Below are 115,343 nucleotides of genomic sequence, written 5' to 3' on the forward strand. Positions count from 1 at the left end.
ACCATATTCTGCCTGCGAACCTGCAAATAAAAATCTACCACAACCTAAATTCTTGCTAACTTTTACTGCTCTCAACGCATTTTGAATGTTTTTTTCCTGTAGGGCATAATCCATTCGCCCAACACGACCAATGCCATCCCAAGCAAAATGAATCCAGACATCCATCTTTGGCAAGTCCATCTCTAAAAGTGTCTCCACTTCATCCATATCACAATCAATGACAAAAATATTGGAGGGAATATTTTTCCTATTTTTTGAACTTTTTCGCACAATACCATAGACACAATGTCCATCTTCTCCATAGGCTCTTGCCACAGCAGCACCTAAAAAGCTGGTTACCCCTGTAATCACTACATTGGCCATCTTATTCTTCCATTTTCTTAACAATCATATTTTCGTTCATTTCTTCTTCAGATAAAAATGGTGTCAAGTCCTCAAGCGGAGGGCTCACCATTCGTCCATCTGGCAATTGCTTTCCCGAAGACTTTGGTTCAAAATTTTGGTCTTGACTACAAAATGCCTCACAAATCACTGGACCTTTTGTCGCAAATGTCTCACGCACAGCATCAAAGAGTTCCTCATTGTGCCTAGCTCGAATATAGGGATAGCCATAGGCTCTTGCCAACTTTTCCATATCTGGAAAACTTAGATCCTTGCTGTCTGGTCCAATGCCAACCAATGGTTTATCTGAGAAGAATTTACTCTGTGTCTGTCGAATGCTGTGATAACCGCCATTGTTGATTAAGAAAATCTTTAATGGCATTTGATGATGAATAATGGTCTGTAACTCCTGAAGATTCATTTGAATACTTCCATCTCCCGTCACTAAAATGACATCCTCCAGATATTCTTTTCCATCCTCGTTGGCCATGCAGGCACCAATGGCCGCTGGCAGGTCATAGCCCATCGAAGCAATGGCAGAATTGGAAATAAATCGTTGCCCTTTTTTAATGATATAGGAATGACCACCTACTACACAAGCTGAGCCATTGCCCACCACTGTAATTTGATTTTCTTTGGCTTGCGTGCTGATTTCATGAATGAACGCATAGACATTGGCATCTTTGTTTGGATTTGGAAGGAGATACTCTGGCTTACACACAGGATATTTCTCTCTCCAATGCTTGCAAGTCTCTAGCCAAGCCATTCCTTTAATGCCCTCTCCTTTGTGATCTTGCCAAATTGGAACAGGCTCATCTTTTAATTCCTCAAGCATCACTTCTAATAGATCCTTGCAATCTGCATGAATTGGCATATCCACATGGAGCGTTGGCTTTTTTAATTCCTCCTCATCAATGTCATTGACTATCGTATAAGCCTCCCTCGCCCAGGCTTTACAGTTAAATCCCACCTGTCGAAGGCTCAATCTGGAACCCACTGAAAAGACTAGGTCTGAATTTTGCACAGCAAAATTTCCTGGTCGGTCACCAAAATTTCCTGGTCGCCCTGCATAAAGTCTGTGCTCATCCCAGAGACAATCCTCACTGTCCCAGCCAACAACGACAGGAATTCCTAACTTTTTTGCTACAGCAAGAAATAATGAATGTGCTCTGGCAATGCGAATTCCATTTCCCGCATTAAACACAGGTCTCTTGGCATTGCGAATTTTTTCAATAATTTTTCTTGCCACTTCTTTGCTCACTTTTTTAGGCAATTTTTCTCTTTTTTCTCCATTGCCAGCCTCATCCTCAGGAATGGCATGGACATTTTTATTTTTATTTCCCCAACCATCTCCTCCAGCCTCATAGTCAGCCCTGTCAAAACCAATCAGTTCATCTTCTTCCACATATGCTCCCTGTACATCGAGTGGAATGTCCAACCAACTTGGTCCTGGTCTTCCACTTTCTGCCAAGTACAATGCCTTCTCCAGACAGAAACGAATTCGCATAGGGTCAATGACCATCTCCGCATACTTTGTCATACAAGAAACAGCCCTACAGATATCAAATTCTTGATCTCCCATAGCCCGAATATCCACACCTGAACTTCTTGCCGTCCAGTCATAGCGCACCTGTCCAGAAAATACAATCATCGGAATGGAGTCCAGCCAACCACCAACGACACCTGTCAGTGCATTGGTTCCGCCTGGGCCTGTTGTCACACACAAGACAGCCATCCGATTATTAATTCTCGCATAGCACTCCGCAGCCATAGCTGATGCCTGTTCATGATGATTGTAGGTCATCGTCAATCCCGACTGATGTCCGAAGCCATCATTGAGATACATTGCCCCGCCACCCGTCACACTAAAGCCACGAACAATCCCATGCTCTACTACTTTTTTTGCAATATAGGTACTGACTTTTATTTTCATAAATAAAATCCTTTCCGCTATCGCAGACTTTTCCCACGATAAACTAGCCATCTTATTATATCATAAGAAAATCTCTCTGAAAACTAAACATTTCGACTTGCTTACCGACTCTTACAATGTTCTTACTATCCTGCAACAGCCCTTTTATTTCCAAAAAAAGATGTTATAATAGGTTTGAAATAGAGGAAGGGAGGGCAATACAATGTACAAATTTGTAAAAACATTGATTTTCACTGCTGCCTTTTCCATGTTCGCTGTAGTTCCCGCATTTGCATCACCTGAACATGCCAAGACTGGCAATTTCAGTTGGGTAACAACCAATAATTCTTGGGTTGCTTACAATGAGCAAGGAGGTCTAGCAACAGGATGGATCAAGTACCATGACAATATTTATTATCTCAATAAATCTGGTGTGATGAAAACGGGTTGGATTAAGGAAGATAATAACTGGTACTATCTCAAAGAGGATAGCGGGGAATTAATTACCAACCAATGGGTAGATAATTATTATCTCGATGCAACAGGAAAAATGGCTAAGATCCGTTAGGGTCTTAGCCATTTTTTCATGCCAACAAAATATAGGCCAACATAGAAAACATCACTTGCACAATGGCAAATCGGAAGACAATTTGCGTCTTTGACCAATTTCGATTGGCTTGATTTTTTCTAACCTCATCATGAAGGGGAGTTCTTGTATTTGCCAAAATTCTAATCTTTAAAAAGCGAAGCAAAAAGATTTTTGCCAATCCCAATCCACCATCAAGAATTAGTACAATGGCAAACAATAAAAAACTAAAGGGATGTCTCGATTTCATGGCCAGCACAGCAATAAAAAAGCCAAATGCTCTTGATCCGGCATCTCCCATCAACATTGTACTTGGCAATGTATTAAAACAGAGATACGCTAGCATTGCCCCAATGAGGATTACACTGTAGCCCACATAATTTCCCAAGTTTTTTCCAAAAATCACCAAAAATGAACCAATGGTAATGATAACCAGTGTCGTACAAAGTCCATCGATGCCATCTGCACAGTTGGTGACATTGATACTCACCCAAATTAAAATAATACCCAAAATTGCATAGAGCAATGGATGGAGTGTGAGTGTCCAATGAAAAAATTGAATTTCTGTGCCATTCCAATGAATAAAGGACACGACATAAATAATGGAGATTCCTAGATCAATCGCCCCCTTCTTATAATCGCTCCAAGGCGTATCTGAGGCATCATCTAAATATCCACTCATCATGACGGCAAAAATCAAAATCAAAAAAATAACATATTCTGGGCTGACCTCGGCAAACAAAAGTCCTGTGACAATAAAGGCAATAATGATGACCAATCCCACACCACGCAATTTTCCCTTTGATTGGTCTCCACCCTCAACAAAGGCCTTTCCCTGATCTAGTGGAAGAAAAGAAAATCGTCTATTTAACGCAATAAAAGTGAAGACCCACGATACCAAAAAGCCAATCGCTGCCACTCGATGAGCTCCAATCTGATTCCCTAAAAGTGATAAAAACATTATTTTGTTTCTCCTGCAGATTCACTGTACATTTCCTGACTCATACTCAAAATATCTGACAATGTTGCCTGATCTGATAATGAAAACGCCTTATCAAGCTGTGTACGCATCTCATTGACTACCTCGTCACTGGTGGCCTGTTCAATCTGCTCTTCAGAAACATTTTGATTGCTCACCTTTGCCGCATGCTTGGTTACTTGAATCAGAAAATATTTGGCCACTTCCTTTTGTTTTGTTTCATCTGCCTTCTTCCAATCTTCCTGCTTCCACAACAGATAGGTCTTCTCATCCTTTTTGCTTGTCTGTACCGTTGAAGTTTCTTCCTTCGTTGTTTCTGTTTCTGTACTCTGTGCCACTGCTGTCGATGTCTCTACCATTGTTGATGTCTTAGTCACTGCTGTTGTCTGTGAAGTGCTTTCTGTCTGTGCAATGCTTGTCTCTGTCGCACTCTCCTTTGATGTTTCTGTCACTGCTGTATTTTTTTTCTGACAGCCAACAGCAAGAAGCATCATTCCAGCAAAAATTGCTGCTGATAAAATTTTCTTTTTCATGCTTTCCTCCTCTCAGTAAACAACAAAAAAAGTACAGGTGGGAGCAATATTGCCACCACGCCTGCACTTTTAAAATCTACCAATCATGAATTAAACTAATTCAAACAGAACTTCCATAGCGGCATCGCCCTTGCGAAGACCAATCTTAACGATTCTTGTATAACCACCATTGCGATCTGCATACTTAGGAGCGATCTCGTCCATAAGCTTAGAAGTCACATCAATCTTCTTTGTAGCCTTCTTCTTACCAGCTGCCTTTGTTGGTACCTCTGTTACATCATAGAGAACAGCTGCAATCTGTCTTCTCGCATGAAGTCTTGAAGGTCTATCCTTCTTGATTTCCTTCTCTACCTCATCATAGACAGTTACCTTCTTGCCATCTACAACTTCCTTTACTCTCTTGCCATTCTCGTCCTTGCGAGCAACCTTAGCTGTTACCTTTACAGTGTCGAAGTTGTCCTTCTCCTTTGCAGCAAGTGCGATTAGTGGCTCAACGATCTTTCTTACTTCCTTAGCTCTAGCCTCAGTTGTAATAATCTTACCGTTTACCAAAAGTGCTGTTACCTGGTTTCTCAATAATGCCTTTCTCTGTGATGATGTCTTAGAAAGTTTTCTGTACTTAGCCATTGTTATTTTTTCCTCCATTTGGAACGCATATACACGCTAGTTCGGACTTACTGTATATGCAATTATCGTATCTAAAAATTAGACTTCCTCACTTGGATTGAGCTGAAGTCCTAATTCCTTCAACTTTGCAAGCACTTCCTCTAAAGACTTGCGACCAAGGTTTCTCACCTTCATCATATCCTCTGGTGTGCGATTGCAAAGCTCCTCTACTGTATTGATTCCTGCACGCTTTAAGCAATTGTAGGAACGAACAGAGAGCTCAAGTTCATCGATATTCATCTCGAGAACTTTTTCCTTACCATCATCTTCTTTCTCGACCATAATCTCTGCTGATTTTGCATTTTCAGAAAGGTCAATAAAGAGATTAAGATGTTCGCTCAAAACTTTAGCAGCAAGGCTAACTGCCTCATCTGGAGCCAAAGTTCCATTGGTGACAACATCTAAGGTAAGCTTGTCATAGTCTGTGATTTGACCAACACGAGTATTCTCCACCAAGAGATTCACTCTCTCCACTGGTGTGTAGATAGAATCTACGGCAATCACTCCGATTGGCAAATCCTCATTCTTATTCTTATCTGCGCTGACATAGCCGCGACCATTGGTGATGGTCAATTCCATATAGAATTTTCCCCCTGACAATGTCGCAATAACCTGATCCTTATTGAGGATCTCAATATCCGGGTCACATTGAATGTATGCCGCTGTAACTACACCCTCGCCCTCAAAATCAATATAAGCAGTCTTTGGTTCACTGCTTGAGCTATGATTCTTGATGGCCAAGCTCTTGACATTCATGATAATTTCTGTCACATCTTCCTTGACACCCTGGATAGATGAGAACTCATGCAAGACACCGTCAATCTTTACCTGGCTGACTGCTGTTCCCGGGAGGGATGAGAGCATAATTCTTCTCAAGGAATTTCCTAGAGTTGTGCCATAACCTCTCTCCAACGGCTCACAAACAAATTTACCAAATCTCTTATCACTAGATATCTCTGCAATCTCAATGTTTGGTTTCTCAAAATCGAACACTAAAGTCCCTCCTTTACGCTATACCCAATACAAAAATGATAAGCTTCCCTATGTAAACATTATGCAAGCACAAAAAATGCTTGCATAATGTAAACGAATACTTAATTATTTAGAGTACAACTCGACGATAAGAAGTTCGTCAACTGGAACATCGATTTCTTCTCTTGTAGGTAATGACTTAACGCTACCCTTAAGAGCTTCCTGATCAGCATCCAACCATGCTGGAACCATACGGCCAGCTGTCTGCTCTAATACTTCCTTATATCTTGCTGAAGACTTCGCCTTCTCCTTGATCTCAATAACATCTCCTGCCTGAATAAGATAGGAAGGAATGTTCACGCACTTGCCATTGACAAGCACATGCTTGTGGTCAACGATCTGACGAGCCTCTTTTCTTGTTCTACCAAATCCCATACGGAAAATGACATTGTCAAGTCTTCTCTCCAAAAGAATCATAAGGTTCTCACCTACCTGACCCTTCATACGAGAAGCCTTTGTATAATAATTTCTGAAAGGTTTCTCCAACACGCCATAGATGAACTTTGCCTTTTGCTTTTCACGAAGCTGAAGACCATACTCACTCATCTTACGGTTGGCTCTCTTTAATTCTCTGTTTGATTTCTTATCAATACCGATATACACAGGATCAAGCCCGAGCGATCTGCATCTTTTAAGAACGGGAACTCTATTAACTGCCACTTTTAGTACCTCCTATTAGACTCTTCTGCGTTTTGGTGGACGACATCCATTATGTGGAACAGGTGTTACATCCTTGATACTTGTTACTTCAATACCACATGCGGAAAGAGCACGGATCGCAGCCTCACGACCTGAACCTGGTCCCTTCACCATAACATCTACTGATTTTAAGCCATGTACTAAAGCTGCCTTTGCTGCAGTCTCAGCAGCCATTGAAGCTGCATATGGAGTAGATTTCTTTGAACCTCTAAATCCAAGACCACCAGCACTTGCCCAAGATAATGCATTACCCTGAGTATCAGTCAATGTAACAATTGTATTGTTGAATGATGACTGAATATGTGCCTGTCCACGTTCAACGTTTTTCTTTACGCGCTTTTTAGTCACCTTTTTGGTGGACGCTTTACTTGCCATTAAACTAACCTACTTTCTTCAAATGTTGATACGTTCCTGTTATTAAAACATGCAACGTGTTATTTCTTCTTGTTTGCTACTGTCTTTCTAGGTCCCTTACGAGTTCTAGCATTGGTCTTTGTCTTTTGACCACGAACAGGTAAGTTCTTTCTATGACGAATACCACGATAGCAACCGATTTCCTGAAGTCTCTTGATGTTCATTGCGATTTCTCTACGAAGATCACCCTCTACAACCTGAGTCTCAGCGATTACTGCTGCAATGTTCTTAACCTCGTCATCTGTAAGATCCTTTACTCTCGTGTTTGGATCTACACCAGCCTCAGAAAGAATACGATTAGAGCTTGTAAGACCAATACCATAAATATAGGTAAGTCCAATCTCTACACGTTTTTCTCTCGGTAAATCAACGCCTGCAATACGAGCCATTGTGTTGTCTTCCTCCTTGTATTATTTTACTTTTCTGAAAAGCAGTGGGATTATCCCTGTCTCTGCTTATGCTTTGGATTCTCACAGATTACTCTGATAGATCCTTTTCTCTTAATTACCTTGCACTTTTCGCACATAGGCTTAACTGAAGATCTGACCTTCATTGCAATTCTCCTTTCCTGGATACCAACAAAAAGTCGCTAGAATAGTATAGCACCAGGGCTTATAATATGCAAGCAAATCTTTGTTTTTATTTATCTCTCCAAATAATTCTTCCCTTAGAAAGATCATATGGTGATAACTCAATTGTCACTTTATCCCCTGGCAAAATGCGAATGTAATTCATTCTCAACTTGCCACTGATATGTGCAAGCACCTGATGACCATTCTCAAGCTCTACCTGAAACATGGCATTTGGCAATTTCTCTACTACTGTTCCTTCAATCTCTATTACGTCTGATTTAGACATTTAAAAACCCCCAAGTTTTAAGGAAATATTTCACTTCCTCGTCCCTGACTTCTCCAGAAAGTATTTTTTCCTTCAATGGATTGTCGTTTACCTGCTGCACTTGTATGTGCTTCTTATTTTTTTTCTTCGGAGCACTAACGCCCTTATGCTTGCCGTCGCAGACCCAGACGATGTCACCCTTTGCTTTCACAATTAAATATACACTATCTTTGTCATGTCCTGCAAGCGATTTTGCTACATTTCCAACTTCGCAGCTCACCATAACTTCCCCTTAAGATCTCAAAGAGAGAATTTCTGGCTCACCTTCTGTAATCAAGATGGTGTTCTCATAATGTGCTGAGAGAGAACCATCTTCTGTGACTACTGTCCAATCATCATCTAACCATGCAACTTCTGGGCGTCCAATATTAATCATTGGCTCAATCGCCAATGTCATTCCAGGCACCAATTTAATGCCCTTGTGGTTCATTCTGAAATTTGGCACCTCTGGATCTTCATGGAGATGTGTTCCAATTCCATGTCCAACCAAATCTCTGACTACCCCATAGCCTAAGCCCTGAGCATAGTCTCCAATCGCACCACAAATATCATTAAGATGATTGCCGGCCTTGGCATTTTTCAGTCCTTCGTAGAATGCGTTTCTGGTCACCTCAATCAATTTCTTTGCTTCATCTGAAACATTGCCAATTGCATGAGTTCTTGCGGCATCAGAATGATAACCTTTCCAGATCACGCCTGCGTCCAGGCTTACGATGTCACCATCTTGCAAATATCTCTTCTTTGATGGGATGCCATGCACAACCTCATCATTTACAGAGACACAAATCGATGCTGGATAGCCATTGTAATTGAGAAATGATGGAACACAACCAAAGGAGCGAATAATCTCATCTCCAAGCTTGTTGATTTCCCAAGTCGTCATTCCCTCATGCAATGCCTTTTCCAATTCTTCATGTGTCTTTGCAAGAAACACTCCTGCCTCTTTCATCAGTTCAATTTCTCTCTCCGACTTAACTGTTACTGCCATTTTATTCTCCCAATATATTTACAATATCAACAAAGACATCCTTTAAATCCTTTGTTCCGTCTACGCTATGTAAAATTCCCGCCTTGCTATAGTAGTCAATCAATGGCTGTGTCTGGGCGTGATAAACTTCCAATCTCTTTTTCACTGTTTCTGGCTTATCATCGTCACGAAGCACTAATTTAGCCCCACACACATCGCAGGTATCTTCCTTCTTTGGTGCATTGTACACAATATGATAGGTCGCACCACAGGATACACAAGCTCTTCTTCCACCCATACGCTGTACAATGTTGTCGTCTGGAACATCGACATCAATCGCATAGTCAATCTTTTCTCCTCTGCCACTGAGTGCCTGTGTCAAGCTATCTGCCTGTGGAATAGTTCTTGGAAATCCGTCAAGAACATATCCTTTTGTACAATCAGCCTCATCAATTCTGTCCATCAACATCCCAATGGTAATCTCATCTGGAACAAGGGCACCCTTGTCCATAAACTCCTTTGCCTTCTTTCCAAGCTCTGTACCGGCCTTAATATTGGCACGGAAAATATCCCCTGTTGAGATATGTGGTATACCATATTTCTCTGCAATTTTCTTCGCCTGAGTACCTTTTCCTGCACCCGGAGCGCCAAGCATTATAATCTTCATATAACCTCCAGACTAGCGTAGAATCATTTTTCTATATGTATGCCGATAGCTCCGGCAAAATTCTTCGCCTGAGCCCATCGTCATCTATTTAAATTAATCCATCAAAAATCCCTTGTAATTTCTTACAAGCATCTGAGACTCAATGGCCTTAATTGTCTCTAATACAACACCTACGATAATAATCAAGGATGTTCCTGTAAAGGATAACTTAGACACTGAGAATACACCAGAAATAATGATTGGGATAATTGCCACAACCAAAAGTCCTGCTGCTCCGATAAAGATGATATAATTTAAAATTTTATTCAGATAATCACTGGTTGGCTTTCCTGGGCGAACACCTGGGATAACACCACCCTGCTTTTTCATGTTATTTGCAACTTCAAGTGGATTGAATGTAATCGAAGTATAGAAGTATGCAAAAAGAACTACGAGTATCACATATACTAATGCACCAAGTGAATAGATATATCCGACTTCCTTATTGAACCAACTTGATGTGCTCAAAAGTCTCAATATCTTTCCAGCTGGTGTTGCGTAGTTGATATTGGCAAATTGTGCAATAACTACTGGGAACGACATCAACGAAGAAGCAAAAATAACGGGCATAACACCTGCTGTATTTATTTTCAGTGGAATATGTGAACTCTGTCCACCAACCACTCTTCTTCCCTGCATCTTACCAGAATATTGTACTGGAATTCTTCTCTCCGCATCCTGAAGAATAATTACGAAAACTGTCATTGCCAAAATACAAGCAAAAATAACAAGTCCCAAAACCACCTTCATTGCCATTGACTTACCGGAGAGAAACTTTGTATATAAAGTACCTAAATCCTGTGGGATGGAAGAAAGGATATTAAATAGGAGCACAATGGAAATACCATTGCCCACACCCTTATCTGTAATTCGTTCACCAATCCACATCAAAAAAGCACTTCCGGCTGTCATCGTGCATACTGCGACTATCACACTCTTTGGTCCATAGTGAATCAAAAGCCCCTGCTTTCCGAAACCAATGGACATCGCTACGGACTCAATGAGTCCGAGCGCCACCGTGACATATCTTGTATACGCCACAATCTTTTTTCTTCCGTCTTCTCCATCTCTTTGCATCTCTTCCAATGCTGGAACAGCAATGGTCAAAAGCTGAATGATAATGGAACTGGTGATATATGGCGTAATGCTCAAGGCGAGTACACTCATTTGTTCAAAGGAACCACCAGTCATCGCATTAAAGAATCCGAAAGCATCTCCACTCTGCTTTGCAAAAAATTCACGAAAATAATTTGTATTTACACCTGGGATTGGAAGACTGCTACCCAAACGAATAACCACCAACATTAAAAATGTAAATAGCAACTTTTGACGCAATTCTTTGATTTTAAACGCATTACGGAGTGTACTAAACATATTAGATCACCTCGCAAGTTCCGCCAGCAGCTTCGATCTTGCTCTTAGCTCCTTCACTTACAGCATTAACCTTTACAGTGAGCTTCTTTGTGAGCCCACCATTGCCAAGAATCTTTACGCCATCGCGCTCATGCTTAATCACACCAGCCTCAAGCAATGTTGCAACAGTAACCTCTGCACCATTCTCAAAGCACTCAAGAGCAGATACATTGATTGCAACAATGTCCTTTGTGTTGCGATTTGTAAATCCTCTCTTAGGAATACGTCTATACAAAGGCATCTGTCCACCTTCAAAACCTGGTCTTGGAGCTCCTGAACGAGCCTTCTGTCCCTTATGTCCCTTACCAGCTGTCTTACCATTTCCTGAACCATGTCCACGGCCACGTCTGAAGTTGTCGCTGTGCTTAGAACCCTCTGCAGGTCTTAAGTTAGATAAATCCATCACTACACCTCCTTCTCTATATTATACTTCTTCTACCTTTACAAGATGTCTTACATGCCAAACCATGCCCTTAACAGCATCATTGTTTGGAAGCTCAACTGTCTTGTTCAATTTCTTAAGTCCAAGAGCCTCAACGGTTGCTCTTTGCTTTGGAATAGCACCGATAGGGGACTTAACCAATGTGATCTTTAACTTATCTGCCATGATGTTTCCCTCCTATTATGCTAAAATCTCTTCAATAGACTTTCCACGAAGTCTTGCAACTTCCTCTGGAGTCTTGATACCTGTAAGTCCTGCAAGTGTAGCAAGTACTACATTTGTCTTGTTGTTTGATCCCAATGACTTTGTACGGATGTTTCTGATACCTGCAAGCTCCACAACGGCACGTGCTGGACCACCTGCGATGATACCAGTACCTTCAGGAGACTTCTTCATCAACACGCTTGCGCTGCCGAACTTTCCTGTTGTGTCGTGGAAAACACTTCCGTCCTCATTAATATTGATCTCTACAAGGTTCTTCATTGCTGCTTCCTTGCCCTTGCGAATAGCCTCTGGGACCTCGCCTGCCTTACCAAGGCCTGCACCCACATGGCCATTGCCATCGCCTACAACTACAAGAGCAGAAAACTTCATTGTGCGTCCACCTTTTACGGTCTTAGATACACGCTTAATAGCTACGACTCTGTCATTTAATTCCAATTTGCTTGGATCGATGATTGTGCGTTTCATGTATTTTTTCTCCTCCTCTTAGAATTGTAAGCCAGCTTCACGAGCAGCATCTGCAAGTGCCTGAATCTTACCCTGATAGAGGAATCCACCTCTGTCAAATACTACTGTGTTGATGCCCTTTTCAATTGCTCTCTTTGCAACCAATGTACCCACATAAGCGGCTGCCTCAACATTGTTTGTCTTCTCAATCTCTGCCTTTACAGCCTTCTCTGCTGTTGAAGCACTTACTAAAGTATTGCCAACTGTATCGTCAATAATCTGAGCGTACATATGGTTGTTACTTCTGAATACTGCCAAACGTGGTCTCTCAGCTGTTCCTGACAAACGATTGCGTAATCTCTCGTGCTTCTTTACACGAAGCTCGCTCTTAGACTGCTTGCTAACCATTATTCTACCCTCCTATTATTTCTTACCAGTCTTACCGACTTTGCGTCTGATTGTCTCAGTTGCATACTTAATTCCCTTGCCCTTATATGGCTCAGGTCTTCTCTTATCTCTGATCTCTGCAGCATACTGACCAACTCTTTCCTTGTCAATACCCTGAACCTTGATAATGTTCTGTCCATCAAGTACAGATGTGATTCCCTCTGGATCTACCATCTCCACTGGATGTGAGTAACCAAGAGAAAGAACAAGCTTGTTGCCCTGCTTTGCTGCTCTGTAACCAACACCATTTACCTCAAGAACCTTCTCATAACCAGCGGTTACACCAACGATCATGTTGTGGATCAATGTTCTTGTCAAACCGTGCAATGACTTATTTCTCTTTAAATCATTTGGTCTTGTAACTACAATCTCTTCACCTTCCTGCTTGATTGTCAACTCTGCAGGTAATGTTCTCTCAAGAGTTCCCTTAGGACCCTTTACAGTCACATGGTTATTTTCTGCAATCGTAACAGTAACGCCTGCTGGGATTGCGATAGGCATTCTTCCTATACGTGACATGCCGTCTACCTCCTTAAATTCATCGTGGGGCTTTCGCCCCATGTTTTCAGGTTATAAATTACCAAACAAATGCCAAAACTTCACCACCAACGCCAAGCTCTCTAGCCTTCTTGTCTGTGATTACGCCCTGATTTGTTGAAATAATTGCTGTTCCAAGTCCACCCAATACTCTAGGTAACTCTTCCTTGTTTGCATAAATACGAAGACCTGGCTTAGAAATTCTCTTGATGCCACTGATGATTCTTTCTGTCTTATCTGCATTGTACTTTAATGTGATGCGGATTGTCTGGAAAGCACCGTCTTCAATGAGTTCATATTTCTTTACGTAACCTTCATCGACCAAAATGTTAGCGATAGCTACTTTCATCTTTGATGAAGGAATGTCAACTACGTCGTGCTTTGCAGTATTTGCATTACGAATTCTTGTCAGCATATCTGCAATCGGATCGCTCATTGTCATGGATATTGCCTCCTTAAAATTAATCTAAATTATATTCTTCACACCGCCTTGTGCCGTGTGCTTATAGCCTCTGTTTACCAGCTTGCTTTCTTGACACCTGGAATCTGTCCCTTGTAAGCTAACTCACGGAAGCAAATTCTGCAGATACCATATTTTCTAAGATAAGCGTGTGGACGACCACAGATCTTACATCTGTTGTACTCTCTTGTAGAGAACTTCGCTGGGCGTGCCTGCTTAATCTTCATCGAAGTCTTTGCCATGGATATCCCTCCTGATTATTTTGCAAATGGCATATTGAATAATGTCAAAAGTTCACGTGCTTCTTCATCTGTGTTCGCTGTTGTAACGAAGATAACGTCCATACCACGAACCTTGTCTACCTTATCGTACTCAATCTCAGGGAAAATCAACTGCTCCTTGATGCCAAGTGCATAGTTTCCTCTGCCATCAAATGCGTTAGGATTTACACCTCTAAAGTCACGTACACGAGGTAATGCAAGGTTGATCAAGCGATCTGCAAACTCGTACATCTTATCTCCACGAAGAGTTACCTTACATCCGATTGGCATACCCTCTCTCAACTTGAAGTTTGCGATTGACTTCTTAGACTTTGTAACCACTGGCTTCTGTCCGGAGATGATCTCTAAATCTCTGATTGCGGAATCAAGAATCTTTGCGTTCTCCTTAGCCTCACCGACACCCATGTTGATGACGATTTTGTCAAGCTTTGGAACCTGCATCATATTCTTATAACCGAACTTCTCTGTCATCTTTGCGACGATTTCGTTCTTATATGTATCTCTAAGTCTTGCCACTTTTCTTCCTCCTCTCCGAATTAGTTGATTGTCTTTCCGGTCTTCTTAGCAAAGCGAACCTTTTTGTCGCCTTCCATTCTAAAGCCAACTCTTGTTGCCTGGCCATCAACCACAAGCATAACATTAGAAATGCTTACTGCACCCTCTTTTGTTACAATTCCGCCCTGCTGATTTGCTGCATTTGGCTTAGTGTGCTTTGTCTGCATATTGCAGCCTTCAACAACAACCTTGTTCTTCTTAGTGTCTACGCTTAAAACTTTACCTGTCTTGTCTCTATCCTTACCTGATATAATCTTTACCAGATCGTCTTTTTTAATTTTATGCACAGTAGACACCTCCTTATAATACTTCCGGAGCAAGAGATACAATTTTCATGAAGTGCTTTTCACGAAGCTCTCTAGCAACCGGTCCAAAGATACGAGTTCCCTTTGGAGTCTTGTCATCTTTGATAATTACTGCTGCATTCTCATCGAATCTAATGTATGAACCGTCCTTACGACGAGTGCTGTTTACTGTTCTTACAACAACAGCCTTAACAACATCGCCCTTCTTTACAACGCCACCTGGTGTTGCATCTTTGACGGAAGCGACGATTACATCGCCGATATGAGCATATCTTCTTGTTGAACCACCCATAACACGGATGCAAAGCAATTCCTTTGCTCCAGTATTATCAGCGACCTTCAATCTTGTTTCCTGCTGGATCATGCTGAATACTCCCTTCCTAACGAATATTATTTTGCCTTCTCAATAATCTCTACAAGTCTCCATCTCTTATCCTTAGAGATTGGTCTTGTCTCCATAATCTTTACTGTATCGCCGATGCCACACTCATTCTTCTCATCATGTGCCTTGAACTTCACAGTCTTCTTAACGATCTTACCGTATAGAGGATGCTTTACATGATCCTCAATCGCAACAGTGATTGTCTTGTCCATCTTGTCACTGACAACCTTGCCGATTCGTGTTTTTCTAAGATTTCTCTCCACGTTCTATCTCCTTCCGGCTTACGCCATCTTCGCATTCTCAGTAATAACTGTCTGAATTCTCGCAATGTTCTTACGAACCTGGGTAATCTTGGCTGTATTGTCAAGCTGACTTGTTGCGTTTTGGAAACGCAAGTTAAACAGCTCTTTCTTAGCGGAAACTAATTCTTCTTTTAACTCTGCTACTGTCTTACCCTTTAATTCATTCACATACTTATTAGTTTTCACTCTTCTCACCGCCTTCTAAATCTGCCTTGGAAACGATCTTGCATCTGCAAGGAAGTTTGTGCATTGCCAGACGAAGTGCCTCTCTTGCTGTGTCCTCAGGAACGCCAGCAATCTCAAATAACACACGGCCTGGTTTAACAACTGCTACCCAATACTCTGTTGAACCTTTTCCTGAACCCATTCGAGTCTCAGCAGGCTTTGCTGTGACTGGCTTATCTGGGAAGATCTTGATCCAAACTTTACCACCACGCTTGATATAACGTGTCATAGCAACTCTGGCTGCCTCGATCTGATTTGATCTGATCCAGCAAGGATCAAGAGAAACTAAACCGAATTCACCATTGGAAATCTTATTTCCTCTAAGCGCCTTACCAGCCATAGATCCACGGAACTGCTTTCTGCGCTTTACTCTCTTAGGCATTAACATATTACTTTACGCTCCCTTCCTTTGTATTTGACTTTGCTGGAAGTATTTCGCCCTTATAGATCCAAACTTTAACTCCAACCTTACCGTATGTGGTATTTGCCTCAGCAAAACCATAATCAATGTCTGCACGAAGTGTCTGAAGTGGAATGGTACCCTCTGAGTAGAACTCTGTACGAGCCATATCAGCACCACCAAGACGACCTGAACAGCAAGTCTTGATACCAAGTACACCTGACTTCATACTTCTGCTCATTGTTGACTTCATTGCTCTACGGAAAGCAATACGATTTTCCAACTGCTGTGCAATGGACTCTGCAACTAACTGTGCATCTCTATCTGGTCTCTTAATTTCCTTAATGTCAATAAATACCTTCCTTGTTGTGTACTTACTAACTTCTACCTTTAACTTCTCAATCTCTGCGCCGCCCTTACCAATGACAACACCTGGCTTAGCTGTGTGAATAATGATCTTCACTTTGTCTGACGCACGCTCAATTTCAATATCTGAAACACCGGCACTGTACAGCTTCTTCTTTAAGAATTTTCTGATGTTGTAATCTTCAACGAGATAATCAGCAAAATCAGCTTCTGCGTACCATCTTGAGCCCCAGTCTTTGATAACACCGACTCTAATGCCATGTGGATTAACTTTCTGTCCCATTTTTTGCCTCCTCTAATTATCTTTCGTCAAGTATTACAGTGATATTGCTCATTCTCTTCTCAATTCTATAAGCTCTACCCTGTGCTCTTGGTTTTACTCTCTTCATAATTGGACCATCGCTTGCGAAGCACTCTGCAACATAAAGTCTCTCTGGGTCCATATGATTGTTATTCTCAGCATTTGCAACAGCTGAACTTAATAACTTCTCGATAACGCTTGAAGCATATCTAGGATTGTATGTTACGATAGCCAATGCCTCAGCAATATTCTTTCCACGAATTGCATCCAAAACAAAACATGCCTTCTGCACTGGTACTCTAGCATAAGAAAGCTTTGCAGACGGTCTCTTATCCTTTACTGCATTTCTTTCTCTCTTAAACTGGGATCTATGTCCTTTAGCCATTGATGAAACCTCCTTTCAAACCTTTCTTATTATCTTGCTGCCTTCTTATCGTCGCCCTTATGACCTCTGTAAGTTCTTGTCGCTACGAACTCACCAAGCTTATGTCCAACCATATCCTCTGTAACATATACTGGAACATGCTTTCTGCCATCATGAACTGCGATTGTGTGGCCTAACATCTGTGGGAAGATTGTAGAACGACGAGACCAAGTCTTGATAACACTCTTATCATTGCTCTTGTTCATCTCATCGACTTTCTTTAATAAACTCGCATCTGCGAATGGTCCCTTTTTAAGTGAACGTGACATTTGTCTTCTCTCCTCCTTTATTTCGTAGCGCCCTTACCGTCTCTTCTTCTTACGATAAGCTTGCTTGACTGCTTCTTGTTATTTCTTGTCTTAAGGCCAAGAGCTGGCTTGCCCCAAGGTGTAACAGGGCCTGGACGACCAATTCCTGTCTTACCTTCACCACCACCATGTGGATGGTCATTAGGGTTCATAACAGATCCACGAACTGTAGGTCTAATACCCATATTTCTCTTTCTTCCGGCCTTACCAATCTTTACAAGAGAGTGCTCACCATTGCCTACAACACCAATTGTTGCACGGCAGATCATTGGAACCATACGCATCTCGCCTGATGGAAGACGAAGTGTTGCGTACTTACCTTCCTTTGCCATAAGCTGAGCTGCATTACCAGCAGAACGAACGAGCTGTCCGCCCTTTCCTGGATAGAGCTCGATATTGTGAATCTGTGTACCAACTGGGATGTCAGCAAGCTGTAAACAGTTACCAACCTTTGCCTCTGCTGTGGAACCATTCATCACTGTCATACCAACCTTAAGTCCCTCTGGAGCAAGGATGTATGCCTTAGCACCATCTGCATAGCAGATCAATGCAATATTTGCTGTTCTATTTGGATCATACTCGATTGTAACAACCTTAGCTGGAATACCGTCCTTGGCATTTCTCTTAAAGTCGATCAATCTATATTTTCTTCTGGAGCCGCCTCCATGATGTCTTACTGTAATCTTACCCTGGTTATTACGTCCTGCATGCTTCTTCAATGAAACAACGAGTGACTTTTCTGGTGTTGACTTTGTAATCTCAACAAAGTCTAAACCTGTCATATTACGTCTGGACGGGGTATAAGGGCCATACTTTTTAATTCCCATTGTATTCTCCTTCTTCCTTTATCACGGTTTTACCGTATAGTCAAAAATTCCTACAGTCCCTCAAAGATCTCGATATCCTTGCTATCTGCTGTCAACTGAATAATAGCCTTCTTTGTCTTTGCAGTCTTACCTGTGGTCAAACCACGGCGCTTGTTCTTTCCGTCAAGGTTCATTGTATTTACAGAAGAAACCTTTGTTCCTGGGAACATCTTCTCTACAGCTTCCTTGATCATTGTCTTGTTAGCCTCTGTATGTACTAAGAAAGTGTACTTCTTATCAGCCATACCAGCCATGCTCTTCTCTGTAATTACAGGCTTGAGGATTACATCATAGTATTTAATGTCTGCCATTATGCGTATACCTCCTCGATTGTATTTACTGCAGCCTTAGAAGCAATAACTGTGTTGTACTTTAAGATGTCATATACATTGATTGTCTTAGGAGAAGCTGTCTTCATTCCCTTGATATTTCTTGTTGAAAGCACTGTATTTGTCTCACCCTCACTGACAACGACAAGACCCTTATTGATCTTTAAGTTATTGAGTGTCTGCTGCATCTTCTTTGTCTTGATCTCGTCCATCTTAAAGTCGTCAACGACAATGAACTTATTCTCATTTACTCTGCTTGTAAGAGCGCTCTTTAATGCAAGTCTTCTCTCTTTCTTATTCAAAGTAATTGTGTAATCTCTAGGTGTTGGTGCGAATACAACTCCGCCACCCTTCCACTGTGGTGATCTTGTTGATCCCTGGCGAGCATGACCTGTTCCCTTCTGCTTCCAAGGCTTTCTTCCTCCACCGCTTACTTCGGAACGGGTCTTTGCCTTTTGTGTTCCCTGACGCTTATTTGCAAGCTGTGCAACTACTGCTAAATGTACAAGGTGCTCATTCACATTTACACCAAAAATTGCATCATTTAACTCTAATGTGTCTACTTCTTTACCGTTAATATCGTAAACAGATACCTTAGCCATCTGTGCGTTCCTCCTTTCTTGTAAAGACTAGTTTGTCTTTACTGTTTCCTTAAGTGTTACAAGTGCCTTCTTTGGTCCTGGTACTGAACCCTTAACAAGAATCAAACCGTTCTCCACATCAACCTTTACCACTTCAAGGTTCTGTGTTGTAATCTGCTTAGCGCCCATATGTCCAGGCATTCCTTTGCCTTTGAATACATGGCTTGGGTCAGATGATGAACCATTAGATCCCTGATGACGATGGAACTTAGATCCGTGAGCCATAGGACCTCTTGACTGTCCGTGTCTCTTGATCGCACCCTGGAAACCTTTTCCCTTGGAGATTGCTGTTGCGTCAACCTTATCGCCCTCAGCAAAGATATCCGCTTTGATCTCATCTTTTACAGAATAATCAGCTGCATTCTCAAATCTAAACTCCTTTAAGAATCTACCTGCTGTATAAACTTCTCTCTTTTGACCATTGCTCTTTTCAATCGTCTTCTTTTCGATACCAGCCTTGTCAAGGTGACCGGCCTTAGCCTTGTTCACAAGCTTTGTACGGATCTGTCCGTATGCAACCTGTACTGAATTATATCCGTCGTTTTCTTCTGTCTTAACCTGTGTAACTACACATGGTCCAGCCTGAAGAACGGTTACTGGAACCAACACACCAGCTTCATTGAAGATCTGTGTCATTCCAACTTTTGTAGCAAGAACTGCCTTCTTCATTTCAAAATTCCTCCTGATTTTAATCTACAGCGGAGCACTTTCGTGCTCATCCTAGAGCAGGATTATCTACTCTTCATTTTAATATCGATATGAACACCAGCTGGCATCTCAAGACGTGACAATGCGTCAACTGTCTTGTCGCTTGGTGCAACAACATCAATCAATCTCTTATGTGTTCTCTGCTCGAACTGCTCACGAGAGTCCTTATACTTATGAACCGCTCTCAAGATTGTTACTACTTCCTTCTTTGTTGGAAGTGGAACTGGTCCTGACACCTTTGCTCCTGTCTTCTTTACAGTTTCGACAATTTTACTAGCTGAATTGTCTACCAATTGATGGTCATAAGCCTTTAATGTGATTCTCATTACCTGATTTGCCATAAAAAAAGTCGCCTCCTTTTCGCACTTTTTGATTTAAGTACGACAAGCGGTGACTGTACACATTTCCGGGCGTGTCTTCTCTATTCTACCCGAAAAAACTACCTCCCTGTTGGGTTGCTGTTAACTTGTACAGTGACTTGTCGCCAGTTTAGTAACATGACTTTCGCTCCACGGAAAACCCATCCTCTTGAGACGGCAACCTCACGCTTCACAGCTATCAATGTCACAGCTCGTTTATGATAGCACACTCAAGTGTGCTTGACAAGGGCTTTTTTCGGTTTTTTTATTTTTTTCTAAAAAACATTATTACTATAGAAGAAAATCCCTCCACTGAAATTACTATTCCAGCGAAGGGATTTTCCTACAGTGTACACATAATTTCTGTTACAAATAATTGCTTGTTCTGTGTCGTCCAATAGTCCACAACATAGCGTTCAAATACATCACCTCGAATTTGTAATCCCTTTTCTTCCATATATCGATACATCCGCTCATAAGAAGATTCAATCTCTTGTAAATCTCCTATGTGATAGGTAGAAAGAAATTTGCCACCAAATTCTATTTTTTTTAGCCCATGACAAGCACAACTTTGTCCTCTTTGTAATATCGTCGCTTCCTGTGCTTGCCGCCTTCTTTTTTCTTCAAATGAATTGAAGTGCAATATTACCGCTCCCTCCACTTCTTCCCTGTTCATTTCTAACTTCGTCACCCACGGGAGGTTGACAATCGATGTCTTGTAGTCATATTGAAATTCCTGTCTTAGACAACAGTACTCCTCAACAGGAACTTCCTTAATCCGAACCGAAGTGTCATTGTATTCTGCCGCCAGCTTTGCCTCGCCAATTAAATTTCTCCATGCCCTTGCAGCTTGGATTTTATTATCCAACTTTTTTCTCTCCACCTCGAGCTCATCAATCTTCTTTGTCAAACTTGAAGACACCACTTCTAAATCATGCGTTCCTAAAATATGTTTCACTTCCATCAAGCTATAGCCCATTTGCTTAAAATATTTCAAAATCATAATATCACTCATATTATCTAAACTGTAATAGCGATAACTATTTGTCTTTGAAATGGTTTCTGGCTTAATGACATCAATATCATCATAATAGCGCAATGTTTTCTTAGGAATATTGCATATTTCACTCACTTCTCCAATTAAATACTTTTCTTTCCTCTTCATTGTGCACCTCTCTCACCCTCATCTAAGTGCTATTAAATTTTCCTTCAAGCGATTTTTGCCACACAAATAATTCTCCAAATCTGCAATTAAAATTTTTTTCAATGTCTTCTCTGAGTAGGAGCAATATTCTCCAAAGAAATAGGTTTCTACTGAAGTTTGATCTTGGTTATCCTCTTTTGAATAAAATTTTCTTCTGCTTTGCCACTCCATATCCTGAATATCACGCAACCAATTTTGAACAAAAAACATCAAACAATCGACCAGATTCTCTTTTTCTTGTGTGCACTCTATCAATTGATGTTGAATATTTTTAAAATAGGATGGATTTGTTTTTTTCATCATATATCCATACTTATTGGCCACTAACGATATTCCTCTTGTTTTTGCCCTAATCAGGTCATCTCGGTAAGATAATAAAATTTGCTCTGAATAGCCCCAAAAATACGCCCTTCTAGAAAATAAAAATGTTTTCTTTCGATCCTGGCAATAAGCTCGTTTACCAATGTTTTTTACATGGGTAAATTGCTCCCATTCCATCTCCATAATTTCTTTTATCAGCCAATCTCTATCCATATCACTTTGTCCACTTATCCCCCTCTCTGATGGCTTGATCCTGAATCTTTTCAAAAATCTCATCTGCCTGCACGGTCAAAAAACTCTCTTCACTCCTTGTCATTCCTTCCCGATGAAGATAATCCACAAGAAATTGACACAGCTTTTCCATCTCTTTTTCTCTCTGTTCAACACTGCTTTCTATCAACACTTCCAAGGCCACTCTGCTCTGTCTTCCCATGATCGGCAGTGCTTCTAGACTCTTTGCACTCCACTTATAAAACGGTGTGTACTTTCGATTGATCAAATGAATACACTGAATATAGTGCTGAATAAATTCGTTTAGTGTCAATTGCAATGCTACTTTATCTTTTCTCTTGAAAATTCTTTGATAATTATATTGTCCCGATTGTGCTAAAAAATTCAAGTGATACGCAAGTCTCTTTAGCCACAAATCCCTTGGATAATGTTCAAGCAGGCGATTTCGTATTCTTGTAAAATCGCCTCGATTGTCAAGAAAAACTTCTCCATTTGTCGCCGCACTCAAATACTCCTCTTCCACTTTGCGATACTCTTCTATCGTTTTTGGCCCCTCGGAATACGCTGTATAAAGGCGATAAAATGTTGAAATCCTCCAAATTTCTATTTTCTCTCGAAATTTTTCCTTTAAACATTTCGCAAGTTTTGCCCCATAATGAAAATAGGTCTCATCATCCAAAAAAATCATGCAGCGGTCTTCGCTGTCATGGTCTCTTGAAAATTCATCATCATAGCCATAACATTCAGATCCTTTTCCCACTAGACCTATACTTAAGTTTTTATATACTTCCACATGATTTTCCCGAATAAAATCAATAACTCGTTCAGAAAGCTTCCTTGCTCTTTCCAATCCATTTTCTGGCTTTTTCATTGTCTGTGAGAGGATTTGAAGATTTTTTTGAATAACTCTCCATGGTTGACTCTCTTTTCCATATTTCTTTTCAATAATGTTTATCGCCTTTAAATAATTTCTAGCCGCCTCAATATAATTTTTCTTTCGCATACAAAAATCTGCTCTATTATTTAATACAGCAGCATATAAGGGATGATCTATTCCTAATTTTTCTCTAACCATTTGTTCTGACTTAACTAAATATTTTTCCGCTTCTTTCATATCACCTAAATGTTGATAAATCTCATACAAATTATTGTAGCTAATGGCCAATGGAACATCATATCCTGTCATTCCTTCCAACAAAGAAATCGCTTCCAATTGTATCTTTTCTGCTTCTTTCGCTTTTTCTTCTTCCAATAAAAGTAGAGCGTAATTATTTAACAACCCAATATAAGAGTAATCTCGAAGTCCCAAATCATCACAAATCTTTTTGGCTTCTTCAAATCCCTCCCTAGCTTTTTTTCTATTTTTTGCTTCCCGATAAGTATTCGCCAAATTCATCAATGTCATCGCATAGGGTTGTTTATTTTTCAATCTTTCTCCCTCACAATATACTTTAGCTTCCTCAAAGGCCTCCACGGCCTCTGCATAATGGCCAATAACACGCAAAGCTCCACCATATTCATTTAAAATTGCAATTAAATTTCCATTATCTTTTTCTTCTCTGGCTGCATTGACTGCTTCTTTCAAATATTGTGCAGCCTCCATCTCCCTGCCTTCTCTCCAAAAGATATGTGCCCTCTTTAAAATTTCTCTACTTTCCATATGTACACCTCAAAAAACAGAGGGCAAAGGCGATGGCCTCTGCCCTCCCATATCCTACTTTGCAGACTTTGGAAGAATTACCTCAACCTCTGCATGTGGTCTTGGAATAACATGCACAGAAACCAACTCGCCAACTCTTGAGGCTGCTGCTGCCCCTGCATCTGTTGCTGCCTTCACCGCTCCGACATCTCCACGAACAAGAACAGTAACTAAACCTCCACCAATCAATTCCTTTCCAATCAATGTTACATTGGCTGCTTTTACCATAGCATCCGCTGCCTCAATTGACCCTACCAATCCCTTTGTTTCCACCATTCCCAATGCATCATACATCATGTTTATTCTCCTTTATATTATCTTATGATTTTCACCTTTGTTGTTGCTGTCACACCAAGTGCATTGGCCTCTTCCATATCCAGATGACATTCCAAAGTAGAAGTGTCCGTCACACGAATGGCAACCTGATGAAGCACTCCACCTCGTTCTCCGCTAATCTCAATACTGACCACATCACCATCATTCACTTGAAAATTTCTTGCATCCATTGGAGACATATGAATATGTCTCTTTGCTACAATTGCTCCCTCTCCAATTTGAACACTTCCCTTTGGTCCGACCAAAGTAAGTCCTGCCGATTGACTAACATCGCCTGACATCCTCAGCGGCGAGCGAATACCTAATTTATAATCATCTGAGCGAAACAACTCTACCTGCGTCTTACTTCTACATGGTCCAAGAATTCTTATCCCCTCAATCACACCCTTTGGTCCACAGATGGTGATGGTTTCTTTTGCCGCATACTGACCTTTTTGTGATAAATCCTTCATCTTTGTGAGGGCATATCCTGCACCAAACAATTTTTCTAATTCTGCCTTGGCCAAATGAATATGTCGATTTGAAATTCCCACAGGAATCTCCTGATCGGATATTCTTTCTGGCTTAACTTGCAAACCTTCAATCGCTGCTCTTAGTACTTCATTTAACTCATCGAAATATTCCATAAACTTACCTCACAGCCATTAACTATTTGCAATTTGTAAGATCAAGTTTTTTAAATCTTCCACAGACAATGCATCAATCCCCTTGAGTAAATCATCACTTGAATTCGTCTTTGTGCTCTCTTCAAACATCATTTGAATTTCATTTGGACTCATTGCAACTCCATTGTAATAGCAACCATTCACACAACAACTCTTCTCATGAAATAGTGCCTGAAATTTTGCATCATCTGCCAATGTTGTCACATCCTTTATTCCATAGGCCACTCTCTTTAAATTGATCAAATGCTGTGGTCCGACATTCTCTGAAACTGAACTTCCACCCATGGTTCCACAACCCAGAGTAAAGGAAGTCAGTAGTCCTGTTGAAAGCCCAGTGCCTCCCTGTGTTCCACCTGTATTGACTAAAATTCTCGAAGCTGGCTTTACAGAAAACTTTTCTACAATTTGATCATCATTTGTATGAAGGCTCAATGTATGGCCGATACCATTTTGTAACAAGCTAATGCTAAGCTCACAAGCTTCCTTCCAGTCCTTAACTACATAAAAACCAAGTACACAGGTCAACTTCTCGTAAGAGAGCGGATTGTCTTTCCCCACACCATATTGCCTTCCAATCAACACCCTTGTATTACTTGGCACTGTAATTTTTGCAGCTGAGGCAATAAATTTTGCATCTTTTCCAACATACTTGGCATTCATTGCCATCTTGTCTTTAAAAAGCAACTTGCACACTCTATTACATTCTTCGTCTGTCATAAAGTATCCACCAGCTTTGACAAACTCTTGGATAACTTCATCTTGATTTACTTCTTCGCAAATAATAGATTGCTCCGACGCACAAATTGTTCCATTGTCAAAGGTCTTACTTGCCATAATTCTTTCCACAGCTTTTGCCACATTGGCACTTCTTTCAATGTAAGCTGGAGAATTTCCTGCACCGACGCCAATCGCCGGCTTGCCCGCACTGTATGCCGCCTTTACCATTCCTGGGCCACCTGTGGCAATAATTAAGGCAACTTCCTTTGACTTCATCATTTCATTTGTCGTCTGTAAGGATGGCATTGTAATACAACTAATAATTCCTTTTGGAGCTCCCGCCTCCTGTGCAGCCTCTGCCATAATTTTTGCTGTCTTTAGTGAACACTCCAATGCCGCTGGATGTGGCGAAAAGATAATGGCATTCCTTGATTTTAGTGCAATCATGGATTTAAAAATAATTGTCGATGTTGGATTGGTTGATGGCACAATTCCCATCACTAAACCAACAGGATCAGCAACTTCTAGGATTTTATTCTTCTCATCTCGACGAATAATTCCCACGGTTTTCATGTCCTTAATATCTTCATAAAGTAGTGCTGATGCCGCATAATTTTTATATGCCTTATCCTTTGCAACACCAAAACCTGTTTCTTCCTGTGCAAGTCTTCCAAGCTCTACCGCATGCTTTAATCCAGCCTCAGCCATGCTCTTTAAAATCTTATTTACTTGTTCATCGGAAAAACTTGCAAACTCTTTATATGCACTGTAGCCCTGTCTCAGGAAATTTCTTGCCTCCTGAATGGACCTCAAATCATAATCAAAATTTTCTGTTCCCATCTCAACCTTCCCGTCTGATCACTACGACTTTTTGTAGAACGACATAATCAAATCAACAAGCTGAGTCTTATTCATCTTTTGTATTCCTGCCTGTTGTTCCTGAGAAAGTACAAATTCTTGCAATAAGCTCTTTAATGCTTTATTGGTCAGTGATCGCAATACCTTTTCGCCTTCTTCTTCTGTATAACTTTCTAAAAGAGCTGTCACATCATCTTTTGTCTTTACTAGAAAAGCGAGCTGTTCTTCAGCTTCATCTGTCTCTACTTCATCCTCAAGCTCTTCCTTAGATTCTTCAGCTTCTTTTTCTTTCTTTAAATCTTTCTCTGCTGTTTCATCACAAATAAAGATTTCCAATTCGTCAGATGGACTTGGGATAACATTATGCGAATGAACCACTCCTCTTAGCGAATGCACAGCCTCTACTCCTGCTTCTACTGCTGACTGTACGGCTCCGACATCTCCTTCCACAATAATGGTCACCAGTCCTTTTCCCACATATTCCTTTCTTATCAGAGATACATTTGCTGTCTTTACCATAGTGTCTGCTGCCTCAATTGCTGCAATCAATCCACTGGTCTCAATAAATCCCAATGCATTCATCTAGGCCTCCTATCGGTTTGCACAACTATAGAAAACATCTGCATATCCATTCGATGAACACTCTATCGAAGCCCCCTTAGGGACATTCACCATATCTCCCTTTTGTGCATGAAATACCTTTCCGTCAATGAGAATGTCCATCGTTCCTTCCATCACACAATAGGTCTCATACTGCTCAGCGGTTGTCTTAAAGGACGAATGATCAATTGTAAATCGCCCCGATTGCATTGCAGATTCTGTATCGTGAATGACTTCCAAATACTTCACTTTATCCCCTGTCTTAGAATCTAGTGGGTCGAGACAAAGAGAATTTCCCCTGACAACCTTAAATCCACATGGCAAGCATTCACTATCATACTTTTTCTTTGGAACTTCTAACAAACCATGCTCAACCAGTACCTTCAATATGTTATACAAATCTTCCTTTGTTAATCCTGATAAATCGGGAATAATACTTGTATTATCCATTACTTTTCCCTCCACAAACAAAATGTTTGCTGCCTTTGCATAATCTTTTGCCGCAGGTGTGATAATCGTTTGATCGTCAATATATATTCTACTCTCTCCCTTTTCACCCGCCGCTTTTACATCACTTAGACAGATGAGTTTTTTCACGCTTACACCTCTTTTCTTCCCCTTACTCACCTTCAAAACTCAATCGGCAATCTTCATCAATAATACCTACAATCGCTGCATCTGCGGCACTTTGATCATCCCCAAGCATCTTTCTTGCACTAGATCCCGTTGCAATAATTACTCTATCCCCAATTCCAGCACCAATGGTATCCACAACGACCATGACCTCACCTTCTGTAGCTCCTCCTATCGTTTGAGCCAACATCAATTTGTATCCTCCAAGGCTCTCTGTCTTTCTTGTTGCCCAGATATTTCCAATCAATATTGCTGCCTTCATTTCTTTTCCTCGCTACTACAGTGTATTTTTGATCTTTTCAATTGCACTTTCCACTGATGAAGTATCCCCAAAAATTGCAATCGCAATCATATTTTGCGGACAACTTCCTCTCAATTCTTCCACCCAAACGCCTGCACTCTTTTCCGCAATATCAGAGGCTACAATCATATCAACGAGTTTGCCCTGCACTAATCCAACAGCACCAACCTCTCTTGTCAGCTCTTCTTTTGCCCCCTTGCGTCTTTGCAAAATTTCCAAAGTGCTCTTACTTGGCGATTGAATTATTCTTACATCCATGGGCAAGACCTCTGTAATTTAGCATAAATGGCTTCCAAATCTTTCACCTGTACTTCTACAGGATTTGTCACTGTGCATCGGTCATCCACTGCCAACTTTGCCATTTTTTCCATTGCCTTTGAATATTCTTCTCCATCTACCATTCCATTAATATAGCTGTCAATGCCCACACTCTTAATGAGATTTTGCACCTGACGAATCAATGATTTCACACTGCTGATATCATCATAATTTCCAAATCCCATTCGTCTGGATAGTCTTGCATATCTTTGGATTGTTTCTTTATTTTGACTTTGTATAGTGTTAAACTCCATCACATGAGGAAGTAAAATGGCGTTGGCTCTTCCATGGGGAATGTGGAAAAATCCGCCGAGTGCATGAGCCATACTGTGACAAATTCCGAGAGAAGCTTCATTGAAAGCAATTCCTGCCAGTGCAGATGCATTGTGCATATGTTCTCTCGCACATAAATCATCTCCATGTTCCACAGCTCTCTTTAAGTATTGGAACACCAACTCCACAGCCATATAGGCATTGGCATCTGTAAAATCCGTCGCTTTACTTGATGCAACCGCCTCAAGTGCATGAGTCAAAACATCAATTCCTGTGTCTGCTGTAATCGATGCGGGCACTGATGCTGTAAATACACAATCTAAAATTGCTATATCCGGAAGTAAAGAAAAGTCAATCAATGGAATTTTGCTCTTTGTTTCCTTGTCTGAAACGACAGCAAATGAAGTCAACTCACTTCCTGTTCCACTCGTTGTTGGAATAGCAATAAATTGAACCTTTTTCTCTATGGCCGCCTCAAAAATTTTTCTCACAACCTTTGCTGTATCAATCGCTGAGCCACCACCCAATGCAATAATGGTGTCCGTATCCTCGTCTACCATTTTGACTGCCAAAGATACAACTTCTAATGTTGGATCAGGAATGACTTTATCAAAAATTTGATATGGAATTTCTCTCATTCCCAAAATCCCACTCACTAGATTGACTTTTCCTGAACTTTTCATAAAAGGATCACAAATAATGAATACCTTTTTTGCCTCAATTTTTTCTAATTCCTTTAGACTTCCCTCTCCCATACACAGTTTCGTGGGCATTCTAAAGTATTCCATTTGCATTTCACCTCCTAATGTCGGATTACTCTCACCATTAAATTTTCTTTTGCAATCCATTGTTCAATTTGATCCAAATCTTCCTTATCTAAACTTGGATCTCCCTCAATTTCATACTTCATCCCAAGTTGGTAATATTTATTTACTCCCAATTTATGATATGGCAAAAGATGTACACCCAAAAAATTTTCATAAGAAACAAACTTCTTCAAAAATACTGAAATCTTTTCAATTTCTTCCTTGCTATCATTTATTCCCTTGAGCATTGGCATACGCACAATTAATGACTTTCTCTTTTTAATTAAAGTTTCTAAATTTGAAAGAATCACTTCATTGCTCATTCCCGTCAATTCTGTATGACGCTTGGGATCCATATGTTTTAAGTCAAATAGATATAAATCCACATATTCTGATAGAGCCAATGCCTTTTGAGGCTCTGTATATCCGCAGGTCTCAATTGCTGTGTGAATGCCATACTCCTTGCAGGCTTTCAATAAATCTCTAGCCGCCTCAAATTGTAATGTACATTCTCCGCCACTCAATGTTACTCCGCCCCCTGAGATTTCATAAAAGGATTCATCTTCCTTAATCACATCCAAGACTTCTGAAATTGTTTTAAATTCTCCACTAATATCCAATGCTGATTTTGGACATACAGAAACACATTTTCCACAGCCTGTACAGTTTATACTTCGATCTACAATATGCTCTTGGTTTTCCATTTGATGAATGCCCACTGGACAAACCGATAGACAAGCACCACAGTGAATACAGTAATTTTGTTTAAACATTACATTATACTTCCGATCTAAACCTTCTGGATTAGCACACCACTTGCAGCGCAGGGGACAACCCTTAAAAAAGACAATTGTCCTTGTTCCTGGTCCGTCATATAAACTGTACTTTTGAATATTAAAGATCATTGCTCTTCTTTCAATATCATTGCCGGCTGTCTTCATTTTCTATCTCCTACTGCTTATCTCTAAAAATGATCTAGCATTGTTCTACTAATAATCTCATCTTGAACATCTTTACAAAGCTCTGAGAAGAATGCACTATAGCCTGCCACACGCACAATCAAATCCTTATACTTTTCTGGCTCTTTTTGTGCTGCAAGCAAAGTCTCGTTGCTCAAATAATTAAATTGCATCTCACCATTTCCAAGAATAGACGCTGTTCTTAGCAATGTAATCAAGCTCTCTTCTCCCTCTTGGGTATCCAAAATTCCTGACATAATCTTAAAGTTATGCACCATTCCAATATTCATATTGTCATTGGACATCTTGGAAACCGATTTAATAATCGCTGTAGGCCCCTTAAAGTCAGATCCCTGTGTTGGACTGATACCATCAGAAAGTGGTGTCCAAGCAGCTCGTCCATTGGCACTGGCCCCTGTCATCTGACCAAATGGTGTGTTATTTGAAATTGACAATGTACCATGACTAAGTCTTGAATACAAAGTCTTATACTTTCTATGCTCATTCTCTGTAAACTGAATCAAATTTGTCGCAATGAGATCTACATAGTCATCATCATTTCCATACTTTGGTGCGTTCAAACAATCTGTCTTTATTGCCTCATAGCCCTTAAAATCAGCCTTTAGTGCTTCATTCAGTTGCTTTAAAGTATACTTTTTGTCATCAAACACCAACTTCTTAATTGCTGCCATAGAATCGGCATAAGTGGCAAGACCTGACCAAACAACACCTGGTCCGAAATTATACATTGCACCACCAGATTCCACTCCTCTTCCCTTTTCCATGCAACCTTCGTACATCAAGGACATCAATGGCTTTGGTGCCAATTCCTTGTGCACTCGTTGTGAAATCACAGTGGCTACACTTGTCCACTTGGTAATATACTTAATTTGTGCCTTTACTGCGGCATCAAACTCCTCATAGGTCTTGTATTGATCTAAGTCTCCCATATCTGGTGTTACCTGCTTTCCATACCAAAGTGGCACACCATGATTGAGGACAAGCTCTATACAAATTGGCCACTGTGTATAGGAAGTCGATGTCCATTGATATAGTCTTCCAGCCTTTTGTGGTTCAACACAGCCCATCAAGCAATAATCTCTTGCATCTTCTATAGAAACACCCTTTGCAAGCATCATCTTAATATGGGTATCATCAAAATGACACGCTGGAAATCCCATGCCCGCGCGAATAACAGAGACGATCTTTCTCAAATACTCCTTTGGTGACTTATTGTGAATACGACATGCTAGAGATGGCTGATAAATCTTGACATGGCGAACAGCATCCATCAACAAATAAGTCAACTCATTTGTTGCATCTCTTCCCTCTCTTGTTACACCGCCCACACACATATTGACAAACGGCTGATATCCTGCAAAGAACTTGGAACCACCTTCACTTGTAATCCACATCATTTCCGACATCTTAATTAACATACAGCCCGCAAGCTCAAATGCCTCAAAATCATTCATTCTTCCAGATTCGATATCTGCCTTGTAATATGGATACATATATTGATCCACACGACCAATGGACATACCTGTCTGATTTTCCTCTACTACAAGTAAGGATTCAATCGTCCAAACGGCTTGAATTGCCTCCCAAAATGTCTCCGGTTTATTGGCTGGAACTCTCTCATTGACCTCGGCAATTTTAAAAAGTTCTGCCTTTCTCTTTGGATCTACTGTCTTTTCTGCCAATTCTCTTGCATAATTTGCCATTCTCTTTGCATAAATCATGACACCTTCTGCTGTCTCAATCAGCCCCTTGTAGAAGTAAATCTTGTCAATGTCCTCAGGGATATCATAGCTTAAGTGCTCCAAATGCTCTCTGGCCTCTCTTTGGATATCCTTCATTCCCTTTTTCATCAAGATCACATCATATCCTGGATTGGAATCACCACCACCATTTAGTGCATGGTAAGAGCAATCTGACACAAAGGATTCTCCCGAAAGTTCCCACACGCCAGCTTCTCTGTATTGATCCTCACAATACTCGTCAACCGATTTGCCCCTCCAGAATGGGAACAATTCCTCTCTCATAATCTTTTTGTCTTCTTCAGAAATATAAAATGGATCCTGTGGTCTTGTCCCAATAGTTTCAATCTCATCGACCATCCATCTCCATGCAATATCTGGAGAAAAAGCTCCTGCTCTTGGTGCACCCTGTGGAGCACCTACAATGAGCTCATGATCTTGAATAACCAATGGTGCTGTCTCACAACAGTACTTAAAGCACTTTGCTCTGAGCAAAATCTTTGGCATACCTGGATTTTCCTTGGTAATCTTTGTAATTGCTCTTGCTCTAAATGTCGTGATACTTGGCTTGTGCGTCATATAAATATCCTTTAACGCCTGTAGCCTCGGTGTAATTCCATCCGGAACCGTTGTTCTATTCTCTGAAAAATTGTACGTTGGCGTTTCTGTTTCTTTTTTCGTGATGTCACCAGAAACTTTTTCAAATACCTTCATCAACGCCAATTTCTCTTCTGCACTCATATTTTGTGTGGCCTTTGCCAGCTTCTCTGAAAAATCTCGTAAGTCCAATTCTTATTCCTCCTATATATTTTTATCTTTTCTCACAATTGCCCTCTGATAAATTAAATCCTTCGCCTCCAAATTTCCCGAAAGACTTCCAATGCCTCTTGTTGCTGCACCTAATATCGCACTTGGTGTAATATTTCCATCAATACCCATTGCCGAAAATGTCGTGTTGGTATTGACCATAACTCTTCCCACTGGCTTCTTTGTAATAAATTGATAAATAATCTCTTCGTCTTCACTGTAGATAGACAGACTATGTCCGTCGTGCTCACTCGTCAACAATTTAATGCACTTTTCACAGGCATTGAGCCAATCACTTTCCTTATACATAATTAAAACTGGACAAGGAATCTCTTTTCGATAGCCATCAAATTCTGACATATATTCTTGATAAGAAACTAATAATTTTGTATTTTCTGGCACGAAAAATCCTGCTTCTTTTGCTAGAGTATAGGCTGTCTTTCCGATCTGCTCGATATCAACCTCTCTCCCCTGTAAAAGTATTTGAATGAGTCGCTTTTCCTCAGCAGCACTCATAAAATAACAACCTTCCCTTTGCAGGTTTTCGATTACTTTTTCAGCCACTGGTTCATCAACAATTAAAAACTGTTCTGCTCCAGGAAGAGTCCCACAATTAAACCCTTTGCTCTTTACAATTTCTTTGACCGTCTCTTCTATTTTGGCCGACCGTTCAATAAATACTGCACTTGCTCCTGTTGATCCATAATAAAAAACTTTTCCCGAATTCCTACAAATAGGGACAAGTTTTTGATTTCCCGCATTGACTACGACTTTTAGCGAGCTATAATTTAATAACTCCTCAATTCCTGCATCATCCACATTCTTTAGACAAGAAATCACATCTAATGGATAACTCTTCTGATGCAACGCCTCTATTACTAAAGAAACCAACTTTTTCGTTGTCTCCTCTGCACGAGCATTTGTGCCAATAATCAATGTGTTTCCCGACTTTATACAGAGCAAAATAATGCAGATCATTCCCAATAATGCATTCTTTCTATCAGGAATAAAAATTACACCTCCACGGGCTATCCCTACTTCTGTTTGATGTACACCAAGAATTTTTTGATCTTTGAGCTTTTGATAAAGTGCATCCAACAATTGCAATTCAATATTGGATTCATCTTGCAGATTTCCATATCCACTTTCATCAACAAATAGTTGCACCAAACTATATATATTTTGCCTTATCATGCAATATACAATTTCTAGTGCCTCCTTGATTCTTCTCTCATCCAATAGTTCTAACTGCCTCTGTGCAACCTTTGCATTGTCACTTAAAACTCTTGCTTCTTGTCTCGAAGCCAAATCTCTATCCACAAAAAAGCTCCTATTCTTCCCACTACTCGCCCAACAAATTCTTTATATTGTATTTTGCAAGGATCTTTTCCAAATCCTCGTGTGGACGAGGAATAACTACGCTACTATATACCTGTGCTCCCATTTTTTCTACAGCAGCAACTCCTGCTTCCACGGCCGAATAGCATGCGCTGACATCCCCTCGAACAATGACAGAAATATATCCAGATGCCACATTTTCATATCCAATAACTTCTACATCTGCCGCCTTACACATGGCATCAGCCGCCTCTAATACAAACACCAGACCGAAGGTTTCAATCGATCCAATGGCCTCATACTCTCTCATCACAACCTCCTACGCGTCTATATCGTGTACAGAGACAATATCTCCAACAGCTGGAATTGGTCTTGGCATTACATTCTGTGCCGTTACTTTTCCAATTTTTGCCGCTGCTCTAGCCCCTTCTTCCACAGCACTTGTCACTGCTGCCACATCTCCCTTGACCATAATCGTCACCAATGTTGATCCTACATTTTCATAGGAAATCAATTCAACATTTGCTGCCTTCAACATCTTATCGGCCGCTTCTAATGCTGGTGTAAGTCCAAGAGTCTCAACTAATCCAAGTGCCTCATTTCCATAGTATCTCACCTATGCCACCTCCATTATCATCGAAACTTTTGCGATATATATTTTTCTACGGATGCTTTTCCATCTTCCGTAATCGAATAAAATAACTCTAAATTTCCATCCTTCATCAATTGATAATCTACAAGCTCTGCAAATCCATTTGCCTCAAGAGACATAAAATGTTCTAGATATGCCGAAGAATTAAACTGTCCTTCCTGTCCATAATCCCTCTTTAGATCTTCCATTGCCTCACTGATACTCAACTTTTTTACCTTGCTCAATTGATTTAGCACGGCCATTCTTGCCGGTAATAACATCATTGCTCTCCTTTCTTAAGGAAATCCAATGGATTCATTGTTACAGTAATTGCACCGATAATAATCACAAGACATCCAATCGCCATTGTCGGTGTGAGTTTCGTTCCAAGGAATAATACAGATAATGCAACTCCCCAAAAAGCATAAGTTACATTGAGCGACATCCCAATTGCACAGCCAACCATAGAGTTTGCCTTATACCAAGTTAAATAGGCTGCGGATGCACTAAGACCTGATAATACTAGCCACATCATTGGAGATGGCGAAACAATAGCCTTTCCCAACAACCCAGTTGCTCTAATAATCGGAACAACAACAATTAAAATACTAAGACCAGAAACTAGCTCTCGAATATTTACCGCAACATCGCAGTCCAAAATTGCACCACCAAAGCTTGAAATTGTTCCTTCCAATCCCCAACAAATTGCTGCAATAAAAGCACAGATAATGCCAAGAGTAAAGTTTGATGCTCCCTCTGGCTTCACTAAATTAATAATGACTGCCCCTGCAACACAGATCAACATACCAAAGACAATTCGTATGGTTGGTTTTTGCTTTAAGAAAATCCAAGCAAATAACGCTCCAAACAATGCACAAGTTGCTGAAATCGGAATAGCCGACGCTCCAGCTGTCGAAATTCCCAACAAATACGCTCCATTGGCAATTGGACCGCCCAGTAGTGATGCAATCACAATAATTTTTCCTGGAAATGTATTTAGGCTTCTTGGAATCTCTGCTAATTTTCCATTCTTTGCGTTAGAAATCAATAGCCAAATTCCTGCAAACAAATCGTTCAATCCACAAGTTACAAGCGCAACAGCCAACGCGCTCATCAGAGTATTTTTTGCACTCGCTGACAAAAATGGATCTTTTGCACCGGCCACACCCACTAAGGTGCTATAAATTCCATAGGTCAAACCAGAAACCACACCCATCAAAATTCCTGTCTTTCTGAATTTGCTCTGCAACTTTTTCATTTTGCTCTCTGCCTGAGCACTTACTCCCTGTCCCATATGCGCTTCCCCCTAATTAGCTTTCTTCTACCTCATGATCTGGTAAAATTGCATTCACCTCTCCATGTGGTCTTGGAATAACATGTACAGAAATCAATTCACCAACTCTCTTTGCTGCCTCTGCTCCTGCCTCAGTTGCCGCCTTCACTGCACCGACATCTCCACGAATTAATACGGTAATCAGTCCTCCGCCGACCTTCTCTTTTCCAATCAAGGTCACATTTGCAGCCTTCACCATTGCATCTGCCGCCTCAATAGACGCAACCAATCCCTTTGTTTCAATCATCCCAATCGCATCATACTTTGTCATAACCTTCTCCTTTGTAAAAAATTGTCGTATTCATTTAGATAAATGAACTTTTATTATAAAAATAGTATAACTTTACAGTCGACTGGAATGTCAATATGTGCTATATGTCTATATGTTTTGACAACTACCTTTTATTATAGCGTATATTTTCGTCAGTTTTTTATTTTAAAACAATAATAAATATTACTTTCTACTCTCTTTTAAAAAAAATATAATATTTCTTTTAGAAAAATCCAAAAATCGCTCTTGTCACAACCTCTTATCATGTATTCCGTGCTCTGGTATTTGCCAAAAAATTACATATCCCGTGCATTGGCTACGGTTCAAAGACAAAGTGGTACTTTACACTCAATGCCTTGATCAGAGAATATATTGGCTATCTATCCATTAGCTATCAATTTCATATGATCATTATTTTAGTGTAAAATCTTTTTCATCCATAAAAAAAGTCACTGGCTCGCAAGAACCAGTGACTTTTTTCTTTATTTTTAACTTTCCGCTGACACAATCATAGCCCCTATCACAATGAGTACACAGCCGACCATCATTCCTAAAGTCAAACTTGTCCCCAAAAATAGAACTGAAAGAAGTACCCCCCACAGTGCATAGGTCACATTTAGCGACATTCCCATGGCACAACCAATGCTGGCATTGGCCTTATACCACAACAAATAGCTAATCGCCGCACTAAAACCAGATAGCACTAAAAAAAACATTGGCGAAATCGCCACCAAAGTAGAAAAAAATAATTTTCCACCACCAAGCAATGGCAAGAGGATAATAATAATTGTTGTCCCTGAGACCAATTCTCTGATATTTACGGCAATATCGCTGTCTAAGACAGATCCACCAAAACTAGAAATCATTCCTTCCAGCCCCCAGCAAATTGCTGCAATCAAGGCACAAAACACACCGAGCAAAAAACTTTTGCTCTGTATCTGTCCAGAAAAATTAATAATCATTGCTCCGATGACACATCCCATCATTCCAAGTCCCACTCTCTTTGAGAGTTTTTGCTTTAGAAAAATACGAGCAAAAATTGTTCCAAATATCACATTGAGTGCCGAAATGGGAATGGCCGCAGCTCCGGCAAGGGCAATACCTAATAGATAAGCACCATTGGCAATGGGTCCGCCCAAAAGAGAGGCTAAAATCACCATTTTCCCCGCAAAGCTTCCCACTGCCCCTGGCATTTGATTGAGCTTTTTTTGCTTCGCATTATATATCGTCAAAAAAATACCTGCCAAAAAATCATTGATACCACAAATAACCATAGCTACAACAAGGGCATTTTGTACTATACTTAAAGGCGACTTTGTCCCCGCCACACCAACAAATGTACTATAAACGCCATAGGCCATTCCAGAACCAAGCCCCATGAGTATGCCCATTTTTTTCTTCCATTTATCCATATTTTCTCTCCCCAAACACCATTCTATGGCAAAGTAGCATGCACTGACTGATAAATTGAATGTATGACTTTAATAATCCATTACATCAGGTTCTTGAGGACTTTCAAATCTTCCATTGACTCCTGATTTTGAGCCATCATATTCAATTAAAATTCCCTTTTTATCAGTCTTATACTTTACCTTATTGTTGTCTGTCACTGTAGTATTCTTGCTCACTCTTCCATTTGAATTGATGACATAGTTTGCCCTTCCATTTCCCTGTGGAATAGAAATAGCAATGTACTTACTTGCCTTGTCAGCCACTTGCAATTTTCCCTTGTAATAGAGTTTCCCATCATGCACTCCAGTATAACCTTTTCCATTGTTTTCAAAATAATATTCTGCCGTTGCACCGCCAGCTTCCTTTACTTCCTGCTTTCCCTTTTGCACATTGCTCTGTGCTTGAGTGCCAAAGTAATAAACATCATAGTTATCATCACTTGTGTAAACCCGCTGTAAACCATAGACAGGTGTTCCATTGCTACGAAAAATATAAGTCAAACCATTGATTTTCTTTAGTCCAGTGCTTCTTAAATGCTTTTCACTCTCAGAACTTTCTGGCTTTCCATCTCGGTTAAAATAAAACCACTCGACATTGTTTAAATAAGTCTCTTTAATTCCTGTTGGTGGCTTTAGTGAATACCATCCTTTTCTCATTGTGCCATCGCTGTTGTAGTAGCGAAAATCCTTAATTTTGGCATTGGAAGATTCTTTCAAATTGACCCAACCTGTGTCCATATATCCATCTTCATTAAAGCTATAGGTCGCCCCATCAATTTTGTACTCTGAATGTTTGCTTCCACTCTTTGCTTGATACTTTTTTCCATCTTTTCCAAAGTAATGCCAACGCTTGCCATCGTCGCTCTCTCCAGGTACATTCTTGACTCTAATTTTATCTGCTGGTGCAATTTTTCTCCATCCTGTTGCCATTGCACCATTTTCATCGCAATAGTATCGGTCATCGTCGACCCATCCCGTCTGCACTCGTCCCTCATCATCCAAATAAAACCAAGAATCGCCATTTTTTCGCCACATGGAAGTTTGTTTTTCTCCCTTGGAATTAAAGTAGTACCAGTAACTCTTGCCATTTTCTGTCGCCTTGACCCAATTGTTGGCCACCATTACGCCCTTTTCGTCCACAAAGTAATTTCGATTGTCCACCCAAGTGCTTGTGGCCATCACACCATCTGATCCAATCCAACGCCACAAATTATCTCCACCACGCTGCCATTCATTCGTTACAAATTTTCCATTATCATTCTTGTACTTCCATTTACTGCCGTCTTGTACCCACTGCCCTGCATACACACTCGAAAAATACCCCATCGCAAATGCCACAACCAATGCAGGAATTGCCCATTTCTTTTTTGCCATGATTTTCTTCATTTCTCCCTCTTCTTTATTCTTGCATAGCTTTTACACTGCTCTCAGGAACATAGCCAATATACTCCAAATAGTTGACCAATGCATAGCCATCCACCTTCTTTAAAACAAGGACAGGACTATCCTTTGGCACGGTTGTTATTTGTGCCGCATCTTCACTTGCCCCCTCCCTCATCGCTACATCGTTATTTGTCTGTGCCACTGCTTCTTCTCCAATATTTTCGATTTCTTTTGGCACTTGTGTACTAATATTCTCCTTTGTCATATATCCCGTCTTGTCAAGATATTGCACCTTTTTCATTCCATTTGTATCTGTTGTCACCTGAACGACACTAAAGACAGGGACATTCGCTATAACCTTACTTTTCTTATCTGCACTTTGATAGAGCGGATAATTTTGTGCATCCCCCGTCACAAAATAAGGTGTCTTCTCCTCAGGTGCTTGCGCAGGAACAAACTTCTGTGAACTCTCCTGTTCACCAGTGACCATCTTACCTGTCTCTGATGCAACTTTGGTTGTTTCCTTCGCTGCAGTGGTTGCCATCGCAGAGCTCTGTGCTACAGCAGTTGAATTTTCTGTGACGGCCTGTGCTGTCGTTGATGGTGCACTAGTCGATGCACTCGTTGGGGCTGTCGTCATCTTTTTTGTCACTGTCGCCTCTGATCCACTCGTTCCCACAATTACGCCCGCCGATTCCTGTGTCTTTTTTTCCCTACATCCTGTGGCAAGAATTGCTATAATGATAATTGCCGAGCAAATCCCCCATCTCTTTTTATTTTTTATCATCACTTTCTCCTCTATAGAAAACAAAAATGGAGGCACAAGTCATTGCTTTTGCCCCCATTTTACTACTGACCGTCCACAGCCTTTAAACTTCCCGTCTTTTCAATCTCTGTAATCATAGCAACTCGCATCTCATGACGGCCACCTTCAAACTCTGCATTTATCCACTCATCTACAATCATCTTTGCCATATCCATTCCAATCACTCTGGCACCAAAAGCAATAATATTTGTATTGTTATGCTGCTTACTCAATCTTGCTGTATATGGTTCACTGCATACACAACAGCGAATTCCTGGAATCTTATTTGCTGCAAGGCTAATTCCCACACCTGTTCCACAAATTAGCACACCTCCATCAACTTCACCAGAAGCCACCATCTTAGCCACGCGGTAGCCACTTTCTGGATAATTAACTCGGTCATGTGTATCCGTCCCAACATTGACAACTTCAATTCCCTTGCTCTCTAAATAGTCCTTTATTTCATTCTTCATTTCCACTGCTGCGTGGTCATTTCCAATAGCCAACTTCATCTCTTTCCTCTTCCTCCCACTTCTTTCTGCATCTATTGCTCTCTAAATACGACCGTACCCTTATCTGCATCCATGCTCTCAATAATGGCCAAGGACTCCAATTGGTAACCCATATTTCGAATCATTCGACCGCCTTGCTGAAACCCCTTCTCAATCGCAATGCCAATGCCAGCAACACTCCCGCCCGCCTGTTGTACAATCTGAATGAGCCCCTGTAGTGCACAACCATTGGCCAAAAAGTCATCGACAATCAATACACTGTCTTCTGGTTTTAAAAATTTCTTTGATACAATAATCTGGTTTTTGCACTTATGAGTAAAACTCTCCACCTGTGCAGTATAGATCTCTCCATCTAAATTGATAGATTCTGACTTCTTTGCAAAAACAACTGGAACGCCAAATTTCTGTGCAACAATTGCTGCAATTCCAATTCCCGATGCCTCAATCGTCAAGATTTTTGTCACTTTCTTTCCAGCAAACCTCTGCTGATACTCTCTTGCCATCTCTTCAAAGAGTTCAATATCCATTTGATGATTCAAAAAGCTATCCACTTTTAGGACATTTCCCTCCTTTACAATCCCATCCTTTATGATGCGCTGTTCCAGTGCGTTCATGTCAAAAATCTCCTCATTTCCTTTTTTAAAATACAAATGTCACTTCATATTATTCTTTTTAGTATATAACAAATCTCTTCCTTTCTCAACATAAAGATGGTATGATAATGACAAATTTACAATACAACATAGAAATAGAAACAGAATGAAAGGATGAACAAAATGTGGGTTGCCAATCAATGGAATGATTATGAAGTTTTAGACACTTCAAGTAGAGAAAAATTAGAACGCTGGGGGGATTATATTCTTGTAAGACCAGATCCACAGGTCATTTGGAATACCCCAAAAACCCACTATAGTTGGACACACAAAAATGGACATTATCACAGAAGTGCCAAGGGTGGAGGAGAATGGGAATTTTTTAATCTTCCAAAGCAATGGACCATTGGCTATGATTTGCCAAAGGAAGTGGCACAGGGGAAGAGACACCTTGTCTTTAATTTAAAACCATTTAGCTTTAAACACACAGGTGTATTTCCTGAACAGGCCACCAACTGGGATTGGTCTTCTCTCCTTATTTCTGATGCCATCAACAAAGGTCGTAAAATTAAAGTTTTAAATCTCTTTGCCTACACTGGTGGTGCAACGATTGTTGCTGCCGCTGCAGGTGCACAAGTAACTCATGTCGATGCAAGCAAAGGAATGGTTGGATGGGCAAAGGAAAATGCAATTTCTTCTGGTTTAGAGAGTGCTCCTATTCGCTGGCTTGTCGATGACTGTGTCAAATTTGTCGAGCGAGAAATTCGCCGTGGCAATCAATATGATGCCATTATTATGGATCCTCCTTCCTATGGTCGAGGCCCAAAGGGAGAAATTTGGAAAATTGAAGAGTCCATCTACTCCCTAATTCAGCTTTGCTCAAAACTGTTGAGTGACACACCGCTTTTCTTTTTAATTAATTCCTATACTACAGGACTTCAGCCAGGTGTCCTCACCTATATGCTCTCCACAGAGGTCGCAAGCAAAAAGGCAGGAGCCACAGTAGAGGCAGAAGAAATTGGTCTTCCTGTCACAGAAAAAAATTTAGTGCTCCCATGCGGTGCAAGTGGAAGATGCTATTGGAATTGAAAATAATATCACAACAAAAAGCGAGGATGCGATCACCTTTCGCATCTTCGCTTTCTTTTTCTTGGCTCTATTCTTCGCCTTGCTTTTTCTTTCTCAACTTACCTGCTGTAAATAGACCTACAATAGAGGTAAAAATTGCCGTTGCACTTGTTGATAATGGTGCAACATCCGCTGTCTTTGGCACAACTTTATTTTCCTTTTCTTTGGTCTTCTCTTTGGTCTTCTCTTTGGTCTTCTCTGTTGTATATCCCCTATTTGTCGAAGAACTTGCCCTTTGACTGATTCCAGTATCTAAATCCGTCACCGTCTTCCTAGGTCTACTGTGCTCACTTGGGGGTTCTGCCGTTGTTCTTCTAATGACAGGATCTCCCAGTAGGGTGTCTGCATCTGTTTTTAATGACTTTTCAAATTGTTTTGGTTCAGTTGGCACCTCCTCTGGTACCCTTGTGGAATTTGTTGTTGTCAATCCTGTATTTGGTTCAGGCACAACTCTTGATCTTCTTGTTGAAGTACTGGAACCTCCTGGATTCGAAGCCCCGCCACCTGTCGTTCTCCTCCTTGCGTCTGTAGGTGTTGCCACCTGTTTATTAGGTAAGGTTGTGGTAACCCTAGGATCTATTGGTTCTGTCGGGTGAGTCAACCCTGCCGTTGTCGGCTGTGTTGGTGTTTGGGTGGATACCGGCGGTTGCATCGGTTGCCTTGGCTGTGCCGTTGTCGGTTGTGTTGGTTGCGTGGATACCGGCGTTGGCGTTGGTTGCGTTGGCGTTGGCTGTGTCGGTCTTGCCGTTGTCGGCTGTGTTGGTTGTACCGTTGTCGACTGCGTTGGTGGTAGCGTTGGCGTCGGCTGCGTTGGTGGTTGCGTTGGCTGTGCCGTTGTCGGCTGCGTTGGTGGTAGTGTTAATGTTGGTTGCGTTGGCTGTGCCGTTATCGGCTGCATCGGTTGCGTTGGCGTTGGCTGTGTCGGTCTTGCCGTTGTCGACTGTGTTGGTTGCGTCGTTGTTGGCTGTGTTGGTTGCGTCGTTGTTGGCTGTGCCGGTCTTGCCGTTGTCGACTGTGTTGGTTGCGTCGTTGTTGGTTGTGCCGTTGTTGGCTGTGCCGTTGTCGACTGTGCCGTTGTCGGCTGTGCCGTTGTTGGCTGTGCCGTTGTCGACTGTGCCGTTGTTGGCTGTGCCGTTGTCGACTGTGCCGTTGTTGGCTGTGCCGTTGTCGACTGTGCCGTTGTCGGCTGTGTTGGTTGCGTCGTTGTCGGTTGTGCCGTTGTTGATTGCGTCGTTGTTGGCTGTGTTGGTTGCGTCGTTGTCGGTTGTGCCGTTGTTGATTGCGTCGTTGTTGGCTGTGTCGGTTGCGTCGCCTGTGTTTCTGACTGTATATCACCAATCGTAGATGCTAAATACCTATTATCTGAGTACTTACTTATCACTTTTATATACGCCTTTTTTCCTACTGGAACCCGATCATTATTTGGCAAATCTAATGTTATTGTCGCCTCTCCGCTACTCGATCCTGCAATATTGCTCACTGTTGCTTGTTGAAATACAACACTGTCCCCCGATGTCCCAAATCCATATTCATAAATATAATCATCCGGACTGCTATTGATAGGATTTCGTATTGAAATTTTAAGCTGAGAATCTCCCTCCGATGGCATTACAACGGCCTTTCCCGAAAGTTGATTAATCGGTATACCAAGGACAAATTTCATTGTCACACCAGATATCGTAGAGTGCACTTTAATACCAATTTGCTCATCATTATGATAATCTCTTGGATCAATTCTTACCTTAACTCCCTTCCACTTTCCCGACGATCCCGGAATCATATCTGCTGACACTAATGTTCCTGACTCTTCTAACTTATGTTGTGATGTTTGATCATCTCTTACAATCTCTGCTTTAATCGTATTTTTTACTGTACCACTTATTTCTCGTTCAAATTCAACTGTAATTTCTGTATTGTTTGCATTTATTTCTGTGCTTTTCACAACTGCAAATCCTACATCCACTGCAATCCGACCATCAATTGCTTGTCCTGGAGCTGACACTCTTTCTGTTGCATAGGGACCTGGAGCAGCCATTACTATTATTGCTGGAATAACATTCGTTGCTACTACTGGTGTGGCAACAGCCACAGTTAGAGCCAGTGCTAGATATTGTTTACCCTTCTTTTTCATCACAATTTCCTCAGCTTCCTTATTCCTTTTTTTGTTAATAATGTAATATACATCTATTTATGTTACATAATAGTAATGTAACATAAATTTATCAATGTGATATATAGTTGCATGAACTGCGGTATTTAAGGAATGAAATACGGTAAATATTACATTTGTGTTACTTTTCTGATTTAACATGATAATTTATTTTAAAAAAACAAAAAAAGAGTTCTCAAATCAATAATTTGAAAACTCTTCCCTTATTCTTACTTTTTATTTGATCTATCTTCCTACTCTCTATATTCAGCTCTATTTATCTTCTTCCTTTTTTCTCAACTTACCTGCTGTAAATAGACCTACAATAGAGGTAAAAATCGCAGTTGCACTTGTTGCTAATGGTGCAACATCTGCTGTCTTTGGCACTTTCTTCGTTGATGTCTTTGCTGAGGTTACTTTCTTTCCTGATGAAATGCCTGCATTTCCACTGTCTGCTTTCACGGCTGCCTTTGTTTTTCTTCCCTCGCTGCGTTCTTCAACCGGCGTTGCTGTAACCTTTCTTGTGGAAGAATCACCACCTGTAATGCCTGCATTTTTCTTATAATCTTGTGAAAATGGTGCTGGTGCTGGTGTTTCTGTCGTTGCACTCGTAGCAATTTCTTCCTCTTTTGCTCCATTTGTCGCACTCATATTTACTGTGCTTATTTCTGTTCTTGGTTGAGATACAACTCTTGATATTCTCGTTGACGAACCTGAACCACCTGAGCTTGAAGAACCACCACCACTACTTCTTCTTCTCGCATCCGTTGGCGTTGCTGTCTCTATTGGTTTTGTTGGAATAACCACCGTATTTGGTGTTGTCGTCTCTACTAGGGACCCTGTTGATTGCGTTGGCTGTTGTGCCACTGTGGTCTGATCCACCTGCGTTGTAGTAGGCTGCGTTGGCTGTGCGACCTGCGTTGTAGCTGCTGGTGTTGGCTGTTGTGCTGCTGTTGTTGTGCCTGCTGCTGTTGTACTTGCTGCTGTTGTTGCTCTTGCTGTTGTTGTACTTGCCGCTGTTGTTGCTCTTGCTGTTGTTGTACTTGCCGCTGTTGTTGTACTTGCTGCTGTTGTTGTACTTGCCGCTGTTGTTGTACTTGCCGCTGTCGTTGCTCTTGCTGTTGTACTTGTACTTGCCGCTGTTGTTGTACTTGCCGCCTGTGTTGACAATGTTACTCTGACATTCGCTGATGCTCCTGATGCTGTTCCTGTTAATTCTACAGTTTCACCTGCTGTCAGTGGCGTATTTAAGTGAATCTGAAATGTAGTCTGACCTCCACTAACATTGCGTGTCACACTAGATGCTGGGACAGTGATCGTTTGTCCATTTCTTGTGAGTGTAAAACTTGTTGAATGTGCGTTGTCATCATAGTTTCCCACTACAGTCAAAGTATTTGATCCTGCTGTAAATCCACTGTTAGATATATAGGAAATCTGAAACGCCTGCACAACTCCCAATGTCGTCGTTGTATAGCTACTACTAGAATGCCTGCTTACAATTCTTAAAAATACTTGCTGTCCTGCTGGCACAGTCACACCACTTGGCAATTCCAATTTCACGGTTGCACTGCTGCCACTTCCACTGACTGCTCCTACAGTTGCTGGTCGATAAGTGATATTTGTCGCATTGGCTGGACCAAATCCATACTCGTAAGTATAATCATTGACATCAATTGGGGTATTCACATTACTATTTTTTGTCATCGAAAGTGTAAGCTCTGAAGCTCCCGCAGATGGCATGGCTAAATCCGTTCTTGCCAATTGATTAATAATTGTTCCCACTGCAAAGCCTCTTGATATTCGTGATGTATTTCCCGTTTGAGGTCCCGTTTGTACCGTTCCATTCACCGCGGATTCAACTTGTACAGCAACAATTTCATTGTTATGATACTGTGACGGTGTAATATTGACTTCCAATCCCGTCCAGTTATTTGGCCTTCCAGTATATGATGGCGTGATCCTGATTGTTGGGTCTTCAATAAGACCATGTGCACTTGTGCCATCATCCCTTAAGAGCTTTGTCACAATAGTATTTTTTACAGCATCTGTGATCGGATGTTCAAATTCTACAATAAGCTTTGTGTTGTTTGTATTTGCTGTGGTCTTTTTCACAACAGCAAAACCCGCTTGCACAACTGTCTTTCCATCTAGATCTGTATTTGTTCCACTAATTGTCATTGCAGCATTTGGACCTGCATCAGCCATAGCCATGACGGATGGAACTATATTGGTAACTACCAGTGGCGTTGCTGTTGCAATTGCAAGAGCCATTGCTAGATATTGTTTACTCTTCATTAAAATTTCTTTAGCCTCCTTGTTCTATTTTCTTTTTCATTTTCTATTTGGTTAATGTAACATATTTCTAATTCAGTTTCATTTAGAAATGATGAACTGCGGTATTTAAGGAACGAAATACGGTAGATGTTACATTTGTATTACTTTTTTGATTTAACGCAAAAAAAGCCACAACAAAAACATTGTTGTGACTTTTTATTCTTCATTGCTATTTTTATTTTTTTATAATCTTTTCTACAACTTCAAGGAGATCCCTGCCCTCGATTTCACAATCTCTACTAAACTTGCCATCTTCTCCCGCCAGTCCTGTTTGAACAAGTGCTGTGTGAAGCCCTCCTCGTCGACCTGTTTCCAAGTCAATGGTGCTATCGCCAATCATCCAAGAATTTTCCAAGTCAAGATTCCACTTCTTAGCAGCCTCGAAAATCATTCCCGGCTTTGGCTTTCTGCAATCACAATCAACTTTATAGAGGAGATTTTCCCCTTCAAAGCCTCGATCTGGATGATGTGGGCAAAAGAACACATCATCTAAATACACCCCCTCTTTTCCAAGCAAGGTACTCATTTTCTTGTGAATATTTTCTATGTCTTCCATCGTGCACTGTCCACGAGCCACCACAGGTTGATTGGACACCACAATGGCCATCATTCCCGATTGATTAATTCTTCGAATCGCCGAAATTACATTTTTCTCAAGCACAAAGTCATCGATATGATCCAAGAAACCACAATATTGATTGATTGTTCCATCTCGATCCAAAAAAATCGCACGCTGTGGATTTTCAAGATTCTTTTTTTGAATCAACCCACTAGAAAGTTCTTTCATTGTCGCCTCAATGCGATCAACTGTGCCGACATCTTTGACATACTCTGGAGAAATATAGGCATAAATTGGCTCACCCTGCTCGGCCATCACCGCCAAAATCTCCTTTTCGAGATCAATTTTTTGGGGCTTTACAATATGCCTACAAAAGCTCTTGTTCATCACATATAAGCCCGCATTGACACAATTATTATACCAATAATTGCGCACATTATTTTTTGAGTCAAATTTTATCACTCGACCATCCTGGTCACTGACAATCAAATCAGAATCATAGGGATGAGCATTGGGATGAGCAAAGAGTGTCACCTGTGCATGATGATTTCTGTGAAAATCAACCATCCTTGGAATATCAATATCAAAGAAAATATCGCCAAAGATAAGAAGAAAATTTTCACTTATCAATCGCTCACCGACATAGCCCAAAGCACCTGCTGTTCCCAATGGCTTATCCTCAACAATATAGTCAATGGCTACACCAAATGCACGACCATCGCCAAAATATTCCTCAATCTTATGACCGAGATGACCAATCACCATGGTAATGCGAAAAATGCCATATCGCTTTAGCTGTTCAATTTGCCATTCCAGCAGGGGTTTTCCCTCAATGGGAACCATGGGCTTTGGAATCTCGCCCTTTGTTATGGCCGAAAGTCTTGTTCCCTTTCCTCCAGCCATAATGACGGCATGTTGTATATCTTTTTCCATCAATTGTTCTGATCCTATCCTCTCTTGAGACGTGCATCGACCTCTTCGCGAGATGGAATGCCTGAGATTCCTCCACGCTTTTCTACACAAAGACTTGCCACCGCATTTCCAAATCTTGCAGCTTCAACTAATTGCTCTGTGCTAACAGTATTTAAATTGACATCCATCTCAATCAACTTGGCAACAAAGCTTCCCCAGAACGAATCTCCTGCACCTGTTGTGTCGACAACATTGGACTTAAATCCTGGCACAATGGTCATTCCATCCTTGCTAGCAACCAAAACACCTTCGGCACCAAGTGTCACACCGACAACACGAACGCCCTGAGAAAGTAAATACTTGGCTGCCTGCTCTGGCTCCTTATATGGGGTCAAAAGGTCTGTCTCCTCGTCAGAAATCTTCATCATATCTGCAAATGGGACGAGGCTCTTCATTAATTCCTTTGCTGTCTCCTCAGATTCCCAAAGTGGATCTCTGTAATTTGGGTCATAGGAAATGGTCACTCCATGCTCCTTTGCAAAGCGCACAGCCTCATAGGTTGCACTTCTTGCTGGCTCATCAGTCAAGGAGAGAGAACCCACATGAAATACCTTGCTGTTCTTTAATAAGTCCTTGTCAATGTCTCCCACATTAAACATGGTATCTGCACCTGGTTTTCTTGCAAATGAAAATCTTCTCTCTCCATTCTCGGCCAAGGTCACAAAGGCCATTGTGGTAAAATACCCCTCATCAATGACCAATGCTCTGGTATCAATACCTGCCCCCTCTAGTACAGATTCCAAATAGATGCCATGCATATCTGCACCCACTTTTCCCATAAAGGCCACATTCAATCCAACCATCTTTGCTGCCGCAAGCATATTTGCTGGCGCACCACCTGGATTTTGTTCAAAGAGCTTCATTCCTGTGTCAGATTTTCCTGCTGGTGCAAAGTCAATTAGTAATTCCCCCATTGCTGTAATATCAAATTTTTTTTCCATCATTCTTCGCCTCATCCTTTACTTATGATTATGATTTCACAATACATTTATTTTATCACAAGCCCACTAATTTTTCATCTAAAAAATAGAGACTGACAAAAAATCAGCCTCTACTTTGCAATTCTAATCCTTTTTGCTATCTCTTTGCGTATCCAAACTCCATATTGTTTGATTTTGTCACATACACACCTGCACCGACAAAGCGAAATACCGTAGAATCATCATTTTCTACCTTAAATGTATTATTTCCTGTGCTAATGAGCTTCAAGCTTGTGCCTGCAGTTGGATAGTTCACTGAAAGTGCTCCGTCCTCGCCTGCGGAAACTACCATGGTCTTCTTTCCACTCTCTAGGCGAAGTGGAGTCTTGCTCTCATCCAGTTGCTTTGATGACTTAAAGATATAGGTTCCCTCAAAGTTCATCTTATATGCGTGGGATGGCTTCTTTGAACCTGTATTTGATGCTGCAGCTGTTGTAGATGCACTGCTTGATGCTGCTGCACTGGTTGTATTTTTGCTGCTTCCAGGTCCTGCTTGCGAATTTCCACTTGGTGTTGAGGCCACATTCTTCTTTGGAACGCTTGCATTCCAAGCTCCATTTGCATCCACTGTATAGCCATCTGGAGTCACTGTACTCTTTAGCATTGCACCTGAAGCACCCATATAGTACTTGTCCTGTATCCACTGATTGCTTGCCATCGCACCGCTGCCAAGGAAGTAGTACCAAGAGCCATTGACCTCTTTCCAGCTATTGGCTACCATGTATCCATCTTGATCAAGATAGTACCAAACGCCCTTATCCTCAATCCATTGACTAGTCGCATAGGACTTGTTTGTATTTTCCCAGCGCCAACCTCTATGGTCATGTTGCCAAGCTCCACTGGCTGCAAATGTTGGCAGAGCGGTTGCCATCATCAAAAGACCTGAAACTACTGCAATTCCAATCTTCTTCATCATTTCTCATCAATCCCTTTCGTTTTTTTCTAAATAGATTATAATATCTATTATAACACTATCAATGTATAATGTAATTACAGATTTTTTACAGTTTTATAACTAATAAATATCGACTTGTGAGGTGAATTTATGCTAAATAAAAAAAGACTATTACAAACCTTTTGCGAACTTGTTTCCATTGACAGTCCTTCCTTTGGGGAGCGTACAGTTTGCGACTACATCACTAAGGTGCTAAAAGAGCTTGGTATCACACCAATAGAAGATCAAGCTGGCAAAAAAATCGGAGGAAATACAGGAAATCTCTATGCCAAAATTCCAGGCAATATTGCACTTTCCCCTATTCTTTTGTCCACACATATGGATACTGTCGAGCCTTCGTGTAATAAAAAAGCCATTGTCGAAGAAAGTGGGCTCATTCACAGCGACGGCTCAACCGTTCTTGGTGCCGATGATTTTGCAGGCGTAGCTTCTGTCATTGAAGCCATTCGCTCTGTCAAAGAAGGCGCTCTCTCCCATCGCCCAATTGAACTCATTTTTTCTGTGGCCGAAGAACCATTTTGTAGAGGTATTCGTGAATTTGACTCTTCTTTGATTACATCAAAGGAATGTTATGTCTTTGATTTGACAGGAAAGGTTGGCTCTGCAGCTAATCAAGCTCCAACTATTATTTCTTTTACTGCAAAATTTTTGGGCAGAGCCGCTCATGCAGGATTTGCCCCTGAAGAAGGAATTCACTCCATCAAGGCTGCGGCCGAGGCCATTTCCTCTATTCGCTGTGGAAAAGTGGACGATGTCACCGTAAATATCGGCACCATTTCAGGTGGAACAACCATCAATACCGTCCCTGCACAATGTACTTTTTCTGGAGAAATTCGCTCATACAGTGATGAGCACGCCCACGAACAGCGAAATCTCATTCAATCCGCCTGCCAAACAGCAGCAAATCACTTTGGTGCTAGCTGTGACTTCTCAAGCACAGACAACATTATTGCTTATAAAACCAGTGAGCAAAGTCCTGTTGTCACCCGCTTTCAAAAGATTTGCCAAAAAAATGCCCTGCCCTATTCTATGACAAGTACATTTGGTGGAAGCGACAATAATTTCTTTGCCCTCCACGGCATCGAAGGACTTGTTCTCGCCACAGCAATGAATCATTGTCACAGCACAAAGGAATATACCGACATCAACGAACTATTTCTTGCAGCAACAGTTGCACAAGATATTATTTTATCAAAGGAGTAAACAACATACCTATGAAAAGCCCTCTACACTATCAAATTTCAGAATACGACTGCGGTCCAACCTCAATGCTCAATGCGATTAAATTTTTATTTGAGCGAGAACAAATCTCTCCAGAACTAATTCGAAATATTATGCTCTACTCCCTTGACAGCTACTCCACCGAGGGTGCAGGAAAAAGTGGAACTTCTCGAATCGCCATGATGTTTTTGAGCAATTGGATCAATGGCTTTGGTGCCGTCGGACAACTCCCCATTCGCTCTGAATACCTCACACAGGAATCCGTGTTTATTGGCTCAACTAGTCGAATCAACGATGCCCTTTCTCGAGGAGGTGTGGTAATTCCAAGGCTTTACTATGATGTGGAACACTATGTACTTTTAACTGGCAGCAGTGAAAAAGGCATCCATGTCTTTGATCCCTATTTTCACACAGATGCCTTTCCCGAAAGGGATATTTTGCTCGACCAAAACCATCCCTTTGCCTACAATACCATTGTCCCACAAAAGTATTTTAATCGCACCAATAAAGAAATTTACTCCCTCGGTGAAATGGCAAGAAGAGAGGCCATTATTATCTACAACACCGATACCTTTGTCACACCCGATCGCACCATCGAGTATTTTATTTAATCTTGGTTCATCTTGGGAATCATCATTCGCATAGGAATTCCTCTTTTGTCCTTCATCGGTCTTTCTGGAATCACTTCGACTTCTCCCAATGCGGCCATATTGGCAGTAACCGCTAAGCAGGCCGCATCAATAATATTTGCCGTGTGACATTGTAATTTTTCTGCGGCCGTTTTCACTAATTCAATGCTGAATCCATCAATATATGGCTTTAAAATTTCCACTCGCTCCACCAGCCCCTCAAGCTTTGTTTTGCTTGTCATCACCGTCTCACCAAGTAGCCTAGCATAGCAAACTTCTGGACTGCTTTCTTTTAATAGCGACTTAAACTCTGGATAAGATTGAATAAATTCATCAATCTCTCGCATTTTAGGGATAATGGCTGTAATCTGTCTTCCCAACCCCTTTCCAAGACAGGCAATATTTTCCTCAATCATCTCCTCTTCTGTATCCATATACACGGCCTGACGACAGGGCACAGCAAAAATAGCCGTTGCCCTTCCTTGAATCAACCTTCTCGCAAAACTATCTGGTCGAATATCTCTACTGCTTTCTGGAAGTCCCACAGCCATATCAATAAATAATTCTTCAAAATTGTGATACCTTGTCACCACCTCTTGAATGGTGTTATATTTTTCTACAATAAAGTTTTTATCTTCTATATAGCCTACAACCCATCCATCCTTACAGCTGTCAACCCCCAAGCATATGCCCCTTTGTCTCTGTGAACCCATGCCATATCGTCTCACTTGCTCCACCATATGCCCAATATTTCCTTCTCCTGCAAATCGCTTGCAGTCAAAAAAATCTTGATCCTCATTAAACCAAATCAAGGGATTTTTTTCTTCCACTAACCGAATGCCATCCTCCCTTAAGACGCCTGCATAGACTTCCACATAGCATTGCTGATTGTGATATAAAAAATTCATCATATGATAGAGCTCAATATCGTCTCTGCCCAGTCCCGTCTCCTCAAAGAGTTCTCGATAAGCCGCCTGAAATCCATCTTCCCCGTCGTCAATTTTGCCACCAACAAAATTATAGAGACCTTGATAGGGATCTTTTTTTCGCTTACAAAACAGAAGTTTCGTTCGATCCTTATTGTAGACCATGATTAGATTATATCCCTGAAACTTTTCTGTGCTGTTTAACATTCATACCTCACTTCTGCATTTTCTACAGAACAATCCTGTGTTTTCCTACATTTCTTTTATAATATACTACTCAAGCTTATCTATCAATGATATAATACAATCTCGATTATGTATACTATTTTTTAATCCCTACTGATTTAGTATAGTTTTGTACTTGTAAATTTTACACAATCAATATATAATCTAATATTATCAGAGGAAATTTTTTTTATTTCAGGAGGAAATGATGAGTAACGAATTATTAAACATTCAAAATTTATCGGTTCGTGTCACAGAAAAACCGATATTACATAACTTAAATTTGAGCGTGGGTGCAGGTGAGACTCATGTCTTAATGGGACCAAATGGTGCAGGTAAATCAACCCTTGGAAATGCCATTATGGGAAACCCACACTATGAAATTACTGATGGAAAGATCTTTTTTGATGGCAAGGACATCACCCATGACTCCACCGACAAGCGTGCAAAGGCAGGGATCTTTTTGTCCTTCCAAAATCCAATTGAAGTTCCAGGAATCTCTCTCGGAAACTTTACAAGAGGAGCACTTGAAGCTGTAACCGGTCAAAGAATGCGACTTTTAGCCTATAAGAAGGAATCGGAAAGAATTTTAAAGCTCCTCTCTATGGATCCTTCCTATGCAAGCCGTGACCTCAATGTTGGTTTTTCTGGTGGTGAGAAAAAAAAGGCAGAAATCTTCCAGCTTTTAATGTTAAAGCCAAAGTTGGCTATTCTCGATGAGACGGACTCTGGTCTTGATGTCGATGCCGTTCGCATTGTATCTGAGGGCGTTCGCATCTATCAAGAAGAAGTGAAGGGAACTTTAATTATTATCACCCACAGCACAAGAATTCTCGAATCACTCAATGTCGACCGCACCCATGTCCTTGCAGGCGGCAATATTATTGCTTCTGGAGATGCCTCCATGATTGCCGACATCAATGAAAATGGCTTTGAGAAATACCTTGAAAACAACTAGGGGGTGATGACATGAAAGAAAAAACATTTGTCGATGATGTCAACCGCAGTATATATGACTTTCGATACGAAGAGAAAGACAGTTATCGTGTCAGTGGCGGTTTGACACCCGAAATTATTGAACAAATTTCAAAGGAAAAACATGACCCCGATTGGATGAGAGAGTTTCGTCTAAAGTCATTAAAGTTGTACAATGAGATTGCCATTCCTGACTGGGGTCCAGATATCACCGACTTAAATATGGACGAAATTGTCACCTATGTCCGTGCCAACACAGATATGAAGGGCAAGTGGGAGGAAGTGCCAGAAGACATCAAGGATACCTTTGAAAAGCTCGGCATCCCACAGGCTGAAAAGACTTCTCTTGCAGGTGTCGGTGCCCAATACGATTCTGAGGTTGTCTATCACAGTCTGCAAGAAGAAGTGGCGGCCATGGGTGTTGTCTACACCGATATGGAGACGGCACTCACTGGTCCTTATGCGGATATGGTCAAGGAACATTTTATGAAGCTTGTTCCACCGACAGATCACAAATTTGCTGCTCTTCACGGTGCGGTTTGGTCTGGAGGTTCCTTTGTCTATGTGCCAAAGGGCGTAAAAGTCGAAGTTCCCCTTCAGTCCTATTTCCGCCTCAATGCCGCAGGTGCTGGCCAATTTGAACACACCCTCATTATTGTCGACGAGGGTGCAGACCTTCACTTTATCGAAGGCTGTTCTGCTCCAAAATACAATGTTGCCAACCTTCATGCCGGCTGTGTGGAGCTCTATGTGAGAAAGGGTGCAAGACTTCGCTACTCCACCATCGAGAATTGGTCAAAGAATATGTATAACTTAAATACAAAGCGTGCTCGTGTAGAAGAAGGGGCAAAGATGGAATGGGTCTCTGGATCCTTTGGTTCCCATGTCTCCTATCTCTATCCAATGACCATTTTAAATGGTGAGCGTTCTTCTATGGAATTTACCGGTGTTACCTTTGCAGGTAAGGGACAAAACCTAGATACAGGTGCAAAGGTTGTACACAATGCACCAAAAACTAGCTCATTTATCAATACTCGCTCCATTTCAAAAGGTGGTGGTATCTCCACATTCCGAAGCTCTGTTGTTGTTGCAAAGGATGCCAGCGAAAGTAAGGCAGCTGTTTCTTGCCAATCTCTGATGGTCGACAACATCTCTCGCTCCGATACCATTCCTGCAATGGACATTCGAAATGCCAATTCTGACATCGGTCACGAGGCCAAGATTGGTAAGATTTCTGATGACTCTGTATTCTACTTGATGAGTCGAGGTATGTCAGAGGAAGAAGCTAGAGCAATGATTGTCAGTGGTTTTGCTGACAATGTATCGAAGGAACTTCCACTAGAATATGCCGTAGAGATGAATAATCTCATTCGTCTAGAAATGATTGGAAGTATTGGTTAAAGGGAGGAAATGATGATGGAAAATAAAGAAATAATAATTAATCGCCTGCCTTCGATTACTTGGCATAGATTAAAAATAAATGAGGGGCGAGTAAATTGCCCCGATGAGGTTGAAAGCACCAAAGTCGATATTGTGTGCCCTGAGGAATTTTCTTATAATCATTCCTCTTCTCTTTCTGATATCGCCACTGGTGCAGGTGCAGAATTTAAAGATTGGATGGAAAGTCGCAATATCACCACTCACGCCTTCGTCCTTTCTAAGGAAACAAAGGCCAATGATCCCCTTCGCCTCTCCTTTGTTGCTGAACCTACACAAAGTGCTGTAGCGATTGAATTGCTTGCAGAAGAAAATACACAGGCAACTTTGATTATGGACTACACAGCAACGGAGAATGCACAATTTCTTGCGGTTCAAACCAAAATTCGTGCAAAAAAGGGGGCCAAAATTAAACTTGTACAAATGCAAAGAATTGATCAAAAGATTACCTTTATCAATGATTTTGGTGCTGATCTTTCTGAACACGCAGATTTACACTTAATTCAGCTTATCTTAAATGGCGAAAAATCCTTTGATGGATGTAAGGTCATTCTTGCTGGCGAAGGTGCTAATTTTGATGCCAGCCTTGGTTACACCTTAAAGAATAGCCAAAAATTAGATATCAACTATGTCGTTGAGCACAAGGGCATTGCCTCTAGCTGTGACATTCAAGTCAATGGTGTATTGCGTGATCAGAGCGAAAAAGTCTTTCGTGGAACCATCGACTTACAGCGCGGTGCGTCCAAATCTGTCGGCACAGAAAAAGAAGATGTTTTGATGATTGACGATGGCGTTGTCAATAAGAGCCTTCCTGTGATTTTGTGTGATGAAGAAGATGTCGAGGGAAATCACGGTGCAACCATGGGCCGCCTCAATGAAGACTTATTATTCTACATTAAATCAAGAGGAATTCCTCAAGAAGAAGTCTATGAATTGATGTCCCGTGCAAGAATCGAAGAAATTGCACAAAAAATTGAAGATGTACAGGCAAGAAATACTGTTTTAGAATATATTGGAGGCGATACCGATGAGGACTGATCTGACCAGTAAGGAAAGGGAACTTCGCGATGCATTTCCTCTCCTTAAAAATTCAACCCTAGCCTATTTAGATAATGGTGCAACATCACAAAAGCCACAGGCGGTCATTGACGCTGTGGCCAAATACTACGAACACGACAATGCCAATCCTATGCGTGGTCTCTATGATTTGAGCATTCGTTCCACAGAAATTTATGAAGAGGCAAGAGCAAAGGTTGCCAAGTTTATTCACGCACCAAAGGCAGAGGAAATTGTATTTACCCGCAATGCTTCGGAGAGTTTAAATCTCATTGCCTACAGCTACGGCATGCATTTTTTAAAGGAGGGTGATGAAATTTTAGTGGGCATCACAGAGCACCACTCCAATTTCCTTCCTTGGCAACAAGTGGGAAAGGTAACCAAAGCGAAGGTCAATTTTTTAGAGTGTGCAAATGACGGAGAAATCAGCATTGATGCCTTTCGTGCTGCACTCACACCAAATACAAAGCTTGTTGCCATCACTCAAGTTTCCAATGTTTTGGGCAGAGAAAATCCGGTCAAGGAATTTGCAAAGATTGCCCATGAGCAGGGAGCTGTCATTGTGGTTGATGGCTCACAAAGTGTTCCACATATGCCAGTCAATGTCTCTGACATTGACGCTGACTTTTTTGTCTTCTCTGGACATAAGATGTTTGCTCCAATGGGCATTGGTGTACTCTATGGAAAGATGGAACTTCTTGACAAGATGCCACCATTTCTCTATGGCGGAGAAATGATCGAGACAGTTTCTAAGGAAAAGGCAACATTTGCCGAGGTACCTCATAAATTTGAAGCAGGAACCGTCAATGCCGGAGGTGCAAGGGGACTTTCTGCCGCCATTGACTTTATGGAAAGTGTCGGATTTGAAACCATTATGCAGCGTGAAGATATGCTCACCAAAATAGTGATGGAAAAATTACAAAAATATCCTTATGTTCATATCCTCGGTTCAAAAGACCCTAGTGAGCATCACGGCATCATTAGCTTTACTGTAGACGGCGTTCATCCACATGATATCTCTGAGATTTTAAGTTCTGATGATATCGCCATTCGTGCAGGTCACCACTGTGCACAGCCACTCCTCACTCACCTTGGCATTATGTCCAGTGCACGTGCAAGTTTTGCCTACTATAACACCGAGGCAGAAGCTCGTAGATTTGTTGAATCAGTAATCACATTGAGAAAGAGGATGGGCTATGGCGAATAATTTTTATAACGAAATTTTGACGGACCACAATATCCGTCCCTTACATAAAAAAGCCATCGAGGGAGCAAACTTCTCCCTCGAAGGCGTAAATCCTTCCTGTGGGGATGACATTGTCTTAAGCCTTCGTGTGGAAAATAATGTCGTTGTCGATGGTGGATTTACTGGAAGTGGCTGTGCCATTTCCCAGGCTTCTGCGGACATTATGCTTGACCTGATCATTGGTCAAACCAAAGAAGAGGCTCTTCGCCTCTTTGATATGTTTATGCGTATGATCAAGGGCACCGCCACAGAAGAAGAAATCGAAGAACTCGATGAAGCAGGTGCTCTCAAAGATATCTCCCACATGCCTGCTCGTGTTAAATGTGCTGTCCTTGGCTGGAGAACAATGGCGGAGATTTTTGATGAAAAAGCCGAGGAATAATCAAACTTTTCTCTTATATTTTCCACTGACTTGTGATAGAATAGCCCTGTTCCAATAGGTTCAATTTTATGCAAGGAGGTGTATTTATGTCAGAAAAACAATCTGCTATCTTGGGTTGGATAGGAACATTGCTATCTGTGATTATGTATGTGTCCTATGTTCCACAGATCATTAACAACTTACATGGGATGAAGGGAACACCAATTCAGCCTCTAGCTGCTGCTGTCAACTGTACTATTTGGGTAATTTATTCTCTCACAAAGAAGAATCGTGACTACCCTGTGGCGGCTGCAAACACTCCTGGCATTATTTTTGGTCTTATCGCAGCAATCACAGCGGTAATCTAAAAATTGATGAATAGAGACTTTCGAATTTTACATTGATAATGTTCGAAAGTCTCTATTTCTTTAACTTTTTCTACCTTAAAATTAAACAAAAATTTATATATTATCCCCTCTCTCTTATGCTATAATAACTAGTGAACAATTGTTTGTTTTATAATAAAGGGGGTTTATTTATGAAAAAAAATGTAGCTATTGGTGTTGGTATTGCCGCAGCAGTGGTTGTGATTGGTGGCGGAACAGCATTTGCACTCAATGGTATGGGTGGTGGAGGATCTGCAAACTCAAAGTTCTTGCAATATAATCAGCAAGTACTCAAGGAAAAGACAGACTTCCTTAACCAATTTATAGGATCTGCGGCCACGGCAAAAACTGTAGATAAAACGGTCACCATCACCGCAGATGTCACTGGCAACTCTAGTGCTGCCACTTCTTTCAATTCTGCACTAAAAGATTCTTCCATCACAATGAAAATGAAGGGCGATGAAAAAAATGCCGTGATGGGCATGAATTTACATCTTATGGGTTCAGACCTACTGGATATGACAACAACCGTCGATGCATCTCAAAATTTGATTGGTTTCTACATCCCAGCAGCTGACGAAAAGTATTACACCTTTGATCTCAACAAGCTGTACAAGAACCTTTACAATGAAGATACCAACTTCTCTCTCCAAGGCAATCGTACTCTCTCTGAGAAAGAACTCGAAGATCTGATGAAGCCATATATGGATATCTTCGCCAATGCCGTCAAGGGCTCAAAGATTGTTGTTGAAAAGAACAAGGAAGTGAGCCAGGACTATTTGGCTGACAAATTTACTGGTGATACTTACAGCTTTAAGCCAACCCAGCAAGAAATCGAAAAGACATTAAATACACTTGCTGACACATTGGAAAAGGATACAAAGCTCGTTGACTTCTTAAAAAAGTACAATTATGATGCAAGCTCATTGCAGCAACTCAACCAACAGCTTGGTGTCACAGACGATGACGGAAAAGATCCAGCAAAGACATTGCAAGCTCTGGCAAAGAAAATCCGTGATAATGCAGCTTCTACCTCAAAGACAATGGCCGACAATGGTTTCCATTGGACTGTAGCTGTAGAGAAAAATCAAGTAAAGCAGATTCGCATCGGTACAGAGAAGGTTTCTGATTTTGTCTATGAAATTAAGCAGGCGGACAACACTACAACTTCAGCTTACTATGTGAGCACAGACAAGGATCAAGGTATCTCTAATTCTGTGAAAAAAGATGGCAATAAGGTAACAGGTGACTTGACAGCAAATGTAGAACACCAGTCGATCAAGTTTAGCTATGATGTCGATACTTCGAAAAAGGATGCCCTTCTTGCCTATGGATCCTACAGCATTCAGGAAGAGAATGCTGCAAAGACAAGTGCAAACTTGACTATTGGTCCTGGTGCCAATGGCGGAACAGAGTATGCACTCAACCTCAACGATATCTCTAGCACAACGGGCAGCAGTGGTATCGATGGCATCAACCTACATTTTAATGTCACAGATGGTGCTGATGTTTCTGCTCCTAGCATTGCTCCAACCGATATCAGCGATTACTCACAAGAAGACCTGCAAAAGCTCTTTAGTGGTATGGCCGAAAAGTTATATCCAAGCTTTTTCAAGGCTTTTTCACAGCTTTCTTCTCTGTAATTTTGTAATTACATTTTAGAGAAAAGTCAAAAAGACCAGCCGCTTTCCTGTGGCTGGTCTTTTCTCTTATATGAACTACATCTAAGGATTATACATAAAGAATCTCAATATCCTGCACGCCCTCCAATTCACCACCCGTCTGACCACTAGCATCATGGAGTACATATTCAATATGCACACGAAGGCCATTCTCATCCTCATCAACCTCATAGCATTTTGTGTGCAACAAAAAATTTGTGCTCACCAAAAAAGTGCTATAGGAGACAATGGAATCTGCCAACACATCAAAGAGCATATCTGAGGTCACACCACCTACACGGTGCAAAAACAATTTGTCGACATCGATGTGCATGCCATTTTTTGTCACACGATTTCCTGTGTAGTCGTTGTAGGCAATCATATGTATGCCCTCACTTTTGGCGTATTCGCCCTCTCCTTTCCATTCATTTTCTTCTCCATTGACTACACTCTTAATTTTTATCTTTACATCTTTTTCCTTCTCTAACTTGGCCATATCAATAACTTAGCGGTATCACCGCTCCCCTTCCCAAAAAATGAAATACACAATATCCTATATAATACACCGTCTCCTTTGCCAAAAATGGCAATTGTGTGCGCAGGGAAACATAGCGAGTCGTCTTTGTTGGAGATGAGTAGACCTCCATTCCCAGATCTTTTGCCATAGCCACTGCTCGCTTCATATGGAGCGGATCACTCACCAAAAGTGCCGTCTGCATTCCCTCTTCCTGCATCACTTGATGGGCATAATACAGGTTTTCTTCTGTAATCTTTGATCTTTCCTCAAGCAAAATGTCTTCCTCAGCGACACCGTGAGCAATCGCATAATTTTTTGCCGATTGTGAATCTGACATATGACTCCCCTCACCAAATCCCCCTGTAAACATTAATTTCTTGGCATATCCTTCCTGATATAAGCGAATACCATGATTGATGCGCTCAGCAAATACAGGTGATGGCTTTCCATGCGAAGTCAGCCCTGCCCCCAAAACAATAATGACATCTACCTCTCTTGCATAGTCATGCATACCAAAGGTTACAATATTGCCAGCAACAATACTGATAATGGCAAAAATCGCCACAACAACTGCTACTACTACCTTTATGATTAGTCCCAGTAATTTTTTCATGGATTACTTCTAGGATACCTTACTCCTATTCCTTTCTCTTTGTCTAAACTCCACTGGTGTACTCCCATATTCCTCTAAAAACATCTTATTAAAATAACTTTGATTGGCAAAACCACAGGATTGCGATATCGCCGATACCGTATCCGTCGTATTGCGCAAAAGATTTCTGCTCACCTCCAATCGATATAAATTCAAAAAATGAATTGGTGTCTTTTGAATAAATTGCTTAAATAAAGAACAGCATTTACTCCGACAGACATTTCCAGAAAGTGCAATTTCTTCAAGTGTAATCTTCTCCGCATAGTGCTCATGAATAAAACTAATCATCGCTCTCTGTGCGTGAAGGTCTGGATCTAGCCTAGTCTTAGCCACCATGCGAATCCTATCATCTGCATTAAATAACCGAGCAAATATAATATGTAAATATCCAATAATCTCTAACTCTTGAGAAACCTTATCCTCCTCATGAATATCTACCATTCGCTCAATTAAGGAATTGATTTGCTTTGTGTGTGTATCTCCCGCCATCAAATAAAAGTACTTGATTTGATCACTTGAGAGAACAGGATCAATGACCTCATCGACAATCTTCTTATTTCTTGTCAATAACTCTGGATGAAACAAGATTCGATTGTAGGTACAGTCGTCCTTTGTATCATTAAAACAATAATGCATTTGCAAAGCTGTAATAATCAGACAATCCCCCTCATGTAAGAATACTCTCTCATTGTCAATCATACAACACATATTTCCATGAATAATTTGTAAAAGTTCAATATCCTCATGCCAATGTGGCATTGTCTGGGAATTTAATCGATACGACAACTTCTCATGACGAATATAGAGTGGAATATCCTTTGTATTATAGTGAATACTCTTGGAATCTCCCTGTAATGTGCTAGTGTTTATCATTATCTTCCCCCTATAAATACGATTTTTTTATATTTTAAAACTTTATTGCTATATTTATCTTAGATTATATACTATTATATTAATTGTTTCAAGGAAAATTCAATATGTAAAGCTTATAAAGAAAAAGTAGGAGGAAATTTTTATGGCAAAGTATAAATGTAAAGTTTGCGGTTACATCCATGAGGGTGACTCAGCTCCAGAAGTTTGCCCTCTTTGCAAGAAGACCAATTGTTTTGAAGAAGTAAAGGAAGATGGTGCTCCAAAAAATAAGTACGCAGGTACAAAGACAGAGAAGAACCTTCAGGCTGCATTTGCTGGCGAGTCACAGGCAACCAATAAGTATACTTACTTTGCATCTGTTGCAAAGAAGAATGGTTACGAGCAGATTGCTGAGATCTTTTTACACACTGCCGCAAACGAGAGAGAGCACGCAAAGTTGTGGTTCAAGGCACTCAATGGCGTGAGCAACAACACGGCAGATAACTTAAAAGCTGCTGCTGAAGGCGAGAACTTCGAGTGGACCGATATGTATGTTCAGATGGAAAAGGACGCAAGAGAAGAGGGATTTGATGAGCTCGCAGATCAATTCGCAGGCGTTGCAGCTATCGAGAAGATGCACGAGGAAAGATACAGAAAGCTCTTACAAAACATTCAGGATCTTGAAGTATTTAAGAAGGCCGGCGTTACTATCTGGGAGTGCCGCAATTGTGGTCACATCGTAGTTGGTACAGAGGCTCCAGAGGTTTGCCCTGTTTGCCATCATCCACAGGCATTCTTTGAGGTAAGAGCTGAGAATTACTAATCTCAAGACAAACAAAGACTTTACAAGTCACACATGATTTAAACCAATAAATTGCTCAAAATAGGCGGAGGAAATATCCTCCGCCTAAAACTTTTCTAGTCCTTCTATCCCAAATATTTAACTAATTATAGCGAATAATATTCACCTTGCCCTTTTCATACTCAGCAAGGAAGACATCTCCCACATCATTACATCCTTGCTCCCTTAATTTCTCAAGGAGCCACTTCTCATCCTTATCTAATGATTCCAATGTCGGAATGCGAATAACGCCATCGGTAATTAATGGATACTTTGGATTTTCTTCGCCATACAAAACAATAATCAATTGACCATTCTGCTCAAGATCAGCTCTCTTGACTTTACTAATGGTATAAACTCCTTGACTTCTCAACTTAAAGGAAATATCATGTCCACTATATCCCGCTTTTCGGCAAGCCTCGACATCAAGTTTTCCATTTTTAATCAAAGTCACGGCCTCTCCGTCGAGATACTTCTTCACGGTATTATTATTTGTCTTTAGCCACTTTAAACCGATAACCAACAAAAACCATATCAATAAAATAATAAAAAATTGCAATATCGTAATCGCTGGATTATAGATAACACCGCCAATTATTCCACCGAGCACATAATTTTGTATTTGATCAGCCGCAGAAGTCGGTGCAAGATTGCCCTTTCCCGAAATATTGATTACCAAAATTAAAGAAAGCATTCCCAATGCCAACTTAATTAAAATCTGAATATACGATAAATTCACCATTACTTTGCCTCCACTAATTCTACATCTGGTTGATATAAGTCAAGCTTTTCAAAGAGATACTTATCTCCCGATCCTTTAATCACTCGATAAAAATGATCGTCAACCTTAATAATTGCCCCATCAACGGAAGTTTCTGTATTGATATAAATATGGCTTTTGTCTGTTCCCAACTGCTCAGCTGCATTTTCTACAAAATGAATTGCCGCCTGCTTCTGGTCAAGCACAACCACCGAGGAGCGATAGTCCCCGAAGGTTGTTCCCACAATCAATAAAATAACAATAATTCCAAGGATGATTAACTCCCGATACTTTGTCTCATAGCGATCCTTGTTATGACGCACAATAGCCACAATTACGCCAATCAAAACAATCGCCGCAACTACAGCCTTTAGCCAACTAAAGGCGTGTACCTGACCAACCAAATACTCATACGAATAAAACTTCATTTTCTTTCACCTTTTTACCATTTCCCCTTGCCTATCTTAACCATTTAAGATCTGCATAAACTCATCTCCTGTAATGGTTTCCTTTTCATACAAAAATCTTGCAATTTCTTCTAGCTTCTCTCGATTTTCTAAAAGAATAGATGCTGCCTTTTCATGCTGTTTTTTTACAAGTTCAACGACCTGCTCATCAATCTTCGCTGCCGTTGACTCTGCGGCTGCGAGAGAGGTATCCCCACCAAGGTATTTATTGCTCACTGTCTCCAAGGCCACCATATCAAAGTCTTTGCTCATACCATAGCGAGTAATCATCGCCCTTGCCAGCTTTGTTGCCTGCTCAATGTCATTGGACGCTCCGGTGGAGGAATCACCAAAGACCACTTCCTCCGCAGCCCTTCCGCCTGTCAGTGTCGCAATGCGATTTTCAAGCTCCTTCTTTGTCATCAAATAGTGATTGCCCTCTTCCACCTGCAAAGTATAACCCAGTGCACCTGAAGTTCTTGGAATAATTGTAATCTTTTGTACTGGTGCCGTATTACTTTGTTTTGCGGCCACAAGGGCGTGCCCCACTTCATGGTAGCTCACTCTCCACTTCTCGCTGTCGGTCAAAATGGAATTCTTCTTTTGATATCCTGCAATGACAACTTCAATACTCTCCTCTAGATCGGTCTGTGTAGCAAACTTTCGACCATCGCGAACGGCTCGAAGTGCCGCCTCATTGACGATGTTGGCAAGCTCTGCTCCCGAAGCACCGGAGGCCATTCTTGCAATCACCTTAAAGTCCACATCTGAACCCACCTTGACCTTCTTTGCATGTACCTTTAAAATCTCTTCCCTTCCCTGCAAATCTGGCAACTCCACGGGAACTCTTCGATCAAATCTTCCCGGGCGAGTCAATGCTGGATCAAGAGATTCAGGGCGGTTTGTTGCTGCCAAAATCATAACTCCAGAATTTCCTTCAAAGCCATCCATCTCCGTCAACAATTGGTTGAGTGTCTGCTCCCTCTCATCATTGCCACCAATCTGACCATCTCTTTTCTTTCCAATGGCGTCAATTTCATCAATGAATACAATACAAGGAGCCTTTTCCTTTGCCTGACGAAATAAATCTCTAACTTTCGATGCACCCATTCCAACAAACATCTCCACAAACTCTGAACCTGACATCGAAAAGAAGGGCACATTCGCCTCACCCGCTACTGCCTTTGCCAGCATCGTTTTACCTGTTCCCGGTGGTCCCACAAGCAAAATTCCCTTTGGCATTGATGCACCAATCTCTTTATATTTTGTCGGATTGTGCAGGTAATCCACAATCTCGGTGAGATTTTCCTTTGCCTCATCCTCACCAGCGACATCACTAAACTTAATGCCCTCCGATGACTTTACATAAATTTTTGCATTGGATTTTCCCATTCCGCCAAAACCGCCCAGTCCGCCAAAACCACCAAAACCGCCAAAGCTCATGGAATCCTCGTTGGACTTATTGTTGATTCTTTTGTTCAATCTGCTCCACAACCAGTAAAAGATCATCATAGGGACTAACCATGTCCAAAAGAAATTTAGAAGCGGTGATTCCTTTCGAATAATCTCACTGGAAAATTGGACTCCTGCCGCGTGAAGCCTTTCTGTAAGCTTATCATCCGCCACAATTCCTGTCTTATACAATTGTTTCCCATCTTTGTCTTGAAATACAATCTGATTGCTTTGAATATCCACTTTGCCAATCTGGTGATTGTCCGTCATGGTCATAAATGTTCCATAGTCGACCAGTTTCACCTGTCTCTCCTTTAAAAAAGGAATGGCAAGGAAATTAAAGACCATCACAATCACTAAGGCAATGATATAGTAGTACGCAAACATCTTGCGTGGATCTCTTGGCTTTTTCTCCACATCTTATCCTCCATTATTTATCGATACATTAGCACTCTATCACAATGAGTGCTAGTTGTCAATGGAGTTTAGATTTATTTTATATCTCTTTCACAATTTTATCTCTGCCAGTGCGTTATCACATTATCTATTTGTTACGACGATTACTGATGATATTTTCATTCCTACAACAAGTTTGCCAAAGATCGCATCACTAAATCAATATCTTGATTTTCCAACTCGTGAATAATATGTAAATAAGTCTTTTGCGTTGTATTCATGCTGGCATGTCCCAATCGCCTCGCCACACTTCCAATGGAGACACCTGCAAACAACAAAATAGAGGCATGGGTATGTCTCAGCCCATGAATGGAAATCTCTGGTATACCAAGCTTTTTGCAGTATCTTTCCAAGATGGTATTGACGGTAGCATTATAGATCGGAATATAGCTACCGTCCTTTTTTGCCGGAATAAAAAATGGTTTATCCCTTGGCCTATCCTTCAAGAGTCCAGAAAATTGCATCACGGTCTGCCAATCAATTTGGATTTTTCGCATAGAAGACTTATTTTTCGTCGGCATAAATCCTCTATTAGACTTATAGTCCCAAGTCTTTGAAATCTCCACTGTCTGATGGGCAAAGTCAAAATCACTTGGTGTCAGTGCCAGTGCCTCTGAAAAACGCATTCCTGTTTTGGCCACCAACAAAATAAAATAATCCCAGTTCACCTTGTCGCCAAGCTTTAAACTCTCCAACAATTTGTGCAACTCAAATTGATTTAAGAATTTTTTCTTCTTCTTTCTCGGCTCTTTCCCCTTGATAATCACCTTTCTTGTCGGATCTCTCTCAATGAGGCCATCATCCAATGCGTCCAAAATTGCTCCCTTCACCTGATGGTGAAAGTCCATTGTCGTCTGACGCTCGTGAAACTTTGCATAGTCATTGATCAGTTGCTGATAGACGATCCTTGTCATCTCACAAACCTTTACATCTGGAATAAGGCGAGCAATCCACTGCTGTGTCATTCGATACTTTTCCATTGTAATCTCACGAATTGCTCCCTCTTTATAAATCTTTATCCACTGTGCATAGTAGTTCAAAAATAAATCGGTCTTCTTATCCATACTCCTCCATCCCACACACTGACAGAGCAATTTCTTTATTTTTCTTCCTCCTCGCCAAATGGAATGGGATGATCGTACATAATAAATTCCTTTAATACTTTTTTTGCATAACGAATTGCCTGCAAGTTCGTACCTTCCCTATGGTGTACTCGCTGATAATATTTTCTTGCCAGTTTATCATCAATACTGTTTTCCAATGCAACTGCTCGTCCCCCTTCTTTATAATATTTTGGCTTATTCATTACCAAATCTCTAAGTTTTTCTTCATCCACACCCAACTTCTCTACCGGATCTCGAATTTCTCTATTTTTCCTACTTTCGCCGTAGCTCGCAATATAATCTCGAAAAGTCTTTCCTTCTTCAACTTCTAACCTTCCTGTCTCAATATCGCGAATAATTTCTCTAGCTAAGTTTTGATCATCCTCCGACAAGGTAGATAAATTCTTCTCTAGCTCCTTGAGAAGCTCTTCCTCCCTTTCCTTGATTGGATTTTTTCCATTTCGATAATCCGTCCAGATTTTAAATTTCCTATCCAGATACTCAGCCGTAATTTTTTCGTTCTGAATGGCTGATAAATTCACACCAATATCATAAGCAAAGGCTCCCGCACGATTTCTTTCTTTTCCCCGCTTTGCCATCTCATTGCAACGCATCAACAGTGTCAGATACTCTTTCTCTGTCACCTTAACCTCAATGCCATCTTTTCCAATCTCATCAGAAACAACGACTTTATTCCAATCAAAACCTTGCAATCTTGCCGAAGTATAACTTTCTTGAAACTTTCTTGTCAATTGAGCAATCCTTGCCTGTGTGCTCTCATCCTCTGGAAGTCTTGACATATCCAAAATTCCATTTGCCACAAAGATGTCCTGAATTTGCTCAAAAATCTGATTCATATTCTCTACATTGGACGGTAGTTTATTGGCAAAAATGCCATCTTCCCTCTTCCTAGCAAACAATGCAAACGCATCATCCATATTTTTCTTCATTGTATGCGGACTTCGATAGTAGCGAATAATACCAAAGGGCTTTTCATTTCGATTATAAATTCGATTTGTTCTCGAAAATGCCTGAATAAGATTTTGATAATCTAATAGCTTATCCAAATAGAGCGTATTGACAAACTTGGAATCAAATCCTGTGAGTAACTGATCGACAACAATCAATAAATCTAATTGCTTTTCTTTTTCTACTTGAGAATAATTTTCCTTGTGGGCCAGTCGTCTGGTCACATCCTTTTTAAACTCTGGCCATCTTGCAATATCAAAGTCTGGGCCAAATTGGTGTTGATAACCTTCCAAAATCTCAACAAGACCTCTTTCCTTATCCATGGACTGCTCGCCCTTTGTATCATCAAGATTCTTATCAAAAAGACTCGTCACTTTAAGCTCTGGCCATTGTCTTCGAAATCGCCTATAGTAGTCAATGGCTGCAGGAATACTGCTGGTTGCAAAAATAGCATGAAATTTTCCACCAAAGCTCAATCTATCCCAATGATCTTTGATGTCCTTGATTACCCCATCTCTATAGTTATCGCTGTCATACTGCCCTTTGGGAAGCTTAGCTTCAATATCCACCTCTGACATATTTTGATACTTTTGATAGACTTCTAGTTTTTTTGGATTAGTGCGAATCTCATTCATGTCTTTAGCCTTGCACTCATCCTTTGTCAATTCCTCTTTTAAGTCCTCATCTGCATAAATTTTTACCATTGTCGGATCAAATCCCAACACATTTTCATCTCGAATGCCATCTGCAATCGTATAGGTATGAAGATTATCTCCAAAAATATCTGCTGTCGAAAGGGAACTCTTTGCATTCTCATCAAATATTGGTGTTCCCGTAAACCCAAAGAGTAATGCCCTAGGAAATGCTTTGCGAATATTGGCAAACATATCTCCATTTGTCGTCCGATGACATTCATCAAAAATAAAAACCAATCTCTTTTTTCGAATTTCCTCTAATTCCTTTTCTCTTCGTAAGCTCACTGCTTCCTCGCTCACTCTATCCATTTTTTGAATTGAGCTCACAATCAACAAGTCCTTTGGATGATTTCCCTTCATCTTCGACAATAAAACTCCTGAGTTTCCTGTCTCTTGCACAATATCTTCATCTGCAAATGCCGTGTACTCTCGAAATGACTGTGTGCCCAACTCAATGCGGTCCATCAAAAAAATAACTTTATCTGCCAATTTATCTCTCGCAATTAACTCTGCTGCCTTAAATGAAGTCATGGTCTTTCCTGAACCAGTGGTATGCCATACATATCCCCCCTGTCCATCCTTGCTATCCCAATCATGCTCTCTTGTCTTTTCATAAATTTTGTGCACTGCATAATATTGATAGCTTCGCATAACCTTTAACACACAATCATTGTCATCTGCAATCGTATACCAACCAATCAACTCATGAGCCATAGGAATACTCAATAAATGTTTTACCACTTCTTGCCAATCCCTAATTTGATTATTTTCTATATCCGCCCAATGAAAACAAAAATCTGGATTGACTGCCTTTCCTGAACTAGGATTTGCAAAATAAATCGCGTCTTCTGGAGTCATGGCCACAAAGATTTGCACCAGTGAAAAAATACCTTCAAATATATTTTCCTCACAATACTTTGAAATCTGTCCCCTTGCCTCTTCAACATTCCCACCCGATCGCTTTAATTCAATGTGAATTACTGGCATTCCATTGATTAACAGCATCAAATCCCCACGCCGATCCTGTAATTTTGAATGTTTTCGACTAAACTTTGGCTGTTGAACAACTTGATATCTACTCTCCCCAGCTCTTACCTTTTTGGGATCATAAATATTCAAACTAATTTCTTTTCCAAAATTCTCTCTATCTTCTTCATTTGTCCTCTTAATGGTTACACTCTTGCCCTTAATGATTCCATTAATAGCATATGGTGTGGCTATCTTAATCTGATCAATAATTTGTTGCATCTCATCTTTATTAAGCTTCACACCATTGAGCCTTGACCTCTCACTATTATTCTTATACAGAATGTCCGCCCAATTTTGAATTAAATCTTCCTCTGTTGGATACTTAATGACATTCTTCTCACGACTTCCCGTCTCATTGCCATTGCTCCAACCATATTTTAGCAATAAGTCAATCACGGCCTCCTCAAAATCTGCTTCTTTTTCAAACTTCACACCCATGCCCTCCTGACAGCAATAATTTCTAACCATTTTATAATTATAATCTACTCCATAGAATAAAGAAAAGCAACAAAGGCATATAATTTCAATTATCTGTATTATTGTATTCAACATTACAATGCTAAAATGCTTACGCTGATGAAGGGATATGAGGTGGTCGAGATTGGTAAAATAGTTGCCTATCGACACCTGTTCTTGTTTTTTAGGTAAAAGCATATTAATTTCCATAAGTGTTTCTGCATTCAACTTGGCACGACCCCCGCCAACCAGTAATGCTTCAATATCTGCTTGACTGATAGCAAATGCGAGAAACTTGTTGTCTGCAATTTCATTCTTGCTTTGCAGCACATGGGCGTGGTTGTTCACCCAAATACGCCCTTTTACACACTTTACGGGATAGTTTTTGAGGTCATTCGCCCCGTCCTCAGCAACAAGAACAAACTCGCCTTCGTGAGTATAACCGTCAACATAATCTTGTATTCCGTTTGCTCCATAATAAGGAGTCGAGCCAGAAATACGAAGATTTGCAGCCACAGGAATGCGAAGATTATCATATCTATCTGCGACTTCTCGAACCTTATGTTGTTCCCAAGCGTTATTAAATACTCCCCTATATTATCTGCAATGCTACCTATAATATTTTTGATAAAATATTCAAAGATTAACTTACTTTTATGCTCTTATTAGCTGTAGTGAACTACCCATCACCTAAAGGTAATGGGCTTCTAAGAGCCTAACAGCTCTATTTAAGAAGTTTGATATTTAAGTTTCCACCTAAGTAATTAGGCAATCCTTATTCTTATCGGCGTGTCCACTTCGCCTCTACTGTATAGGATATTCATATCCACAACACTACTTTTACGCATGATATTTAATGCTCCGTTAACATCTGCATTGATTGTTTTACCACTTGCCGTTTTGTATAGACCACGATGTAATCTTCTGCCACTAAACGGATACTCTTTTGGATTATCGGCATTGTAAACAGGGAGATCGTCTCTATCCCAAAAAGATGATTTCGATGTATAGGATTCTTCCTGTTTTACAAAAACAATGTCATTTAGTTTGCAAAGATATTCCAATTTGTTACGCAACTGTCCATAAGGGATATTTACAAAATTTTGATTGTTTTGCTTTCCAATATGACTGTTATGTTGAAAAGTCTCATTGTAACCAACAACAAGCGTACCTATATTATTGATGATACAATAATCTATCACCCTACGAACAGTTTTATTCATATAGTCGTTCACCTTATTGTTGCGATTACGAGCAACTGCTTTTTGTCTATTTGTAGGCTTTCTACTAAAATGCTGTTTATCTTTTATCGATTGCAAACGGGCATTTTCTTTATTGAACCACTGATTGATCGATTTCAGTCTTTTCCCGTCAATAATGAACGATTGACCACTATTTGATACAGCTGTTACAAGATTGTTGATACCTAGGTCAAGTGCAAGTGCGTTGTTCGTGTTTAGATTTCTTTGAATACATTCAGCTTCATATATATACTGGATTTCAAAGAACCTTGCATTCGCTTTCGGTATAATGCGTATCTCTTTTATCGTCTTATCAAGAAGTATGGGTGGTATCGTAATTTCAACAGACTTATGCGTTTTCTTAAAACTATTGGAAAACGGAAGTATCAGCTGATTACCCTTAAGTCTTACAAAACCAATGATCAGTGTTGTGTATCCATCTTTTGGAAGATAATGTGGCAGTTTACAATCCGTAAAAGCATATTTTCCCTGCTTGACAAGTTTAAGCAGACCAAAAAATGATTTAAACGAGCCATCAACCTCTTTCAGTATCTGCTGTGCCATATTGGAATTTAAGGCCTTATAATTAGGGCTATTCTTTAAAAGAGTGTAATTCTTCTCATACTTGAGAAATTCACCTTCTGTAAAATAATGCTGACGCACATTATAGATTGCCTCATTAGCAAGATTCTTAGCCGTATGACAAAGTTCCCTGATTGTGATGTAATCTTCCTTGGACAGATGTTTCACTTGTTGTTTTACAGTAAGATACATACGATTTTCTCCTTTCATAGACTCGGAAATAGGATTTCCTATATATGTATTATAGCATATATTTTAAATGATAGTATTTAAGTAAAATATATATGTTGTAAACCTAACGCCATTCATCCCATGGTCTAAAGACCATGGGATGAATGGCTGTTATATTATAAACATCTTTTCGAGCATAGATTTCTTGATATTTTTCAGTTTTTCCAGCTTACGCTGATGAAGGGATATGAGGTGGTCGAGATTGGTAAAATAGTTGCCTATCGACACCTGTTCTTGTTTTTTAGGTAAAAGCATATTAATTTCCATAAGTGTTTCTGCATTCAACTTGGCACGACCCCCGCCAACCAGTAATGCTTCAATATCTGCTTGACTGATAGCAAATGCGAGAAACTTGTTGTCTGCAATTTCATTCTTGCTTTGCAGCACATGGGCGTGGTTGTTCACCCAAATACGCCCTTTTACACACTTTACGGGATAGTTTTTGAGGTCATTCGCCCCGTCCTCAGCAACAAGAACAAACTCGCCTTCGTGAGTATAACCGTCAACATAATCTTGTATTCCGTTTGCTCCATAATAAGGAGTCGAGCCAGAAATACGAAGATTTGCAGCCACAGGAATGCGAAGATTATCATATCTATCTGCGACTTCTCGAACCTTATGTTGTTCCCAAGCGTCAGTAAAATCACTAAATCTAAGTTCTGGAACTTTTGCATCATTTTTTGGAAACATTTTTTCCAGCATTGATTTTTTTACTTTTTTCAGCATTTCTAACTTACGCTGATGAAGGGATATGAGGTGGTCAAGCTTATTAAAAAATTTTCCTATTATCTCTTGCTCTTGATATGAAGTTACCACCAAATCCATATTTAAAAATACATCTTCATGTACTCGCTTTGCTTTTCTACTACCATTAGCAGTCATCCCATTTCTAAGATAAAAATCTTTTTGAGTAACTCTTTCCAATAAAAATTTTCCATCTATATTATGAAGATCAAATGCAGGAGAATCTAATGTAGACTCATAATTATCAAGATCGTCAGGAACTATTCCAAATGCTGCATGAAGAAAATCTAATTTCCCATACATAAACTGACCAGCATATCTCACATAATATCTAGTATTCTCACTTCCACTCAGTTTATCTGTCTTTTCTATGATACCCTTACCCCATAATTTTACAGTCAACTTCTTCGCATTTAATCCTGTATGTCCTGGAACTTTGCTTATAGAAAGAAACTCCCCTACCCGTCGTTGTTCCCAAGCGTTATCAAAACCTCTAAATCTCAATGCAGGTACTTTCTTTTCTTCCACTAGTGCTCCCTCCCGCTCAAAAGTTTTTGAAGTTCCCGAATTCCTGCAAGGTCGGTCTCTGAACCTGTCAATTCGCCCAGCATTTTTGAAAGCTCGTCTTGAGTATCTTGAATTTCCTTTTCCAAGTCCTCAAATGTGTCGGCATACTTATTTACTAATGCCTCAATGCCCTTTTTAAATTCATCGACAACCTTTATTGAGATAGCAATAATCTCATCATAAATTGGCACAATCCATTTCTGTTGCAAAAGTTCAACAACCTCTGTATCACTCAAATTTTCAATCCGATCTCTCGTCTCCAAGTGAAGTGCATCATCTCCTGCCTTAATTTCTGACTTTAGCTTCTTTTCCTCTTTTGTCAGTGCATCCACTTCCTCTAGTTTTTCCACAAGGCTCTTGCTCTCCTCGCTGTCCTCAGACTTGAGTGCCTTTATCATTGCTGGAATGGTTTTGATGACAAAAGCTGTATTATCTTCATTGAGTGTCTCTGAAATACTTTCCTTGTCGTCCTCTGAAAGTTCCTCAAAAATTTCCTCTATGCGAGATGGAATTTCTGTAAGGCGGTTTTTCTTCTCCTCTACTTCTGCCAGTTTGTCCTTGAGAAGTACTCTTTGTACGAGGTCAAATGGCAAAATATGTCCCTTCCATCCATCCTGTTGCTCCTCTTCTCGATTGTTCTTCTTTCTGAGTACCATGTTGGGATCGACCATACGAACAGCATTGATTCCCTCTTTTTGAATGTTTTCTAAATCACCTGCAATGCCACCATATGCCTTTTTAAAAATTTCATAGACTTCATACTTATCAACCAATGGAATATCGCCAAGACGCTCAAAAATATCTTTGACAATATCCTCCTCTGTTGCCTGAATTCTTACACTTTCTGCATGGTCAATAAGATTCTTGGAAAGCTTTTCTGTAAAGTCAGCAAATTTTTCTCTGTAATTTTCCTGAAACTTTTGTACTCCTTGATTTTCTCTCAATATCTTTGGCAACTGATCTGTTTCCACGACCAAGTTGGCATAATTTCCATCACTGTGAAATAGCTCTTCTTTGAGATGATCAAAAACGGCAAAGTACTTTGCAAATTTTTTCAACTCACTCTCTGGAATTCCGCCAAACATTGAAGCATAGATATCCCAGCTCTCGGCATCTTCTGAGGAATCCACATATCTTGGAATATTGAGATTGTAATCATTCTTTCTAATTTCTTCGATGCCAACTAGGCGAGAATATTTTTCAATATCTGCTCTTGCACGAACGGTATCAACAATTTTTCGGATGTCACAGGCACGGAGCTTATTGCTCTTTCCCTCCTTGATAAATCCTTTGGACGCATCAATAAAGAGAATAGCTCTAGAAGTCTTATTTTTCTTTAATACAATGACAATGGTCGGAATTCCTGTTCCAAAGAAAATATTTGCAGGCAATCCGATAATGGTGTCAATGTTATTTTTTTCAATTAAGTTGGTTCGAATCCGTCCTTCCTCTCCCCCTCTAAATAATACGCCATGGGGAAGAACAATAGTCATAATGCCCTCTGGTTCTAGGTGATAGAGATCATGCAGCAAAAAGGCATAATCTGCCTTGGCTTTTGGTGCATAGCCATACTCGCTGTATCTAGGATCTCCATCATGTTTGCTCGGATCCCAGCTCTGTGAATAGGGTGGATTGCTGACAACTGCAGAGACGGCCTTTCTCTGATAAGTGCCCACAGGGTCAACTTCATCAAAAATTGGCCAGTCATTATCCAATGTATCTCCATTTCTCACTGTGATGTTGTCCTTATTGATATCTCTCATAACCAAATTCATTCGAGTCAAATTATAGGTATTGGTGTTTAATTCCTGTGCATAGTAGTGAATCGCATTTTTATCATTCTCATACTTTTGCCAAGCTTCACCAATATTTAATAACAAAGATCCTGAACCTGAAGTCGGATCATAGACATTGATCTCCTTGCATCCCTTTAAATGATCAGCTACAATTTCTGCCATTAGAGCTGACACTTCATGTGGTGTGTAAAATTCCCCTGCCTTTTTTCCTGCATTAGAAGCAAACTTTTCAATCAAATACTCATAGACATAACCCAGAACATCATAGCCCTGTTTTCCATCCGTTGGAATGTCCTTAATCAAGTGAACGAGCTCCCTCACCGCTCTATTTTGTGCCTGTGTATTTTCTCCAAGCTTACTCAGTCCTGTTTCCAAAGTATTAAAGATTCCGCCAAATACCGCCCTTGCTTTCTCCCCTTCAATGCTATCAGAAAATTTACTAAGAGCTAAACGCACATCATCAACTCCAAAATCAAGCCCCTTGTCTAACCAAGTCTGAAAGAGATTTTCATAGGTAATCACATATCCTAAATCATCACAAATCTCACTGTGAATTTCCTCATTTTGTAGCTCTTCCATTGCTTCTTCCCTGTTCTGGCAACCATTTTCTATAAGCCAGTTGATTTCCTTATCAGAGATAAACTTATAGAAGATAAATCCCAAGATATAATCCTTATACTCATACGCCTCAATCTTTGAGCGCATACGATTTGCCGATTCCCAAATTTTTGCTGCTAATTGCTGTTTATTCATCTTCCTTTCTCCCTCACTTACCTCTGTCTCTTATGCCATCTATCTATGGATTTATTCTTCCAATTCCACTGTCCAATTGCTTGCCTGTAGAGCATTGTCGAGCAGGCGAACTTCCTTTGCAATATCGTCTGCTTGCTTTTGAATCTTTGCCACATCCACTGTCGATAAAATCTTAATTTCTGTTCTCGTTGCACGATGTGTATTTTGACTTGCTTCTTCTATGATATTTCTTAGAACTCTTTGTTTGAGAATCAATGCATCTTTTCTGGCGATGCAAGCGGTCATTGTCTTTCCATCGACCAATGTCTTACTATTGGTGATATTGATTCTCTCCATCAAATACTCTAGTCTTCCAACACTATACTCTAATTCTTGCAATAATTCCTCAGGATTTTCGAGTGGCTTTTCCCCCTCTTGTACAAGACAATTGTTGCAAAGTCTTGAGTCCAGTTGCTCAATTTTTCTGTTCAGATCTGCTCTCTCCTGTAATGCCTCTGCTAATTTCATTTTCTTTTCCTCCTGTGAACTACCCATCACCTAAAGGTAATGGGCTTCTAAGAGCCTAACAGCTCTATTTAAGAAGTTTGATATTTAAGTTTCCACCTAAGTAATTAGGCAATCCTTATTCTTATCGGCGTGTCCACTTCGCCTCTACTGTATAGGATATTCATATCCACAACACTACTTTTACGCATGATATTTAATGCTCCGTTAACATCTGCATTGATTGTTTTACCACTTGCCATTTTGTATAGACCACGATGTAATCTTCTGCCACTAAACGGATACTCTTTTGGATTATCGGCATTGTAAACAGGGAGATCGTCTCTATCCCAAAAAGATGATTTCGATGTATAGGATTCTTCCTGTTTTACAAAAACAATGTCATTTAGTTTGCAAAGATATTCCAATTTGTTACGCAACTGTCCATAAGGGATATTTACAAAATTTTGATTGTTTTGCTTTCCAATATGACTGTTATGTTGAAAAGTCTCATTGTAACCAACAACAAGCGTACCTATATTATTGATGATACAATAATCTATCACCCTACGAACAGTTTTATTCATATAGTCGTTCACCTTATTGTTGCGATTACAAGCAACTGCTTTTTGTCTATTTGTAGGCTTTCTACTAAAATGCTGTTTATCTTTTATCGATTGCAAACGGGCATTTTCTTTATTGAACCACTGATTGATCGATTTCAGTCTTTTCCCGTCAATAATGAACGATTGACCACTATTTGATACGGCTGTGACGAGATTGTTGATACCTAGGTCAAGTGCAAGTGCGTTGTTTGTGTTTAGATTTCTTTGAATACATTCAGCTTCATATATATACTGGATTTCAAAGAACCTTGCATTCGCTTTCGGTATAATGCATATCTCTTTTATCGTCTTATCAAGAAGTATGGGTGGTATCGTAATTTCAACAGACTTATGCGTTTTCTTAAAACTATTGGAAAACGGAAGTGTCAGCTGATTACCCTTCAGTCTTACAAAACCAATGATCAGTGTTGTGTATCCATCTTTTGGAAGATAATGTGGCAGTTTACAATCCATAAAAGTATATTTTCCCTGCTTGACAAGTTTAAGCAGACCAAAAAATGACTGAAACGAACCATCAACCTCTTTCAGTATCTGCTGTGCCATATTGGAATTTAAGGCCTTATAATTAGGACTATTCTTTAAAAGAGTGTAATTCTTCTCATACTTGAGAAATTCACCTTCTGTAAAATAATGCTGACGCACATTATAGATTGCCTCATTAGCAAGATTCTTAGCCGTATGACAAAGTTCCCTGATTGTGATGTAATCTTCCTTGGACAGATGTTTCACTTGTTGTTTTACAGTAAGATACATACGATTTTCTCCTTTCATAGACTCGGAAATAGGATTTCCTATATATGTATTATAGCATACATTTTAAATGATAGTATTTAAGTAAAATATATATGTTGTAAACCTAACGCCATTCATCCCACGGTCTAAAGACCATGGGTTTTCTGGCTGTTATATTATAAAAAATTTTCCCACAGTCCACCACTTGGTTTTTTAAAAAACTCCACATATTGGTCGCCCTTTTTACTCGGCAAATAAAATCCCAAATACACCGATGCCAATGCAATATTTCTTGCATAGATTTTACTGTTTGTATTATATTTTCGATCGCCAACAAGGGGATGACCTTCCCCTGCCATTTGCACTCGAATTTGGTGGTGGCGACCTGTATGTAAGGTGATTTCTACCAGACTGACGATTTCGCCATCCATCTCCTTTGTCTTTAACACTTGATACTCAAGCTCTGCCTTTTTTGCTCCCTTTTCATCTGGACTTGCAATCCTTGAAAGATTTAACTTTTCATCTTTGACCAAGTAGTCCACCATTTTCCTTGATTTTGAAAAGTTATCCACAGAAAAATCAAATTGTCCACAGACCAGTGCATAATACTTTTTTTGAATCTTTCTTTCACTGACTTGTTGGCTTAAATTGGCGGCGGCTTCCTTGGTCTTTGCAAACACCATAATGCCACCGACTGGAGTGTCAAGTCGATGGACAACACCGACATAGGTTTTTTCCTTTTTTGTCACAAGATAATTCTTTATTAAGCTTACCATATCTTGTGCCAGTGTGCCAGAGGACTGTGCAGCAACTCCAACCGGTTTTACGACAACAAGAACTTGACCGTCCTCATAGAGCACTTCCACATTTTCTATTTTTCTTTCCATTTGGCCCATATTAACTTCTCTTTCTCTTTTCTTGTATATTGTTTGATGGCATATTCTCTTTTCATGGCATCCTGCTTTGACGCTAACTCCTCCACATAGACAAGTCGAACTGGTCGGCGAATTTTTGTGTACTTTGCCCCTTTTCCTGCATTATGGGTATCTAGACGCTTTCTTACATTGGTTGTCCAACCTGTGTAGAGGGTGTTGTCACTGCAACAGACCATATAGACATAATAGCCATTGTCCTCAGGTACAGAAAATGCCTGAAGCACAGGAAATATTTCTGCATTTGCTTTTGCATTTATCTCTGCACTCAGGCACTGTAATTTACTCATTTGACTCATTCTTCTCTTTTTTTTGTTGAGCATTTGGAGCATTCTTTTCTAGTTCCTCCACTCTCTTTGCTAAGAGGTCAATCTCTAGCTGCATCTGTGTAAAATCAATATTGATTTCCTTTGGCACAGCAACACCGGCCACTCGCACAGGTCTGGCCGGAATGCCCGCTGCGGTCACATCACTTTCAATTCCCTTTAAAAGGACAGCATTGGAAGCAATCTTACAATTGTCACCAACTTCAAATGCACCCAAAATCTTGGCTCCACAACCAACGGTCACATTCTTTCCAAGGGTTGGATGACGCTTTCCCTTATTTGTTCCCACACCGCCAAGGGTAACACCTTGATAAATCGTGCAATTGTCTCCGACAACTGCTGTTTCTCCAATGACAACCCCAGCACCATGATCAATCAAAATGCCATGGCCAAGTTGTGCCCCCGGATGAATTTCGATAAGTGTCCATTTTCTTGCAATTTGTGAGATCAATCTTGCAATAAAATATCTTTTCTTTTTGTAGAAAAAATGGGCAAAGCGATGAAATATCAATGCATGCACGCCCTGATAGAGAAGCAACACTTCGAGAGAATTTCTTGCCGCTGGGTCTCTCTCCTTTACAGCCTGTACATCTAACCAAATATCATGAAAAATCATTTTTCACCTCACACAATTTCTAGCATTTTTATTGCATAATCAATGCCATCATCTGAGGCATTTTTTGTCACAAATGTGGCATGTGGCTCAAGAATTGGGTCATGCTCCCCCATTAAAATGCGATTTTTTGCCACACTGGTAAACATCGAAAGATCATTGCCACTATCTCCAAAGACATAGGCATTTTCTGGTGCAATCTGATAACGCTCAAGCATCATATCAATGGCACTTCCCTTGGATACATTCTCAGGAACACATTCATACATTCCCTGACCACGATCAATAATGGTAAAATCAGAAATTGTTTGAAAAAATCCCTGTTTATCCTCCATTGGATTTTTTGGATCTGTCCATATCACAAACTTATCAAAGTCAAAGTCTTCTCTCGCATAGGCATTATCAAAGGTCGGCCACATTGTCTGAAAAGCTTCAAATGCGTTCTCTAAAACTTGACCATGGCGAAATGGTCTTGCTGGAAAATAAATTCCTTGCTGTGCCTCCAAAATTGCCTCTATGCGATATTTTTCCATATTTTTTTTAATTTCGATTCCACGCTCTCTAGGAATGCGCTGTTGCCAAATGGTTTGATTATCAAGAATAACTTGTGTCCCACAACCGCAGAGCACACCATCGACACTGATCTTTTCTAAGACAGGCTTGACCATACATTCCACACGACCAGTATTAATAAAGACCAGATGACCTGCCCTGCGCACCGCTTCAACTGCTCGGTGTGCTGAGGCAGGTATCTCGCCTGTCTTTTCATCTGTCAGTGTCCCATCAATATCGAAAAAAAGTATTTTCTGAGACATAGCGATTCCTTTTCTTATCGTGCTGCTGTAGTTGCTTGTGTTTCTCCTGCTGCTGTTGTTGCTGTAGTCTCTCCTGCCGCAGTTGTAGCGGTTGTTTCACCTGCTGCTGTAGTTGCTGCTGACTCACCTGCTGCTGCACTTGTCTCTGCTGGCTTTGTAGTTACATTGGCATTGTCAATAACCACTCTAGCTACCTTGTAGTACTTTAAGTTTGTTTGTACCTGTGGTGTTTCGATGTTTTGCTGACCATAGGTCTTAATCAAATCTTCCTTTGAGCTACCAAAAGCCTGCTTGTAATCGTCATCTGTAATCTCTAACTTCTCCTGATCAAAGATTGTATTGACTACGATCTGCTGCTTTACTGAAGTTTCTGCCGCAGTCTTCATATCCTTCTCCAACTGCTCAACGGTTGTACCTGACTGCTTTGCATAGTTTTCAAGATTTGTCTGCATATATTGATAAATCTGCATCTTGTAGTTATTTAACTGTGACTTATACTCATAGTCAATGGCCGCCTGCTCTGGCTTAATATCTGCTGCTTCAACAATCTTTGGAAGGGCCTGTTGCCAGATGGCCTGATCTCTGTTTTGCTTTTCCAATGTTGCCTTAATGTTTTGCTTATAAGCATCAACTGTTGTCTGTGCACCATTGGTCTGCTTTGTTACCCACTCATCGGTAAGCTCTGGCTTTTTCTCATTGTAGATGCCATTGACTGTCACTGTAAATACAGCCTGCTTTCCTGCAAGATCCTTTGCCTGATAGTCCTTAGGGAAGGTCACAGTGACATCCTTTGTCTCGCCCTTCTTTGCACCGATCAATCCGTCTTCAAAACCTGGGATAAATGTTCCGCTACCGAGCTTTAAGTCATATCCCTTTGCACTTCCACCATCAAATTCCTTGCCATCAATCTTGCCGACATAGTCAATATTTACGGTGTCATCCTTTTGTGCTGCACGATCAGTAATCTCAATCTTTTCTGTAGCTGCACTGAGTGCTGCATCTACCTGCTGCTGTACAACTTCATCGGATACTGTAGGATCTGTGATGGTAACTGCAATGCCCTTATAAGACTCAGGCTTTACAGTTGCTGTACCATAGTTGTCTGGCTGTGACAAAGACTCCGTCTCTGGTGGTGTTGTCACTGTCTCAATACTAGCCTTTGGTGATGAAGATGATGAATCCTTCTTGGCATCACCGCCCTTTGAACATCCTGTCATCGCTGCCACAGATAATGCTGCACATACCGCAACGATTGCTAATTTTTTCTTTCTCATTATTCTCTCCTATACGCATTTATTCTTCATAAAAAGCCTTAAAAGCTAAATATGTATTATATAAGTCGAGCTTACTTGAAAGCTCAAATGGTGAGTGCATGGAAATAATTGGAACGCCAAGATCCACCACATCAATATTCATTTCAGCCACAAATTTCGCAATAGTTCCGCCGCCACCGACATCTACTGCGCCAAGCTCTCCGATTTGCCAGTATACACCCGCTTTATCCATAATGTCTATGACTTTTGCCATAAATTCTGCACTGGCATCGGAAGATCCTCCCTTTCCCCTTGCACCTGTGTACTTTGTGAGCACACAGCCGTGGTTAAAGTAGCAGGAATTATTTTCCTCATAGACATCTGAAAATGTTGGGTCATATGCCGCATTGACATCTGCAGATAAACAGGCCGAATGGGCACAAACTTCCTTGACATCTGCTCCCTTATTTTGAGCTAAATAACAAAGATAGTCATAGACATAGCCAGAATCCAGTCCTGTATTTCCCATTGATCCAATCTCTTCTTTGTCAGTCAAAATTGTTACGGATGTGTAGAGTGGATTTTTACATTCAATCTCTGCCATCAATGCTGTGTATGCACAAATCTTATCGTCTTGACCATAGCCCCCAATCATTGAGCGGTCAAGTCCCACATCTCTTGCCTTTGTTGCTGGCACAACTTCAAGCTCTGCACGAGCAAAATCTCTCTCGGTAACGCCATACTTTTCGTGCAAAATCGAAAGAACTTGTAATTTAAATGGCTCCTTAACTTCCTTGTCTTCAAATGGCAGGGAACCCAAAATAATATTCAATTCCTCTCCACGAATGCCATCGGCCAGTGTTCTCTGATTTTGCTTTGCAGAAAGATGTGGCAACAAGTCACTAATATACAAGACAGGATCATTCTCGTCCTCTCCAATATTTACATGCACAACCTCTCCACTTTTCTTTATCATCACGCCATGCATGGCCAGTGGAATGGTCACCCACTGATACTTTCGAATTCCACCATAGTAGTGAGTCTTAAAGTAAGCCAATTCCTTACGCTCATAGAGTGGGTTTGGCTTTAGATCAAGTCTCGGAGAATCAATGTGGGCACCATTGATGCGAACTCCCTCACAGATATCCTTTTTTCCCCAAGTGGTCGCAATAATGGACTTACCTCGATTGACACTATAGACCTTGTCCCCTTGCTTATACTCCTTCTTTGGATCAAACACCGTGTATCCCGCCTTTTCAAGGGCTGCTACCGCAAAGCAAACACATTCCCTTTCAATCTTTGCCTCGTCCAAAAACTTTTTATATCCCTGTGCAAAGGTATCGGCAAGCTCCTTTTGTTCTGGTGCCTCCTTTGCAATGTGAGGATATTGCCAGGTCAATTCCTCTTCTATCTTTTGACCAGCACTCAATGTATCTTTACTCATAGGCTATCACCCCCTATAATTTTAATCCCTTTAACAATGCACCTAAGTTTGTTGCAGCCTCTCCACTTTCCTTATAGTCAAATCTCTCTGTTGGTTCTTCGTTTGTGATCTCTCCCACAGCCTTTTCCAATGCCTTCTTTGAGAGGCTAATCTTTCCTTCTTTAATGCCAATGACCTTGACTTTAATCTCTTCTCCAACCTTTAATGCCGCTGCTGGATTTTTCACCCTATTATGTGAAATTTGAGAAATGTGCAATAATCCTGTCACATCATCATTTAATTTGACAAATGCACCATAGTCCTTGATATTCTCTACCACACCAGTGTAGACATCACCCTCACGAACAGCAGCCACAGCCTCTGCCTTCTTCTCCTGCTCTTTTGCACGCTCAATCTCTCTGTGGCTGAGCACCAATCGATTCTTCTCCTCATCTGCAGTAATCACAATGACCTCCAGACGCTTGTTGAGATAGCTGTTTAAATCTTCCACATAACTTGTCGACAATTGGCTTGCTGGGATGAATGCTCTCTCTCCCTCAAGCTCTGTCACACAACCGCCATTGACAACTTCTGTAATCTTTACCTCAACGACTTGCTTTTCATCCTTCATCTTGGCAAGCAAATCCCACTTGCCTGCATCTGGATCTTCATACTTTTTCCTATTTTTTAAGGACTCTTCAATTTCCTTTTCAAAATCCTTCATTGTCTCTTCTGCCATCTTTTTCTCCTTCTCTGAAAAAACATTATTTGCTTATTATATCATATCTTTGCCTAGTTGGAAGTTTTTTCACAGAAAAAATACAGAAAGCGTTGACAAACCCTTATCTTCCCCTATAAACTAAATAATAACTATTCTTATTTTTATTGTATAGGAGAAAGAAATGAAAACCTTAAATTACAGCCGCCAAAGAGAGGCGTTGATGAAATGCTTAGAAGGGCGTCGTGACCATCCGACTGCAGATGTACTCTTTCAATCTCTTCGAGAGGAAGATCCCAAAATCAGTTTGGCCACTGTCTATCGAAATCTCAATCTTCTCACCAATGCTGGGAAAATCCGCAAAATTTCCTGTGGTGACGGCACAGAGCACTACGATTTTGTAACGGATGATCACTCCCATTTTATTTGCAAGGAGTGTGGAAAGATCATTGATTTAACTATGCACCCAAGCAGTCGAACCCTTCATCGCTATGCAGAAAATAATGAAGAAATTTCTACAATAGAAGGGCACTCCTTGATTCTCTATGGCTATTGCAAAACCTGCCAAGAAAAAAGAAAAAAGACCTCATAACAAAAAAAGCACCGCAACTTTGCTTGCGATGCTTTTTTATTACAAAAACTAAGAAACATTATTTGACAGGTCACGAACCTTATTGTATCTTCCCAAAAATCCTCTAAAACCTGCACCAACAAATCCAAACAGCCCACCATTGTCTGTCACATCGATGCTGTCGCCATTGTAAGTAAACTTGATAAAACCGCCATCATCATTGGTAGCAATATATTGATTGCCATTTTTATACTTGACAGTTCCCGTAAATTCTCCTAGATGATATGGCAATGAGCTGTTTACTCCCTCTATCTTGACATAATCCATATCGCTGTCACTGTAATAGTCCACTTCCATCTCTCCATCGATGACACCATGAATTTCATAAGTTCCATAGATCCAATTTTGTCTAAAACCGCCTGACTGCTTTTTCTGACCTCTAGTCTGTACAACTCCATCCGCTACCCAAGCACCATTGGCATCGACATAATAGCCATCTGGCGTGAGGGTATTCGTGAGAAGATATCCCCATTGATTAAAGTAATAACATTCATACACGCCGTCATTGTTTCCGTCCAGCCAAACCCACTGTGACACTGGATAGGAGCCATCATCATACCTATACCACCATCCATCCTTTGCTGTAAGCCACGAACCAGCAAAAGCAGTCAACGCAAAGGAACCTGACAATATCGCTGTCAATGCAAATGCCACGCCAAACTTTTTCATACTCTTTCCTCCTTTTTGATTATAAGTATACCTCGCCGTTTATTATAGTTACATATTAGCATTTACTCCATTCTTTTTCAATCTTTAATGGTATTTTTGTATATTTTATCTGTGTATTTCTTTCTTTTTTATTTATTTTCAACATACTAAGAGGAGGACTTCCAAGATGATATCTTGAAAGTCCTCCTCTAAATTTTTGATTATGTTATTTATCCTTTCATACAGTTGCATTCACTGCATCCTGTGCTCTTTTGCTCTTGACCAACTGATAGATGGTAATTGCTGCAAAGAATACATATCCAATGATATCCGAGCGAATTCCTGGATAGAGCATTGCCAATCCGACAACAATCGAAAGAATACGAAGTGCTGGATTTAACTTTGTCATATAAAATCCTGCGACACCCATGGAGACGCTAAAGATACCCAATACTGCTGAAATAATAATGGTAACTACCGTAAGTGGGGTTGCTCCCACAAGAAGCATCGATGGATTCATGACAAAAATATATGGCACAATAAATGCGGCAATCGCCAACTTACATGCCTCAAATCCTGTCTTCATTGGGTTTGAACCTGCAATCGCACTTCCTGCATAGGCAGCCAATGCAACTGGAGGTGTAATATCAGCAACAATACCAAAGTAGAATACAAACATATGTGCAGCCAATAAATTGACACCCATACCATCAATCAGAATTGGTGCACAAGTCGTGGCCATAATGACATAAGTTGCTGTTGTTGGAATACCCATACCCAAAACAATACAAGAAAGCATGGTAAAGAATAATGCCAACAAGAGATTATTTCCTGCCACCTGAGTAATGGTAGAAATCAAGGTCTGACCAAGTCCAGTCATTGTCACAACACCAGCAATAATACCTGCCACTGCACAAGCTACAGCAATAGAAACTACACTTCTTGCTGCGGCCTGCATGGCATCAAGTGCCTTTCCCGGTGTGATTCTTGTCTCCTTCTTAAACATACTAATGACAATCACAACAATCGTCGCAATCAGTGCGGCTCTTCCCATAGTGAAGCCATTCATAATCATCGCAACTAAGGCTACAAGTGGGAGTAAGAGATATCCATCTTTAAACAATAACTTAAAGAAATTTGGAAGCTCTGAGCGATCACTTCCCTTTAGTCCAAGATTCTTTGCTTCCAAGTGAACCATAATAAATACGCCACCAAAGTAAAGAATTGCAGGTAAAATTGCTGAAAGAACAATGGTGGAATACTTAATTCCAGTTGTCTCTGCCATCAAAAATGCTGCTGCTCCCATAATTGGTGGCATAATCTGTCCACCTGTTGAAGATGCGGCCTCAACTGCACCCGCAAACTCTGGGCGATATCCTGTCTTTTTCATCATTGGAATTGTGATACTTCCTGTGGTTACCGTATTGGCCACAGAGCTACCTGAAACCATTCCACAAAGAGCGGAGGAAATCACGGCCACCTTTGCAGGACCACCACTAGATGCACCTGCAATGGAGTTGGCAATCGAGATGAAGAAATCAGAAATACCCGATCGCTCCAAAAATGCACCAAAAATAATAAACATCACAATATAGGTGATGCAGGCAGAAATTGGAGTTCCAATGACACCTTCTGTGGTATAAAAGAGATTGTAGAGAATCTTTCTAAATGGAATTCCTGCAAATCCCGCATAGGCAAGAAAGGCTACTACTACAACAATAATCGGAATACCCACACTTCTTCTACAAGCCTCAAGTAGGATCAAAATACCAACAACGGCAACAATCATATCCATTTGATGAATTCGTCCTGCACTATTGATAATGCGGTTGGCATGAACTACAAAGTAAAAATAGCTGGCTGCACCAACAACTGCGAGCACCATATCATACCAAGGCATAAAATTGACTTTATTTAAGTGACTCTTCTTCGCTGGATAGACAAAGAAGGTTAGGAAAATGACACAGCCCACAAATAGCGTTCTTCCCACACGCACATCCCACATGGCAAACATATTCATATAAATGCCAAAGACAGAAAATGCAGCGAGCAAAATCAAGACAACCCATCTCAATTTTCCATCAAACACTCTGACATTTGACTCTTTATCATATTTTTTCATAATCTCATCGAGATTCTTCTCTACTTCCGTATTCATACTTCCTCCTTACTCGACAGAAAAGGTAACTTCTGCTCCCCGTCCACAGATGTCCCTCAAGCTATAGATCCTTTGATTCACTTTAAGGGTGTGGTCGCTGACCATTCCCACAACATAGATGAGTGGATTCATCTTTTGATGAAAGCCACTGATCAACATTCCACCATCTGGCGTATACTCTAGTTTTTGACCATCCTCTAGCTCCGTTTGAACACCTGCACCAAAATCAAAATACTTGGTCTTGATCACATAGATGTCTTTGCCATGAATTTCATAGTAGTCTGTCAATGGACTCTTGTGCACCGAGTGGATAAAGGTCACAGAAAATTGCGTCCCATCCCAAACAGGGACTTTCAAAAAGATTTGTCCATTCTCTCCAGAAAGAACAAGTGTTTTCGTTATAAGAACACAATAGCAACAAAGTAACGCTGTCGCAATACCTAGCAGTATGCACGGCAGCGTTCTTTCCTTCATTATTTCATTGCTCCAACTTCTTTATAGTACTTTTGTGCACCTGGATGGAATGGAATGGTAATTCCTTCTACGGCAAACTTTGGATCGAGCTGCTCAGCCTTTGCATGAGCAATTTTACTCTTGTTTTCAAAAATGGCCTTGGTCATCTGGTATACGGTGTCCTCATCGAGTTTATCCGATACAATAAAGGTTGCCTTTACTGCAGCTGATGTCACCTCGTTGTCCACGCCCTTATAAGTACCTGCTGGAATCTTATACTCGGTGTAGAATGGATACTTGCTCTTTAATACTTGCATCTTATCTTCATCCACACTCAATACATGAATGCTATTGGTTGTGGCAAGCTCAACAACGGCTGTTGTTGGTGCACCAGCCACACAGAAGAAAGCATCAATCTTTCCATCTTTTAGTGCCTCTGCACTGTCGCCAAAGCTTAAGTTTTGTACCTTGATGTCATTAAAACTTAGTCCATAGGCATCCAATAACTGGCGAGCATTAAACTCTGTACCTGATCCTGCATCGCCGACAGAAACGGTCTTGCCCTTTAAATCAGCAATCGAGTTAATAGAAGAGTTTGCTACAACCTGAACGACTTCGGAATATGCTCCGCCCAATGCAGAAAATCCCTTGCTTGGACCATCCTTTTCAAAGAGATCTGTTCCCTTATAAGCATAATCGGCAACATCATTTTGAACTAAGGCCATATCTGCCTCGCCGTCCACAATCTCAAAAATATTTGCCTTTGACGCACCTGAGGAATGTACAGTCAATGAGATATCTGGAAGAACCTCTTGCAATGTCTGTGAAATGACACCGCCGTAAGCATAGTAGGTACCTGTTGTTCCACCAGTGGCAAATCGAATCTTCTTTGCATTTTTATTGTCCGTAGTCTTTGCTGCTGATGAAGCTGCATCTTTATTGTCAGTACTCTTTGCTGTCGATGAAGCTGCATCTTTTGTGTTAGTTGTGTTTGTACTATTTCCACAACCTGCGAGCGAAACCGCAGCGATAAGTGCAAGTGCTGCAAAAACTTTCTTTGTCATTTTCATATTATTTCCTCCCTAAACCAAAACCTTGTACGAATTTGTGTACAGTATAGGAGGAAAGTCTCACAAAATCCAACACATTTTTTTCACAGTTTCACAACTTTTTAGTTGTTACTTTTCTTTTTCTAAACCTTTTCTTTTCTACTAAGACTTCGCCACACCGTCAAAAGCATTGTCACATAGCAGGCAATTCCTCCCACATAATTGCTGATTGGCTCTGCATAAAATACGCCGTGCACCCCCATAAAATGCGGCAAAATAATGGTCATTGGCACAACAATAATTACCTTTCTCAATAAACTAAAAAAGATAGAAAATTTGCTATAGCCAAGAGCCACAAAGATGGACTGACCACAAAATTGAAGACTCATCATAAAAAATCCCATAAAAAAGATGCGAAGGCTGGGAATGGTTGTTGCAACTAAGATTTCATCCTTAGTAAAGAGTCGAATAAAAAATTCTGGAAAATGGCTGACCATCAGCCAAGCAAGCACGGTATAACCTCCACCCAAAATGCTGACAAATCGTATACCTTCCTTTACTCTTTTATACTGTTTTGCACCAAAATTAAATCCCAGCACAGGCTGTGCACCATAGGTAATTCCCTGCACAACCAAAGTAAAAATTTCTCGCAAGGAATTAATAATGGTCATTGCTCCCACAAAGACATCACCACCATATTGGCGGAGCGTGGCATTGCACACAATCTGTGTCAAGGAATTGGTCACTCCCATGGTAAATCCCGAAAGCCCTAGGCCAAGAACTTGCTTGATTATAGTAAAATCATTGACAAGCATATATTTTCTTTGAATCGTGTACATTGGCTGTTTTCCTGTTAAAAACAGCATAACCCAGAGAAAACTTAAAAATTGGCTGATGACTGTGGCAATGGCCGCTCCTCTCACTCCCAAATGCAATCCAAAAATAAAAATTGGATCAAGAATACTATTGGCAACAGCCCCCACAACCGTTGTCGCCATTCCAACCCTACTAAATCCCTGTGCATTAATAAAGGCATTCATTCCACTGCTGACCATAGTAAATATTGTTCCCAGCAAATAAATAACTAAATATTGACTGGCGTAGACATAGGTCGCCTCTGATGCACCAAAGGCAAATAAAATTGGACGCATAAAAATGTAAAAAATCAACATCATCAAAATTGCTGTAAAAATCAACATGGAAAAGCAGTTGCCAAGAAGTTTTTTTGCTTTTTCATGATTTCCCCTTCCTCGCTCAATGGAGCAAAGTGGTGCTCCTCCACTAGAAAACAAAAAGCCAAATGCTGAAATAATGGAAATAATAGGAAATGTCAGCCCCACTCCTGTCAGAGCTAAACTTGCATCCTTTGCCATATGCCCAATGTAGATTCTATCCACCAGATTATAGAGAACTTGGACCAATTGGGCAATTGTGTAGGGAATAGCCATACTCAAGATATTGGAGGAGACGCTCCCCTTAGAAAAATCATTTTTCATTTTTATCCTCTTTATCCTCCTCTTTTTTCTCTCTATCATAGCAAAGATAGACCTAAAAAAATAGTGCACAGCCACTGCCGTACACTATCTTTCACACTATTTTTCTAATTTTCTATCTTTGTCTTTTCGTTGAGTTCCGCAAATTCTGTCACCATACTTGCTAAGTTTTGTACATTGCTTGGAATAATAATCTTGGTTGCCCTTCCATCCGCAATCTTCTCAAAACTCTCCAGTCCACGAAGAGCAAGCACTTCCTTGGTTGGATGTGACTCATTTAATAGCTTTAATGCCTCGGCCTTTGCCCTTTGCACCTCAAGAATCGCCTGTGCCTGACCTTGTGCCTTTTGAATGGCCGTCTCTTTTTCTGCCTCTGCATTTAATATCGCTGCCTGCTTGGCACCTTCAGCAATCAAAATGGCACTCTCCTTCTTTGCCTGTGCCTCAAGAATATTCGCCCTCTTCTCGCGCTCTGCCTTCATTTCCTTCTCCATTGCCACACGAATATCCTCTGGCGGAAGAATGCTCTTTAGCTCCACTCGATTGACCTTAATTCCCCATGGATCAGTTGCCTCATCAAGTTCCGCACGCATTGCTGTGTTAATCGTATCTCTAGAGGTCAAAGTCTGATCGACCGTCATATCACCAATAATATTTCTCAATGTCGTCGCTGTCAAATTTTCAATGGCAGAAATCGGTCGCTCAACACCATAGGTATATAACTTTGCATCCGTCACCTGATAGTAGACAATGGTATCAATTTGCATCGTCGCATTGTCCTTGGTAATCACTGGCTGAGGTGGAAAATCAACCACTTGCTCCTTCAATGAAATAATCTTTGCCACATTATCAATAAATGGGATAATTAAATGTAGTCCTGACTTTAATGTCTGATGATATTCTCCAAATCTTTGTACCACATACGCCTTTGACTCAGGCACAATCTTCATACAACGAAATACAATAATGAGTGCAATGACAATTAAAATAACAAATATCGCTAATGGCATTCTACTCTCCTCCTCGCTCTAATACAATTTTATTTCCCTCAAAGTGATCAATAAAAGCACTCTCTCCGTCTCTATATTCTTCCTTCGCAAGGGCACTCCAAATTCCTCCCTTATATCGGACTTCATACAGAAATAGTTCTCCGTCTTTGCCTAAGCTTTTTGTCACCTTGACCTCTTCCTTTGGAAGAGCATCTTTTGTGTGAAACACATTGTTGCAAAATGGTTTAAAAACCAAAATAAAAATAAGGGACAAAATGGCAAAGACGACAAGTTGAATGGAAAAATTAAAAATGAATAAACTCAATCCCACCATAATCAGTGCGGCCAGTGCAAACCAAACAGAAACCATTGCGGGAATAATCGCCTCCACAATCAAGCAGATTGCACATATAATCCCCCACATCAACATATGCTCACCTCCTATGTTTAGGATTATATCATAAATCTAAGATGAATTTCTATTATTTTTTTAACATTATTCTGATTTTTTTGTTAAATTATCAACTTTTTATAAATCTATAGCATTTATTTTTATTTTGTGCTACTATTAATCCATAGTAATTTACTATGAATTAAATTTTTGATTTGAAAGGAGTCAAACTATGGCTAAAAAACCTGATAATACATATGGACTTTTCATCAACGGAGAATTTAGAAATGCCAAAGATGGCAAATTTTTTGACACCTACTCTCCGGCAACTAAGGAAAAAATCGCCAGCGTGGCAGAGGCTACAAAGGAAGATGTCGATGACGCTGTAAACGCCGCATGGGCAGCTTTTGACTCATGGAAAAAACTTGATAAAATCAAGAGAGCAGAGATTCTTTTAAAGATTGCCGATGTGATCGATGCCAACAAAGAAGATCTTGCCTATATTGAGAGTCTTGACAATGGCAAGCCACTGCGAGAAACCCTAAACATAGATATCCCTTACGCAGCGGATCATTTTCGCTACTTTGCTTCTGCAATTCGCACAGAGGAAGATACTTCCAATTTTCTTGACAACAACACCTTATCTCTTGTCTTTAGAGAGCCAATTGGCGTTGTCGGACAGATTGTTCCTTGGAACTTTCCATTTTTAATGGCTGCTTGGAAGTTGGCACCTGTTCTTGCCTCTGGATGCTGTACTGTGTTAAAGAGCAGTTCTTCTACTCCACTCTCCATCCTAGAGCTTGCAAAATTAGTAAAGGATATTATTCCAAAGGGTGTATTCAATGTGATCTCTGGTGCAGGAAGTAAATCTGGTCAATATATACTCGATCACAATGGATTTAGGAAACTTGCCTTCACAGGATCCACGGAAGTCGGCTATTCTGTGGCAAAGGCCGCTGCCGAAAAGTTGATCCCTGCAACACTTGAGCTCGGTGGAAAGTCTGCGAATATTTTCTTCAACGACTGTGATCTTGATCTGGCCATTGACGGCGTACAATTAGGCATTTTATTTAATCAAGGTCAAGTTTGTTGTGCAGGATCTAGAGTATTCGTTCAAGAAGAAATCTATGATGAGTTTGTAAAGCGAGCAGTTGACCAATTCAATAAGATTCAAGTGGGCGATCCTCTCGATATCAACACACAAATGGGTGCTCAAATCAATGAGACTCAGGTGGCCAAAATTCAAGCCTGCGTAGACCGTGCTGTGGCGGATGGTGCTACCATTGCCTGTGGTGGTTCTCGCTACACGGAGGGAGAACTAGCTAAGGGTGCTTTCTACAAGCCAACCCTTCTGACCAATGTGACAAATGATTCCTATGCCGCACAACAAGAAATCTTTGGACCTGTGGCCGTCATCATTAAGTTTAAGACAGAAGAAGAAGTGATCAAGTATGCCAATGAAAGCGTCTATGGTCTTGGTGGCGGTGTTTGGACGAAGGATCTCAATCGAGCATTTCGTGTCTCAAGAAGCATTGAAACCGGTAGAGTTTGGGTAAATACCTACAATGCCATCCCGGCAGGTGCACCATTTGGTGGCTACAAGACTTCTGGTATTGGAAGAGAGACACACAAAGTGATCTTAGACCACTACACACAGATGAAGAATATTCTCATCAAATTAGATGAAAATCCAAGTGGATTCTACCCACAAAAGTAATACAAAGGCATAAATTTAAGGAGAGCTTTCAGACTATGGTCTGAGGGCTCTCCTCTTTTTATTTATAATTGTGATAGGATGTCCATTTCTATCTATGGTTGCCACAACACAAGAGTGTATCTCTTCTACCAAAATTTTTCTACGACAATCTTTTTAAAGAAAAGTCGGACTGGACACTAAAAAATACTCTATCAATATAACTTCCTGTATTTTTGTCATATACAATAATTTCCACACCTTCTTCGTTCGGTGATGTATAATTGGGAACTTCCCTTTCAAGTTCCTTTTCCTCCACCGCTCGAATCTTATTCACACCTGTCTCTGGCATATACCATTGTCCTTCATTGTTTCGATCAAGAATTGTCGGGTCAATGCCAATAGAGGAAAGTAGTTGTGCAAAGTGATCATAGGAGGAAGATTTATGGAGATTTCCTCTTCTCACCACATAGATACCACGATGATTTCTTTCAAACTCCTTAAAGTAATCATCTGTATCGGTGATCTGTGAAAAATAGCCATTCTGGGCCGCCACAGCATACTCCCCCCAACTATTGTAGCGAGCATCTCCTCGATGATCTGGCAAATCGTAATTTTTCTTAAGGTAGTCTGCAATATACTTTGAGACCTTTCTTCCCCCATTTGTATTCACATGAAGATTGTCACTGTAGAAATCCTCTTTTTTAAAGTCAATGACCTCATCCATCAAATTAAAATTAAAGAAGGTCAGACCCAATTCCTTGGCCAAATCATCCACATAGTTATAGTAGGGCTGAGAATCATTTCGAACCGCCGTCGGTGTGGTCACAAGTAAAAGTGGAATTTTTTCCGTCTTACAGGTCTCTACTATTTTTCGAAAATACTTTTCCTCTTTCGCTGTCATCGGTTTCCTTTCATCTGTCTTTTCCACAGTCATTGGCATATCCGCCGTTGTGCCATAGCGATATCCTGAACCCTTATTGCTATCTAAATGCTTTGTCCACGGATAGTGCATAAAATCATCCCTTGTCAACTCACTGTATCGGCTGTGATAGATGGGCATTCCCATCCACAAATCCTTCCACCTTGCTCTCGGTGCAGTGGACATCACTGCCTCCAACTTATTCAAGCCTGGCTTCATTCCCAAAATATTGGTCACCTGCCTGGCATCATCAGAATACTCAAAGTCTCTCGTTGCCGCATACATGTCAAGAATAATCACCTTCGGTCTTTGTGATTTCAGGGCCTCTTTTAAAAAATAGTAGGTATTCCAAAATGGCTGAATGCTTCCCCACAAAGAATAACCCGACATTCCGTAATTTGTCCAAAATACTTCCTGATCAATATTCATCCCCGCGTGACTGCTGCCCAAAACTAAGACATCTACAGTTCCTTTTGGCTGAACATAGTAATCTTGCATCGTTGTAATTCCATCCGTTCTCTTCATCACCAAAGTCATGTTGACAAGGGTATAGAGTTGCCAAATCATACATAAAAGCACCACTGCCGACAGAAAACGCTTGATATATATCTTCTTCATTCTTTTCCTCAATTCCATATCAAAAGCTAAAAGCCTGCATAAATAAAGTTTGCGGCTGAATAATCTGGTCCATAGACACCAAAAATAATAATGACAAAAAACAGCAAAATATAAATGACATATCTTGTCGCTATATTTTGATCCACTAAAATCTTGGCATTGATTTTATTCTCTCTATACTTTGAGACAATCAATAATAAAAGGATGGAAAGAATCAATATCCACCAGTCAATATTTTTCATTCCTGTCTTTGCCAAGCTTCCATCAAAGAGCACCCACATCTGCACAGGTGCAATGAATATTCTTCGAATATACCCCAGAGCTTGATGCAATGAACTTGCACTAAAGAAAATCCATGCAAAGGTTGTCAAGAAAAATACCCCAAATCTCTGCCACCAAATAAAGCCGATGGCCTCAGTTTTGATATTCAGTTGCTGATACAATTTCTCCCGTTTTTTCTTTGTCATCTGTCCTATAATTTGATATCCCGCATGCAATAGCCCCCAAACAATAAAGGTCCAAGCTGCACCATGCCAAATTCCACTGACCAAAAATACAATAAAAATATGAATATACTTTCGAATAACTCCTCTTCGATTTCCTCCAAGTGGAATATAAATATAGTCTGTGAGCCACTTCGTCAAAGAAATATGCCATCTCCTCCAAAAATCTGGAATATTCGTCGCAAAATATGGCTGATGAAAGTTTTCAAATAAGTCATAACCAAAGAGCTTTGCGACCGCAATGGCCATATGGCTATAGCCAGAAAAATCTGCATAAATTTGCACAGAATACAAACAAGCTGATAAAATCAAAACGACACTGCCATAATTTTTATAATTTTTTAGTACCGTTCCTGTAAAGAGTGCAATGCGATCAGCAATGACCATCTTTAAAAATGCTCCCCACAAAAAGATAAAAATTGCCTCTCGAAAGGTATGATAACTCAATACCTTTTTCTCCCGAATCTTAGGCAACATTTCTTCACTTCTTTGAATTGGCCCAGATACAATCGTTGGAAAAAATGAGACAAAAAGTGCATAGCGAATGAAACTTTTTTCTGGCTCTTCCCCAGTCTTAATCATATGAAATAAATAGGTTGAACTCTGAAAAATATAAAAGGAAAGTCCCACAGGAAGGAGGATCTTGGCCACTCCAATCTGCCGGCCAAATGGTTGCAAAATCCAATTAATATTTCCAATGGCAAAATTCGTATATTTAAATAAAATTAAAATGAAAAAATTAAATACCAATACAATTTTATAAATTTTCTTCTGTGTATCTGGTCTTCGCAATCGATGACGATAGCCATAGTGCACACCAAAAAAAGTAATGCCAATACTTGCCCACAAAAAGAGCAGATATTTGACATTCATCATTCCATAAAATATGCAACTTGCCAACAGCAAAATCATATTTTGTAATCGAATATGTTTAAAAAATAGCCAGTAGACAATAAAGGTCACTGGCAAAAAAGCAACTAAAAATGGTATGCTCGTAAATGCCATACTTCCTCCAAAATCATTTTTTGTACGATTGATTGTACCATAGAAAAAGGCAGAGAAAAAGAAAAAGAAGTTGCGAAAAACAAAAAGTTTTTCACAACCTCTCTTTTAGTTCGTAAAGGAAATGATAATCATTATTCCCGACGCAATGATAAAGCAAATCATTCCTGGATTGGCAATAGCTCCTCTTGGAGATTCCCCCCTTTCGAGTACCACCGTCTTTGCCTTTACAATCGAAAGAATCAAACCCACGATAATAATAATGAAAATTATCACTGTATAAAGACCATATAAAATCAGTGGCAAAATCTGCCCCGGTGTGATATTAGCTATCTTTCCAAGAGATAAATCCGTAAGTACATCCCGATTCACATACTTTAAAAATAGTGATCCCACCACTCCGCCGAGGAAATTGACGATCATATGCATCATCACACTATAACGCAATTTTCCTGTGATTGTATAAATATACCCAAAGAGAATTCCCAGAAAGAAAGCATAAAAAAATTGTGAAAAATTTCCATGAAATAGACCAAACATCAATGCTGAAACCACAATCGCTGCTGTATCTCCATACACTCTCATTCGGTCAATCAACACTTTTCTAAAGATAAATTCTTCCACCATTGGTGCAAAGATGGACACAAACACTAGACTTAACCACACTGACTTTCCATCAAGAAAGCTCTCTATTGGGTTGCTAATCGTATGCCCCAAAATACTTTGCAATACCTTAAGTAAATTAATGCCAAGTAAATTTCCAATGGTCAGCCAAAAATATCCTATACAAAAATAAATGAAAAATCCTCCCACAGTCAAGCGACCTTGATTTCTTTCCTTCTCTGGCACCTTTTTCATAATGGACAATCCAATAGGCACTGCGACCAAATACATTGGCACAAAAGTGATGACCCACTTAGCCATCTCTGGTATATGATTTTTTCCAAAAACCCCAATCACAATGGCTGCAAAAATTCCTTGCAATGCCGTAGTAATGACAAGAATGGCCAATGCACCAAATCCCAACCTTGAAAATGCCTTCTTTGCATTCCATGCTTTTTCCATGCGTCTCTCCCATCTCTATATGTATTTTTTTTATTCTACCATAGTTGACACTCCCCATGCCTAAAGGCAGGGGATTCTTGGTTCGCCGATTACTGCGTAGCTTCTGAAAGAAGCGATGTCTTACACAATCTCCCCAAGCGTAGATTCCCGTGTGTCCCACGGTATTTTTCATATCTTATACCGCTTGAATTTCCTTTGCCTTAGCTAGGATATTCTTGGCGGCATTCACATCTCTGTCATGGTGCGCTCCGCACTTTTTGCAAATCCAGTCCCGAACGGCAAGATTTTTCGTTTCCGTATTTCTCTCACCGCATACGGAGCAGGTTTGCGAACTTGGATAGAAGGGCGGCACTTGAATGACATCTGTTCCGTAGAGTACCGCCTTGTATTCCAGCATACGAAAAAACTCTGCCCAGCTTACATCGGAAATCGCTTTTGCCAGCTTGTGATTCTTCATCATGTTCTTCACCTGCAAATCCTCTATGCCGATGGTTTGGTTTTCACGCACCAGCTTTGTCGAGATTTTATGCAGGAAATCCTTTCTGGCATTTGATATTCTTTCGTGTATTCTAGCAACGAGTTTTCTTTGCTTGCTACGATTTTTGCTCTCTTTCTTTTTTCGGGACAATTTTCTTTGCTCTCTTGCTAATTTCTTGCTCAATCGTTTCAGAATACAAGGATTTTCTACGACATTACCGTTGCTGTCCGAACAAAATTCTTTCAATCCGACATCAATGCCGACTTCTCCTCCTTCGTTGCGAGCAAGGAAATTTTCTATATCTGCTGTCACGCAAAGGGAAACGTAGTATTTTCCCGATGCCGTCCGCGATATGGTGGCATTTTGGATCTTGCCCTCAAATTCCCGTGACAGTTTGATTTTTACCAGTCCAAGCCGTGGGAGATGCAGTTTTTCGCCCTCTATACGAATCCCGTTTCCTTGGTTACGGGTACGATACGATTGCCGATGGTTGTGCTTGGATTTGAACCTTGGATATTTTGCAATTTTCTTGAAGAAATTCTGATAGCTACGGTCAAGATTCCGCAAGGATTCTTGCAGAGCCATGCTGTCCACAGCTTTTAGCCACACATAGTCTGGATGGTTTTTGAGTTCTGTAAGGAGTGCGCTCGTCTGCACATACGTCACAGATTCTTTTTTCGTTTTCCAAGATTCCATGCGCAAAGCTAGGAAGTGATTGTATACGAAACGACAGCAACCAAGTGTTTGTTCGATTGTCTGTACCTGTGCCTTTGTCGGATAGATTCTGAATTTATAGCCTTTCGTATATTCCACATCTTCACCCCCTCTGCGATATTTTTTGATTTTCGATATACTGTTTCACCATGGCAAGTGGTGCACCGCCTACCGTTGATACGAAGTAGGAGTTTGTCCAAAGGGTTGGTATTCTGCTCCTCAGCCATGGAAATTCTGTGCGTAAAACCCGGGAGGTTCTGCCTTTAATAGTTTTCACTGCCTTGTGTATGCCAAATTGTGGGTCTACCTCTAAAAGCAAATGTACATGGTCTGGCATGATTTCCATTTCGATGACATCGACACTGATTTCTTGACATATGGCAGAAATGAGCTCCTTTAGCCTTACATCAACGCCATTGACCAGTACCTTGCGACGATATTTGGGACACCATACAACGTGATACTTACAGGAATATACGACATTGTGGTTTGATTTATATTTCATGGTTAAGATTATACTGAATATGTTTATCTAATTCAATAGACAGAGTGAATTTCTTTCTGTCAATATCCATCGAGGATTTGACAGAAAGCGGGCTTATATCCCCATAGCTAAAGCTAGGGGTTTTACGCCCGTTTTGATAAATATATTTTGTTAAAAAATGTATGTGGTCGCCCCCATCAGCTTTCTTGAGCGACGGAGATGCAGGGGGAACACCTCGCAAATAAACCTTGAACTACAAGAAAGTCAGTGTAGTCGGCTTTTACAGTACAATGAGCGAAGTGAAGGATCATTAAGGAGCATGCCCCTAACGGTCGGCAAGACAAAACGAGGTTAAAGAAAACTGAAAGGATTTTATTTATGAAAATTTTTTATAATAAAACGATATTCCCCACAACAGCAATCAATACGCATAGAATTTTCCCCATAACTATGCTATAATCCAAGCAAATTAGTACTTTTTGTAGGAGGTTATTTTGGAACAAGAAAGAGAACGATTAGGATCCAGACTGGGCTTTATATTGATTTCAGCTGGATGTGCGATAGGAATTGGAAATGTATGGAAATTCCCCTATATGACGGGCAAAGGTGGAGGTGGTATCTTTGTACTGCTCTATTTGATCTTCTTAGTTTTGTTGGGTTTACCCATCTTAAGTATGGAATTTTCTATCGGCAGAGCTGCAAGAAAAAGCCCTGTCTTGGCCTATCAAAAATTAGAGCCGAAGGGAACAAAATGGCATATCCACGGCATCATTGCATTGATAGGAAATTATCTCTTGATGATGTTTTATACCACAGTGTCTGGTTGGATGCTACATTATTTTTATTTGACTATCACAGGAAAATTTGATGGACTAGACACAGCAGGAGTCAATCAAGTCTTTAACACCATGCTTTCCCAACCCAAAATTATGATCTTTTGGATGATTTTGGTCGTGATTGTCGGTATGTTGATTGTATCCACAGGACTAGAATCTGGTCTTGAAAATATCACAAAGGTAGTAATGGTAACGCTTCTCGTCGTAATGGTGATTCTGGCGATCAACTCATTTTTTTTAAAAGGGGCAGCAGAGGGATTAAAATATTATCTTGTTCCTAATATCCAAAGAATTGAAGAAACAGGTCTTGGAAATGTTATTACTGGTGCAATGAATCAAGCCTTCTTTACACTAAGTCTTGGAATTGGTGCAATGTTAATCTTTGGAAGTTATATCAGCAATGATCGAAGTATGCTCGGAGAATCGGTAACCATTGTGATACTTGATACCTTTGTTGCCATTGTTTCAGGACTTATTATATTTCCAGCTACCTTTACTTATGGTGTGGATCAAACTTCAGGACCAGCCCTAATATTTATCACCTTGCCCAACATATTTAATAAAATTCATCTTGGCCGACTTTGGGGAAGTCTATTCTTTATCTTTATGTCCTTTGCCGCATTCTCTACGGTATTGGCTGTATTTGAAAATATCGTTTCCTGTGGTATGGATTTGACCAAAAAATCAAGAAAACAGGTCAGTCTGTGGAATATGATTTTCATTATTCTATTGTCATTGCCTTGTATATTTGGATTTAATATTTGGAAATTCGACTGGTTAAAGGTATTTGGCGGAAGCATCCTTGATTTGGAAGATTTTCTTGTGAGTAATATTTTACTGCCACTTGGCTCCTTAGTCTATCTTTTGTTTTGTGTCAGTCGCTATGGATGGGGCTGGGACAATTATCTAAAGGAAGCAAATACAGGAAAGGGACTAAAAATGAAAAATTGGATGAGATTTTATCTCACCTATATCCTGCCACTCATTGTCCTATTTATCTTTGCGTTTGGTATTTACGATAAATTTAAATAACTATTCTTTCTTCTAAAGCCACAAAAACTAAGGTTTTTGTGGCTTTTTTAGACGATAAAAGCCAATATTTTTTACATTTTCCTTGACATTATATATATATATATATAATTAATTTGAAAGTTTTGTATAACATATCAGAAGGGAGAAAATCTATGAGTAAAAAATGGACAATTGTATGTACACGGTGTGGAAAATCTGATGGTAATATTAGAACTACTTCTAATGGAGCACCACCTACTGGCACAGTAACCTCTATTGGAGGCAAATGTCCTTGCACTCCAGATAAGAAACATAGACCAAAATGGACACCTATAGATTAACAAATTGGGGCTGTCGGGAAATGGCAGCCATAAAAAGGGAGGAGCAACTCAAAATGAGTCACTCCTCCCTAAGTTTTTACATAAAAAAAGATGGCTAATGACAACCATCTTTCTCCGTTACATGTTATAATGTAACTATGCTTACAGTTAATTATTATAATGACTTTTTTGAAATAGGTCAACAGAAAATCAACTTTAGTTTCTATGAATTGAGTTTACCCGATGACGATCCGGTCTATACCCTAAAAAAAGTTATGGAGGATTTAAATTTTTCCGGACTGTATGAATCTACAGTTTCGTAGTCTAAATCTTCAAAGCCTACTTCATTTAATTTTATGTTTTTCTTTTTTAGAATATATTCTAATAGCTTATGGATAGCACTACGGTACGCTTTAATTGTGTGGATACTTGCACATCTTTGTACAGGTAAATAATGATTGAAATAATCATTAAGTGTCTGAAAAAACACTTCATCTTTTAATCTTCCCATAGCGTTACCTCCGGTAAAATTTTTTGCATATAATTCCAATCAATACTGGATGATTTCATTAAATTTTCCGGTAGAATATGAATGTAATATGCTGTAGCTGATAATGAATCATCTGGTTATAGTACAAGCATGAATGCTCAAAATTTAAGGGCTTTTATAGATAATCGTAGACCTTTTATTTCGGGAATATTATGGCAAAATGGTGGAGGTCATGCAATAGTTGGCTGTGGATACGATACAAAAGAAGGGGTATTTTGGTTTAAAGATCCTGGAGTGGGTGTGACACCATTCTATAAAGTGAGTTCTCAGGCAATAGATTCTAATACATATTTTCAATATGGTCGTTCAGGATTTGGAAAATATAACAGTACAAACTATTATTACAGATAGGAGGATACCATGAAAAGGATAAAATCAACTATAGTATTTGTATTTATATTAGCTATTATACTATCTTCAAATAGAGAGGTGTATGCTATGACACCACCAAGTAGTGATGAGTTAAGAGAGGCATATAGATATAGTGTGGAACGTTCACGTGAAATTATGCAGGAGCCAATGGAAAATGAAGAATTGGCAGAAATAGTACCGATTTTGGATAATACAGACGCATATTTTGTGTTCCAAGCAATGAATATAAGCGAAATTGAAAGTGAAGAACAACTAAGTAAACTTATAGATGAAGCAAATAGTGATACTATAGACCAAACTAATGCAATTTGGGTTGCTACGCAATGGAATGCTGATGATACATATGAAGAATTGTATTTTATGAAAAATGAAAATGGTGTTTTAGAGCATCCTGCGTCAGGGGTTACATATGATAAAAATGACTTAATTACAACAAAGATTTCAAATTTACTTGGAGAACAGTACAATTCGAGTATGAAAGATTTGCTAGTTTTCGGTATGGATAGGACCACCCCGTTTGGAAGCAATGTATTGGTGAAAAGATTTGAAGATGGAAGCATAAGGATTGGCATTTTATGGGATATGGATTATTACGGTTTTCCTGTCAAGTCAGGATTTTATACTCTTGAAGAAATAAAGGGGATTATATCAGATTATCAAAAAAAATATCCAGAGATGCGTTATTCTACCCCTAGTAATGCAGAAAATACAGCTCCTGAAGATGTAGTATATAGTGGAACTTCATCAACAAGTAAACCTACTAAATATTATGTACCAATAGCTTTAATTATATTTGTTGCATTAATCGTGGGGTGGATTATTATATACAGAAAAAGAAGTTTAAAGTGATGAAGATCAATGAAGTATGGGAAGATCTTCGAGAAAAGTCATATGCTAACATACAGAGTGAAAAGGGCATTCTGAAACGACAGACACGCTCTATTCAAACAGAAGGTCATTTTGGAGATATTAAAGAAAATGAAGATTTCCGACGCTTCAATTATCGTTCTTCAGATAAGATATATAAAGAATTTATGCTTTTTGCGATAGGAAGAAATATAAATAAATATCATCGTTTTCTCCATGCAAAGCTAAAGAAATTTGAAGGAAAACTACAGGAGAAAACAGCATAAGAAAAAATTTAAAGACAAAATTTCAGCCAAGGGGGTTTTATGCCCAAAAATAGACAGTATTATAGAAAAACAAAATATCCTGACAAAGTCACAAAGCCAAAACGCCTTGTATTTGTCAGGATATTTCTATTTCGCTCTGCGGGAAGTAAAATTACTTATTTCCCGACAGCCCCTTTTTATTTTATTCCAATATCACAGTAAATGGTCCATCATTAACTAAACTCACCTGCATATCTGCACCAAATTCTCCTGTCTGGATGTCAATGCCCGTTTCTTTTGCTTTCGCAATGATATATTCGTAGAGTTCATTGGCACGATCTGGCTTTTGTGCATTGGTAAAGCTTGGGCGGTTCCCATCCCAACAATTTGCCATCAAGGTAAATTGTGACACAAGTAGGAGTGCCCCGCCCACATCTTGAATGGAGAGATTGGTCTTTCCATTCTCATCTGCAAAAATACGCAACTTCATCAACTTTTGCAAAAATTTATCGGCAATTTTTTCATCATCTTCCAGTCCAATGCCAATAAACACCAACAGTCCCTTTTCGATTTCTCCTGAAACTCTTCCCTCAATCTCTACCTTGGCGTGATTGACTCTCTGTATAACAAACTTCATTTTCTTTCTCCTAAAATGAACGGATATCATCATCGGTATCATCGGTGCGTATCCCTGTGATTTTTACATAGTAACCTGCACTCTCCGATGTCTTTACATAGACTCGATCTCCCACCTTGTGCTTTAATAGTGCCTTGCCTATTGGCGACTCAATACTGATGCGATTGTCAAGGGAATGTCCCCTGATCGGTGTGACAATCTTATAAGTCTCTATCTCATCATCATCTTCAAAATAGACATCCACAATTTTATTGAGACCAACTTCATCGTCGCTTGCATTGTCTTCAATCACATTGGCAAATCGAATCATTCTTGTGAGATAATTGATGCGGCCCTCATTTTGATTCTTCTCTCGCTTTGCAGCATAGTACTCAAAGTTTTCAGAGAGATCTCCCTGTGCTCTTGCCTCCTTGACGGCAGCAATGAGTTGTGGACGCAACACTAATTTTCTGTGCTCAATCTCTGCCTCAATCTTTGCAATGTCCTCCTTTGTCAACTTTTCTGCCATTTCTATATCCTCACTTTTTCTTTTATTGACAAGTATAGCACAAAGGAGAGTTTCCAAGCAATCCCCTGAAAACTCTCCCCATTTATCATTCTCTTTATGAAATATGAAATAACAATAACTTACTACAGTCCATTCTTGACATCTATTCTGACCAACGCACGCTTTAGGGCAATCTCTGCACGTAGCGTATCAATGTCTCCTGACTTTTCGCTGATACGCTTTTGTGCTCTGTCTCTTGCTGCCTCTGCACGCTTTTCGTCAATCTCATCTGGCCACTCACAGGTTTCTGCCAAAATCACCACTTCCGTCTGTGTCACCTGAGAAAATCCTGCCATCAATGTCGCTACCTTCTTGACATCATTTGACTCAGTAATCACTAAACTTCCCGGTGAAATAATGGAAGTCATTGGAATATGCCCTGGAAGAATGCCAATGCGTCCCTCTGTCGTCGTAAACTCTACTTTGAGAACATCTCCTGTATAGAACTCTCTCGTCGGTGTGATAATCTTTAACTTAAATTGATCTGCCATAGGCACTACCTACCTGCTCTTTCCACAACCTCATCGATGGTTCCTGCATTTAAGAAATATTGCTCTGGAATATCATCATGCTTTCCTTCCAAGATTTCCTTAAATCCTCTGATTGTCTCTGAAACTGGAACATATTTTCCTTCCAATCCCGTAAACTGTGTGGCAACAAAGAATGGCTGTGAGAGGAATCTTTGGATTCTTCTTGCTCTTGATACCACCAATTTATCGGCCTCAGACAACTCATCCATACCAAGCATCGCAATAATATCCTGCAATTCCTTGTACTTTTGAAGTACCTGCTGTACTTGCTGTGCAACATTGTAATGCTCCTCTCCCACGATATGAGGGGCAAGAATTCTAGAGGTTGAAGCAAGCGGATCAACAGCTGGATAAATACCAAGCTCCACAATGGAACGATCCAAAACAGTGGTCGCATCGAGGTGGGCGAAAGTATTGGCTGGTGCTGGGTCAGTAAGGTCATCGGCTGGCACATATACAGCCTGAACGGAAGTAATGGATCCATTCTTTGTTGAAGTAATTCGCTCCTGAAGAGCACCCATCTCGGTCTGCAATGTTGGCTGATAACCTACGGCTGATGGCATACGGCCTAAAAGTGCAGATACCTCTGATCCTGCCTGAGTAAAACGGAAAATATTGTCAATAAACAACAAGACATCTTTTCCACCCTGATCACGGAAATACTCCGCCATCGTAAGACCTGTCAGTCCCACTCTCATTCTCGCACCAGGTGGCTCATTCATCTGTCCAAAGACCATGGTAGTCTTATTGATAACACCAGATTCTGTCATCTCGTGATAGAGGTCATTTCCCTCTCTTGTTCTCTCACCAACACCAGTAAATACAGAATATCCACCGTGCTCTGTAGCAATGTTTCGAATCAACTCCTGAATCAATACAGTCTTACCTACACCCGCACCACCAAAGAGTCCAATCTTTCCACCTCTTTGATACGGACATAAGAGATCGACAACCTTGATTCCTGTCTCAAGAATTTCTGTCTCTGTGGATTGCTCCTCAAATGTAGGGGCCTTTCTGTGAATTGGAAAATATGCCTCTACCTCAGGTGCTGGTTTATTGTCAATTGCCTCTCCCAGTACATTGAAGATTCTTCCCAGAGTATTTTCACCAACCGGAACAGAGATTGGAGCGCCTGTTGCCTCTGCGGCCATTCCTCTGACAAGTCCGTCTGTTGTTCCCATTGCAATGCATCGAACTGTATCGTCACCCAAGTGCTGTGCAACTTCTACAGTCAATACCGTTCCATCGCCTGTTGGAACCTTGACAGCCTCATTGATTTCTGGAAGATGTCCCTGGCTGAATTTAATATCCAAGACCGCACCAATAATCTGCGTGATGTGGCCCATATTCTTTTCTGCCATTTTTTTCTCCTTTATATTTTTTTAATTGATCGCATTGGCACCGGCCACGATCTCTGTCAACTCCTGTGTAATTGCACCCTGACGAGCACGATTGTACAAAAGTCCCAATGACTGAATTAATTCATCAGCATTGTTTGTCGCACTGTCCATTGCATTCATTCTTGCACCATTTTCTGATGCCAATGCCTGCATCAACCCACCATAAATGATGGAGGACATATATTTTGGAACAATGGCATTTAAAACCTCTTCTTCATTTGGAGAATAGTTCATCAATGTCCTTGGTCCACTTTCTGTCTTTGCATTCTCTCGACCCTTTAAAATATCCTCCGCCGAAATAGGAAGAAGCTTTAAAAATGTCGGGATGTGCACGACGGTATTTTTAAAATTTGTATATGCGAGATAAATCTCTGCGATTTCTCCCTTTGCAAAGCCATCGAGAAGTACCTTTGTCATATCTGCTGCATCTTGATAAGTTGGCTCGTTGATTACCTCTGAGTATTCCCCAGCAATGGTATATCCTCTTCTTTCCAATCCTTCCTTACCCTTTCTACCCACAGCATAGACCACTGTGTCCTCTTTTTTTAGATTCGCACTTACAAGTTTAATGATATTGTTGTTGTAGCCACCAGCCAAACCTCGGTTTGCAGTGATGACAATCACCGCTTTTTTACCTTTTTGCCCACTCTTTAAGTACTTGTGTGAGATATTTTCACTCTTTTCAAGAATGGAAGCAATGGTCTCATACATCAAGTCAAAATATGGCTTTGACTCCTCTGCTCTTGCCCTTGCCTTTTGCAATTTTACGGTGGATACCAATTTCATCGCCTTTGTAATCTGTTCAGTACTTTGAATACTCTCGCGGCGGCGTTTGATTTCTTTCATCGAAGCCATTTCGAAGTATCACCTCTTTCTAGGCCTTCTTGCATTCTGCAATTGCCTTCTTTAACTTCTCTGCCAACTCGTCGCTAATCACCTTTTTCTGTCGAATTTCCTCTGGAATCTCTGGATACTTTCGATCAATAAAAGCAAATAACTCATCTTGGAATTCAGAAATCTTTTCAATTTCAATATCCAAAAGTAATTTCTGTGTTGCTGCAAAGATAATGATAATCTGATACTCCACTGACATTGGCTTATAATTTGGCTGCTTTAAAATCTCACGAATTCTCGCACCCTGTGCAAGCTGCTCCTTTGTTGCTGCATCGAGCTCAGATCCAAATTGGGCGAAAGAAGCAAGCTCTCTATACTGTGCAAGTTCTACACGAATTGGTCCAGCAATCTTTTTCATCGCCTTAATCTGTGCTGATCCACCAACACGAGATACGGAAAGTCCAGCATTGATCGCTGGTCTAAAGCCTGAGTTAAACATCTCTGTTTCCAAATAAATCTGTCCATCGGTAATAGAAATGACATTCGTTGGAATATATGCCGAAACATCGCCTGCCTGTGTCTCAATAATTGGAAGTGCAGTCAATGATCCGCCTCCCAGTTCTTCAGAAAGTCTTGACGCTCTCTCCAAAAGTCGAGAATGCAAATAGAATACATCTCCTGGATAAGCTTCTCGTCCAGGAGCTCTCTTTAAGAGCAAAGAAAGTGTACGGTATGCCGCTGCGTGCTTCGTTAAATCGTCGTACACAACCAAAACATCCTCTCCATTTTCCATCCACTCCTCACCAATGGCACAGCCAGAATACGGTGCAATATACTGAAGTGGTGCAAGGTCAGACGCTGTGGATACAACAACTGTTGTGTAATCCATTGCCCCATACTCCTCAAAAGTCTTTACAATGCTTGCCACAGTGGAGGCCTTTTGTCCAATCGCAACATAAATACAGTGCACATTTTGACCCTTTTGATTAATAATGGTGTCCACTGCAATGGAAGTTTTTCCTGTCTGGCGATCACCAATAATCAACTCTCTTTGTCCTCTACCAATTGGAATCATAGCATCAATTGCCTTAATTCCTGTCTGCAATGGTGTGTCAACAGATTTTCTCTCGATAACGCCATGTGCCACACGTTCAATTCTTCTAAACTTTGTGCTTGCAATTGGTCCCTTGCCATCAATCGGCTGTCCAAGTGCATTGACAACTCGACCTGTGAGTTCGTCACCCACAGGAACTTCTACCACTCGACCTGTTGTCTTTACTGTATCGCCCTCGCTGATGTTATGCTTATCTCCAAGCAAAACTGCACCAACATTGTCCTCCTCAAGGTTTAACACCATGCCATAGACTTCTCCTGGAAACTCCAAAAGTTCTCCCTGCATAGCCTTTTCCAATCCATGGATTCTTGCGATACCATCGGCCACCTGTATTACCGTTCCGACATCAGAAACTTCGAGCCTGCTTGAATACTTTTCAATCTGCTCCTTGATCACGGAGCTGATCTCTTCCGGTCTCAAATTCATCTAGGTTCGCACCTGCTTTCTTTCTTATTCTTATATCTGTACATTGAGAAGATTTTTCTTGATACTATAGAGCTTCGTCTTGATACTTGAGTCGATAACACGATCCTTAATGCGAATGGTCATTCCTCCAATCAAGCTCTCATCCACGCTATAATTCATCTCCATCTGATTATACTCTGTCGTCGCCAAGAGTTTTTTCTCAATCTCTTCTTCCTGTGATTTTGTCAAAGGCATAGCACTGACTACACTTGCCACGCCAATCCCCTTATATTCCTTAACGATAGAAATAAAGTAGGAAAAAATACGCTCAAATTCAGCCTGTCTCCCCTTATTGACCACAGTAATTAAAAATCCCATCAGCATATCTGAAACCTGATGTTCAAATATGGTATGAATGATCTGAGCCTTCTCTTCGCGACTAATTTTTGGCGAATTTAGAATTTTTCGTAAATCCATATTTTCTGCAAAAATGTCTCTTAATGCAGTCACCTCTTCGTAGGCTTGGTCAATTGCAGCCAAATCCTTCGCTGCCGCAAAAAGAGCATCGCCATAAACCTTCGACACTAATTTTGCCATATACCTTCACCCATTTCTTTTAATGTCTCATCCACAAGACTCGCCTGTACATCTACATTCATTGATGATGTAATGGCCTTTTGTGCGATGATCGCAGCAAGACCAACCATTTCCTGCTTCATATCATCCATGGCCTTTTTCTTCTCCATCTCAATCTGCTTGTTGGCTCTGTCTGTGATTCTCTCTGCCTCTTCTCTGGCATTGGAAAGAATTTCTTCTTCCTTAATCTTTGCTTTCTTTCTTGCATCTTCCAAAATGCGATCGGCCTCTTTATTGATGTCCTTAAGTTTGAACTCATATTCTGCCTTCATCGCATTGGCTTTTTCTTCCTTCGATGCCGCATCTTGTAATTCTGCTGCAATACGTTCTCTTCGGTCATTTAAGACCTTTCGTACTGGATCAAAGAGCAAATAAGTGAGAATTGCAAAAAGGATGAGCACATTTACACCGACGATCGCTGCATCCGCTAAAAGCTGCGGATCAAATCCTATCAGTCTGTCCAATTGATTACCCCCTTCTCAAGTCTGCTCTTCTTATTTAAATGGCTTAACAAACATAAGAATAATGGCAACAACCAAACCATAAAGACCTGTAGTCTCGGCAACTGCCTGACCAAGAAGCATTGTACTTTGGATCTGTGACTGTGCACCTGGGTTTCTACCTACTGCGGACGCACCATGACCTGCAGCAATACCCTGACCAACACCAGGTCCAATACCTGCGATCATCGCAATACCTGCACCAATTGCTGAGCAACCATAAATAAAATCCTGTCCTGACATCTGCATAAAATAAATCCTCCTGTTTTAAAAAAATAATTTTATTCTAACTTATCGTTAATATAGACCATCGTAAGCATACAGAATACATAGGTCTGAATAACGCCCGAGAATACATCGGTATAAATATGTAAGAAAGCTGGAATACCCAACCTAAGAATTAATGGCAACATTCCGTACCACAATCCCATAATAATAACACCTGATAATAGGTTTGCAAACAAACGAAGTGAAATTGAAATTGGATTGGCAAATTCACCAATTAAATTAATTGGGAACAAAAATGGAAGTGGCTGGAACAGCGATGTAAAATGTCCAACGCCTCTATTTTTAATTCCTTGATAATTGACAATCAAAAAGGTAAACAATCCTAATAAGAATGTAACACCATAATCTGCTGTCGGATTTCTAAGTCCAAGTAATCCACTCAAATTGGCTGTCAAAATAAAGAGAAATATTGTTCCAATATAGTTTAAAAATCTTGGTGCATTTTTTCCCAAGATACTTCCCCCCATTTTTTCAAGGGCTTCAAATGCAAGCTCGAGCACATTTTGAAATGGTCCTGGCACATCCGTCGCTCGATTCAATGCCCTTCTTGCAAAGAGAGCAAAGATAATCAAAACCAACATCACCACCCAGAGCGAAATAATCGTATCACCAATCCAAAGCTCCTGCCCAAATAGATGATACTTTAAAACACCGTGAATGGCAAAGTCTGTACTTCCCCTAGATGAACCCAATAACTTCAATATACTCATCCCCTACCTCCTTTCATTTCATTAATTTATGTATCAATGGCTGCAAATATGCCCCTGCTTTAATACCAAAAATTGAAAATACAATTCCCAGAACATTGACATATTTTGACTTCCAAAAGATAAACACGACGACCACAAGAACGGCTTTTCTGACAAATGAATGGAGCATTGTTGTCCTCATTGCATACTTTTCATTCTTACTGGCCAGTGCATCTTCGGTTGTTCTTGCCATATCTACCATCATAAAGATCATCACTAAAATTCCAACAACAATGCCAAGCTCCAGTGATGAAACCGTATAGCCCAATGGTTTTGCAACAAATCCTGCAACAACCATTAGGAGTACTTCATAAATCATACTTGCGCCAACCATTTCAATGAGCACTCTTTTTAAATTCTTACTCATCCTTCTTCCTCAATATGCGGCTCTTTACCTTTGGCATTACCACCTCTTTCTTATCTTTTTCACTTTTTTTCCTTTGTTCTTCTTTTTCTTCCTGTTCATCGCGCTCATTTTGTAAAATAACTGATTGAACCAAGCGATATCCTGACAGCAAACCGGCTAGCACACCAAGAAGCAAAAGGATCAATGTCCAATAGCCATGAAATACTTGGTCGATGCGATATCCAATATAGGTGCACAAAAGAATAGGCGTCACTACACTAAATCCAAGCTGTGATACCAATGCAATAGCACGGAAGACACTGCGATTATTTCCAGAGATAATACCACCCCCAAATTAACATATCTTCAATTATAACCTCCCATTATTCTTTTGTCCATAAATATAAGAAAAAAAGACCGCCTAAGCTTACGCTCAAGCGATCTTTATATTCCTTATATTATGCCTGTGTGAACTGATCCTTGCCAACACCGCAGAGTGGACAAACGAAATCCTCTGGAACATCTTCCCACTTTGTTCCTGGTGCAATGCCATTGTCTGGATCGCCTACAGTCTCATCATATTCCCAACCACAAACTTCGCAAATGTACTTCATATTAAATCTCCTTCTTCCATAATCCATGTAAATTGCAATACTCATAGGCAGCAACAGCTTCGTCGCCTTCCTCAAGTGTGAACTCTGCACGAGGTGCATCTGTTGCACTCAAAACCTTCTTCTGTGAGCCCTTCTTTGTCTCAAGTACAATCCACTGAATAAGATGTGCCTCTGTCATTGGATGTTCTACCTCTCCAACAACAACGGTTACCTTATTTCCATCCACTGCAACCACTGGAACATGCTTTTCATTTGCTGCGTCTGTTGAGTTTGCTACCAACTCTTTTACCTGGCTCTCTTCGCAAACAACCTTGTTGCCGAGCATATCATTTCCTACATAAAACTTCATATCGTATTCCTCTTCCTTTCTTTTTTTATCACGATCAGTTTTTTGCGCGATCTTTCTACATACAAATTAGTTCTTCTTCTTTAAGAGATCTCGAATCTCTGTGAGAAGTACAACATCTGCTGATGGCTTTTCTGGCTTCTTCTCTTCTTCTTTCTTCCTTGTGAGCGTATTTGCCAACTTGACAAATAGGAAGATACAAACTGCAATAATCAAAAAGTCCACTACAGATTGAATAAATGCACCATACTTAATGGCCGCTTCCTCCATGCCATTGCTTGCTGGTCGAATGACCAATTTCAAATTTTCAAAATTAATTCCGCCAAGAATAACACCAATAATTGGCATAATCAAATCGTTGACAAGTGAAGTAACAATCTTACCAAAAGCTCCACCAATAATCACTCCGACAGCTAAGTCGATGACATTGCCCTTAAAGGCAAATTCCTTAAATTCTTTTAACATACGATTCTCCTATATTCGATACATCCTTTTGTACTATAGGCAATTACATTATGCCCTATTTGATTGCGTTTGTCAATACAATAATAATAATAATTCCTAATTTTCACTGCTCAAAAAATTGTATACTCCAGCGGCAAGTGCTGCACCAACAAGAGGAGCAAGGATAAATACCCATACCTGTGAAAATGCCACAGAACCAACACCACTAAGAAGTGCAGGGCCAAAGCTTCTTGCTGGATTTACTGATGTTCCTGTAAAAGGAATACCCAAGATGTGAACTAAAGTTAAGGAAAGACCAATAACTAAACCGGTTGTTGGTGCATTCTCTGCCTTACTTGTCACACCAAGAATCGCTGTCACAAATACAAAGGTCAAGATAATCTCCACAACAAAGGCAACACCCGCACTGATGTGAAGTGCACTTGCCTCACCAAATCCATTTGTTCCCAAAGCCTTGTTGGAACCAAAGATAAATACTAAGATGGCTGCTCCCACAATACCACCTACAAACTGTGCCACCAAATATCCAATAAAATCAGTGGCACTCAACTTCTTTGATAAGAACAATCCAAGTGAAACGGCTGGATTGATGTGACAGCCAGAAATATTGCCGATAGAATAGGCCATAGCCACGATAGACAATCCAAAGGCAAAGGCAATCAATAATGTGGAAAATGCAAGTGGTACTCCCTGACCAGCATTGCCTAACAATGTATTTGCTGCAACTGCGCTTCCGCAACCAAATACAGTCAGAACCATTGTTCCAATAAACTCTGCTACATACTTTTTCATTTACGAAACCTCCTATACTTATTTTCTATTGTTTTGTGCAAAGTTTATTATACACGCTTTTAAATTTTATGCAATCAATTTTTTATATTTATTTTATTTTTTTATTATTGACTTTTTTTTATTTATTCAGTAGAATACTATTGTTGATATCGCAGGTGTGGTTCAATGGTAGAACATCAGCCTTCCAAGCTGAATACGTGGGTTCGATTCCCATCACCTGCTCTGTGCGCGAGTGGCTCAGTTGGTGGAGTACGACCTTGCCAAGGTCGGGGTCGCGGGTTCGAGTCCCGTCTCGCGCTCTCTCCTAAATATTTTTTGAAGGGGCTGTGAAATAAGTCCCTAAAAGAAATAGGACCATTCGTTCATGCGAAAGGTCCTATTTTTGTGGTAAAATTAACTTGCAATGAAAACTTTACACAGTACTTATTGTAATTCAAAACAAGGATATTTACCACTGTTTCTTTCAGATTGTTTGGATCTGCTAGATCCTGTTTTAACATTTGACAGATTGATAGGAGGAATCGATTTAAACAAGTATCTGACGGATATTCCGGAGTACACAACCGGACGACGCAGATATAATCCGGTCAACATGTTAAAAACAGTACTTTTCGGATTTATGACTAGCGGTTACTGCTCTCTGAGAGAACTGGAAGACAACTGCAAAGTTAATATCAGGTTCATGTATCTCATGGATCACCGGACTCCGTCATACAGAACCTTTGGATATTTCATCAATGAAATACTTCAAGATAAGATTGAAAACATTTTTAATGACATCAATCATGCTATCTTTAACGAGGAGCATGTAGATCTTCAACATCTCTACATCGACGGCTCCAAGTTTGAAGCAAACGCAAACAAGTATACCTGGGTATGGAAGAAGGCTACCGAAAAGTTCCGTTACAAGCTTTACGAAAAAATCACTGCGGAGATTAAGGAAATTAATGCAGAAATCGCATGGAGCGGGGTGCAGATCACAATAAACTCGGAGTATGTACCGGATTATCTGAATGAAATCGTTGAGCAGCTAGTACATTTATGGGAACTGGATACCAGTACATTTGTTTACGGAAGCGGAAAGCGAA

133 protein-coding genes, 2 tRNA genes and 3 pseudogenes (2 of these 138 running past the window's edge) are annotated in these 115,343 nt (G+C 40.3%); 22 read left to right on the forward strand and 116 right to left on the reverse strand.

All coding sequences use genetic code 11. The features are described 5' to 3' along the window. Both J5A74_01585 and J5A74_01590 read right to left on the reverse strand, forming a co-directional pair. On the reverse strand, positions 1-363 hold the start of the coding sequence (locus J5A74_01585; GenBank protein QUI96070.1) for an NAD(P)-dependent oxidoreductase. The gene continues 570 nt to the left of window position 1, outside the view; the window shows 363 of its 933 coding nt (coding positions 1-363); its start codon is at positions 361-363; its stop codon lies beyond the left edge, outside the window. 1 nt (position 364) lies between these two features. Beyond that, positions 365-2,314, reverse strand: coding sequence for a thiamine pyrophosphate-binding protein (locus J5A74_01590; protein QUI96071.1), 1,950 nt, complete (start codon positions 2,312-2,314; stop codon positions 365-367). A 247-nt stretch (positions 2,315-2,561) separates the two neighbouring features. On the opposite strand from J5A74_01590, the gene J5A74_01595 reads away from it, so the two are divergent. Beyond that, positions 2,562-2,861 carry a choline-binding protein A gene (locus J5A74_01595; protein ID QUI96785.1) on the forward strand — a complete coding sequence of 100 codons (300 nt, stop codon included), beginning with the start codon at positions 2,562-2,564 and terminating at the stop codon, positions 2,859-2,861. A 16-nt stretch (positions 2,862-2,877) separates the two neighbouring features. On the opposite strand, the gene J5A74_01600 is transcribed toward J5A74_01595, so the two are convergent. From J5A74_01600 to J5A74_01860, 53 genes are all read right to left on the reverse strand, one after another. Beyond that, a complete protein-coding gene (locus J5A74_01600; GenBank protein QUI96072.1) occupies positions 2,878-3,840 on the reverse strand; it encodes a phospho-N-acetylmuramoyl-pentapeptide-transferase in 963 nt (320 codons plus the stop codon). Continuing rightward, positions 3,840-4,391 carry a hypothetical protein gene (locus tag J5A74_01605; protein QUI96073.1) on the reverse strand — a complete coding sequence of 184 codons (552 nt, stop codon included), beginning with the start codon at positions 4,389-4,391 and terminating at the stop codon, positions 3,840-3,842. Before J5A74_01605 ends, J5A74_01600 begins: the two co-directional genes overlap by 1 nt. Before the next feature lie 90 nt (positions 4,392-4,481). Then, complete coding sequence (locus tag J5A74_01610) at positions 4,482-5,018, reverse strand: 50S ribosomal protein L17 (GenBank protein ID QUI96074.1); 537 nt, start codon at positions 5,016-5,018, stop codon at positions 4,482-4,484. Between the two features lie 78 nt (positions 5,019-5,096). Continuing rightward, positions 5,097-6,050, reverse strand: a complete 954-nt coding sequence (locus tag J5A74_01615; GenBank protein QUI96075.1) for a DNA-directed RNA polymerase subunit alpha — start codon at positions 6,048-6,050, stop codon at positions 5,097-5,099. Between the two features lie 105 nt (positions 6,051-6,155). Beyond that, the gene (rpsD, locus tag J5A74_01620; protein QUI96076.1) at positions 6,156-6,749 is read right to left on the reverse strand and encodes a 30S ribosomal protein S4; all 594 of its coding nucleotides are present in this window, start codon (positions 6,747-6,749) and stop codon (positions 6,156-6,158) included. Between the two features lie 15 nt (positions 6,750-6,764). Continuing rightward, positions 6,765-7,163: a 30S ribosomal protein S11 gene (rpsK, locus tag J5A74_01625; GenBank protein QUI96077.1), complete on the reverse strand. Its 399-nt coding sequence runs from the start codon at positions 7,161-7,163 to the stop codon at positions 6,765-6,767. A gap of 59 nt (positions 7,164-7,222) precedes the next feature. Continuing rightward, the gene (gene rpsM, locus J5A74_01630; GenBank protein QUI96078.1) at positions 7,223-7,591 is read right to left on the reverse strand and encodes a 30S ribosomal protein S13; all 369 of its coding nucleotides are present in this window, start codon (positions 7,589-7,591) and stop codon (positions 7,223-7,225) included. Between the two features lie 50 nt (positions 7,592-7,641). Continuing rightward, positions 7,642-7,755, reverse strand: coding sequence for a 50S ribosomal protein L36 (gene rpmJ / locus J5A74_01635; GenBank protein ID QUI96079.1), 114 nt, complete (start codon positions 7,753-7,755; stop codon positions 7,642-7,644). 86 nt (positions 7,756-7,841) lie between these two features. Then, a complete protein-coding gene (gene infA, locus J5A74_01640) occupies positions 7,842-8,060 on the reverse strand; it encodes a translation initiation factor IF-1 (GenBank protein ID QUI96080.1) in 219 nt (72 codons plus the stop codon). Beyond that, positions 8,053-8,319 (reverse strand): KOW domain-containing RNA-binding protein, encoded by a 267-nt coding sequence (locus tag J5A74_01645; GenBank protein ID QUI96081.1) that lies wholly within the window; start codon positions 8,317-8,319, stop codon positions 8,053-8,055. Before J5A74_01645 ends, infA begins: the two co-directional genes overlap by 8 nt. A gap of 12 nt (positions 8,320-8,331) precedes the next feature. Continuing rightward, a complete protein-coding gene (map, locus tag J5A74_01650; protein ID QUI96082.1) occupies positions 8,332-9,087 on the reverse strand; it encodes a type I methionyl aminopeptidase in 756 nt (251 codons plus the stop codon). Position 9,088: 1 nt separating this feature from the next. Beyond that, a complete protein-coding gene (locus tag J5A74_01655) occupies positions 9,089-9,733 on the reverse strand; it encodes an adenylate kinase (protein QUI96083.1) in 645 nt (214 codons plus the stop codon). 93 nt (positions 9,734-9,826) lie between these two features. Next, positions 9,827-11,146 (reverse strand): preprotein translocase subunit SecY, encoded by a 1,320-nt coding sequence (secY, locus tag J5A74_01660; protein QUI96084.1) that lies wholly within the window; start codon positions 11,144-11,146, stop codon positions 9,827-9,829. Between the two features lies 1 nt (position 11,147). Then, positions 11,148-11,588, reverse strand: a complete 441-nt coding sequence (gene rplO, locus J5A74_01665) for a 50S ribosomal protein L15 (protein ID QUI96085.1) — start codon at positions 11,586-11,588, stop codon at positions 11,148-11,150. A gap of 21 nt (positions 11,589-11,609) precedes the next feature. Beyond that, on the reverse strand, positions 11,610-11,792 hold the full coding sequence (rpmD, locus tag J5A74_01670; protein ID QUI96086.1) for a 50S ribosomal protein L30: 183 nt from the start codon (positions 11,790-11,792) through the stop codon (positions 11,610-11,612). Between the two features lie 15 nt (positions 11,793-11,807). Next, positions 11,808-12,317, reverse strand: a complete 510-nt coding sequence (gene rpsE, locus J5A74_01675) for a 30S ribosomal protein S5 (protein ID QUI96087.1) — start codon at positions 12,315-12,317, stop codon at positions 11,808-11,810. Between the two features lie 18 nt (positions 12,318-12,335). After that, on the reverse strand, positions 12,336-12,704 hold the full coding sequence (gene rplR / locus J5A74_01680; protein QUI96088.1) for a 50S ribosomal protein L18: 369 nt from the start codon (positions 12,702-12,704) through the stop codon (positions 12,336-12,338). Positions 12,705-12,719: 15 nt separating this feature from the next. Beyond that, positions 12,720-13,262 carry a 50S ribosomal protein L6 gene (gene rplF, locus J5A74_01685; GenBank protein ID QUI96089.1) on the reverse strand — a complete coding sequence of 181 codons (543 nt, stop codon included), beginning with the start codon at positions 13,260-13,262 and terminating at the stop codon, positions 12,720-12,722. Between the two features lie 58 nt (positions 13,263-13,320). Beyond that, positions 13,321-13,722 (reverse strand): 30S ribosomal protein S8, encoded by a 402-nt coding sequence (rpsH, locus tag J5A74_01690; protein QUI96090.1) that lies wholly within the window; start codon positions 13,720-13,722, stop codon positions 13,321-13,323. A 74-nt stretch (positions 13,723-13,796) separates the two neighbouring features. Next, on the reverse strand, positions 13,797-13,982 hold the full coding sequence (locus tag J5A74_01695; protein QUI96091.1) for a type Z 30S ribosomal protein S14: 186 nt from the start codon (positions 13,980-13,982) through the stop codon (positions 13,797-13,799). A 15-nt stretch (positions 13,983-13,997) separates the two neighbouring features. Further along, positions 13,998-14,537 (reverse strand): 50S ribosomal protein L5, encoded by a 540-nt coding sequence (gene rplE, locus J5A74_01700; GenBank protein ID QUI96092.1) that lies wholly within the window; start codon positions 14,535-14,537, stop codon positions 13,998-14,000. 20 nt (positions 14,538-14,557) lie between these two features. Then, complete coding sequence (rplX, locus tag J5A74_01705) at positions 14,558-14,863, reverse strand: 50S ribosomal protein L24 (GenBank protein ID QUI96093.1); 306 nt, start codon at positions 14,861-14,863, stop codon at positions 14,558-14,560. A 13-nt stretch (positions 14,864-14,876) separates the two neighbouring features. Next, the gene (gene rplN, locus J5A74_01710; protein ID QUI96094.1) at positions 14,877-15,245 is read right to left on the reverse strand and encodes a 50S ribosomal protein L14; all 369 of its coding nucleotides are present in this window, start codon (positions 15,243-15,245) and stop codon (positions 14,877-14,879) included. A 26-nt stretch (positions 15,246-15,271) separates the two neighbouring features. Beyond that, positions 15,272-15,526: a 30S ribosomal protein S17 gene (gene rpsQ, locus J5A74_01715; GenBank protein QUI96095.1), complete on the reverse strand. Its 255-nt coding sequence runs from the start codon at positions 15,524-15,526 to the stop codon at positions 15,272-15,274. A gap of 18 nt (positions 15,527-15,544) precedes the next feature. Beyond that, a complete protein-coding gene (rpmC, locus tag J5A74_01720) occupies positions 15,545-15,751 on the reverse strand; it encodes a 50S ribosomal protein L29 (GenBank protein QUI96096.1) in 207 nt (68 codons plus the stop codon). After that, on the reverse strand, positions 15,741-16,178 hold the full coding sequence (gene rplP / locus J5A74_01725) for a 50S ribosomal protein L16 (protein QUI96097.1): 438 nt from the start codon (positions 16,176-16,178) through the stop codon (positions 15,741-15,743). Before rplP ends, rpmC begins: the two co-directional genes overlap by 11 nt. Before the next feature lies 1 nt (position 16,179). Beyond that, positions 16,180-16,839, reverse strand: coding sequence for a 30S ribosomal protein S3 (gene rpsC / locus J5A74_01730; GenBank protein ID QUI96098.1), 660 nt, complete (start codon positions 16,837-16,839; stop codon positions 16,180-16,182). Between the two features lie 16 nt (positions 16,840-16,855). Further along, the gene (gene rplV, locus J5A74_01735) at positions 16,856-17,242 is read right to left on the reverse strand and encodes a 50S ribosomal protein L22 (protein ID QUI96099.1); all 387 of its coding nucleotides are present in this window, start codon (positions 17,240-17,242) and stop codon (positions 16,856-16,858) included. Positions 17,243-17,271: 29 nt separating this feature from the next. Continuing rightward, positions 17,272-17,550 carry a 30S ribosomal protein S19 gene (gene rpsS / locus J5A74_01740; GenBank protein QUI96100.1) on the reverse strand — a complete coding sequence of 93 codons (279 nt, stop codon included), beginning with the start codon at positions 17,548-17,550 and terminating at the stop codon, positions 17,272-17,274. A gap of 17 nt (positions 17,551-17,567) precedes the next feature. Next, complete coding sequence (rplB, locus tag J5A74_01745) at positions 17,568-18,416, reverse strand: 50S ribosomal protein L2 (GenBank protein QUI96101.1); 849 nt, start codon at positions 18,414-18,416, stop codon at positions 17,568-17,570. 50 nt (positions 18,417-18,466) lie between these two features. Beyond that, positions 18,467-18,766, reverse strand: coding sequence for a 50S ribosomal protein L23 (gene rplW, locus J5A74_01750; GenBank protein QUI96102.1), 300 nt, complete (start codon positions 18,764-18,766; stop codon positions 18,467-18,469). Continuing rightward, positions 18,766-19,386, reverse strand: a complete 621-nt coding sequence (gene rplD / locus J5A74_01755) for a 50S ribosomal protein L4 (GenBank protein ID QUI96103.1) — start codon at positions 19,384-19,386, stop codon at positions 18,766-18,768. The genes rplW and rplD overlap by 1 nt, the downstream gene beginning before the upstream one ends. Positions 19,387-19,413: 27 nt before the next feature. Beyond that, on the reverse strand, positions 19,414-20,094 hold the full coding sequence (gene rplC / locus J5A74_01760; protein ID QUI96104.1) for a 50S ribosomal protein L3: 681 nt from the start codon (positions 20,092-20,094) through the stop codon (positions 19,414-19,416). A 62-nt stretch (positions 20,095-20,156) separates the two neighbouring features. Beyond that, complete coding sequence (gene rpsJ / locus J5A74_01765; GenBank protein ID QUI96105.1) at positions 20,157-20,474, reverse strand: 30S ribosomal protein S10; 318 nt, start codon at positions 20,472-20,474, stop codon at positions 20,157-20,159. Positions 20,475-20,835: 361 nt separating this feature from the next. Beyond that, the gene (locus J5A74_01770) at positions 20,836-21,657 is read right to left on the reverse strand and encodes a MerR family transcriptional regulator (GenBank protein ID QUI96106.1); all 822 of its coding nucleotides are present in this window, start codon (positions 21,655-21,657) and stop codon (positions 20,836-20,838) included. Positions 21,658-21,675: 18 nt separating this feature from the next. Continuing rightward, positions 21,676-22,230 (reverse strand): DUF4125 family protein, encoded by a 555-nt coding sequence (locus J5A74_01775; protein QUI96107.1) that lies wholly within the window; start codon positions 22,228-22,230, stop codon positions 21,676-21,678. Between the two features lies 1 nt (position 22,231). Then, positions 22,232-23,908 carry a DUF4037 domain-containing protein gene (locus J5A74_01780; GenBank protein ID QUI96108.1) on the reverse strand — a complete coding sequence of 559 codons (1,677 nt, stop codon included), beginning with the start codon at positions 23,906-23,908 and terminating at the stop codon, positions 22,232-22,234. 54 nt (positions 23,909-23,962) lie between these two features. Next, complete coding sequence (locus tag J5A74_01785) at positions 23,963-24,244, reverse strand: BMC domain-containing protein (protein ID QUI96109.1); 282 nt, start codon at positions 24,242-24,244, stop codon at positions 23,963-23,965. A gap of 17 nt (positions 24,245-24,261) precedes the next feature. Then, on the reverse strand, positions 24,262-24,909 hold the full coding sequence (locus tag J5A74_01790) for a phosphate propanoyltransferase (GenBank protein QUI96110.1): 648 nt from the start codon (positions 24,907-24,909) through the stop codon (positions 24,262-24,264). Between the two features lie 18 nt (positions 24,910-24,927). After that, positions 24,928-26,505 carry an acetaldehyde dehydrogenase (acetylating) gene (locus J5A74_01795; protein QUI96111.1) on the reverse strand — a complete coding sequence of 526 codons (1,578 nt, stop codon included), beginning with the start codon at positions 26,503-26,505 and terminating at the stop codon, positions 24,928-24,930. 21 nt (positions 26,506-26,526) lie between these two features. Then, positions 26,527-27,105 (reverse strand): BMC domain-containing protein, encoded by a 579-nt coding sequence (locus tag J5A74_01800; GenBank protein QUI96112.1) that lies wholly within the window; start codon positions 27,103-27,105, stop codon positions 26,527-26,529. A gap of 9 nt (positions 27,106-27,114) precedes the next feature. Continuing rightward, positions 27,115-27,720, reverse strand: a complete 606-nt coding sequence (locus J5A74_01805; GenBank protein ID QUI96113.1) for an ethanolamine utilization protein EutQ — start codon at positions 27,718-27,720, stop codon at positions 27,115-27,117. Between the two features lie 22 nt (positions 27,721-27,742). Further along, a complete protein-coding gene (locus J5A74_01810; protein QUI96114.1) occupies positions 27,743-28,018 on the reverse strand; it encodes a EutN/CcmL family microcompartment protein in 276 nt (91 codons plus the stop codon). Between the two features lie 15 nt (positions 28,019-28,033). Next, positions 28,034-28,315 carry a BMC domain-containing protein gene (locus J5A74_01815; GenBank protein QUI96115.1) on the reverse strand — a complete coding sequence of 94 codons (282 nt, stop codon included), beginning with the start codon at positions 28,313-28,315 and terminating at the stop codon, positions 28,034-28,036. Then, positions 28,306-29,436: an iron-containing alcohol dehydrogenase gene (locus tag J5A74_01820; protein QUI96116.1), complete on the reverse strand. Its 1,131-nt coding sequence runs from the start codon at positions 29,434-29,436 to the stop codon at positions 28,306-28,308. The genes J5A74_01815 and J5A74_01820 overlap by 10 nt, the downstream gene beginning before the upstream one ends. A 14-nt stretch (positions 29,437-29,450) precedes the next feature. After that, positions 29,451-30,395, reverse strand: coding sequence for a choline TMA-lyase-activating enzyme (cutD, locus tag J5A74_01825; protein ID QUI96117.1), 945 nt, complete (start codon positions 30,393-30,395; stop codon positions 29,451-29,453). 23 nt (positions 30,396-30,418) lie between these two features. Then, positions 30,419-32,962 carry a choline trimethylamine-lyase gene (gene cutC / locus J5A74_01830; GenBank protein ID QUI96118.1) on the reverse strand — a complete coding sequence of 848 codons (2,544 nt, stop codon included), beginning with the start codon at positions 32,960-32,962 and terminating at the stop codon, positions 30,419-30,421. A 12-nt stretch (positions 32,963-32,974) separates the two neighbouring features. Next, entirely contained in the window at positions 32,975-34,300 is a 1,326-nt protein-coding gene (locus J5A74_01835; protein QUI96119.1) for a hypothetical protein, read from the reverse strand. Between the two features lie 22 nt (positions 34,301-34,322). Continuing rightward, the gene (locus J5A74_01840) at positions 34,323-34,628 is read right to left on the reverse strand and encodes a BMC domain-containing protein (protein ID QUI96120.1); all 306 of its coding nucleotides are present in this window, start codon (positions 34,626-34,628) and stop codon (positions 34,323-34,325) included. Between the two features lie 9 nt (positions 34,629-34,637). After that, a complete protein-coding gene (locus J5A74_01845; GenBank protein QUI96121.1) occupies positions 34,638-34,934 on the reverse strand; it encodes a BMC domain-containing protein in 297 nt (98 codons plus the stop codon). A 17-nt stretch (positions 34,935-34,951) separates the two neighbouring features. After that, complete coding sequence (locus J5A74_01850; GenBank protein QUI96786.1) at positions 34,952-35,230, reverse strand: hypothetical protein; 279 nt, start codon at positions 35,228-35,230, stop codon at positions 34,952-34,954. After that, entirely contained in the window at positions 35,230-36,243 is a 1,014-nt protein-coding gene (locus J5A74_01855) for a DMT family transporter (protein QUI96122.1), read from the reverse strand. The genes J5A74_01850 and J5A74_01855 overlap by 1 nt, the downstream gene beginning before the upstream one ends. Before the next feature lie 16 nt (positions 36,244-36,259). Then, a complete protein-coding gene (locus J5A74_01860; GenBank protein QUI96123.1) occupies positions 36,260-36,553 on the reverse strand; it encodes a BMC domain-containing protein in 294 nt (97 codons plus the stop codon). A 227-nt stretch (positions 36,554-36,780) separates the two neighbouring features. On the opposite strand from J5A74_01860, the pseudogene J5A74_01865 reads away from it, so the two are divergent. Continuing rightward, positions 36,781-36,969, forward strand: a pseudogene (locus J5A74_01865) (YdcF family protein). A 72-nt stretch (positions 36,970-37,041) separates the two neighbouring features. On the opposite strand, the gene J5A74_01870 reads toward J5A74_01865, so the two are convergent. From J5A74_01870 to J5A74_01890, 5 genes are all read right to left on the reverse strand, one after another. Beyond that, positions 37,042-37,965 (reverse strand): EamA family transporter, encoded by a 924-nt coding sequence (locus tag J5A74_01870; protein QUI96124.1) that lies wholly within the window; start codon positions 37,963-37,965, stop codon positions 37,042-37,044. A 69-nt stretch (positions 37,966-38,034) separates the two neighbouring features. Beyond that, positions 38,035-39,390 (reverse strand): hypothetical protein, encoded by a 1,356-nt coding sequence (locus J5A74_01875; protein ID QUI96125.1) that lies wholly within the window; start codon positions 39,388-39,390, stop codon positions 38,035-38,037. Positions 39,391-39,403: 13 nt separating this feature from the next. Further along, positions 39,404-40,174 carry a hypothetical protein gene (locus tag J5A74_01880; GenBank protein QUI96126.1) on the reverse strand — a complete coding sequence of 257 codons (771 nt, stop codon included), beginning with the start codon at positions 40,172-40,174 and terminating at the stop codon, positions 39,404-39,406. 62 nt (positions 40,175-40,236) lie between these two features. Further along, positions 40,237-40,704, reverse strand: coding sequence for a ribose 5-phosphate isomerase B (rpiB, locus tag J5A74_01885; GenBank protein QUI96127.1), 468 nt, complete (start codon positions 40,702-40,704; stop codon positions 40,237-40,239). Between the two features lie 32 nt (positions 40,705-40,736). After that, positions 40,737-41,318, reverse strand: a complete 582-nt coding sequence (locus J5A74_01890) for a xanthine phosphoribosyltransferase (GenBank protein ID QUI96128.1) — start codon at positions 41,316-41,318, stop codon at positions 40,737-40,739. A 162-nt stretch (positions 41,319-41,480) separates the two neighbouring features. Here J5A74_01890 and J5A74_01895 point away from each other — a divergent pair, with 162 nt between their 5' ends. Further along, complete coding sequence (locus J5A74_01895; GenBank protein QUI96787.1) at positions 41,481-42,386, forward strand: class I SAM-dependent methyltransferase; 906 nt, start codon at positions 41,481-41,483, stop codon at positions 42,384-42,386. Positions 42,387-42,453: 67 nt separating this feature from the next. Here J5A74_01895 and J5A74_01900 read toward each other — a convergent pair whose 3' ends face one another. The 5 genes from J5A74_01900 to J5A74_01920 all read right to left on the reverse strand — a co-directional run bounded on the left by J5A74_01900 (position 42,454) and on the right by J5A74_01920 (position 50,335). Further along, positions 42,454-44,556: a hypothetical protein gene (locus J5A74_01900; protein QUI96129.1), complete on the reverse strand. Its 2,103-nt coding sequence runs from the start codon at positions 44,554-44,556 to the stop codon at positions 42,454-42,456. Between the two features lie 291 nt (positions 44,557-44,847). Further along, positions 44,848-46,869: a hypothetical protein gene (locus J5A74_01905; GenBank protein ID QUI96130.1), complete on the reverse strand. Its 2,022-nt coding sequence runs from the start codon at positions 46,867-46,869 to the stop codon at positions 44,848-44,850. A 214-nt stretch (positions 46,870-47,083) separates the two neighbouring features. Next, a complete protein-coding gene (locus tag J5A74_01910; GenBank protein ID QUI96131.1) occupies positions 47,084-48,370 on the reverse strand; it encodes an HAD-IIIA family hydrolase in 1,287 nt (428 codons plus the stop codon). A gap of 44 nt (positions 48,371-48,414) precedes the next feature. Next, a complete protein-coding gene (locus J5A74_01915; protein QUI96788.1) occupies positions 48,415-49,380 on the reverse strand; it encodes a carbohydrate kinase in 966 nt (321 codons plus the stop codon). Between the two features lie 136 nt (positions 49,381-49,516). After that, on the reverse strand, positions 49,517-50,335 hold the full coding sequence (locus J5A74_01920; protein QUI96132.1) for a hypothetical protein: 819 nt from the start codon (positions 50,333-50,335) through the stop codon (positions 49,517-49,519). Positions 50,336-50,464: 129 nt separating this feature from the next. On the opposite strand from J5A74_01920, the gene J5A74_01925 reads away from it, so the two are divergent. Together J5A74_01925 and J5A74_01930 are read left to right on the forward strand one after the other, a co-directional pair. Continuing rightward, on the forward strand, positions 50,465-51,577 hold the full coding sequence (locus J5A74_01925; GenBank protein QUI96133.1) for a M20/M25/M40 family metallo-hydrolase: 1,113 nt from the start codon (positions 50,465-50,467) through the stop codon (positions 51,575-51,577). A gap of 11 nt (positions 51,578-51,588) precedes the next feature. Beyond that, positions 51,589-52,206: a peptidase C39 gene (locus J5A74_01930; GenBank protein QUI96134.1), complete on the forward strand. Its 618-nt coding sequence runs from the start codon at positions 51,589-51,591 to the stop codon at positions 52,204-52,206. On the opposite strand, the gene J5A74_01935 is transcribed toward J5A74_01930, so the two are convergent. After that, a complete protein-coding gene (locus J5A74_01935) occupies positions 52,203-53,357 on the reverse strand; it encodes a DUF429 domain-containing protein (protein QUI96135.1) in 1,155 nt (384 codons plus the stop codon). The two genes, J5A74_01930 and J5A74_01935, sit on opposite strands and share 4 nt — an antisense overlap. A 223-nt stretch (positions 53,358-53,580) precedes the next feature. Between J5A74_01935 and sufC the strand changes: the two genes are divergently transcribed. From sufC to J5A74_01970, 7 genes are all read left to right on the forward strand, one after another. Next, positions 53,581-54,333 carry a Fe-S cluster assembly ATPase SufC gene (sufC, locus tag J5A74_01940; protein ID QUI96136.1) on the forward strand — a complete coding sequence of 251 codons (753 nt, stop codon included), beginning with the start codon at positions 53,581-53,583 and terminating at the stop codon, positions 54,331-54,333. An 11-nt stretch (positions 54,334-54,344) separates the two neighbouring features. Next, entirely contained in the window at positions 54,345-55,751 is a 1,407-nt protein-coding gene (sufB, locus tag J5A74_01945; GenBank protein QUI96137.1) for a Fe-S cluster assembly protein SufB, read from the forward strand. Positions 55,752-55,763: 12 nt separating this feature from the next. Next, on the forward strand, positions 55,764-56,825 hold the full coding sequence (locus J5A74_01950; GenBank protein ID QUI96138.1) for a SufD family Fe-S cluster assembly protein: 1,062 nt from the start codon (positions 55,764-55,766) through the stop codon (positions 56,823-56,825). Beyond that, entirely contained in the window at positions 56,815-58,050 is a 1,236-nt protein-coding gene (locus J5A74_01955; protein ID QUI96139.1) for a SufS family cysteine desulfurase, read from the forward strand. Before J5A74_01950 ends, J5A74_01955 begins: the two co-directional genes overlap by 11 nt. Then, positions 58,040-58,471, forward strand: coding sequence for an SUF system NifU family Fe-S cluster assembly protein (locus J5A74_01960; GenBank protein QUI96140.1), 432 nt, complete (start codon positions 58,040-58,042; stop codon positions 58,469-58,471). The genes J5A74_01955 and J5A74_01960 overlap by 11 nt, the downstream gene beginning before the upstream one ends. Positions 58,472-58,557: 86 nt before the next feature. After that, positions 58,558-58,818: a hypothetical protein gene (locus J5A74_01965; protein ID QUI96141.1), complete on the forward strand. Its 261-nt coding sequence runs from the start codon at positions 58,558-58,560 to the stop codon at positions 58,816-58,818. A gap of 170 nt (positions 58,819-58,988) precedes the next feature. After that, the gene (locus J5A74_01970) at positions 58,989-60,479 is read left to right on the forward strand and encodes a hypothetical protein (GenBank protein ID QUI96142.1); all 1,491 of its coding nucleotides are present in this window, start codon (positions 58,989-58,991) and stop codon (positions 60,477-60,479) included. Between the two features lie 88 nt (positions 60,480-60,567). Here the strand turns inward: J5A74_01970 and J5A74_01975 are convergent, their stop codons facing one another. Genes J5A74_01975 through J5A74_01985 form a run of 3 tightly spaced genes read right to left on the reverse strand, consistent with a single transcriptional unit; the run spans position 60,568 to position 62,539 of the window. After that, entirely contained in the window at positions 60,568-60,993 is a 426-nt protein-coding gene (locus tag J5A74_01975) for a DUF1934 domain-containing protein (GenBank protein ID QUI96143.1), read from the reverse strand. Between the two features lies 1 nt (position 60,994). Continuing rightward, positions 60,995-61,627: a YdcF family protein gene (locus J5A74_01980; GenBank protein ID QUI96144.1), complete on the reverse strand. Its 633-nt coding sequence runs from the start codon at positions 61,625-61,627 to the stop codon at positions 60,995-60,997. 9 nt (positions 61,628-61,636) lie between these two features. After that, positions 61,637-62,539, reverse strand: a complete 903-nt coding sequence (locus J5A74_01985; GenBank protein ID QUI96145.1) for a helix-turn-helix transcriptional regulator — start codon at positions 62,537-62,539, stop codon at positions 61,637-61,639. Positions 62,540-62,681: 142 nt separating this feature from the next. On the opposite strand from J5A74_01985, the gene J5A74_01990 reads away from it, so the two are divergent. After that, a complete protein-coding gene (locus J5A74_01990) occupies positions 62,682-63,341 on the forward strand; it encodes a rubrerythrin family protein (GenBank protein QUI96146.1) in 660 nt (219 codons plus the stop codon). A gap of 121 nt (positions 63,342-63,462) precedes the next feature. On the opposite strand, the gene J5A74_01995 is transcribed toward J5A74_01990, so the two are convergent. From J5A74_01995 to J5A74_02080, 18 genes and pseudogenes are all read right to left on the reverse strand, one after another. Beyond that, the gene (locus tag J5A74_01995) at positions 63,463-64,098 is read right to left on the reverse strand and encodes a DUF421 domain-containing protein (GenBank protein QUI96789.1); all 636 of its coding nucleotides are present in this window, start codon (positions 64,096-64,098) and stop codon (positions 63,463-63,465) included. Positions 64,099-64,100: 2 nt separating this feature from the next. Beyond that, complete coding sequence (locus tag J5A74_02000; GenBank protein ID QUI96147.1) at positions 64,101-64,547, reverse strand: DUF3290 family protein; 447 nt, start codon at positions 64,545-64,547, stop codon at positions 64,101-64,103. 36 nt (positions 64,548-64,583) lie between these two features. After that, a complete protein-coding gene (ftsH, locus tag J5A74_02005; GenBank protein ID QUI96790.1) occupies positions 64,584-66,404 on the reverse strand; it encodes an ATP-dependent zinc metalloprotease FtsH in 1,821 nt (606 codons plus the stop codon). Positions 66,405-66,598: 194 nt separating this feature from the next. Continuing rightward, positions 66,599-67,537 (reverse strand): site-specific integrase, encoded by a 939-nt coding sequence (locus J5A74_02010; protein QUI96148.1) that lies wholly within the window; start codon positions 67,535-67,537, stop codon positions 66,599-66,601. A 35-nt stretch (positions 67,538-67,572) separates the two neighbouring features. After that, a complete protein-coding gene (locus J5A74_02015) occupies positions 67,573-70,707 on the reverse strand; it encodes an HsdR family type I site-specific deoxyribonuclease (GenBank protein ID QUI96791.1) in 3,135 nt (1,044 codons plus the stop codon). 129 nt (positions 70,708-70,836) lie between these two features. Next, a pseudogene (locus J5A74_02020) lies at positions 70,837-71,301 on the reverse strand (restriction endonuclease subunit S). 188 nt (positions 71,302-71,489) lie between these two features. Next, positions 71,490-72,740 (reverse strand): transposase, encoded by a 1,251-nt coding sequence (locus tag J5A74_02025; protein ID QUI96792.1) that lies wholly within the window; start codon positions 72,738-72,740, stop codon positions 71,490-71,492. Positions 72,741-72,890: 150 nt separating this feature from the next. Next, positions 72,891-73,469, reverse strand: coding sequence for a restriction endonuclease subunit S (locus tag J5A74_02030; protein ID QUI96793.1), 579 nt, complete (start codon positions 73,467-73,469; stop codon positions 72,891-72,893). Between the two features lie 581 nt (positions 73,470-74,050). Next, entirely contained in the window at positions 74,051-76,639 is a 2,589-nt protein-coding gene (locus J5A74_02035) for a type I restriction-modification system subunit M (GenBank protein ID QUI96149.1), read from the reverse strand. A 51-nt stretch (positions 76,640-76,690) separates the two neighbouring features. Next, a complete protein-coding gene (locus J5A74_02040) occupies positions 76,691-77,146 on the reverse strand; it encodes a DIP1984 family protein (GenBank protein ID QUI96150.1) in 456 nt (151 codons plus the stop codon). Positions 77,147-77,250: 104 nt separating this feature from the next. Next, positions 77,251-78,501: a transposase gene (locus tag J5A74_02045; protein ID QUI96794.1), complete on the reverse strand. Its 1,251-nt coding sequence runs from the start codon at positions 78,499-78,501 to the stop codon at positions 77,251-77,253. A 155-nt stretch (positions 78,502-78,656) separates the two neighbouring features. Continuing rightward, the gene (locus J5A74_02050) at positions 78,657-79,367 is read right to left on the reverse strand and encodes an RNA pseudouridine synthase (GenBank protein QUI96151.1); all 711 of its coding nucleotides are present in this window, start codon (positions 79,365-79,367) and stop codon (positions 78,657-78,659) included. Then, on the reverse strand, positions 79,352-79,702 hold the full coding sequence (locus J5A74_02055) for a GIY-YIG nuclease family protein (protein QUI96152.1): 351 nt from the start codon (positions 79,700-79,702) through the stop codon (positions 79,352-79,354). The genes J5A74_02050 and J5A74_02055 overlap by 16 nt, the downstream gene beginning before the upstream one ends. Further along, positions 79,695-80,354 carry a serine O-acetyltransferase gene (cysE, locus tag J5A74_02060; GenBank protein QUI96153.1) on the reverse strand — a complete coding sequence of 220 codons (660 nt, stop codon included), beginning with the start codon at positions 80,352-80,354 and terminating at the stop codon, positions 79,695-79,697. The genes J5A74_02055 and cysE overlap by 8 nt, the downstream gene beginning before the upstream one ends. Before the next feature lie 8 nt (positions 80,355-80,362). Next, positions 80,363-81,166, reverse strand: coding sequence for an HAD family phosphatase (locus J5A74_02065; protein ID QUI96154.1), 804 nt, complete (start codon positions 81,164-81,166; stop codon positions 80,363-80,365). Between the two features lie 14 nt (positions 81,167-81,180). Next, positions 81,181-82,440 carry a trigger factor gene (gene tig / locus J5A74_02070; GenBank protein ID QUI96155.1) on the reverse strand — a complete coding sequence of 420 codons (1,260 nt, stop codon included), beginning with the start codon at positions 82,438-82,440 and terminating at the stop codon, positions 81,181-81,183. Positions 82,441-82,459: 19 nt separating this feature from the next. After that, positions 82,460-83,863: an aminopeptidase gene (locus J5A74_02075; GenBank protein ID QUI96156.1), complete on the reverse strand. Its 1,404-nt coding sequence runs from the start codon at positions 83,861-83,863 to the stop codon at positions 82,460-82,462. A gap of 13 nt (positions 83,864-83,876) precedes the next feature. Next, positions 83,877-84,581, reverse strand: coding sequence for a S1 RNA-binding domain-containing protein (locus J5A74_02080; GenBank protein ID QUI96157.1), 705 nt, complete (start codon positions 84,579-84,581; stop codon positions 83,877-83,879). Between the two features lie 163 nt (positions 84,582-84,744). On the opposite strand from J5A74_02080, the gene J5A74_02085 reads away from it, so the two are divergent. After that, entirely contained in the window at positions 84,745-85,152 is a 408-nt protein-coding gene (locus J5A74_02085; protein QUI96158.1) for a transcriptional repressor, read from the forward strand. Between the two features lie 48 nt (positions 85,153-85,200). Here the strand turns inward: J5A74_02085 and J5A74_02090 are convergent, their stop codons facing one another. The 7 genes from J5A74_02090 to J5A74_02120 all read right to left on the reverse strand — a co-directional run bounded on the left by J5A74_02090 (position 85,201) and on the right by J5A74_02120 (position 92,411). Next, the gene (locus tag J5A74_02090; GenBank protein QUI96159.1) at positions 85,201-85,860 is read right to left on the reverse strand and encodes a hypothetical protein; all 660 of its coding nucleotides are present in this window, start codon (positions 85,858-85,860) and stop codon (positions 85,201-85,203) included. 217 nt (positions 85,861-86,077) lie between these two features. Continuing rightward, positions 86,078-87,997, reverse strand: coding sequence for a TRAP transporter permease (locus J5A74_02095; protein ID QUI96160.1), 1,920 nt, complete (start codon positions 87,995-87,997; stop codon positions 86,078-86,080). 9 nt (positions 87,998-88,006) lie between these two features. Beyond that, a complete protein-coding gene (locus J5A74_02100; protein QUI96161.1) occupies positions 88,007-88,471 on the reverse strand; it encodes a DUF1850 domain-containing protein in 465 nt (154 codons plus the stop codon). Next, entirely contained in the window at positions 88,471-89,514 is a 1,044-nt protein-coding gene (locus J5A74_02105; protein QUI96795.1) for a TAXI family TRAP transporter solute-binding subunit, read from the reverse strand. Before J5A74_02105 ends, J5A74_02100 begins: the two co-directional genes overlap by 1 nt. 128 nt (positions 89,515-89,642) lie before the next feature. Further along, the gene (locus J5A74_02110; GenBank protein ID QUI96162.1) at positions 89,643-91,034 is read right to left on the reverse strand and encodes an MATE family efflux transporter; all 1,392 of its coding nucleotides are present in this window, start codon (positions 91,032-91,034) and stop codon (positions 89,643-89,645) included. A gap of 65 nt (positions 91,035-91,099) precedes the next feature. Then, the gene (locus J5A74_02115; GenBank protein ID QUI96163.1) at positions 91,100-92,002 is read right to left on the reverse strand and encodes an SPFH/Band 7/PHB domain protein; all 903 of its coding nucleotides are present in this window, start codon (positions 92,000-92,002) and stop codon (positions 91,100-91,102) included. A gap of 1 nt (position 92,003) precedes the next feature. Beyond that, complete coding sequence (locus J5A74_02120) at positions 92,004-92,411, reverse strand: NfeD family protein (GenBank protein ID QUI96164.1); 408 nt, start codon at positions 92,409-92,411, stop codon at positions 92,004-92,006. 193 nt (positions 92,412-92,604) lie between these two features. Here J5A74_02120 and J5A74_02125 point away from each other — a divergent pair, with 193 nt between their 5' ends. Next, positions 92,605-94,089 (forward strand): aldehyde dehydrogenase family protein, encoded by a 1,485-nt coding sequence (locus J5A74_02125; protein QUI96165.1) that lies wholly within the window; start codon positions 92,605-92,607, stop codon positions 94,087-94,089. Between the two features lie 139 nt (positions 94,090-94,228). On the opposite strand, the gene J5A74_02130 is transcribed toward J5A74_02125, so the two are convergent. The 5 genes from J5A74_02130 to tnpA all read right to left on the reverse strand — a co-directional run bounded on the left by J5A74_02130 (position 94,229) and on the right by tnpA (position 99,872). Next, positions 94,229-95,605, reverse strand: coding sequence for a hypothetical protein (locus J5A74_02130; protein QUI96166.1), 1,377 nt, complete (start codon positions 95,603-95,605; stop codon positions 94,229-94,231). A gap of 26 nt (positions 95,606-95,631) precedes the next feature. Next, a complete protein-coding gene (locus J5A74_02135; GenBank protein QUI96167.1) occupies positions 95,632-97,113 on the reverse strand; it encodes an MBOAT family protein in 1,482 nt (493 codons plus the stop codon). 105 nt (positions 97,114-97,218) lie between these two features. After that, positions 97,219-98,175 (reverse strand): CPBP family intramembrane metalloprotease, encoded by a 957-nt coding sequence (locus tag J5A74_02140; GenBank protein QUI96168.1) that lies wholly within the window; start codon positions 98,173-98,175, stop codon positions 97,219-97,221. A 175-nt stretch (positions 98,176-98,350) separates the two neighbouring features. Then, a complete protein-coding gene (gene tnpB / locus J5A74_02145; protein QUI96169.1) occupies positions 98,351-99,466 on the reverse strand; it encodes an IS200/IS605 family element transposase accessory protein TnpB in 1,116 nt (371 codons plus the stop codon). A 4-nt stretch (positions 99,467-99,470) separates the two neighbouring features. Then, entirely contained in the window at positions 99,471-99,872 is a 402-nt protein-coding gene (gene tnpA / locus J5A74_02150) for an IS200/IS605 family transposase (GenBank protein QUI96170.1), read from the reverse strand. 473 nt (positions 99,873-100,345) lie between these two features. Here tnpA and J5A74_02155 point away from each other — a divergent pair, with 473 nt between their 5' ends. Continuing rightward, complete coding sequence (locus J5A74_02155) at positions 100,346-101,719, forward strand: sodium-dependent transporter (GenBank protein ID QUI96171.1); 1,374 nt, start codon at positions 100,346-100,348, stop codon at positions 101,717-101,719. Between the two features lie 555 nt (positions 101,720-102,274). On the opposite strand, the gene J5A74_02160 is transcribed toward J5A74_02155, so the two are convergent. Next, positions 102,275-102,529 carry a site-specific integrase gene (locus J5A74_02160; GenBank protein QUI96172.1) on the reverse strand — a complete coding sequence of 85 codons (255 nt, stop codon included), beginning with the start codon at positions 102,527-102,529 and terminating at the stop codon, positions 102,275-102,277. Positions 102,530-102,658: 129 nt separating this feature from the next. Between J5A74_02160 and J5A74_02165 the strand changes: the two genes are divergently transcribed. The 3 genes and pseudogenes from J5A74_02165 (at position 102,659) to J5A74_02175 (ending at position 104,073) form a co-directional block, all read left to right on the forward strand. Next, on the forward strand, positions 102,659-102,919 hold the full coding sequence (locus J5A74_02165; GenBank protein QUI96173.1) for a hypothetical protein: 261 nt from the start codon (positions 102,659-102,661) through the stop codon (positions 102,917-102,919). A gap of 9 nt (positions 102,920-102,928) precedes the next feature. Then, positions 102,929-103,789 (forward strand): hypothetical protein, encoded by an 861-nt coding sequence (locus tag J5A74_02170; GenBank protein QUI96174.1) that lies wholly within the window; start codon positions 102,929-102,931, stop codon positions 103,787-103,789. Then, a pseudogene (locus J5A74_02175) lies at positions 103,768-104,073 on the forward strand (transposase). Before J5A74_02170 ends, J5A74_02175 begins: the two are co-directional and overlap by 22 nt. Before the next feature lie 181 nt (positions 104,074-104,254). Here J5A74_02175 and dtd read toward each other — a convergent pair. The 16 genes from dtd to J5A74_02255 all read right to left on the reverse strand — a co-directional run bounded on the left by dtd (position 104,255) and on the right by J5A74_02255 (position 114,255). Beyond that, positions 104,255-104,689, reverse strand: coding sequence for a D-tyrosyl-tRNA(Tyr) deacylase (dtd, locus tag J5A74_02180; GenBank protein ID QUI96175.1), 435 nt, complete (start codon positions 104,687-104,689; stop codon positions 104,255-104,257). 10 nt (positions 104,690-104,699) lie between these two features. Next, positions 104,700-105,197 (reverse strand): transcription elongation factor GreA, encoded by a 498-nt coding sequence (greA, locus tag J5A74_02185; GenBank protein QUI96176.1) that lies wholly within the window; start codon positions 105,195-105,197, stop codon positions 104,700-104,702. Positions 105,198-105,319: 122 nt separating this feature from the next. Next, positions 105,320-105,727 carry an ATP synthase F1 subunit epsilon gene (gene atpC, locus J5A74_02190; GenBank protein QUI96177.1) on the reverse strand — a complete coding sequence of 136 codons (408 nt, stop codon included), beginning with the start codon at positions 105,725-105,727 and terminating at the stop codon, positions 105,320-105,322. A 5-nt stretch (positions 105,728-105,732) separates the two neighbouring features. Then, positions 105,733-107,127: a F0F1 ATP synthase subunit beta gene (atpD, locus tag J5A74_02195; GenBank protein ID QUI96178.1), complete on the reverse strand. Its 1,395-nt coding sequence runs from the start codon at positions 107,125-107,127 to the stop codon at positions 105,733-105,735. Positions 107,128-107,148: 21 nt separating this feature from the next. Continuing rightward, positions 107,149-108,021, reverse strand: coding sequence for an ATP synthase F1 subunit gamma (gene atpG / locus J5A74_02200; GenBank protein QUI96179.1), 873 nt, complete (start codon positions 108,019-108,021; stop codon positions 107,149-107,151). A 19-nt stretch (positions 108,022-108,040) separates the two neighbouring features. Then, the gene (gene atpA, locus J5A74_02205) at positions 108,041-109,540 is read right to left on the reverse strand and encodes a F0F1 ATP synthase subunit alpha (protein ID QUI96180.1); all 1,500 of its coding nucleotides are present in this window, start codon (positions 109,538-109,540) and stop codon (positions 108,041-108,043) included. A 30-nt stretch (positions 109,541-109,570) separates the two neighbouring features. Further along, the gene (locus J5A74_02210; protein ID QUI96181.1) at positions 109,571-110,116 is read right to left on the reverse strand and encodes a F0F1 ATP synthase subunit delta; all 546 of its coding nucleotides are present in this window, start codon (positions 110,114-110,116) and stop codon (positions 109,571-109,573) included. After that, positions 110,104-110,619, reverse strand: coding sequence for a F0F1 ATP synthase subunit B (atpF, locus tag J5A74_02215; protein QUI96182.1), 516 nt, complete (start codon positions 110,617-110,619; stop codon positions 110,104-110,106). Before atpF ends, J5A74_02210 begins: the two co-directional genes overlap by 13 nt. A 30-nt stretch (positions 110,620-110,649) precedes the next feature. Then, positions 110,650-110,904: an ATP synthase F0 subunit C gene (gene atpE, locus J5A74_02220; protein ID QUI96183.1), complete on the reverse strand. Its 255-nt coding sequence runs from the start codon at positions 110,902-110,904 to the stop codon at positions 110,650-110,652. A 32-nt stretch (positions 110,905-110,936) separates the two neighbouring features. Continuing rightward, the gene (gene atpB, locus J5A74_02225) at positions 110,937-111,653 is read right to left on the reverse strand and encodes a F0F1 ATP synthase subunit A (protein QUI96184.1); all 717 of its coding nucleotides are present in this window, start codon (positions 111,651-111,653) and stop codon (positions 110,937-110,939) included. A 13-nt stretch (positions 111,654-111,666) separates the two neighbouring features. Then, positions 111,667-112,059 (reverse strand): hypothetical protein, encoded by a 393-nt coding sequence (locus J5A74_02230; GenBank protein QUI96185.1) that lies wholly within the window; start codon positions 112,057-112,059, stop codon positions 111,667-111,669. Then, positions 112,052-112,339: an AtpZ/AtpI family protein gene (locus J5A74_02235; GenBank protein QUI96186.1), complete on the reverse strand. Its 288-nt coding sequence runs from the start codon at positions 112,337-112,339 to the stop codon at positions 112,052-112,054. Before J5A74_02235 ends, J5A74_02230 begins: the two co-directional genes overlap by 8 nt. Positions 112,340-112,496: 157 nt before the next feature. Then, positions 112,497-112,652, reverse strand: a complete 156-nt coding sequence (locus J5A74_02240) for a rubredoxin (protein ID QUI96187.1) — start codon at positions 112,650-112,652, stop codon at positions 112,497-112,499. A 1-nt stretch (position 112,653) separates the two neighbouring features. Further along, positions 112,654-113,001, reverse strand: coding sequence for a desulfoferrodoxin (locus J5A74_02245; protein QUI96188.1), 348 nt, complete (start codon positions 112,999-113,001; stop codon positions 112,654-112,656). A 66-nt stretch (positions 113,002-113,067) separates the two neighbouring features. After that, positions 113,068-113,463, reverse strand: coding sequence for a large-conductance mechanosensitive channel protein MscL (gene mscL, locus J5A74_02250; GenBank protein QUI96189.1), 396 nt, complete (start codon positions 113,461-113,463; stop codon positions 113,068-113,070). Positions 113,464-113,559: 96 nt separating this feature from the next. Then, the gene (locus tag J5A74_02255; protein QUI96190.1) at positions 113,560-114,255 is read right to left on the reverse strand and encodes an MIP family channel protein; all 696 of its coding nucleotides are present in this window, start codon (positions 114,253-114,255) and stop codon (positions 113,560-113,562) included. Between the two features lie 151 nt (positions 114,256-114,406). Between J5A74_02255 and J5A74_02260 the strand changes: the two genes are divergently transcribed. From J5A74_02260 to J5A74_02270, 3 genes are all read left to right on the forward strand, one after another. Next, positions 114,407-114,477: transfer RNA gene (locus J5A74_02260), tRNA-Gly, on the forward strand. Positions 114,478-114,481: 4 nt separating this feature from the next. Continuing rightward, positions 114,482-114,554, forward strand: a tRNA-Gly gene (locus J5A74_02265). Positions 114,555-114,658: 104 nt separating this feature from the next. Further along, positions 114,659-115,343, forward strand: the 5' end (the start) of a protein-coding gene (locus J5A74_02270) for an IS1182 family transposase (protein QUI96191.1). It continues 890 nt past the right edge of the window; only the first 685 of its 1,575 coding nucleotides appear in the window; its start codon is at positions 114,659-114,661; its stop codon lies beyond the right edge, outside the window.

The sequence above is a fragment of the Lachnospiraceae bacterium oral taxon 096 genome, from assembly GCA_018141845.1.
GTDB lineage: Bacteria > Bacillota > Clostridia > Lachnospirales > Lachnospiraceae > F0428.

Bases quoted from the DNA above. Each gene is read 5' to 3' on its own strand.
- J5A74_01590 (QUI96071.1), bottom strand. From the start codon at position 2,314: ATGAAAATAAAAGTCAGTACCTATATTGCAAAAAAAGTAGTAGAGCAT.
- J5A74_01595 (QUI96785.1), top strand. From the start codon at position 2,562: ATGTTCGCTGTAGTTCCCGCATTTGCATCACCTGAACATGCCAAGACT.
- J5A74_01600 (QUI96072.1), bottom strand. From the start codon at position 3,840: ATGTTTTTATCACTTTTAGGGAATCAGATTGGAGCTCATCGAGTGGCA.
- J5A74_01605 (QUI96073.1), bottom strand. From the start codon at position 4,391: ATGAAAAAGAAAATTTTATCAGCAGCAATTTTTGCTGGAATGATGCTT.
- J5A74_01610 (QUI96074.1), bottom strand. From the start codon at position 5,018: ATGGCTAAGTACAGAAAACTTTCTAAGACATCATCACAGAGAAAGGCA.
- rpsK (QUI96077.1), bottom strand. From the start codon at position 7,163: ATGGCAAGTAAAGCGTCCACCAAAAAGGTGACTAAAAAGCGCGTAAAG.
- rpsM (QUI96078.1), bottom strand. From the start codon at position 7,591: ATGGCTCGTATTGCAGGCGTTGATTTACCGAGAGAAAAACGTGTAGAG.
- rpmJ (QUI96079.1), bottom strand. From the start codon at position 7,755: ATGAAGGTCAGATCTTCAGTTAAGCCTATGTGCGAAAAGTGCAAGGTA.
- infA (QUI96080.1), bottom strand. From the start codon at position 8,060: ATGTCTAAATCAGACGTAATAGAGATTGAAGGAACAGTAGTAGAGAAA.
- map (QUI96082.1), bottom strand. From the start codon at position 9,087: ATGGCAGTAACAGTTAAGTCGGAGAGAGAAATTGAACTGATGAAAGAG.
- J5A74_01655 (QUI96083.1), bottom strand. From the start codon at position 9,733: ATGAAGATTATAATGCTTGGCGCTCCGGGTGCAGGAAAAGGTACTCAG.
- secY (QUI96084.1), bottom strand. From the start codon at position 11,146: ATGTTTAGTACACTCCGTAATGCGTTTAAAATCAAAGAATTGCGTCAA.
- rplO (QUI96085.1), bottom strand. From the start codon at position 11,588: ATGGATTTATCTAACTTAAGACCTGCAGAGGGTTCTAAGCACAGCGAC.
- rpmD (QUI96086.1), bottom strand. From the start codon at position 11,792: ATGGCAGATAAGTTAAAGATCACATTGGTTAAGTCCCCTATCGGTGCT.
- rpsE (QUI96087.1), bottom strand. From the start codon at position 12,317: ATGAAACGCACAATCATCGATCCAAGCAAATTGGAATTAAATGACAGA.
- rplR (QUI96088.1), bottom strand. From the start codon at position 12,704: ATGGTTAGCAAGCAGTCTAAGAGCGAGCTTCGTGTAAAGAAGCACGAG.
- rplF (QUI96089.1), bottom strand. From the start codon at position 13,262: ATGTCACGTATAGGAAGAATGCCTATCGCAATCCCAGCAGGCGTTACT.
- rpsH (QUI96090.1), bottom strand. From the start codon at position 13,722: ATGACAATGAGCGATCCGATTGCAGATATGCTGACAAGAATTCGTAAT.
- J5A74_01695 (QUI96091.1), bottom strand. From the start codon at position 13,982: ATGGCAAAGACTTCGATGAAGATTAAGCAGGCACGCCCAGCGAAGTTC.
- rplN (QUI96094.1), bottom strand. From the start codon at position 15,245: ATGATCCAGCAGGAAACAAGATTGAAGGTCGCTGATAATACTGGAGCA.
- rplP (QUI96097.1), bottom strand. From the start codon at position 16,178: ATGTTAATGCCTAAGAGAGTAAAGCGCAGAAAGCAGTTCCGTGGATCT.
- rpsC (QUI96098.1), bottom strand. From the start codon at position 16,839: ATGGGACAGAAAGTTAATCCACATGGCATTAGAGTCGGTGTTATCAAA.
- rplV (QUI96099.1), bottom strand. From the start codon at position 17,242: ATGGCTAAAGGACATAGATCCCAGTTTAAGAGAGAAAGAAATGCAGTA.
- rpsS (QUI96100.1), bottom strand. From the start codon at position 17,550: ATGTCACGTTCACTTAAAAAGGGACCATTCGCAGATGCGAGTTTATTA.
- rplB (QUI96101.1), bottom strand. From the start codon at position 18,416: ATGGGAATTAAAAAGTATGGCCCTTATACCCCGTCCAGACGTAATATG.
- rplW (QUI96102.1), bottom strand. From the start codon at position 18,766: ATGGCAGACATTAAATACTATGATGTAATCCTCAAGCCTGTAATTACA.
- rplD (QUI96103.1), bottom strand. From the start codon at position 19,386: ATGGCTAAGGTATCTGTTTACGATATTAACGGTAAAGAAGTAGACACA.
- rplC (QUI96104.1), bottom strand. From the start codon at position 20,094: ATGAAGAAGGCAGTTCTTGCTACAAAAGTTGGAATGACACAGATCTTC.
- rpsJ (QUI96105.1), bottom strand. From the start codon at position 20,474: ATGGCAAATCAGGTAATGAGAATCACATTAAAGGCTTATGACCATCAA.
- J5A74_01770 (QUI96106.1), bottom strand. From the start codon at position 21,657: ATGAAGAGGAAAGAAAAGTATTTAATTGGAGAAGTGAGTGAAATATGC.
- J5A74_01775 (QUI96107.1), bottom strand. From the start codon at position 22,230: ATGGATAGAGATTGGCTGATAAAAGAAATTATGGAGATGGAATGGGAG.
- J5A74_01780 (QUI96108.1), bottom strand. From the start codon at position 23,908: ATGGAAAGTAGAGAAATTTTAAAGAGGGCACATATCTTTTGGAGAGAA.
- J5A74_01785 (QUI96109.1), bottom strand. From the start codon at position 24,244: ATGATGTATGATGCATTGGGAATGGTGGAAACAAAGGGATTGGTAGGG.
- J5A74_01790 (QUI96110.1), bottom strand. From the start codon at position 24,909: ATGGAATATTTCGATGAGTTAAATGAAGTACTAAGAGCAGCGATTGAA.
- J5A74_01795 (QUI96111.1), bottom strand. From the start codon at position 26,505: ATGGGAACAGAAAATTTTGATTATGATTTGAGGTCCATTCAGGAGGCA.
- J5A74_01800 (QUI96112.1), bottom strand. From the start codon at position 27,105: ATGAATGCATTGGGATTTATTGAGACCAGTGGATTGATTGCAGCAATT.
- J5A74_01810 (QUI96114.1), bottom strand. From the start codon at position 28,018: ATGAAGGCAGCAATATTGATTGGAAATATCTGGGCAACAAGAAAGACA.
- J5A74_01815 (QUI96115.1), bottom strand. From the start codon at position 28,315: ATGGATGTAAGAATAATTCAATCGCCAAGTAAGAGCACTTTGGAAATT.
- J5A74_01820 (QUI96116.1), bottom strand. From the start codon at position 29,436: ATGGAATACTTTAGAATGCCCACGAAACTGTGTATGGGAGAGGGAAGT.
- cutD (QUI96117.1), bottom strand. From the start codon at position 30,395: ATGAAGACAGCCGGCAATGATATTGAAAGAAGAGCAATGATCTTTAAT.
- J5A74_01840 (QUI96120.1), bottom strand. From the start codon at position 34,628: ATGAGAGAGTATGAGGCCATTGGATCGATTGAAACCTTCGGTCTGGTG.
- J5A74_01850 (QUI96786.1), bottom strand. From the start codon at position 35,230: ATGTTATTACCGGCAAGAATGGCCGTGCTAAATCAATTGAGCAAGGTA.
- J5A74_01855 (QUI96122.1), bottom strand. From the start codon at position 36,243: ATGGGACAGGGAGTAAGTGCTCAGGCAGAGAGCAAAATGAAAAAGTTG.
- J5A74_01860 (QUI96123.1), bottom strand. From the start codon at position 36,553: ATGACAAAGTATGATGCGATTGGGATGATTGAAACAAAGGGATTGGTT.
- J5A74_01870 (QUI96124.1), bottom strand. From the start codon at position 37,965: ATGGATAAATGGAAGAAAAAAATGGGCATACTCATGGGGCTTGGTTCT.
- J5A74_01875 (QUI96125.1), bottom strand. From the start codon at position 39,390: ATGAAGAAAATCATGGCAAAAAAGAAATGGGCAATTCCTGCATTGGTT.
- J5A74_01880 (QUI96126.1), bottom strand. From the start codon at position 40,174: ATGATAAAAAATAAAAAGAGATGGGGGATTTGCTCGGCAATTATCATT.
- rpiB (QUI96127.1), bottom strand. From the start codon at position 40,704: ATGAAGTTGGCTATTGGAAATGACCACGCAGCAGTGGAAATGAAGAAT.
- J5A74_01890 (QUI96128.1), bottom strand. From the start codon at position 41,318: ATGAACGCACTGGAACAGCGCATCATAAAGGATGGGATTGTAAAGGAG.
- J5A74_01895 (QUI96787.1), top strand. From the start codon at position 41,481: ATGTGGGTTGCCAATCAATGGAATGATTATGAAGTTTTAGACACTTCA.
- J5A74_01900 (QUI96129.1), bottom strand. From the start codon at position 44,556: ATGAAAAAGAAGGGTAAACAATATCTAGCACTGGCTCTAACTGTGGCT.
- J5A74_01905 (QUI96130.1), bottom strand. From the start codon at position 46,869: ATGAAGAGTAAACAATATCTAGCAATGGCTCTTGCAATTGCAACAGCA.
- J5A74_01910 (QUI96131.1), bottom strand. From the start codon at position 48,370: ATGGCTGGAGGAAAGGGAACAAGACTTTCGGCCATAACAAAGGGCGAG.
- J5A74_01915 (QUI96788.1), bottom strand. From the start codon at position 49,380: ATGGAAAAAAAATTTGATATTACAGCAATGGGGGAATTACTAATTGAC.
- J5A74_01920 (QUI96132.1), bottom strand. From the start codon at position 50,335: ATGATGAAGAAGATTGGAATTGCAGTAGTTTCAGGTCTTTTGATGATG.
- J5A74_01925 (QUI96133.1), top strand. From the start codon at position 50,465: ATGCTAAATAAAAAAAGACTATTACAAACCTTTTGCGAACTTGTTTCC.
- J5A74_01930 (QUI96134.1), top strand. From the start codon at position 51,589: ATGAAAAGCCCTCTACACTATCAAATTTCAGAATACGACTGCGGTCCA.
- J5A74_01935 (QUI96135.1), bottom strand. From the start codon at position 53,357: ATGTTAAACAGCACAGAAAAGTTTCAGGGATATAATCTAATCATGGTC.
- sufC (QUI96136.1), top strand. From the start codon at position 53,581: ATGATGAGTAACGAATTATTAAACATTCAAAATTTATCGGTTCGTGTC.
- sufB (QUI96137.1), top strand. From the start codon at position 54,345: ATGAAAGAAAAAACATTTGTCGATGATGTCAACCGCAGTATATATGAC.
- J5A74_01950 (QUI96138.1), top strand. From the start codon at position 55,764: ATGATGGAAAATAAAGAAATAATAATTAATCGCCTGCCTTCGATTACT.
- J5A74_01955 (QUI96139.1), top strand. From the start codon at position 56,815: ATGAGGACTGATCTGACCAGTAAGGAAAGGGAACTTCGCGATGCATTT.
- J5A74_01960 (QUI96140.1), top strand. From the start codon at position 58,040: ATGGCGAATAATTTTTATAACGAAATTTTGACGGACCACAATATCCGT.
- J5A74_01965 (QUI96141.1), top strand. From the start codon at position 58,558: ATGTCAGAAAAACAATCTGCTATCTTGGGTTGGATAGGAACATTGCTA.
- J5A74_01970 (QUI96142.1), top strand. From the start codon at position 58,989: ATGAAAAAAAATGTAGCTATTGGTGTTGGTATTGCCGCAGCAGTGGTT.
- J5A74_01975 (QUI96143.1), bottom strand. From the start codon at position 60,993: ATGGCCAAGTTAGAGAAGGAAAAAGATGTAAAGATAAAAATTAAGAGT.
- J5A74_01980 (QUI96144.1), bottom strand. From the start codon at position 61,627: ATGAAAAAATTACTGGGACTAATCATAAAGGTAGTAGTAGCAGTTGTT.
- J5A74_01985 (QUI96145.1), bottom strand. From the start codon at position 62,539: ATGATAAACACTAGCACATTACAGGGAGATTCCAAGAGTATTCACTAT.
- J5A74_01990 (QUI96146.1), top strand. From the start codon at position 62,682: ATGGCAAAGTATAAATGTAAAGTTTGCGGTTACATCCATGAGGGTGAC.
- J5A74_02000 (QUI96147.1), bottom strand. From the start codon at position 64,547: ATGAAGTTTTATTCGTATGAGTATTTGGTTGGTCAGGTACACGCCTTT.
- ftsH (QUI96790.1), bottom strand. From the start codon at position 66,404: ATGTTTGCGTACTACTATATCATTGCCTTAGTGATTGTGATGGTCTTT.
- J5A74_02010 (QUI96148.1), bottom strand. From the start codon at position 67,537: ATGGATAAGAAGACCGATTTATTTTTGAACTACTATGCACAGTGGATA.
- J5A74_02015 (QUI96791.1), bottom strand. From the start codon at position 70,707: ATGGGTGTGAAGTTTGAAAAAGAAGCAGATTTTGAGGAGGCCGTGATT.
- J5A74_02025 (QUI96792.1), bottom strand. From the start codon at position 72,740: ATGTATCTTACTGTAAAACAACAAGTGAAACATCTGTCCAAGGAAGAT.
- J5A74_02030 (QUI96793.1), bottom strand. From the start codon at position 73,469: ATGTTTCCAAAAAATGATGCAAAAGTTCCAGAACTTAGATTTAGTGAT.
- J5A74_02035 (QUI96149.1), bottom strand. From the start codon at position 76,639: ATGAATAAACAGCAATTAGCAGCAAAAATTTGGGAATCGGCAAATCGT.
- J5A74_02040 (QUI96150.1), bottom strand. From the start codon at position 77,146: ATGAAATTAGCAGAGGCATTACAGGAGAGAGCAGATCTGAACAGAAAA.
- J5A74_02045 (QUI96794.1), bottom strand. From the start codon at position 78,501: ATGTATCTTACTGTAAAACAACAAGTGAAACATCTGTCCAAGGAAGAT.
- J5A74_02050 (QUI96151.1), bottom strand. From the start codon at position 79,367: ATGGAAAGAAAAATAGAAAATGTGGAAGTGCTCTATGAGGACGGTCAA.
- J5A74_02055 (QUI96152.1), bottom strand. From the start codon at position 79,702: ATGAGTAAATTACAGTGCCTGAGTGCAGAGATAAATGCAAAAGCAAAT.
- cysE (QUI96153.1), bottom strand. From the start codon at position 80,354: ATGATTTTTCATGATATTTGGTTAGATGTACAGGCTGTAAAGGAGAGA.
- J5A74_02065 (QUI96154.1), bottom strand. From the start codon at position 81,166: ATGTCTCAGAAAATACTTTTTTTCGATATTGATGGGACACTGACAGAT.
- tig (QUI96155.1), bottom strand. From the start codon at position 82,440: ATGAGAAAGAAAAAATTAGCAATCGTTGCGGTATGTGCAGCATTATCT.
- J5A74_02075 (QUI96156.1), bottom strand. From the start codon at position 83,863: ATGAGTAAAGATACATTGAGTGCTGGTCAAAAGATAGAAGAGGAATTG.
- J5A74_02080 (QUI96157.1), bottom strand. From the start codon at position 84,581: ATGGCAGAAGAGACAATGAAGGATTTTGAAAAGGAAATTGAAGAGTCC.
- J5A74_02085 (QUI96158.1), top strand. From the start codon at position 84,745: ATGAAAACCTTAAATTACAGCCGCCAAAGAGAGGCGTTGATGAAATGC.
- J5A74_02090 (QUI96159.1), bottom strand. From the start codon at position 85,860: ATGAAAAAGTTTGGCGTGGCATTTGCATTGACAGCGATATTGTCAGGT.
- J5A74_02095 (QUI96160.1), bottom strand. From the start codon at position 87,997: ATGAATACGGAAGTAGAGAAGAATCTCGATGAGATTATGAAAAAATAT.
- J5A74_02100 (QUI96161.1), bottom strand. From the start codon at position 88,471: ATGAAGGAAAGAACGCTGCCGTGCATACTGCTAGGTATTGCGACAGCG.
- J5A74_02105 (QUI96795.1), bottom strand. From the start codon at position 89,514: ATGACAAAGAAAGTTTTTGCAGCACTTGCACTTATCGCTGCGGTTTCG.
- J5A74_02110 (QUI96162.1), bottom strand. From the start codon at position 91,034: ATGATAGAGAGAAAAAAGAGGAGGATAAAGAGGATAAAAATGAAAAAT.
- J5A74_02115 (QUI96163.1), bottom strand. From the start codon at position 92,002: ATGCCATTAGCGATATTTGTTATTTTAATTGTCATTGCACTCATTATT.
- J5A74_02120 (QUI96164.1), bottom strand. From the start codon at position 92,411: ATGTTGATGTGGGGGATTATATGTGCAATCTGCTTGATTGTGGAGGCG.
- J5A74_02125 (QUI96165.1), top strand. From the start codon at position 92,605: ATGGCTAAAAAACCTGATAATACATATGGACTTTTCATCAACGGAGAA.
- J5A74_02130 (QUI96166.1), bottom strand. From the start codon at position 95,605: ATGAAGAAGATATATATCAAGCGTTTTCTGTCGGCAGTGGTGCTTTTA.
- J5A74_02135 (QUI96167.1), bottom strand. From the start codon at position 97,113: ATGGCATTTACGAGCATACCATTTTTAGTTGCTTTTTTGCCAGTGACC.
- J5A74_02140 (QUI96168.1), bottom strand. From the start codon at position 98,175: ATGGAAAAAGCATGGAATGCAAAGAAGGCATTTTCAAGGTTGGGATTT.
- tnpA (QUI96170.1), bottom strand. From the start codon at position 99,872: ATGAAATATAAATCAAACCACAATGTCGTATATTCCTGTAAGTATCAC.
- J5A74_02160 (QUI96172.1), bottom strand. From the start codon at position 102,529: ATGGGAAGATTAAAAGATGAAGTGTTTTTTCAGACACTTAATGATTAT.
- J5A74_02165 (QUI96173.1), top strand. From the start codon at position 102,659: ATGAATGCTCAAAATTTAAGGGCTTTTATAGATAATCGTAGACCTTTT.
- J5A74_02170 (QUI96174.1), top strand. From the start codon at position 102,929: ATGAAAAGGATAAAATCAACTATAGTATTTGTATTTATATTAGCTATT.
- dtd (QUI96175.1), bottom strand. From the start codon at position 104,689: ATGAAGTTTGTTATACAGAGAGTCAATCACGCCAAGGTAGAGATTGAG.
- greA (QUI96176.1), bottom strand. From the start codon at position 105,197: ATGGCAGAAAAGTTGACAAAGGAGGACATTGCAAAGATTGAGGCAGAG.
- atpC (QUI96177.1), bottom strand. From the start codon at position 105,727: ATGGCAGATCAATTTAAGTTAAAGATTATCACACCGACGAGAGAGTTC.
- atpD (QUI96178.1), bottom strand. From the start codon at position 107,127: ATGGCAGAAAAGAATATGGGCCACATCACGCAGATTATTGGTGCGGTC.
- atpG (QUI96179.1), bottom strand. From the start codon at position 108,021: ATGGCTTCGATGAAAGAAATCAAACGCCGCCGCGAGAGTATTCAAAGT.
- atpA (QUI96180.1), bottom strand. From the start codon at position 109,540: ATGAATTTGAGACCGGAAGAGATCAGCTCCGTGATCAAGGAGCAGATT.
- J5A74_02210 (QUI96181.1), bottom strand. From the start codon at position 110,116: ATGGCAAAATTAGTGTCGAAGGTTTATGGCGATGCTCTTTTTGCGGCA.
- atpE (QUI96183.1), bottom strand. From the start codon at position 110,904: ATGCAGATGTCAGGACAGGATTTTATTTATGGTTGCTCAGCAATTGGT.
- atpB (QUI96184.1), bottom strand. From the start codon at position 111,653: ATGAGTATATTGAAGTTATTGGGTTCATCTAGGGGAAGTACAGACTTT.
- J5A74_02230 (QUI96185.1), bottom strand. From the start codon at position 112,059: ATGAGTAAGAATTTAAAAAGAGTGCTCATTGAAATGGTTGGCGCAAGT.
- J5A74_02240 (QUI96187.1), bottom strand. From the start codon at position 112,652: ATGAAGTACATTTGCGAAGTTTGTGGTTGGGAATATGATGAGACTGTA.
- J5A74_02245 (QUI96188.1), bottom strand. From the start codon at position 113,001: ATGAAGTTTTATGTAGGAAATGATATGCTCGGCAACAAGGTTGTTTGC.
- mscL (QUI96189.1), bottom strand. From the start codon at position 113,463: ATGTTAAAAGAATTTAAGGAATTTGCCTTTAAGGGCAATGTCATCGAC.
- J5A74_02255 (QUI96190.1), bottom strand. From the start codon at position 114,255: ATGAAAAAGTATGTAGCAGAGTTTATTGGAACAATGGTTCTGACTGTA.